The sequence below is a fragment of the Aquimonas voraii genome (assembly GCF_900101825.1).
GTDB lineage: Bacteria > Pseudomonadota > Gammaproteobacteria > Xanthomonadales > Xanthomonadaceae > Aquimonas > Aquimonas voraii.
This window is the reverse complement of record NZ_FNAG01000004.1, coordinates 114,679-228,488: the sequence shown is the minus strand read 5'-3', so window position 1 is coordinate 228,488 and position 113,810 is coordinate 114,679. Positions and strand designations below refer to the sequence as shown.

Sequence of the window (113,810 nt, the reverse complement as noted above, 5' to 3'; positions counted from 1 at the left end):
TTGTCGTTCACTCGCAGCTTCCAGGTGCCGTTGGCGACTTCGGAGGACGCGTTCACCGTGAAGGTCTGGATGATGTTGTCGGCGCTGCCGCCGCTGCGGTTGTGCAGCACGTAGACCGAGCCATCGGGGGCCACCAGATCGACCTTCAGGTCGCCCTTGTAGGTGTGGGTGATGTTCACCGCCACCTGCAGCGTGGACGGCGCGTTGCCGGTGCGGCCGCTGACCGTGATCGGGCTTTCGATGGTGCTGTTGTCGGCGATGGTGTAGGCCGAGGTGTTCTGGAAGAAGCTCGGCTGCGAGCCGCCGCCACCGGTGGCGTAGCTGCCGGTGAGGCTCACGCCGGAGAACGCCGAGTAGCCGCGCACCATGACGTGGTAGGTGCCGGCCTGCGGTGCCGCGAAGCTGCAGGACTCGGCATTGCCACCCAGGTAGGGACGGCAGTCGTAGGTGCTGGTGGTCGGTGCGCTGCCGAATCGCACGTAGAGGTCGGCATCGCCCGTGCCGCCGTTCATCGCGAAGCTCAGGTTGCTGGCGCCGGCCGGCACGCTCAGGGTGTAGCGCAGCTCGGCATTGGCCGCTCCGGCGAGGCCGGTCACCGGCACGCCGTTGCTGAGCGAGCCACTGGGCGGCGGGGGCGGCGGCGTGCTGCCGCTGCGGTAGCCGCCGATCGCGGTCTGGCCGCTGCTGCTCGGATCCAGCCAGTCGCGCAGACGGGTGGCCGCGCTGCCGCCACCGGTCCACGACACCGACAGACGGCCGTAGTAGTCGGACAGATCATTGCCACAGGCCGCCGAGCCGCCGTGCAGCTGACCGACCAGGCGCTTGTTCTGGTCCCACAGCCCCGAACCCGAGCTGCCGCCTTCGGTGGTGCCCTGGTCCCAGTCGATGACGCGCCAGTGGGTGCTGCCGCTGCCGCCACCGTAGGCCGAAATGCCCAGTGCCTGGTTCTCGACGGCGATGCGCTTCTCGTGGCCGGCTGGATGGTGGATGCCCACCGCCGAGCTCGGCGTCGCACCGCTCGCGTCCCAGCCGCTCCAGTAGGCGTCGGCGCCCGCGGGCACGTCGGTGTTGAGGCGCAGCAGGGCGAAGTCGCTGGCGGCATTGGTCGCGACCAGACTGGCGCCGGACTGGGTGTGGGTGGCGATGGTCTTCGACAGCGGCGTGCCCGAGGCGCTGGAGCCCGGCGTGCGGCAGGTGGAACTCTGGTAGTTCCAGTACACGACGACCGTCGAGGCCACCGTGCCGGTGCTGAGGCAGTGGTTGGCGGTCAGGAAGTACGGCACCGAGGTGCCGGCGGTGTTGGCCACCAGCGAGCCGGTGCAGACGTAGGAGCTGCCGCTCTGGCTGAAGGTGTAGTGGCCGACTGAATCGATCTGGTCATCCCAGCCGGTGCCGGCCGGGCAGGCGACGTCAACATTGCAGCTGCCGGACTTCTGCGCCGGCTCGACCGACTCGAACAGACCGCGGTAGCCGTGGGTGACCGAGGCCAGCTCGACCCGCGCCAGGTGGCGCTTGGCGCTGGGCACGTGCAGCTCGATCGAAACCTTCTCGCCGGCGATGTAGGGCGCCCAGTAGCCCTCGCCCCCGCTCAGGCTCTCGGCGGTGATCTTGCGCAGGTTGTCCGCGCCCTCACCGCGCAGGATCAGGGTCGCGCCTTCGGGCAACACCAGCCGGCTGAAGTGGAAGTCGAGCGTGCGTGCGCCCGGTGCGGCGATGTCCCAGCTGAAGCGGGCGATGCCGTCCTTGCCGACGTTCCAGCTCGCCTTGGACAGGCGGCGGCCATCGAAGCCGAAGCCCTTGACCGGAATCTGGATGCCGTAGCGGAAGGGGCCGCCGACGGACTTGGAATCCTCCATCTGCAGCTTGGCGAGGTCGGGCGCAGGCAGCAGGTGCAACTCACCGGCGGACGCGGCGAAAGGCAGGACGCAGAACAGCGCGGCGCTCAGGCGCCGGATCGAGTGATGCATTGGAACTCCCCGTTTGAGTGTGGTGGCGCTCTCCGGCGCCCGTTTGGAAGTGCTGGGCGCCTCCGGCGTCCGGCTCTGCAGTGCGGCGGATCCCCCGACCCGCGGTCTTGCATGCACGCAGGGGACCGACGCTAGCAGCGCGGGTCGGGCGCGGTGTTTGCGGTCGATCACAAAGCGCGTCCGCGTGTCGCTCTGCGAAGCGAATCACGGCCGGCGTTCCATCGAAACGGCCTGAATACGGGGCGGGGAGTCGAGGCAGAAGCGAAGGATCGCGCCCATCCATCCGCACGCACTGCGCGGCACCGGGGGCGCCCGAGGCGGGCGCGAGCGCATTGCTGCACCGCTTGACAGTTATCAAGTCGCGCCCCGGCGTGCCGACGCAGACTTGCCGCCACAAAACAAACCCACCCAAGAGGACAGCCCCATGAAGAAGTTCGTTGCCCCGCTGCTCACTGCTGCCGTACTCACCGCCACCGCCCTGCCCGCCCAGGCCGAGGACTGGTTCGTGCGCGTCGGCGCCGTGCAGGTGTCGCCGAAGTCCGACAACGGCACCCTCGCTGGCGGCGCGCTCAAGACCGACATCGACAGCAACACCCAGCTCGGCCTGATCCTCGGCCGCCACCTGACGCCAAACCTCGCCGTCGAACTGCTCGCCGCCACGCCTTTCTCGCACACCGCCAAGCTCAACGGCGCCAAAGCCGTCGACTTCAAGCACCTGCCGCCGACCGTCAGCCTGCAGTGGTACTTCAACCCGGAAGGCCGAGTGAATCCGTTCCTCGGCGCAGGTCTGAACTACACCTTCGTGTACGACGAAGAGGCCGTCGCCGGTGGCCCTGTGGCCGGCGCGAAGATCGGCCTCGACAACAGCTTCGGCCTGGCCGCCCAGGCGGGCCTGGTGTTCAAGATGAGCGACGCGATCGACCTGGTGTTCGACGCCCGCTGGATCGACATCGATTCCGACGTCAAGGTCAACGGCACCAAGGTCGGCACTGCAGTGGTCGATCCGCTCGTGGTCGGACTGACCTTGGGCTACCGCTTCTGAGTTCGCCCCGCGACAAACATCGTTGAGCCACCCCTAGCGGTGGCTGCGGCCTCAAGGCCGGCCCGCGATCCCTCACGGTCGCGGGTCGGCCTTCTCGTTCTCGGGATTCGGGATTCGGGATTCGGGATTCGGGATTCGGGATTCGGGAGCGTCCGCCACGCCGAAGCGGGAACTCAATCGCCCTGACGCACCCGCTTCGCGCGTGGATGCGCGGCATCGTAGACGCGGGCGAGATGCTGGAAATCGAGGTGGGTGTAGATCTGGGTGGTGGCGATGTCGGCATGGCCGAGCAACTCCTGCACGCCGCGCAGGTCGGCCGAGGATTCCAGCAGATGGCTGGCACAGGAATGCCGCAGCATGTGCGGATGCACCCGCTTCCACAGTCCCTGCTTCTGCGCGGCCAGCTTGATGCGCTGCTGCACCGTGCGCGGCGCGATGGCAGCTCCACCGCGGCCGCTGAACACCGGCGACTCGGGCGCGGCGCCCTGCACGGCGAGCGTGCGTAGCGCTTCCACGGCGTGGCGGCCCACCGGCACCAGCCGCGTCTTGCGGCCCTTGCCGAGGACGCGCGCGCTGCCCTCGCTCAAATCGAGATCGATCCAGCGCAGGCCGCACAGCTCGGACAGGCGCAGGCCGGAGGAATAGAACAGCTCCAGCATGGCGCGATCGCGCAGGCTGAGCGGGTCCTCGCCCTGCAGTTCGACCAAGGCCTGCGCTTCGTCGGCATCGAGCACCTGCGGCAGGCGACGCGGCGCCTTCGGGCCGCGCACGCCGGCGCTCGGGTCGCGATCGATGCGGCCGTGCTTCAGCAGGAAGCGGAACAGACCGCGACAGGCAGACAGACGCCGCTGCAGGCTCTTCGGCGACAGCCCGGAGCGATGCGCGGCGGCGAGGTACAGGCGCAGGGCTTCGGCGTCCAGCGCAGCGAAGTCGTCGACGCCGCGCTGCGCACACCAGGCCAGCAGGGTGTCGGCATCCGCGCGGTAGGCCTCAAGCGTGTGCGGCGAAGCGCCGCGCTCCACGCGCAGCGCACCCAGCCAGTCCTCGACCGCCTGCCGCAGCGCAGGTGCCGGCGAACGCACCGCCCCGCCGGCTGCGGTCGGCGCGCGCGCCATCAGGCCGGATGCCTCGACAGCGCGGCGGCGATCGCCTCGCCCATCATCCGCAGGAACAGCGTGCCCATGCCTGGGTAGAAGCGATTCGGCTCGCGCGAGCCGATCGCAAGCAGGCCGCGACCGGGCAGCGGGATCAACGCACAACTCTGCACCTGCGCGGCCTGCACGCCGAACAGGAACTCCATCTTCTGCGGCGCCAGCCGACCGCACAGAGGCTCGCCGCCACGCAGGAACTCGGCGAACTGGGCCAGCTCCGGCGACTGCGGCGGGCGCTCGATCAGCCACTCGGCGGCCGGCAGCTCGAAGCTCTGGCCGATCAGCAGCACCCGGACCAGCTCGCTGTGGAAGTCCTCGATCAGGCTGGCCACCATCGCCTGCAGGGCCGCCAGCGGCGTCGAGGCGCGCAGCAGGGCCAGGGTCAGCTGATGCGTGCGCAGGGTCAGGCGTTCGTTCTCCTGCGCCGTCGAATACAGCTCCTGCAGCCGGCGCGAGAGCTCGCGGTTCTTGTCGCGCAGCACGTCGAGCTGATACGCGGTCAGCGAGGTGGCCGCGCCGGACTCGCGCGGCACCGCCAGGCTCGCGGCAAGCTCGGGATGCGCCTGCAGGAATTCAGGATGCGCGCGCAGGTAGGCCGCCACGACCTCCGGTGCCAGTCGGGTATCGCTCATTCGCAGAACACTCCTTCGAAAACGAACACGGCCGGCCCGCGCATGCGCACCGCGTGGCCCGGGCCGGCCCAGTGGATCTGCAGCCGCCCGCCGGGCAGATCGACCGCTACGCCGTGCGCCGCATCGACGCGGCCGCGCGCATGCAGCACGGCCACCGCCGCACAGGCACCGCTGCCGCAGGCCTGGGTTTCGCCCACGCCACGCTCGTACACGCGCAGGCGGATGTGGCCTGGGTCCAGCACTTCGGCGAAGCCGACGTTGACGCTGTCGGGAAAGCGGCGATCGGCCTGGAGGGCTGCGCCGACGCCGGCGACCGCAGCACTGGCCACGTCGGCCACCTCGATCAGCGCGTGCGGATTGCCCATCGACACGCCGCGGTACTTGTAGACCTCACCGCCGAACTCAAGCACGCCGTCGGGCGCGCCCACCCCGCGCGCCGGCAGGGCCCGCGCGCGGAAGTCGGGCACGCCGAGGCTGACTTCGATGTCGTCCGGCGCGTGCACCTTCACATCGACTGGGCCGCCGGGGCTGTCCATGCGGAAGCTCGATCCCTCCACCATGCCGGCGCGCAGCGCCCAGGCCGCGACGCAGCGCGCGCCATTGCCGCATTGGCCCGCGGCGCTGCCATCGGTGTTCCAGATGCCGTAGTAGAGAGCCGAGCCCTCGCTGCGCGCGGGCTCGATGCTGAGCAGCTGGTCGAAGCCGACGCCGGTGCGGCGCTCGGCGATCCAGCGCCTCACCTCAGGTGAGAGCTCGGGCAGGCCAGCGCGCGCATCCAGCACGACGAAGTCGTTGCCGGCGCCGTGCATCTTGGTGAAGCGCAGGCCGCGCAGAGCGGCATGCGGATTCATCGCCCGGCCTCGTCCTTGTCCGTGGCCGCGTCGGAGGGCGCGGCCTGCTCGGCCGGCGGCTGCATCGGCGGCGGCGCGTCTTCGGGCAGCACCAGCGGGCCGCGATTACCGCAGGCAGCAATGAGCAAGGGAGCGCTCAGGGCGCAGGTCAGGGCGAGCAGTCGGAGTCGGTTCATGGCGCAGGAGTATAGGCGCGGCATCGGTCGCTCGCGCTCAGGCGTCATCGCGGCTCAAGTGCGCGATGCCCGCCGCCTGCCCTTCCCAGTCCTCGCGACCGTTGAAGGGCGTGGTGCGGATCGAAGCAATGGTGGCGGGGTCGAGGCAGCGCACATTGACGTCGAAACCGTCGGGGTTCGAACGCGGCACATACCAGCTCTTGATGCCGCAGGTGCGGCAGAAGAAGTGGCGCGCGGTGCCGGTGCCGAAGCGGTACTCGCTCATCGCTGCGGGATCCGTCAGCAGGCGGAAGCGACTGGCCGGCACGATCAGGTGCAGGAAGCCGGTCATCGCGCACAGCGAGCAGTTGCAGTCGACCGCTTCGATGTCGGCGGGCGCGTCCACTTCGAAGCGCACCGCGCCGCAGTGGCAGCCGCCGGTGTGGGTGATGAGGGCCTCGGACACGCGCTGTCTCCTTGTGAATTCAAGGCGCAGTCTAGCCGTGCGCAACCGCTGGGCGTGCCTGTTCAGTCCAGCAGATGCCGTAGCTCCGGAAGGTACTTCTCGGCCGAGCCGGTATTGACGATCACCACCCGCTCGCCGCGCTTCAGCAGACCGCGATCCAGCAGCTGCGGAATCGCCGCCGCACAGGCCGCGCCCTCGGGGCTGATCCACAGGCGATCGCGGCGCCAGATGCACTGCAGCTCGGCGGCGGTATCCGCTTCGCTGACCGCGAGTGCCGCACCGTTCGAGGCGCGAAGGATCTCCAGCACGCGGAAGTGGCCCACGCCGCCCGGCACGTTCAGGCCGGTCGACAGCGTGTGGCCCGCCTCGACCGGCGTGGTGTCGGGCGCGCCCGACTCGAAGGCGCGCACCAGCGGCGGGGTGACTTCGCTCTGCACGCAGTACATGCGCGGGCGCTGGCCGTCGATCACGCCCAGCGCTTCCAGTTCGGCCCAGGCCTTCCACATGCCGAGCACGCCGGTGCCGCCGCCGGTGGGATAGATCACCGCGTCCGGCAGCTGCCAGCGAGTCTCGCCGTACAGCGGCTCGGCCAACTCCAGGCCCAAGCTCTTCTTGCCCTCGATGCGCCAGCCGGGCTCCTGGAAGGTCGCGACCAGAAAGAAGCCCTGCGGAACGATCTCGGCCTTGAGAAACGCACCGGCCTCGCGGATCGTCGGCCCGACCAGGCTCAGATGCACGCGACCCGGATGCTTCACTGCCGCCGCGGCGACGCTGCCGAGGATGGGCAGGGGCGTGTCCGGCGGCATCGCCACATGCACCTCGATGCCGGCTTCAAGCGCGTAGCGCACCAGCGAATCGCCGGCATTGCCCTGGGTCGGCACCGCGAGCCTGGTCAGACCCAGCCGCCGCGCCTGCGCCACCACCATGGCCATGCCGCGGTCCTTGAAGCTCTGGGTCGGGTTGGCGCCGTAGCCGGGCGCTGCGCGGCCTTCCTCCTTCAGCTGCAGCGCGATGCCTGCGGCATCTGCCTCCGGATGGGCGAAGGGCAGCAGCGGCGTCGCCCCCTCGCCCAGACTGAGGATGTGCCGGGCATCGGCCGGGTCCTTGATGTCCAGCGCCATCAGCCCGCCGAAGCGCCACATATCGCGGCGCTGCGGTCGATACCAGGCACGGTCGGGCTGCTCGAAGGCCAGCCGTTCCAGATCCAGCACCATCTCGACCGGCCGGCCATCGACCGGGTCGAGGTTCATCGGCACATCGGCGGAGTACTCGCGGCCGGAAGCGAGGCCGCGCAGGCAGCGGACGTAGGACATTGGAGAGCCGGGATTCGGGATTGGGGATTCGGTAGCCGAAGCCGGTAGTGTGCAGGGTGCGGCTCAGCTTGGAACCAAAGCGGAATGCCGCTTGCTCATCCTTTGGGCCGGGATGTCGCAAGGCAGGCGGGAGATGTACGCCAGCGCCCTCTCACCGCGCTCGTTGTTTGGACCGGCTCGCGGATGACGGCGGCCTGCCCCCTGCAGCGGCCGCGTCGCACCCGCAGGTTGAGTCAGGCGCAGCGCGGCCCAACCTGCCCCCCTCAGCGCAACAGCAGCACCGGGATCTGGCACGCGCGCAGCAGGGCGGTGGTGGTGGAGCCGACGAAAAGCTGGCGGATGCGCGAGTGGCCGTAGGCTCCCATTACCAGCAGGTCGATCGCCTGCGCGCGCACGGCCTCGGCCAGAACGGCTTCCGGATGACCCGGCGTAATCGCCGCATCGACTTCAAAACCCGCCGCCTGCAGACGCGCGCCGGCATCCGACAGCGCACGCTGTAGCGACTCGCTGGCCTCACCCGCGACCTGCAGCACGATCGGCAGGCCGCGAAGCAAGGGGCTTGCGGCCAGCATCTCGACGCCCTTCAGCACGGTCGGGCTGCCATCAAAGGCCAGCATCACCCGCGCGATCGGCCTGAAGGCGCGCGATGCCACCAGCAGCGGATGACGCACCGCGCGCACCACACGCTCCAGATGGCCGCCGAGGTGGCCCTTGGCGAAGTCAGCGTGCTCGCCGCGCTTGCCCAGTACGAACAGGCGCACGCCGGGTTCCAGCTCGACCAGGGCATCCAGCAGGTGGTCATGGCGCAGTCGCGTTTCGGCCACCTTGGCGCCGGCGGCCCGCGCGCGCTCGGCGGCGGCCTGCAGCAGCACGCGGCCGCGCTCGCGGTTGAGGCGGCTGCGCTGGGCGTCAGCCTCGGTCAGCTCCTTCAGCAGGGTCTCCTGCGCGCCCAGCACCAGGCTGCCGCTCATGTCGGTCAGCGCGGGCGGCTGCTCCTCGCGATCCAGCACGTGCAGGAAATCGACTGACGCGCCAAGGCGAGCCGCGGCCCAGGCGGCGTGATCAGTCACGCTGGCGCCGTAGAGCGAAGCATCCACGGCAGCCAGCACGCGGCCTTCGGCATTCGGTAGAACGGTCGTGTTCATGCGGTCCTTGCTCAGTGGCCCATCAGTTTTTCGACGGCATCGGGCTTGTCATGCACGCCCAGCCGCTCCACCAGGGTGGCGCTGGCCTCGTTCAGGCCAAGGATCTCCACCTCGACACCCTCACGGCGGAACTTGATCACCACCTTGTCGAGCGCGCCCACGGCCGTCAAATCCCAGAAGTGCGCGCGGCTGACGTCGATGCGTACGCGGTCTAGGGCTTCCTTGAAGTCGAAGCCGGCGAGGAAGCGCTCGGCCGAGGCGAAGAACACCTGGCCGGTCACCACGTACTCGCGAACCTTGCCGTCCTCGATAGACGTGGAGCCAACGTGCAGCACAGTCGATACGCGGCGAGCGAAGAACAGCGCCGACAGCAGCACGCCGGTCAGCACACCCTTGGCCAGGTCGTGGGTGAACACGGTGACCAGCACGGTGGCGATCATCACGATGCTGCTGCTCTTGGGGAGGCTGCCCATGTCGCGGATCGCGCCCCAGTTGAAGGTGCCGATCGAGACCATGATCATCACTGCCACCAGCGCCGCCATCGGGATCAGGCTCACCCACTCGCTGGCAAATACCACCATCAGCAGCAGATAGACGCCCGCCGCGAGCGAGGACAGCCGACCGCGGCCACCGGATTTCACGTTGATCACCGACTGCCCGATCATCGCGCAGCCGGCCATGCCGCCGAACAGGCCGGCGACGATGTTGGCGACACCCTGTCCCGTGGATTCGCGGTTCTTGTCGCTGGGCGTATCGGTGAGGTCATCGACGATCTGTGCGGTCAGCAGCGACTCCAGCAGGCCGACCACGGTCAGCGTCAGCGACACCGGCAGGAGGATCCACAGGGTCTCAAGATTCAGCGGCACGTCCGGCAGCAGGAATACCGGCAGGCTGTCGGGCAGTGCGCCCATGTCGCCAACGGTGCGCACCTCGATGCCCAGCGCGAGCGTTGCCGCGGTCAGCACCACGATGGTCACCAGCGGCGAGGGAATCGCGCGGGTCAACAGCGGCAGCAGGTAGATGATGCCGAGCCCGATCGCCACCAGCAGGTAGACCATCGCCGGCACGCCGATCAGCTCGGGCAGCTGGGCCATGAAGATCAGGATCGCCAGCGCGTTGACGAAGCCGGTGATCACCGAGCGCGAGACGAAGCGCATCAGCTGCGCCAGCTTCGCCCAGCCGGCCAGGATCTGCAGCAGGCCGGTGAGCAGGGTGGCGGCCAGCAGGTACTGCAGGCCGTGGTCCTTGACCAGATCCACCATCACCAGGGCCATCGCGCCGGTGGCGGCCGAGATCATGCCGGGCCGGCCGCCGGCAAAGGCGATGACCACGGCGATGCAGAACGAGGCATACAGGCCGACCTTGGGATCGACGCCGGCGATGATCGAGAACGCGATCGCTTCGGGAATGAGGGCGAGCGCGACCACGAGCCCGGCGAGCAGATCGCCGCGCACGTTGCCGAACCACTCCTCGCGGAGACGGGGCAGGGTTTTCAAGACGGAACTCCAGGCGGCTGCGAGCGCAACCGGCACACAGACAGAACGAACGGCCGCGAGCGCGGCAGGCGGTAGGTGCGGGCATCAAGCCCGGCGGGGCCTGCAGCGTTTCAGGGTGGCGTCATGAGGCGGGATCGGGCAGCGGAGCGCAGTGGCGGACACACACGGCGCGGGCGCGCAGTTTAGGCGCGGGTGCTGCGATGCACAAGGAGCCGACGCGCCGCGGCCATTCAATGCCTGCGCGTGAGCAGCGCGTGTGCGCCCTTGATGGGCGCTTGCCAGCCAGCGACCGCACGCTGCGCCCAGTGCCTGCCCAGGCCCTTCCCGGCCATCACTTCCGGCGGCACGCTGATCTGCTTGCGCATCGTACGGGCCCGGAGCCTGCGACCTGTCTTGTCGGCCGTGGCGCGGGCATTCCTTCGCTGGGCTCACACCCCAGAGCGTCGAGGGCGCAGCCCCCTAGGTTGGACCAAGCGCACCGCGGCCCAACATCGCGAGCACCCGCCTCGACGAAGCCCGAAGCCCCGCGCCGTTGGGACGCGCCTGCGGCTTGTCCCAACCTACGAACCCGCGATGCCGAGCCTGGGGCTGACCAACCCGGCGCCCAGCCGTGGCATCCTCGCCGCTTCCCCTTCGATGCCCTTCCGACCTCCTGCATGAGCGCCGATACGCACGCCTTCGATCTCGCCGCGGTCGAGGCTTTCATCGCCAAGTGGAACGGCGTCAATGCCTCCGAGCTGTCGACCTCGCAGAGCTTTCTGATCGACCTCTGCCACCTGCTCGGCGTCGACACCCCGCACCCCACGGCCGAGCAGGACTACATGTTCGAGCGGCCGATCAGCTTCAGCCACGGCGATGGCAGCAACAGCGCCGGGCGCATCGACCTGTATCGCCGCGGCGCCTTCGTGCTGGAGTCGAAGAAGCTGCGTAGTGCGCTCTCGCCCAAGGGCTTCGACCATGCGCTTCTGCGCGCGCGCAGCCAGGCTGAGGCCTATGCCCGAGCCCTGCCGGCCAGCGAGGGCCGCCCGCCCTTCGTGCTGGTGGTCGATGTGGGCCAGCGCATCGAGCTGTACAGCGAGTTCTCGCGCTCGGGCGCCACCTACACGCCCTTCCCCGATCCGCGCAGCCACCGCATCGCGCTCACCGATCTGCGCCGGCCGGAGTTGCTCGCACGCCTGCGCCGCATCTGGCTGGACCCGATGGGGCTGGACCCCTCGCGCGAGTCCGCCCGCGTCACCCGCGAGATCGCCGCCAAGCTGGCCAAGCTCGCGCGCAGCCTGGAAGCCAGCGGCCACCCGGCCGAAGCCGTCGCCCAGTTCCTGATGCGCTGCCTGTTCACCATGTTTGCCGAGGACGTGCGCCTGCTGCCGGCCGAGAGCTTCCGCAACCTGCTGCGCAGCCATGTCGAACGCCCCGAGACTGCCATGCGCATGCTCGCCCAGCTCTGGCGCGACATGGACAGCGGCGGCTTCTCGCCCGCGCTCGCCGCCGACGTGCTGCACTTCAACGGCAAGCTGTTCAAGGACCCGACCACACTGCCGCTCGACCGGACCCAGATCGAGCTGCTGATCGAAGCCGCGCGCGCCGACTGGCGCTATGTCGAACCGGCCATCTTCGGCACCCTGCTGGAGCGCGCGCTCGACCCCACCGAGCGCCACAAGCTCGGCGCCCACTACACCCCGCGCGCCTATGTCGAGCGCCTGGTGCTGCCCACCGTCATCGAGCCCCTGCGCGAGGAGTGGGCCATCGCCCGCGCCGCCTCCGGCATGCACGCGCAGGAGGCCGCCGAGCTGGGCGAACGCCTGCTGGCAATGGGCCTGAAGCCGCGCCAGTTCGACGCGCTGAAGCGCCAGCAGAGCGCCGCGATGGATGCCGCAGCCGCCGAACTGCGCGCCTTCCACCACCGCCTGTGCAGCGTGCGCGTGCTCGACCCCGCCTGTGGCAGCGGCAACTTTCTGTACGTCACGCTCGAGCACCTGAAGCGCCTCGAAGGCGAAGTGCTGAACGCACTCGACGATTTCGGCGACCGCCAGACCGGGCTGGCCCTGGGCAGCGAACGCGCCGACGCCGCAGCCGGTGATCCGCGACTTCCGCACCATCGAGAACCGCGACGCCGTGCTGGCCTACGACCGCGTCGACTACGCCCGCGATGCGAACGGCGAAGTGCAGACCCGCTGGGACGGCCGCACGCTGAAGCCCTCGCCGGTCACCGGCGAAAACGTGCCCAACGACAGCGCGCGCGTGCCGATCGAGGTCTACGTGAACCCGCGCAAGGCGGCGTGGCCGGAAGCGGATTTTGTGGTGGGGAATCCGCCGTTCATCGGCAACAAGCGCATGCGCCTCGCCCTGGGCGATGGCTATGTCGAAGCCCTGCGTGCGGCCTGGAACGATGTGCCGGAGTCGGCCGATCTGGTCATGTACTGGTGGCATCACGCCGCCCAGCTCACGCGTCGCGGTGCGCTCAAGCGCTTCGGCCTGATCACCACCAACTCGATCCGGCAGGCCTTCAACCGCAAGATCATCGAAGCGGCGCTGGCCGAGCCCAGCGGCAAGAGCAAAGGCAGCGAGCAGGCGATCTCGCTGGTGTTCGCGATTCCGGACCATCCGTGGGTGGATACGGCCGATGGCGCTGCGGTGAGAATTGCCATGACTACGGGCGACGCCGCTGGCCGCGCGTCGGGCCGCCTGCTGGAGGTTCAGAGGGAGTCCGAGGGAGATGATGGCGAGGTGTTGGTCAACCTCCGCGAGACGATGGGCGCGTTGCAGGCTGACTTGCGATGTGGGGCGGAGCTGTCGAACGCGCTGCCGCTGCAAGCAAACAAGGGGCTCGCCTACATGGGCATGATCCCGCTGGGCGAAGGATTCTGGATCGATAGCGATCGCGCCAAAGCGTTGATGGATGAAGATGGCCCCGAACTTGCCCCGCACGTCCGCGAGTACAGGAACGGGCGCGACGTGCTGTACGCACCTCGCGGAATCTTTGCGCTCGACTTCTTCGGGCTTGATGAGCAGACCCTGCGCCAGCGGTTTCCAGCCAGCTATCAGTGGCTGTTGGAGCGGGCCAAGCCCGCGCGCGCGAACGACAAGAGGAAGTCCTACCGCGACTACTGGTGGTACTTCGCGGAAGCGCGGCCTGCACTGCGGAATGCCATCGCTGACTTGCCTCGATACATCGGCACTACTGAGACCGCAAAGCATCGAATCTTCGTCTTCATCGACTCATCGGTCTTGCCGGATCAGAAGGTGAGAGTTATTGCCCTTGCTGGATCTGAAAGTCTTGCAGTGCTCTCCTCTGCGGTTCACGTCGGCTGGTCTCTCAAGACTGGTGGGACGCTTGAGGACCGCCCGGTCTACAACGGCTCGCGCTGCTTCGACCCCTTCCCCTTCCCCACCCCCACCGAAGCCCAAGCCGAACGCATCCGTACACTCGCCGAACAGCTCGACGCCCACCGCAAGCGTCAGCAGGCCGCCCATCCCGGCCTCACCCTGACCGGCATGTACAACGTGCTGGAGGCCCTGCGCGAAGGCCGCGAGCTCAGCGCCAAGGAGCGCGGCATCCACGGCGAGGGCCTGGTCAGCGTGCTGCGGCAGATCCACGATGAACTCGACGCCGCCGTGCTTGAGGCCTACGGCTGGGCCGACCTGCTGCCCGACCTGCGCATCGCCCACGGCAATGAGTCCGCGCCCAGCGGCGATAGCCGCGTCGAGGCGCGTCGCCGCTTCGATGAAGCCGTGCTCGAACGCCTGGTCGCCCTGAACGCCGAACGCGCCGCCGAAGAAGCCCGCGGCCTGATCCGCTGGCTGCGCCCCGAGTACCAGAACCCGGACCACCGCAACCCGACCGCGCACAGCGCCAGCGCGCGCCCTGCCCATACCGGGGCCAGCGCCAACGCCAGCATCGACGCTGCGGCCGACCGCGCAACGCACATCGCAGCGCACGCGCAGGCCGAAGACGCGCAGCACACTGGCACCCAGGCCAGCCTGCTGCCGGCGCCAGCGGACGACGCCGATGGCGAGGCCAGCAGCGACGAAGACGCCGCCACCGACAGCGCCACCCCATCGATCACGCCCCTCAAGGCCCAGCCCTGGCCCCGCGACACCGTCGACCAGATCCGCGCCATCGCCGACCTGCTGCTCGCCGCCCCCGCCCCGCTGACCCTCGACCAGATCGCCGCCCACTTCAGCAGCCGCGGCCCCTGGAAAAACCGCCTGCCCCAGCTGATCGACATGCTGCTGGCGCTGGGCCGCGCCGAGGCCAAGGACGAGGGCTATGTGGGGCGGCGGTGAGGCGATGCGCACCGGGGCGCATGTCTTGCACCGATTGGCGCAGACTGCTGCCCGTGCAGACAAACGTCATCGCCCATGACCTCGCTGACCTCACGTCCAACCGAGCTGATCGAGGCGAGCCCACGGGTATTGCTGGGGCTGATGGGCGGTGTGCTGTTGCTCTCGCTGCTGTCGCTGGAGCTGAGTCGCAGGGAGGCCGGCATCGCCACCGTCTGGCTGAGCAACGGTTTCGCCGTGGGCGTTCTGATCTGGCTGAAGGATCTGTGGCGCCCCCGCGTATGGTTCGCAGTCGCACTCGGGCTGCTGCTGGCGCGGTGGCTGGCGGGTGACAGTGCCGGGCGGGTCCTGCTGATTTCCAGCTTGAACCTGCTTGAAATCGCACCCGTGGTCGCGGCGCTACGGCGGCGAAGCGTCGGTCTGAGTGATCCTGGCGGGCTGATCCTCAACGCCCGTCGAGGCGCCATCGCCGGCCTGCTGTCCTGTGCGGCGGTGGCGCCGCTCTTCAGCCTGACGCTCAGCCTGCTTGGCGAACAGCGGGTCAGCTTTGCCAGCGCGAGCGCGGTGGTTTTCAGTGCGCATGCGGTGGGTCTGGTGACAGCGGCCAGCCTGGTCAGCGCGATGATCGCCCTGCGCGGCCGATTGCTGGGGCGCGCCGGACGTCGCAGTGCCTTTGCCCTGCGCTGGCTGCTGCTGATGACGACGCTGGTGGCCGTGCTGGCGCAGCAGACCTATCCCCTGCTTTTCCTGCCGCTGCTACCGCTGGCCTGGTTGGCGTTCGGGCACGGCGTGGCCGGTGCCGTCATGGGCGTGCTGGGCATTGCAGTAGCGGCGAGCGCAGCGTCGATCCTGCGGCTGGGTCCATTTCAGCTGGTGCCGGAATCGGAGTTCCTGTGGCGCAGTCTGTTGCCCCAGATCTATGTGCTGGCGGCCTGCGGGCTGGCGCTGCCGCTCGGGCTGATGGTGACCGAGCGGCGTCGGCTGCTGGAGGCCTTGCGCGGTCGCGAGCAGCTGTATCGCACCTTGGCCGAGCGCACTCGCGACCTTGTGGTGCGCATCGGTCCGGATGGCGGTCGACGCTACGTGTCGCCCTCGAGCCTGAGCCTGCTGGGCTACTCGCCCGAGACCCTGCTGCAGCCGCGCTGGGAGCTGGTGCATCCCGAGGACCAGCCGAAGCTGCGAGACCTGCTGGGCAGGCTCTTCAGCGAGGGCGGCACGGCGCAGGTCGAGTTCCGTATCCGCCATGAGCAGGGGCACTGGGTCTGGCTGGAAGCGTTGGCCGAGCGCGTGCCCGACGCGTCGGGCGAGGGCTGGGAGGTGGTGTATTCCGGCCGCGACATCAGCGCACGCATCGAAGCCGAAGCGGCCTTGAAGGCCCAGGCGCGAACCGATCCGCTGACCGGCCTCGCCAACCGCCGCGAGTTCGAGGAGCGGCTTGATCGCGCGCTGGCGCGTGCACGCCGCTACGGTGAGCCGCTGGCCGTGCTGGCGCTGGATCTGGACCACTTCAAGCAGATCAACGACAGCCTGGGCCACGCTGCCGGCGACACCGCCCTGTTCGAGTTCGGACAGCGCATCCGGGACTCGGTGTACGAGGTGGATCTGGTGGCGCGCCTGGGAGGCGATGAGTTCGTGGTCTTGATGGAACATGTGAGCGCACCTGAAAACTGCGAGGCGGCCGCTCAGAAACTGCTGCAGCGTATGGCGGAACCGGTGCGACTGGGGCCGGTGGAGCGCCGGATGGGCACCAGTATCGGCATTGCCTATAGCGAGAAGGGAGACACCCATGCGCTCGAGCTGTTGGCCACCGCTGATGCGGCACTGTATGAATGCAAGCGCGGCGGCCGCGGCCGCTATGTCCTGCTTAACGTTGAGTCGAAGCCCGACGCTCTCGGTCAAGAGTGAGTGCTGGCGGCAGAGGCCGCTCGCATCGAGGCCTCGAATGCTCAGACTCCGGTCACTCGTGTCGCGTACCGGGATGGCGTCGCCCGGATATTCGATTACGCCGCGCCGGCACACCTATGCCTCCGAGGAGCCATCCCCCATGCGCCTGCTACCCACCCTCGCCCTAGCCCTGCTGCTCTCGCCCTCCGCGCGCGCAGCTTTCGATGTGGAAACGCTGTCCACGGCCGTGGATGCCAAGGTCGTCGAGTGGCGCCGCGACATCCATCAACACCCCGAGCTCGGCAACCGCGAGTTCCGCAACTCGGCAAAGGTCGCCGAGCATCTGCGCGCTTTGGGCATCGAGGTGCGCACCGGCATCGCCCACACCGGCGTGGTCGGCCTGCTGCGTGGTGGAAGGCCGGGCCCGAAGATCGCGCTGCGTGCCGACATGGATGCGCTGCCGGTCACCGAGGCCACCGGCCTGCCCTTCGCCAGCACGGTCACCGCCGAGTACAACGGCCAGACCACCGGCGTGATGCACGCCTGCGGGCACGATGCCCACGTCGCCATCCTGATGGGCGTGGCCGAGGCGCTGGCGAGCGTGCGCGAGGAACTGCCGGGCGAGGTGATGTTCCTTTTCCAGCCGGCCGAGGAAGGCCCGCCGCCGGGCGAGACCGGTGGCGCAAAGCAGATGCTGGCCGAGGGCGTGTTCGACGACTTCGAACCCGAGGCGGTGTTCGGCCTGCACGTGTGGGCGCAGCTGCCGGTCGGCACGATTGGTTTTCGCGGCGGGCCGATGATGGCCAGCGCCGACCGCTGGGTGCTGAAGGTGCGCGGCAAGCAGACCCACGCCTCGCGGCCCTGGGGCGGCGTCGATCCGATCACCATCGCCGCGCAGGCGCTGATCGCCAGCCAGAGCATCATCGCCCGCCAGATCGACATCACCAGTTCGCCGGTGGTGCTCACCGCTGGCGCGGTGCGCGGCGGTATCCGCTTCAACATCATTCCCGAGACGGCGGAGATGGAGGGCACCCTGCGCACCTTCGACATGGACGTGCGCGCGGACGTGATCAATCGCTTCGAGCGCACCGCGAAAGCGATCGCCGAAGCCGCCGGCGGCGAGGCGGAGCTCATCGTCGAGAACACCGCGCCGGTCACCGCCAACGCGCTTGCGCTCACCCAGCGCGTGCGGCCGTGGCTGCGCGAGCTGATGGGCGCCGAGCAGGTGAAGGAGATGCCGCTGCAGACGGTGGCCGAGGACTTCTCCGAGTTCGCCAACCGCGCGCCGGGCTTCCTGTTCTTCGTCGGCAGCACCGGCCCGGAGATCCACCCGGCGCGCGCGCCCAACAATCATTCGCCCGAGTTCCTGCTGCACGAGGACGCCTTGCGCCACGGCACGCGGGCGATGCTGACGCTGGCGCTGGGCGTGCTGGAGGGGCGCTGACACGCACAGTCAGGGCAGTCGGACAGAAGCGCCGGTTTTTTGGCGCACGGTGTCGCCGGTAGATTGACTCCCCAGCCGGCAGGCCTGCGCAGAGCCCTCCAAGGGCGCGGCACGCCGCTTGCAGCCCGGGCGTCCAGACCCCTCTGGAGACGCCCATGGCTGCCAAGCCTTCCGCCAAGCCCGCCGCCGCACCCGCAGCGGCCGCCGAAGCCCCGAAGAAGGGCTTCCCCGTCATGCTGGTGCTGATCGTGCTGCTGGCGGGTCTGGGCGCGGGCGGAGCCGCGGCGTTCTTCCTGCTGCCCAAGCCCGCCGGCGATGCGGCCTCCGCCGAGCCGGCAAAGCCGGCACGCAAGCCCGTCGATGCCGGCGCCCCAGCGCAGTACGTGCCGCTGCAGCCGGCCTTCGTGGTCAACCTCGCCGACGAGGGCAGCACGCGCTACCTGCAGACCGAGGTCCAGCTGAGCTCGCGCGATCCGCAGGTGATCGCCGACATCGGCACCCACAGCCCGGCCATCCGCAACGCCCTGTTGATGCTGTTCGCCAAGAAGACCCAGGGCGAACTGCGTTCGGTCGAGGGCCGCGAGCAGTTGCAGAAGGACGCGCTCGCCGAGGTCAACCGCGTGCTGAAAGCGGAGACCGGCTACGAGGGCGTCGACGCGCTGTTCTTCACCAGCTTCGTGACCCAGTAAGCGCCGGCCCGTGAACAGGGACATCCTCAGCCAGGACGAGATCGATGCCCTGCTGCACGGCGTCGACGCCGGCGTGGTTTCGACCGAGCCGGAATTCGCGCCCGGCGAGGCGCGTCCCTACGACTTCGCCACCCAGGACCGCATCGTCCGCGGGCGCATGCCCACCCTGGAGATGGTCAACGAGCGCTTCGCCCGCCTGATCCGCATCGGCATCTTCAACCTGCTGCGGCGCTCGCCCGAAATTTCGGTGCGCGGCATCGAGATGCTCAAGTTCGCCGAATACACGCATGGCCTGTTCGTGCCGACCAACATCAACCTGATCAAGGTCAAGCCGCTGCGCGGCACCGCGCTGGTGATCTTCGAACCGAAGCTGGTGTTCGCCGTGGTCGACACCTTCTTCGGTGGCGGCGGTCGCTTCCACGCCAAGATCGAAGGCCGCGAGTTCACCGCCACCGAGATGCGGGTCATCCAGCTGCTGCTGGAGCAGGTGTTCCGCGACCTGGTGGAGTCCTGGGCGCCCGTGCTCAAGCTCGAGTTCGAGTACGTCAACTCCGAGGTCAATCCGCACTTCGCGAACATCCTGACCCCGCGCGAGTACATCGTGGTCTCACGCTTCTCGGTCGAGCTCGAAGGCGTGGTGGCCGACATCCACATCAGCTACCCCTACGGCATGCTGGAGCCGCTGCGCGAGCAGCTCGATGCCGGCCTGCAGAGCGATCGCGCCGAGCGCGATGAGCGCTGGGTCACCGAGATGCGCGCGCAGATCAACGACACCGAGGTCGAGATCAGCAGCGTGCTGACCCGCAAGACGCTGGCCCTGCGCGACCTGCTGAACCTGAAGCCGGGCGACATCCTGCCGATCGAGATGCCCAAGCAGCTCGACCTGCTGGTCGAGAACGTGCCCGTGTTCCGCGGCGAATTCGGCGCCCATGGCGGCAAGCGCGCAGTGAAGATCACCGAAGTGCGTCCTCCCAGCATTCCCTTCAGCACCGCTCTGCAGAGGCCTCAGCCATGAGCAGCAATTCCGATGCTTTGGGCGCCACCGCGGCGCAGTTCAGCACGCTGTCGCCGGAGGGCGCGGGCGGCGAGCTCAACCTCGACGTGCTACTGGACGTGCCGGTCACCCTGCAGCTTGAGGTCGGCCGCGCGCGCGTGCCGATCCGCAACCTGCTGCAGCTGAACCCCGGCTCGGTGATCGAACTCGAGCGCGGCGCCGCCGAACCACTGGACGTCTACGTCAACGGCACCCTGATCGCCCACGGCGAAGTGGTGGTGGTGAACGATCGCTTCGGCGTGCGCCTGACCGATGTGGTCAGCCCCGCCGAACGCCTGCGCCGACTGCGCTGAGCGCCGCATGCCCCTACCTTTCGCCAGCCTGATCGCCAGCACCGTCGCGGCCACTGCGAGCACGGCGCCGGTGTCCGCGGCCACACCCGTCGCGAGCTTCGGCACCCTGGTCGGCATGGCCGGCTCGCTGCTGCTTGTGATCGGCCTGATCCTGCTCTGCGCCTGGCTGCTGAAGCGCATGGGCAGCCTGCAGGCCGGCGGCAGCGGCGTGCTCAAGCTGCGCGCCAGCCTCGCCGTCGGCATGAAAGAGCGCGTGGTGCTGATCGAGGCCGCGGGCGAAACCCTGCTGCTCGGCGTCAGCCCCGGCGGCGTTACCTGCCTGCACCGTTTCGACGCGCCCGTGCCCAGCGAAGCGGCCGCGCCCGGCGCCTTCGCGCAACTGCTGCACAAGCAGCTCGGCCTGGGGCCGCGCGCATGAGCGCCGCTGCCGTGCCGAGCCTGCTGCGGGCACTGCTCGCCCTGTTGATGATCCTCGCGGGCGCCGATGTTTCGGCTGCGCCGGCCGCGGTCACGCTGCCGCCGATGCCGGAGGTCACCGTCGCCACCGTCGGCACGCAGACGGTCAGCCTGCCGCTGCAGATCCTGGCGCTGATGACGGTCATCACCCTGCTGCCCGGCATCCTGCTGGCGATGACCGCCTTCACCCGCATCATCGTGGTGCTGGCCCTGCTGCGGCAGGCGCTGGGCACCGGCCAGACGCCGTCCAACCAGATCCTGCTGGCGCTGGCGCTGTTCATCACCGCCCTGGTGATGGCGCCGGTCATCGACGCCTCCTGGGCCCAGGGCATCCGCCCCTATCTCGATGGCCAGCTCGGCTTCGAGGCCGCACTGACCGCCACGCTGGGGCCGATCCGCGAGTTCATGTTCGCGCAGATCCGCGAAGCCGACCTGATGCTGTTCGCCGGCATGAGCGGCAGCACCGGCTATGCCTCGCCCGACGAAGTGCCCTTCACCGTGCTGATGGCGAGTTTCCTCACCAGCGAGCTGAAGACCGCCTTCCAGATTGGCTTCTTCCTGTTCGTGCCCTTCGTGATCATCGACCTGGTGATCGCCAGCGTGCTGATGTCGATGGGCATGATGATGCTCTCGCCGATGCTGATCTCGGCGCCCTTCAAGATCCTGCTGTTCGTGCTGGTCGACGGCTGGTCGCTGGTGGTCGGCACGCTCGCTGCTTCTTTCGTGACCACATGACGCCCGATACCGTCATGTCCGAGCTGCAGGCCGCGCTCAGCATGGGCCTGCTGGTCGCCATGCCGCTGCTCGGCGTGGCGCTGTTGATCGGCGTGGCGATCGGCCTGCTGCAGGCCGCCACCCAGGTCAACGAGCCGAGCATCGCCTTCATCGGCAAGGTCTTTACCATGGCGGCCGTGCTGGCCATCGGCGGCGGCTGGATGCTGAACCAGCTGGTGCAGTTCACCATCGGGCTCTACCAGCGCATTCCTTCGATGCTCGGTTGACCGCATGGACGGCGCCACCGCCATCAGCCTCGAAGGCCTCAACCTGCTGAACTACGGGCAGCAGGTGATCTGGCTCTCGCTGCGCATCGGCGGCCTGCTGCTGCTCTCGCCCTTCCTCGGCACCCAGGCGGTGCCACGGCGCATCCGCCTGATCTTCGCGCTGGCGCTTTCAGCGGCCATCGCGCCGCTGGTGCCGGCGCCGGCCATCCAGGCCGACCTCAATGCCGAAACCGTGCTGGCGGTGGCGCGTGAGCTCGCCATCGGCGCCTCGCTGGGCTTTCTCATGCGGCTGGCGCTGGAGGCCGTGGCCCTGTGCGGCGAGCTGGTGGCGCAGGGCATGGGCCTGTCCTTCGCGCAGATGATCGACCCCATGCGCGGCGTGCAGAGCGGCGTGGTCGCGCAGTGGTTCACGGTGGTCGCCGGCCTCACCTTCTTCGCGGTCGATGCGCACCTGGCCCTGCTGGGCGTGGTGTTCGAGAGCTACCGCGTGCTGCCCGCCGGGGCCACGCCGGTCGCGCTCTACACCCTGCTCGATGCGATTCCTTCGTTCGCCGGGATCATCTTCCTCGCCGGGGTCAGCCTGGCCCTGCCGATCATGATCGCGATGATCACCGTCAACATCGCCTTCGGCGTGATGGCGCGCACCGCGCCCTCGCTGAACCCCATCCAGATCGGTCTGCCCTCGGCCCTGCTGGTCGGCTTCGTGCTGATGATCGCGCTCGTGCCGCACCTGCTTGAGCCGCTGCGCGCGCTGTTCGGCCAGGCCCTGTCCGTCGCTTCCGGGCTGGTGCAGTGATGGCCGGCGAAGACGACGGCCAGGACAAAACTGAAGAGCCAACCCAGAAGCGGCTCGACGATGCGCGCAAGGAAGGCCAGGTCCCGCGCTCGCGCGAGCTGGGCGGTGCCGCGATGCTGGGCATCTGCGTGCTGATCCTGTTCGCCAGCGGCGGCCACCTCACCGCCACCGCCGGCGCCTGGCTGGACCACGCGCTGTCGTTGCCGCGCGAGCAGGTGCTGCGCGGTGATCCCGTCGCCCATGTGGGCGAACTGCTGTTCGGCCTGTTCTGGCCTGCCCTGCCGCTGATGCTGGCCGGCGCCCTGGCCGGCGCGCTGGCGCCGCTGGTGCTGGGCGGCTTCAACTTCAGCACCAAGGCGCTGGCGCCGAAGTTCAGCAAGATGAACCCGATCAACGGGCTGAAGCGGGTGTTCGGACCCGAGGGCCTGCTGGAGACCGGCAAGTCGGTGCTGCGCGTGAGCCTGATCCTGCTGGTCGGCGTGGCGGTGCTGAACGCGCAGCTGCCGGAGCTGATCAGCCTGGTCAACGAGCCGCTGCCGCGCGCCGCCGCCCACGGCGGGCGCATGGCCCTGACCCTGCTGGCCGCGCTGACCGGCGCGCTGATCTTCGTCGCGATCATCGATGCGCCGCTGCAGCTGTGGAACCACCGTCGTCAGCTGAAGATGACCCGCAAGCAGCTGATGGACGAGTTCAAGGAAAGCGAGGGCAGCCCCGAGCTCAAGGCGCGCGTGCGCCGGGTCCAGCAGGAGATCGCCAACCGCCGGATGATGGAGGCGGTGCCCACCGCCGACGCGATTCTGGTGAACCCCACCCATTACGCCGTGGCGATCGTCTACGACGGCCAGAAGATGCGCGCGCCCAAGGTGGTGGCCAAGGGCGTCGACCTGATCGCGCTGACCATCCGCGAGCTCGGCGAGAAGCACAAGGTTCCGATCGTCGAGGCGCCGCCTCTGGCACGCGCCTTGTATCGGGAGTGCGAGCTTGACCAGGAGATCCCGGTGCGGCTGTACGCCGCGGTGGCCCAGGTGCTCGGCTTCGTCTACCAGCTGAAGCACTGGCGCCGGCACGGCGGCAGCCAGCCGCGACCGCCGAGGATCGAGGTCGAAGACAGCCCCGAAAAGACTCCCTCCACTCCCGACAAGGACGCCTGATCCATGGCCGAACCGGCCACCGCCAGCCGCGGCAGCCAGCTGATGGGCATGCTGCGCCAGGGCCTCGGCGCCCCACTCATCGTCATGGCCATGATGGCGATGATCGTGGTGCCACTGCCGCCGCTGGCGCTGGACGTGCTGTTCAGCTTCAACATCGCGATCTCGCTGGTGATCCTGCTGGCCGTGCTCTACGTGCAACGACCGCTGGAGTTCTCGATCTTCCCCAGCATCCTGCTGCTGGTGACCCTGCTGCGACTGGCGCTGAACGTGGCCTCGACCCGCGTGGTGCTGCTGCACGGGCACGAGGGCCCGGATGCCGCCGGCAAGGTGATCGAGTCCTTCGCCGCCTTCGTCATCGGCGGCAACTACGCGGTCGGCTTCGTGGTGTTCGCCATCCTCACCATCATCAACTTCGTGGTGGTGACCAAGGGCGCCGGCCGCGTCTCTGAAGTGTCGGCGCGCTTCATCCTCGACTCGCTGCCCGGCAAGCAAATGGCCATCGACGCCGATCTCAACGCCGGCCTGCTCTCGCGCGAGGAGGCCATGCGCCGCCGCGAGGAGGTGCGCGAAGAGTCGGACTTCTACGGTTCCATGGACGGCGCTTCGAAGTTCATCCGCGGTGACGCCATCGCCGGCATCCTGATCCTGTTCATCAACCTGATCGGCGGCTTCGCCATCGGCATGGCCCAACACGGCATGTCGGCCGGTGAATCCGCCGAGGTCTACACCCTGCTGACCATCGGCGACGGTCTGGTCGCGCAGATCCCGGGCCTGCTGATCTCGACCGCGGTAGCGATGCTGGTCACCCGCGTCTCGCGCTCGCACGACATGAGCGGCACGGTGATGAGCCAGCTGTTCGGGCAGCACAAGGCGCTGGCCATCGCCGCCGCCCTGCTCGGCCTGGTCGGGCTGGTGCCCGGCATGCCCAACCTGGCCTTCCTGAGCCTGGCCGCAGTGCTCGGCTATGCCGCCTGGGCCCTGTACAAGCGCAGCATCGCGCCGCCGCCCGCGGCGCCGGCCGAAGAGGCGCCCAAGCCCGCCGCACCGACCGAGCTCAGCTGGGACGACCTGTCGCCGGTCGATTCGCTGGGCCTTGAAGTGGGCTACCGGCTGATCCCGCTGGTCGACCGCGCACAGGGTGGCGAGCTGATGGCTCGCATCAAGGGCGTGCGCCGCAAGCTCACCCAGGAGTTGGGCTTCCTGATCCCGCCGGTGCACATCCGCGACAACCTCGAGTTCTCACCCGGCGCCTACCGCATCTTGCTGCACGGCGTGCCGATCGGCGCCGGCGACATCCTGCCCGACCGCGAGCTGGCCCTGAACCCGGGGCGCATCCCGGTCAACATCGACGGCGTGCCGACCCGCGACCCGGCGTTCGGGCTGGATGCGCTCTGGATCAGCCCGGCCAACCGCCGCCAGGCCGAGGCCCTGGGTCTGACCGTGGTCGACCCTGCCACCGTGATGGCCACCCACGTCTCGCATCTGGTGCGCCAGCATGCCCCCGACCTGCTCGGCCACGAGGAGGTGCAGCAGCTGCTGACGGCGCTTGGACGCAGCCACCCGAAGCTCGTCGAAGATTTGACGCCAAGAACCCTTCCGCTTTCCGTCATCGTCCGCGTCCTGCAGAACCTGCTGACCGAGAAGGTACCGATCCGACAGCTGCGACGGATCTGCGAAGCCCTGCTCGAACACGGGCCGAATACCCAGGATGCCGCCCAGTTGACCGCCGCCGTGCGCGCCGCGCTGGGCCGCTTCATCGTCCAGGAGATCAACGGACTCGCCCCCGAACTGCCGGTCTACACCTTGGCTCCGCCGCTGGAACGGGTGTTGCAGGAGTCCGTCAGCGGCAACGGCGCCGCGCTGGAACCGGGTCTCGCCGAGCGCATGCACCAGTCGCTGCTGGAGTGCGTGAAACGGCAGGAAGCGGTCGGCGAGCCCGCCGTGCTGCTGGTGCCGGGGCCGGTGCGATCGCTGATCGCCAAGCTCACCCGCACCGGGATTCCCGAGCTTCATGTGCTGGCCTACCACGAGGTGCCGGACGACAAGAAGCTCAAGCTGGTCGGCAACGTCGGCTGAAGTGATCGCCCCGCGGGGCAGGTTTCCAGCACGGCATTCGAGAACACGAGTACAGGCGGAAGGCGCTCATGAAGATCAAGCGGTTCTTTGCCCAGGACATGCGCACCGCGTTGCGTCTGGTGCGCGAGGAGCAGGGCCCGAATGCGGTGATCCTGTCGAACCGTCGCGTCGAGGGCGGCGTCGAGGTGGTCAGCGCCACCGACTACGACGAATCGCTGGTGCAGCAGTCGCTGACGGCCGCGCGCCGCGCCGCCGAAGCGGCCAGCGAGGCAGCCGCCTCCGCAGTTGCCACGCCGGTGAAGATCACCGAGATGCCCCGGGTGGCAACCGCCCACCTGAGCCCCTCGGCGCCTCCGCCGCCGCCGGATCCGCTGCTGCCGCCGCAGGCCGCGCAGGTCGCCGCTGTGGCTCGCGCCGAAGCCATGAACCCGCGTATGCCCGCGGCCGCGCCGCCGCCCGCCCCCGCTGCGCGCGCCCAGCCCGTGGCGGCGGAAGCGCCGCAGCGGCCGATCACCGCGATCGATCAGATCGAACGCGCCGCCGCACGCCGGCTCACCCGCATCCCCGACCAGGTCGCGCAGCTCTGCGTCGAAGACCCGCAGATCGCCGAGATGAAGCGCGAGATGGCCCTGCTGCGCGAGAGCCTCAAGAAGGAGCTGGAGCGCTTCTCCGACCAGCGCATGCGGCTGTCGCCGGCGCGCGCCGCGGCCTTCGAGGAACTCGCCGGCTATGGCTGCGATGAGGCCTTCGCCCGCGGCATCGTCGAACGTATCCCCGCTGATCTCGATCCGCAGCGCGCCCGCGGCCTGCTGCTGGGTCAACTAGCCAAGTCGCTGCGCGTCTGCGAGGACGAGCCCATCGCCCACGGCGGCGTGGTCGCCCTGGTCGGCCCGACCGGCGTCGGCAAGACCACCACGCTGGCCAAGCTGGCGGCGCGCTACGCCGCCCAGCACAGCGCGCGCGATGTCGCCCTGGTCACCACCGACGGCTTCCGCATCGGCGCCCGCGAGCAACTGTTCACCTACGGACGTCTGCTCGGCATGCCGGTGATCGAGGTCGCCAACCCGAACGAACTCGGCGAGACCCTGGATCGCCTCGGCGAGTACAAGCTGGTGCTGGTCGACACTGCCGGCCTCTCGCATCGCGATCTGGCGCTCGGCGCGCAGCTGTCGGCGCTGGCGAAGCTGCGCCACGTCAACACCCAGCTGGTGCTGCCGGCCAATACCCATGCCGACGACCTGGATGAGGTGGTGCGCCGCTTCGGCATCGCCAAGCCGCGCGGAGTCGTGTTGAGCAAGGTCGACGAAACCGGCCGCCTGGGTGCCGCGCTGGGCGTGACCGTGCGCCACGGCCTGCCGATCAGCTACCTCACCGACGGCCAGCGCGTGCCCGAGGACATCCACCGCGCCGAGGCCCACCGCCTCGCCCTGCGCGTCACCGAGCAGCGCCGCGGCAGCAGTCATCTGCACGAGGAGATCGAGCATGTCGCAGGGTGAAGCCCGCGCCGATGCCCCCATGGACGATCAGGCCCAGGGCCTGCGCAAGCCGCGGGTCAAGCCCGTGCGGGTCATCGCCGTCAGCGGCGGCAAGGGTGGCGTCGGCAAGACCAGCGTGTCGGTCAACCTCGCCGTGGCCCTGGCCGATGCCGGCCGCCACGTGATGCTGCTCGACGCCGACCTTGGCCTCGCCAATGTCGACGTGCTGCTGGGCCTGTCGCCGCGCTTCACCCTGGCCGACGTCATCGAAGGCCGCTGCCAGCTGCAGGACACCATTCTCGAGGGACCGCACGGGCTGGCTGTCATTCCTGCCGCCTCGGGCAAGCGCGCCATGGCCGAGCTGTCGGCGCCCGAGCAGGTCGGCCTGATCCGCGCCTTCTCCGAGCTCGACCGCGAGGTCGACGTGATGGTGGTCGACACCGCCGCCGGCATCCACGAGAGCGTGCTGACCTTCGCCCAGGCGGCGCAGGACGTGATCCTCGTGGTCTGCAACGAACCGGCCTCGATCACCGACGCCTACGCCCTGATCAAGGTGCTCTCGCGCGAGCGCGGGGTGAACCGCGTGCACATCATCGCCAACATGGTGCGCAGCCCGGCCGAGGGCCGCGAGCTGTTCGACAAGCTCTCGCGGGTCACCGACCGCTTCCTCGACGTCACCGTCAGCCTGCTCGGCATCATTCCGCACGACGAATGGCTGCGCCGCTCGATCCAGCGCCAGCAGGCGGTGGTCGAGGCCTTCCCCGCCTGTCCGTCCGCGCATGCCCTGCGCGGCATCGCCCGCCGCATCGACCAGTGGAGCGCGCCCAGCGGCCCGCGTGGCCCGGTCGAGTTCTTCGTCGAGCGCCTGGTCGCTCCGCCCGAGGCGCATGTGTGATGTCGCAGGCGGAAGCCGAATACCGCGCCGTCCGCCGACCGGACGCCAACGAGACCGTGGCCCAGCACGGCAGCCTGGTGGCGCGCATCGCCCACCATCTGGCCGCGCGACTGCCGGCCAGCGTTGACGTCAACGACCTCATCCAGGCCGGCATGATCGGCCTGATCGAAGCCTCGCGCAGCTACGACGCGAGTCAAGGCGCGGCCTTCGAAACCTACGCCTCGATCCGCATTCGCGGCGCCATGCTGGACGAGATCCGAAGAGGCGACTGGGTGCCGCGCAGCGTCCACCGCAAGGTGCGCGAACTCGCCGCCGCCACCTCCGCGATCGAGCAGAAGACCGGTCGCGCCGCCCGCGATGTCGAAGTCGCGCAGGCGCTGCAGATGCCCATCGAGGAATTGAACCGCCTGCTCGAAGACGCCTCGCGCGGGCAGGTGCTGAGCATCGATGCGCATGCCGATGAATCGGGCGAACTGCGCCTGCCAACCAGCGTGGCCGCGAGCTCGGCCGCGGCCGGCGTCGAGCGCGAAGCCTTCGCCGACGATCTGGCTGCGGCGATCGGCAAGCTGCCCGAGCGCGAGCAGCTGGTGATGAGCCTGTACTACGAGCAGGAGCTCAACCTGCGCGAGATCGGTGCAGTGCTCGGCGTCACCGAATCGCGGGTCTGCCAGTTGCATGGCCAGGCCCTGGTGCGCCTGCGCTCGCGCCTCGCCGACTGGATCCGCGATCCGGTCGAAGCCGACTGACCCCTTCCCTACCCCGACCCTCTCCTGACGAGCCGTCTCCCATGGACAAGAACATCAAGATCCTCATCGTCGACGACTTCTCAACGATGCGCCGGATCGTCAAGAACCTGCTCAATGACCTCGGCTTCCAGATCACCTCCGAGGCCGAGGACGGCAACAGTGCGCTGGCCCACCTGCGCTCGGCCCCGGTCGACCTGGTGATCACCGACTGGAACATGCCGGGCATGACCGGCATCGAGCTGCTGAAGGCGATCCGCACCGATCCCAAGCTGGCCCATCTGCCGGTGATGATGGTCACCGCCGAGGCCAAGCGCGAGCAGATCATCGAGGCCGCGCAGAGCGGCGTGAACGGCTACATCATCAAGCCCTTCACCGCGCAGACCCTTCAGGAGAAGCTGCAGAAAATTTTCGAACGCATGGGCAGCGCCGCATGAACGCCTCGGCAGCAGAGCGCGAGCACCTGCTGCACCTGATGCACGCGGCGCTGGGTGCGTTGGAGCAGGGCGACGACACCCTCTACCGCAGCTGCATCGAATCGCTGGCGCAGTGGCGCTCGCGGCCGATCTACGCCGCCATCGATCGGCTCGCCCGCGAGCTGACCGGCGCCTTGGCCAACCTGCCGATCGACGCGCGTCTCGGTGCCTTGGCCGGCGAGGAGCTGCCGGATGCGCGGGCGCGCCTGAACTTCGTGGTGCAGACCACCGAGGAAGCCACCCACCGCACGCTGGACCTGGTCGAGGACTGCCGCAACCGCATCGACCTGCTGCGCAGCCAAGGGCTGGACTCGGCGATCGAGAACGAGCTGATGAGCGTGCGCGGCAACCTGTCCAGCATCGCGCTGGCGCAGGAGTACCAGGACCTCACCGGGCAGACGATCAAGCGTGTGGTCGGCCTGGTGCATCAGGTCGAGCAGGCGATCGGCAAGATCAGCAACGCGCTGGGCCTGCCCGAGCAGCGCAAGAACGAAGGCATCGAAGCGCAGGGCCCCGCCCTGCCTGGCATCGACGCCCACGGCGTGAGCCAGGACGATGCCGACGACCTGCTCGCCGGCCTCGGCCTCTAGCGGGAACGACCACGCATGAGCGGACACGACGACATCGCCGCCGACTTCCTGGTCGAGGCCAGCGAGATCGCCGAGCGCTTGGGCGACGAGCTGGTGCAGCTGGAGATGCAGCCGCAGGACACCAACCTGCTGAACGCCATCTTCCGCGGCTTCCACACCATCAAGGGCGGCGCCAGCTTCCTCAACTTCAGCCCGCTGGTCGAGCTCTGCCACGGCGTCGAGGAACTGTTCGACCTCTTGCGCAAGGGGCGACTGGCGGTCGACGGTGACCTGTTCGATCTCGCCCAGGGCGCGCTCGACCACCTCTCGGGCCAGCTGGCCGCGCTGCGCTCCGGCGCGGCAGCGGAGCGCGCGCCGGACGCACTTCTCAGCGCCATCCGCATCGCCGCCCTGCCGGATTCCAGCCCGCAGGCGGCGCCTGCCGCTGCGCCGGCCAAACCCGCGCCCAAGCCCGCCCCCGCGGCACCCCCGGCCGCCGCCAAGGCGGGCACCGGCGAAAGCATCACCGAGGACGAGTTCGAGGCCCTGGTCGACATGTTCCAGGCCGCCCAGCAGGTGCCGGCCGGCAAGGCCACGCCGCTGCCGGCCAGCCCAGTGCAGGCACCGGGCGCGCGCGCGCCGGCGGCGCCACCGCCGACCGCTCCGCCGGCGTCTGCCGGCCCCGCCGCGAAAGCAGCACCGCCTGCCGAAAGCAGCGTCCGCGTCGACACCAAGCGCCTCGACGGGCTGATGAACCTGGTCGGCGAACTGGTGCTGGCCCGCAATCGCCTGAAGGCCTTGCGTCGCCGCACGCGTGACGAGGACATGGAACGCGCGGTCTCCAACCTCGATGTCGTCACCGCGCGCCTGCAGGCCGAGGTGATGCGCGTGCGCATGCAGCCGGTGGGTCGCGCCTTCTCGCGCTTCCCCAAGGTCGCCCGCGACGTCGCCCGCACGCTGAAGAAAGAGGTCAACGTGCAGTTGATCGGCGAGGAGACCGAACTCGACAAGAACCTCGTCGAAGCCCTGTCTGATCCACTGATCCACCTGGTGCGCAACGCCATCGACCACGGCATCGAGGCGCCCGACCGCCGCGAGTCGATCGGCAAGCCCAGAGCCGGCACGCTCAAGCTGTCGGCGCAGCAGGAAGGCGACCACATCGTGATCATCGTCGCCGACGACGGCGGCGGCATCGACCCCGACATGCTGCGCACCAAAGCGCGCGAGAAGGGCCTGATCGATGCCGACACGGCGGCGCGTCTGTCGCCCACCGAGGCCCTGCAGCTGATCTTCCTGCCGGGGTTTTCGACCAAGGAGCAGGCCACCGACATCTCCGGCCGCGGCGTCGGCATGGATGTGGTCAAGAGCAAGCTGGCCGAACTGAATGGCCAGGTGCTGATCGAATCCGTCCGCGGCGAAGGCACGCGCTTCGTGATCCGCGTGCCGCTGACGCTGGCGATCCTGCCGACCCTGATGGTCACCGCCGCCGGCCGGCCCTACGCGCTGCCGCTGTCCAACGTGCTGGAGGTGTTCAAGTACCGCGAGAGCCTGGTGCGCTTCATCGACGGCCATGAGGTGCTGGACCTGCGCCAGCAGACCTTTCCGCTGGTGTTCCTGCGGCGCTGGCTGGGCAAGCCGGTGTCGACCGAGGACGCTGGCGTGGTGGTGGTGCAGACCCAGAGCCGCAAGCTCGGCATCGTGGTCGACCAGGTCCGCGGCCGCGAGGAAGTCGTGGTCAAACCGCTGCCGCATTCCCTGCGCGGGCTGACCGGGCTGGCCGCCGCCACGATTACCGGCGACGGAAATCTGGCGCTGATTCTCGACGTCGCCGGCCTGCAGAACGCGGTCTAGACGCCAGCTCGACCTTCCAGCCCCTGCCACCCACCCTCAAGCCCCCAGCGCCACGGCCGATAGCTTTCCGCATGGATATCCTGAGCCTCATCGGCATCGTGCTCGGCCTCGTCGCCATCCTCGGCGGCGCAGTCGCCAAGGGTGCCGGCCTGTCCTCGCTGTGGTCGGCGGCGGCCTTCATCATCGTCATCGTCGGCACGCTCGCGGCCATCCTCGTGCAGACGCCGATGCCGACCTTCCGCCGCGCGATGCAGATCTTCGTGTGGATCGTGAAGCCGCCGGAAGACCCCGGCCGCCAGCTGCTCGCGCAGATCGTCGGCTGGAGCACGCGCGCCCGCAAGGACGGCCTGCTCGGGCTGGAGAACGACATCGACAAGCTGTCCGACCCCTTCCTGCGCAAGGGCCTGCAGATGCTGGTCGACGGCAATGAGCCCGACACCCTGCGCAAGGTGTTGGAGATCGACCTCAACAGCCAGGAGCAGACCGACCTGGCCGCCGCCAAGGTCTTCGAGGGCATGGGTGTGTACGCGCCGACGCTCGGCATCATCGGCGCGGTGCTGGGCCTGATGGCGGTGATGCAGAACCTGGCCGACCCCTCCAAGCTCGGCGTCGGCATCGCCGCGGCCTTCACCGCCACCATCTACGGCATCGCCTCGGCCAATCTGTTCTTCCTGCCTGTCGCGGCGAAGCTGAAGGCGGTGATCCGCCAGCGTGCGCGCACCCGCGAACTGGTCATCGAGGGCTTGATCGCGATCGCCGAGGGCGAGAACCCGCGCAACCTCGAATCGCGCCTGCAGGGCTATCTGCTGTGAGCCGCCGACCCCCGAGCGGCCGCGGCGCGGCGCTTGCAGGGCAGGCCTGAATCCGCCGCCTGCGAGTCGCCATGGGCCGTCGACACAGCCACGAAGAGCACGCCAACCACGAGGCCTGGGCCATCCCCTACGGCGACCTCGTGACCCTGCTGCTCGCCTTCTTCGTGGTGATGTACTCGATCTCCTCGGTCAACGAGGGCAAGTACCGGGTGGTGTCGAACTCGCTGTCGGAGGCCTTCGGCGGGCCCGGCACACAGATCCAGCCGGTCCAGTTCGGCCAGCTGCGGCCGGACGGCGCGCGACTGGAGGCGAAGTCGATCATCGGCAGCCAGCTGCCGATGGGGCTGGTCGCGGAGCGGATCGCGCAGAACCTCCCCGAAGAAGAGCGCCAGCGCTGGCTGGACCAGCGCGCACGCGAGACCGCCCTGGAACAGAGCCGCTCGCGCGATGCACTGTCGGCGATCGCCAGCGACATCGAGCAGGCGCTGGATTCCCTGATCCTCGAAGACATCGTGCAGGTCTACCGCCGCGGCGACTGGCTGGAGGTCGAGATCAAGTCCGACATGCTGTTCGCCTCGGGTTCGGCCGCGCCACGCCCGGAAGCAGTGGCCGCGGTCACCCGCGTCGCCGAGGTGCTGCGCGAGGCGCCCAACCTGATCCGCATCGAAGGCCACACCGACAACGTGCCGATCGCCACCGCCCTGTTCCCCAGCAACTGGGAGCTGTCGGCCGCGCGCGCGGCCAGCATCGCCCGCGTGCTGATCGGCTCGGGTATCGCCCCCGGTCGCCTCACGGTGGTGGGCTACGGCGAGTTCCAGCCGGTCGCCGACAACGTCAGCGAAGGCGGACGCAACGCCAACCGCCGGGTCGTGCTGGTGATCCTGGCGCGCAGCAATGGCGAGGACACACTCGCTCCCCCGCAGGAGGGCCCGTAAGCCATGCGCACCTGGTGCATCGCCAACCAGAAGGGCGGCGTCGGCAAGACCACGTCCACGCTCGCCATCGGCGCCTGCCTGGCTGAACGCGGCTTCCGCACGCTCATGGTCGACCTCGATCCGCATGCCTCGCTGTCGCGCTGGCTCGAAGTGCCCGAGGACCCGGCGCCGCCCGGCGTGTTCGAATTGTTCGCAGAGACGCCGCCGCCGCTGGTGACCCTGACCCGACCCAGCGGCCAGCCCGGCCTCGACCTGCTGCCCGGCCAGCCGGCGCTGGCGACGCTGGAACGCCAGAGCGCCACCCGCCAGGGCCTGGGACGCGCGCTGGTGCGGGCGTTTGCCGGCCAGCACCGCTACGACTACGCCCTGCTCGACTGCCCGCCCACCCTGGGCGTGCTGATGGTGGCCGCGCTGGCCGCCGCCGATGCCCTGATCATCCCCACCCAGACCGAACCACTGGCCCTGCATGGCCTGAACGCGATGCTGCGCACCGCCGAGATGGTGCAGCGCTCGCGTGGAACGCCGGTGCCGGCGCGCATCGTTCCCACCCTCTACGACAAGCGCACCCGCGCCGCCGTCGACAGCCTTGCCGAGCTGCGCAGCCGCCACGGCGAGGCCGTGTGGGACGAGGAGATTCCCGTCGACACCCGCCTGCGTGAGGCCAGCCGGCAGGCCCTGACCCCGGCCTCGCTCGGCGCCAGCGCGCGCGGCGCCAGCGCCTACATGCGCCTGACCGACTGGCTGGTCACGGCCGACCTGAAAGCAGCGGCTGACGCCGCCCCCCGAGGCAGCACGCCATGAACGGCAAACCCGCACTGGACGACTACTTCGACGCGCTGCTGGGCGAGCCCGCCGCCCCAGCCGTCAGCGCGGCCTCCGCGCCCGCACCGCCGGTCAGCCCGGCAGACCCGGTCCCGCCGTCCGCCGCGCACGCCGAGGCGCCGCCTGTCGTCATGGGCGATCCCCCCGACGAACTCGAAGCCGTGTTCGAGCAGGCCCATGCCGAAGCCAAGGCTGCAGGCGTCTTCAACCAGGTCGCGGCAGCCCCCGCGCCTGCGGCGCCGCTGGGCGATCCGCTCGACGAGCTCGAAGCCGTGTTCGAGCAGGCCCATGCCGAAGCCAAGGCTGCCGGCGTCTTCAACCAGGCCGCGGCTGCTCCCGTGCCCGCCGCGCCGCTCGGCGATCCGCTCGATGAACTCGAAGCCGTGTTCGAGCAGGCCCATGCCGAGGCCAAGGCTGCCGGCGTCTTCAACCAAGCCGCGGCTGCTCCCGCGCCCGCCGCGCCGCTCGGCGATCCGCTCGATGAACTCGAAGCCGCGTTCGAGCAGGCCCATGCCGAGGCCAAGGCCAGCGGCGTCTTCAACCAGGCCGCGACGGCCGCCGCACCTGCCGTGCCCTTGGGCGATCCACTCGACGAGCTCGAAGCCGTGTTCGAGCAGGCTCATGCCGAGGCCAAGGCCAGCGGCGTCTTCAACCAGGCCGCCGCGACCGCCAGCGCGGGCCCGAGCGAGCTGGACGAACTCGAGGCCGCCTTCGATGCGGCCGCCGAGGCCGCCCGCATCGCTCGCCAGGCCGCGGTGGCCGCCGCCCCCCCCCTGCCCAGCCATGTGCCCATGCCGGGCCCGGCCGAAATGCCGCCGCAGCACGGCCTGCTGAAACCGCAGCTGGCCAAGCGCAGCGAGGCCGTGCGCCGCCGGCTGGCGCGGCGCCGCGAGCAGGAAGTGCCTGAGCTGCCGCCGGTGCCGGTGGAGAAGTTCCACCGCTGGCTGCGCTTCCAGATGGGCGGCCAGAGCTATGCCGTCGAACTGCTGAAGGTGCAGGAGGTGCAGCGCGTGCCCGACATCCTGCCGGTGCGCGGCGCCGCGCCTCATGTGATGGGCGTGATGAACCTGCGCGGTCAGATCATCGCCGTGATCGACCTCGGCGCCTGCATCGGCCTGCCGCAGGAACCCCTGACCGAAGCCTCGCGGGTGATTGTGCTGGAGACCGAAGAGGAAACCGTCGGCCTGCTGGTCAGCGCCGTGGCGGAAGTGATCTCGCTGTCCGAACGCGCGGTCGAGAACCCGGTGAGCTCGATCCCCGCCCTGCCCCGCGAAGCCCTGATCGGCATCGCCCGCCACGGCAGCCACATGAGTGTGCTGCTGGATGCGACGGTTTTTCTTAGATGAAACCGGGATTGGGGATTCGGGATTCGGGATTCGTTGAAGCAGGCCTCGCGAACTGCTGCCTCCCAGCGATCCCAGGCGGGCAAGGTCCCGCTACCCCGAACCTCGCGTGCTCCTGCCCTTGCGAATCCCGAATGCCCATTCCCGAATCCCGGCTCTTGAGCGAATCCCGAATCCCCGATCCCGAATCCCGGCTTCAACACGCGCCGCAATCCCGTCACGCGCCGCCCGGCACGCCGCTTGCCTAAGCATCGACACGGGCTGCCGCCGGTCGCGGCAGGCCACGCAACGAGGCCCTGAGCACCGCCATGAGCACGATCCAGATCCCCGAAGACCTCGGCATCGAGGCCGCCGAGCCGCTGCTGGAGCAGCTGCGCGGCCTGGCCAAGGGCAAGAAGCCGCTCAAGCTCGACGGCAGCAAGGTCAGCCGCCTGCATGCGGCCTCGCTGCAGGTGCTGGCCGCGCTGGTGCTGCAGCGGCGCGGCGCCGGGCTCGAAACCCAGATCGAAAATCCCTCGGACGAGTTCAAGGCTGCCGCGCGCATCAGCGGCCTCGGCGGCCTGTTCGGCTGGTCCTCCCCCTGATACGCATACGGAGTACGCGCAATGAGTGGTGCACGCATTTTGGCCGTGGATGATTCCGCTTCGATGCGGCAGATGGTCGCCTTCGCGCTGCGTTCCGCCGGCTGGGAGGTCGAAGAGGCCGAAGACGGCGTGGTCGCGCTGGAGAAGGCCAAGGGTGGCAAGTTCAACTGCGTCGTGGCCGACGTGAACATGCCGAACATGGACGGCATCACCCTGATCCGCCACCTGCGCCAGCTGCCGGACTACAAGTTCACCCCCCTGCTCATGCTGACCACCGAGGCCGGCATGGACAAGAAGCAGGAAGGCAAGGCCGCCGGCGCCACCGGCTGGATCGTCAAGCCTTTCGACCCCGACCAGTTGATTGCCACCATCCGCAAAGTGATGGGGTGAGGCCGCCATGCCCATCGACATGAAGCAGTTCCAGGCGGTCTTCTTCGCCGAAAGCCGCGAAGGCCTCGATGCCATGGAGTCCGGCCTGCTCAGCCTTGAGTCGTCGGGCAACGATCCGGACACCATCAACACCATCTTCCGCGCGGCCCACTCGATCAAGGGCGGTGCCGCCACCTTTGGCTTCTCGGCCATCACCGGCACCACCCACCTGCTGGAGACCCTGCTCGACCAGGTCCGCGCCGGAAAGCGCGAGATCACCGCCGAGCTGTCCGACGCCCTGCTGGCCTCGGTCGACGTGCTGCGCGAGCTGCTGGTCGCCGCCGAAACCGGCAACCCCGACGACACCGCGCCCTGCGCCGACCTCAACCTCCGCCTCTCGGCCCTCCTCGACTCCGGCGCGCCGAGCGCGGCGCCGGCCAAACCTGGGGCCGCCACCCAAGCCGGCGCAGGCCAGGCCGCCAGCGGCTGGTGCGTGCGCTTCGCGCCGCATCCCAATCTGTTCATCACCGGCAACGATCCGCTGCGCATCCTGCGCGAGCTCGATCGCCTGGGCGAGCTGCAGGCGCAATGCGACACCTCTCAGCTGCCGGCGCTTGAAGCGCTGGAGCCCGCCACCTCCTACCTGCGCTGGACCCTGAGCCTGCCGGCCACCGTCAAGCAAGCGGCGATCGGCGATGCCTTCGCCTGGGTCGAGGACGAATGCGACCTCAGCATCGAAGCGATCACGGCGGCCGCGCCCGCGGCGACTGCGGCCGCCCCCGCACCGGCAGCCGCCAGCACCGAAGCCCTGCCGGTGCCGGCCAAGAGCGCCGACATCGTGCCGATGCCGCAGGCGAGCGAGCGCAAGGACGTCGCCAAGCCCGCCGCCGGCGCTGCTGGCAAAGCCGAGCGCGGAGCCGCGGAAGTCGACAGCTCGATTCGCGTCAACATTTCCAAGGTCGATGCGCTGATCAACCTGGTCGGCGAGCTGGTCATCACCCAGGCGATGTTGCGCCAACAGTCGCACGGCCTCGACCCGACCCAGCACGAGAAACTCCTGAACGGCCTCGCCCTGCTTGACCGCAACACCCGCGACCTGCAGGAAGCGGTGATGAGCGTGCGCATGCTGCCGGTCGAGTTCGTGTTCTCGCGCTTCCCGCGCATGGTCCGCGACCTCGCGGCGCGCCTGAACAAGAAGGTCAACCTGCGCACCTTCGGCGAAGGCACCGAGCTCGACAAGGGCGTCATCGAACGCATCGTCGATCCGCTGGTGCACCTGGTGCGCAACTCGGTCGACCACGGCCTGGAAACGCCGGAAGAGCGCGAAGCCGCGGGCAAGGACCCGGTCGGCACGGTCGAGCTGGGCGCCTCCCACCAGGGCGGCCACATCGTCATCGAGATCACCGACGACGGCCGCGGCCTGAACCGCGAGCGCATCCTGCGCAAGGCGATGGAGCGGGGCCTGCCGGCCCATGAAGGCATGGCCGACTCGGAGGTCTGGCAGCTGATCTTCCATCCGGGCCTGTCCACCGCCGAGCAGGTCACCGATGTCTCCGGCCGCGGCGTCGGCATGGACGTGGTGCGTTCCAACATCGCCGAGCTCGGCGGTGAGATCGACATCGAGAGCCACCTCGGCGAAGGCACCCGCGTGACCATCCGCCTGCCGCTGACGCTCGCCATCCTCGACGGCATGACCGTCGCGGTCGGCGGCGAGACCTTCGTGCTGCCGCTCGGCTATGTGATCGAAGCCATGCAGCCCGACCTGCAGGAGATCCGCAGCGTGCACGGCAGCGGCAAGGTGCTGAAGGTGCGCGGCGACTACCTGCCCCTGGTCAACCTCTCCGAGTTCTATCGTCTCGGCGATGCGCGTCTCGATGAGAACAGCCTGGTGGTGGTGGTCGAGGGCGGTGGCCGCAAGCTGGCCCTGGTCGTCGACGAGCTGCTCGGCCAGCAGCAGGTGGTGGTCAAGAACCTCGAAGCCAACTACCGCCGCATCCCGGCGGTGTCCGGGGCCACCATCCTCGGCGACGGCCGCGTCGCCCTGATCGTCGACATCGGCGGCCTGGTCAGGGCGCTGGCGACCAGCGCCGCGGCCTGAGACGGGCAAGTTCTCCCGCGACAGCCGCGCGCGCCGCGCGGGGCTGCCGTCGTCAACCGGAGTCCATGGCATGACAACGCGCCCCCCGTCACCGGACCGGAACCCGCCGAAGACCGAGTCAGCCAAGCCACCCCGATCCCGTGCCGGCTCCGGTGCGGGGTTGCGCTGGCAGCAACTGCTGGCGATGACGCGCAGTTCGCTCGGTCTCAAGCTCGCCCTGTCGGTCGCCTTGGGCGTACTCGCGGTCCTGGGCAGCACCACCCTGATCGTCGGTTGGCAGGCCTCGTCCGCTTTGGTCAGCAAAGCCGAAGACGAACTCGGCACGGCGGTGGACGTGGGCGAGCGGCTGCTGCAGACCTACGACAGCAGCCTGCGCGACACCGCACGCCGGCTTTACGACACCTTCCTTGCCTTCCTGCCCGAGCAGGATCTGCGCGCCGCCGCGGACGAACGCATCGCCGTCGGCGACTTCAACCCGCCCGCCCTGTACATGGGCGACATGCTGCTGAATGGCAACGACGATCCGGTGGACCTTTTCGAACTCGCGACGGGCGGCGTCGCGACCGTCTTCGCGCGCGACGGCGAGGACTTCATCCGGGTCACCACCTCGCTGCGGGACGACAACAACTTCCGCGAGGTGGGCACCGCGCTGAACCGTCAGCACCCCGCCTACGCCGGGCTGTTCGAGGGCAAGGAGTACGTGGGACGGGCGACCCTGTTCGGGCGCGACTACATGACCTACTACAGTCCGATCACCGATCTCGACGATGAAGTGATCGGCGTGTTCTTCATCGGCGTGCCCTACGGCGAAACGCTGCAAGGGCTGCGCGAGTCCATTCGCCAGGCCGAGCTGGGCAAGGACGGCTATTTCATCGCGATCAACACCGCGGACGGACGCCTCGAAGTGCACCCCGATCTCGAGGGTCAGAAGATCGACGAGATCACGGATGCCGGGCAGAAGGCCGCGCTGACCGCGCTGTGGAAGGAGCCGGGCAGCGAGTTCGAACTCAGCCTGCCCTCGCGATCGGGCGAGCCGCAGACGATGCTGGGACGGGCACGCGACTTCGCCCCCTGGGGTTGGCGGCTGATCGCCCTCGAGTCGAGGGCCGCCGCGCGGGGGCCCGCGGTCCGCCTGCTGGCGACGATGTCCGTGCTCGGCGTGCTCGCGCTCGCCTTTCTGGCGGCGGCGCTGAGCTGGATTGCCCGACGTCTGGTCACCAAGCCGCTCGGCGAAGCCGTGCAGGCGGTCGAGGCCGTGGCCTCGGGCAATCTTGAGGTATCCCTGCGCACCGATCGCGAGGACGAGGTCGGTCGGCTCTATGGCGCGATGACCCGGATGAGCGCGCAGATCAAGGAGCGCATGCAGGCCGAGCGCGACGTCGCCCAGCAGAACCTCGGCGTACGGCTGGCCCTGGAGCAGGCCAGCGTGGGCCTGATGATCGCCGACAACGAGCACAGGATCACCTTCGCCAATCCGCGCGTCAGCCAGATGCTGCGCGACCAGCTGGAGCAGATTCGCCTGCGCATTCCCGAGTTCGACCCGGACGACATCGTCGGCAAGAGCATCCACCGCTTCCACGGCGGCTCGGTGGAGCGCGTCAGTCGGACGCTCGATGGGCTGAGCGGGCAGCACCGCACGCGCATCACCCTGGGCAACGCGATCTTCGAGCTCTCGGTGAACACCGTGGCGGATGCCTCCGGCCAGCGCGCCGGCTTCGTGGTCGAGTGGCACGACCGCACCACGGACGTCCAGTTCGAGCAGGAAATCACGGAGGTCGTGGAGGCTGCCGCCCAAGGCAATCTCGATCTGCGCATGCAGACGGGAGGTCGCAGCGGCTTCTATGCGCTGGTTTCGAACCGACTCAATCAGCTGCTCGATCAGGTCAACGCCAGCCTCGTCGAGCTTCGCGGGGTACTGTCGGCTCTCGCGCAGGGTGATCTCTCGCGCCGCATCGAAGCCGACATGGTGGGCGTGTTCGGCGCCATGAAGTCCGACGCCAATGCGACGATCGAACGCCTGCGCGAGATCGTCGGCCAGATCCAGACCGCCGCCGAAAGCATCAACACCGCCGCCGGCGAGATCAGCGCCGGCAACATCGATCTGTCCTCGCGCACCGAACAGCAGGCGGCCTCACTGGAAGAAACCGCCTCGTCCATGGAGGAGCTGACCGGCACCGTGCAGCAGAACGCGGACAGCGCGCGCAAGGCCAACGAACTCGCCCACGATGCCACGGGCGTCGCCACCGAGGGCGGCGAGGTGGTGCAGCAGGTCGTCGAGGTCATGGGCGAAATCAACATCGCCTCCAAGAAGATCGGCGACATCATCGGCACGGTCGACGGCATCGCCTTCCAGACCAACATCCTGGCCCTGAATGCCGCAGTCGAGGCGGCGCGCGCGGGCGAAGCCGGTCGTGGCTTTGCCGTGGTGGCCACCGAAGTCCGCGCGCTGGCGCAGCGCTCGGCCGAGGCGGCGAAGGAAATCAAGCAGCTGGTCGGGAATTCGATGGACAAGGTCGGTGCCGGCTCGCGACTGGTGAACGAAGCCGGCGCCACCATGCTGCGGATCGTGAGCTCGGTGAAGCAGGTGACCGACCTCATCGCCGAAATCGCCTCGGCCTCGACCGAGCAGTCCGGCGGCATCGAGCAGGTCAACCGCACGGTCGCGCAACTCGACGAAATGACCCAGCAGAATGCCGCCCTGGTCGAAGAGGCCATGGCCTCCGCCCGCTCGATGGAGGAGCAGGCCCGAGACCTCGTGGCAGCGGCCTCCGCCTTCCGCCTGAACAGCCAGTCCCCGCACTGAACCCCCGATCCACAGGACCCCCATGAGCACCGACATCGCCAAGGCCACCGCGGCCGCTACCGAAGCCCATGCCGGCATCGGCGACGAGTACCTCACCTTCAGCCTGGGCGAGGAGGAGTACGCCGTCGACATCCTCAAGGTGCAGGAGATCCGCGGCTACGAGAACGTCACCCGCCTGCCCGACTCGCCGGCCTTCATCAAGGGCGTGATCAACCTGCGCGGCGTGATCGTGCCAATCGTCGACCTGCGCCTGAAGTTCGAGCTCGGCGAGGCCACGTACGACGAGCTCACGGTGATGATCATCCTGAACCTCGGCAGTCGCGTGGTCGGCATCGTGGTCGACAGCGTGTCCGACGTGGTGCGCCTGCCGGCGGCCGACATCAAGCCCTCGCCGGACCTGGGCGGCGCGGTCGACACCCGCTACCTCAAGGGCGTGGCCACCGTGGCCGAGCGCATGCTGCTCCTGCTCGACATCGAACCGATGATGCTGGGCCGCGACATGGCGCTGACCGACGCGGCCGCCTGAGCGGGCGCGCCCGTCGCCGGACCGGCCGGGCGCCGGGGCGGACGCCGACGCCGACCCGGCGTTTCACCGGGCACGGCTCTTGCCTGATGTGAGACCGGCGTCAAGGCTTGCCAGCCGCGCGCCGAGTCACCACTCCCCAGGAGCCCCGGATGCGCACCAACCTTCCCGTCACCGGCCGAGAAGTCGAGATCGCCGACGGCGAAACCCTGGTCTCGCAGACCGACCCCAAAGGCGTGATCACCTCGGTGAACCGCGCCTTCGTGCGGGTCAGCGGCTACGGCGTCGAGGAGCTGGTCGGCCAGCCGCACAACATGATCCGGCACCCGGACATGCCGCCCCAAGCCTTCGCCGACATGTGGAAGACGCTGAAGTCGGGGCGGCCCTGGGTCGGCCTGGTCAAGAACCGCTGCAAGAACGGCGACCACTACTGGGTCGAGGCCAACGTCACCCCGATCGTCGAGCGCGGCCAGACCACCGGCTACATCTCGGTGCGCCGCAAGGTCCCGCGCGAGCGCATCCGCGCCGCCGAGTCGGCCTATGCTGCGATCCGCGCCGGCAATGCTGCCGGCCTGCGTCTGCGCTATGGCGAGCTGCACCGGCCCACGCTCTCCGAGCGCTACAACCCGCTCTGGCTGCTGACCTTGAAGCAGCGGCTGATGCTGTCCGCCGCCGGCGTGGTAGGGCTGGGTGCGGCCCTGCTCCACAGCAGCGCCGGCCTCGGCCCCTGGAGCCTGTGGATCCTCGGCATCGGCAGCGTGTTCGCCTTCTACAGCGCCTGGTGGCTTTCGCACGACATCCGCGACCGCCTGTTCCTCGCCAACGAAGTGTTCGAGCGCATCGCCCAGGGCGAGTACAACGACCCGCTGCCGATCCACCGCAGCGACAGCGTCGGCAAGGTGCTGATCGGGCTGAAGTCGCTGCAGATCCGCCTCGGCTACGAAGTCGAGGAAACCGCCAAGCAGGCCAAGATCAACGCCCGCATCGTCTCGGCCCTTGATGCCGCCAGCGCCTGCGTGATGATCGCCAATTCCGACAACCGCATCGTCTACGTCAACCGGGCCATCCGCGCGATGTTCCGCGAAGCCGAGACCGATCTGCGGCGCGCCATGCCCGGCTTCAGCGCTGATACGGTGACGGGGGGCAGCATCGATCAGTTTCATGCCAATCCCGAGCACCAGCGCCGTCTGCTGGCCGAACTGAAGACCCCGCACCACGCGCGCATCGAAGTCGGCGGCCACAAGCTTGACCTCGTGGTGACGCCAGTGTTTGCAGAGAACGGCGAGCGCATCGGCACGGTCACCGAATGGAAGGATCGCACGGCCGAACTGGCCACCGAGGAAGGGGTCGCCTCGGTGGTGGCCGCCGCCGCCCGCGGCGACTTCAGCCAGCGCATCCCGCTGGAGGGCAAGACCGGCTTCGTGCGCAATCTTGCCGTGTCGATCGACAGCCTGATGGACAGCACCGCACAGAGCCTTGAGGCCGTCCGCACCGTGCTGCTCGGCCTCGCCGATGGCGACCTCAGCCGCCGCATCGAAGTGCAGCTGTCCGGCCTGTTCGACGAGATGAAGCAGGCCACCAACAGCACGGTCGACGCGCTGTCCGGGATCGTCCGCGACATCAAGACTTCGGTGGATGCGATCCACACCGCCGCCAGCGAGATCGCCGCGGGCAACGCCGATCTGTCGGTGCGCACCGAACAGCAGGCCGCCTCGCTGGAGGAGACCGCGGCCAGCATGGAAGAGCTCACCTCCAACGTGCGCGCCACCGCCGACCACGCCCAGACCGCCAGTCGCCTGGCCCAGGGCGCCAGCGGCACGGCCGACAGCGGCGGTCGCGCAGTCGGTCAACTGGTGGCCACGATGGGCGAGATCGACGCGCAGTCCAAGCGCATCGAGGACATCATCGGGGTGATCGACGGCATTGCCTTCCAGACCAACATCCTGGCGCTGAACGCCGCGGTCGAGGCCGCCCGCGCCGGTGAGCAGGGCCGCGGCTTCGCGGTGGTCGCGGGCGAAGTGCGCTCGCTGGCCCAGCGCGCCGCCACCGCCGCCCGCGAGATCAAATCCCTGATCGGCGAGTCGGTCGAGAAGAGCCGCAGCGGCGCCCAGCTGGCGGCGCGTGCAGGCAGCACCATGCAGGAAGTGCTGAGCGCCGTGCGCCGGGTCAGCGACCTCATGGGCGAGATCTCGACCGCCGCGGTGGAGCAGTCGAGCGGCATCGAACAGGTCAACCAGACCGTGACCCAGCTCGACGAAGGCACCCAGCAGAATGCCGCCCTCGTCGAGGAAGCCTCGGCCGCCGCGCGCTCGATGGAAGAGCAGGCCGCCCAACTGCGCCGCGCGGTCGCGCGCTTCCGGCTGTAGGGCTGGGAATCGGGCATCGGGCATCGGGCATCGGGCATCGGGCATCGGGAACAGCGTCGCAGCGCGATATCCGCATCGCAGGCGCGTACCGGGTCCACGTTGAGCCTTGCATCAAGCGTCGGATCTTGTTCCCAGAGCGCGGCGCGGCTCTTGCACGGATTGGGCGCACATCGACGCCACGCGGAGACTCGACGCATGAAGACCGTTCTTTCCCTGTTGGGGCTCGCGCTGGGCGCCGGCCTTGGCGCGTCCGCCGCCCAAGCCCAGGCCCTGCCGCAGGGCTGGACGCTGACCCCTACGCTGAGCGCCAACTACGACTGGCTGCGCGTCGACGAGGATGCCCGCGCCTTTCCCGACGTGCGCGATTTCCGCCGCGCGCGCATCGGCATCACGATCAAGTCCGGTGAGCGCTGGCAGCTGCGCGGCGAGCATGACGTCGAGGAGCGCACCGCGCCCGAGCTGAGCTTCCAGTGGTTCCTCGGCGGCGGTCGTCACCTGCGCTTCGGCCAGTTCAAGCATCCCTTCCTGCTCGACGATGTCATCAACGAGCGGCAGACACCGCTGATGGAGCAGTCGCTGACCGCCGCCTATGCGGTCAGTCGCCGACTGGGCGTCGCCTATGGCCAGTCGAACGAGCGGCACAGTTTCGACCTCTCGCTGTTCGACAAGCGCCTCGACGGCCGCTTCGAAGGCAGCGGGCTCGCCACCCGCTACACCCGGGTGCTGAGCCGCAGCGGCGAGGGTCTGCTCCACGTCGGCGGCTCGCTGGCCATCGACAGTCCGCGCAGCGACAGCGCGCGCTGGAACGTGCGCCCGGAATCCGGCATCGCCAGCCGCTCGCTGGTCGACACCGGCACCTTCGCCGACGTCGACCAGAACCAGCGCTTCGCCGCCGAGGCCCTGTGGCTGCACGGGCCCTGGTCGCTGCAGGCCGAGCATGCGATCGGCCGCAGCACGCGTTCGCAGGCTGGCGACTTCAGCTCGAATGCCAGCTATGCCCTGATCAGCTGGTCGCCCAGCGGGCATGCGCGCAGCTACAAGTCCGGCGTCGTGGGCTCGCCCAAGGCCGGCGAAGGCGAGATGCCCTGGGAGCTGTTCCTGCGCTTCAGCCGCATCGACCTCGACGATGCTCCGGTGCTCGGCGGCACCCAGCGCGACTGGACGCTCGGCGCCACTTGGTATGTGCACCCCAATGTGCGACTGCTCGCCAACTACACCGCCGTGCGCAGCGCGCGTCGCGGCGTGGCCGACGACCCGAACCTGCTGCAGTTCCGCATCCAGCTGAGCTACTGAGCCGCGCCAGCGGCCTTCCCGCAGCAAGCACCGCCAGGCGCCCTCAGCGGCGCCGCAAGGAGCCCCCATCATGCGCTGGTTCGCCCATCTTCCCATCGGCCGCAAGCTGGCCTTCGCCTTTGCCGTACTCACCTTTCTCGCCCTCTCGATCGGAGGCTACGGCATCAAGGATCTGCGCGACGAGAACGCGCTCGTGAGCGACCTGACCGAACGCTCGCTGCCTGCGCGCACCGCCCTGCTCGAGCTGCGCGGCATCCTCGGTGAGTACCGCACGTTTGAAGTGGCCCAGCTCGGCTATCAGGGCCAGGCCGCTGAACTCGCCGACTACCGCAAGCGGACCGATAGCCTGCGCAACGATTTCGGCAGCACGCTCACGCGCTACGAGGCGCTGATCCGCAGTGACGGCGAGCGCGCCCTGTTCGAGAAGGTGAAGGCCGCGGGCGCAGCCTACTTCAGCGCTGGCGCAAAGATCGCCGCCGCCATCGACGCCGACGATTTCGACACTGCGCGCGCCGTGTCCAGCGACGAGGCCCGCCCCCTGCGCCGCGCGCTGATGGACGAGATCAAGGCCCTGATCGAGGAAACCAGCCGCCTGCTGGACGCGCAGGTCGCAGCAGCCGATGCCGCCTCCGAGCGAGCAATGCTCCAACTGAGTCTCGGCATGGTCGCAGTGGCACTCTTCGCCGCGGTGTTCGGCTGGAGCATCACCCGCGCCATCACCCGGCCGCTGGGCCAGGCCACCCGCGCCGCCGAGGGCATCGCCCGCGGCCGCCTCGACCAGGAGATCCGCGCCGAAGCCCGCGACGAGGCCGGCCAGCTGCTGGCCTCGATGGCGACGATGCAGCAGCAGCTGAACGCGGTCCGTGAGGCCCAGCGCCAGCTGGCCGAACAGCACGGCGCCGGCATGCTCGACCAGCGCATCGACGCCAGCCGCTTCGCCGGCGACTTCGCGCGCATGGCCGAGGAGGTCAATGCCGTGGTCGACGGCCACGTGCGCGCGCAGAGGCGCATGGCCGAGGTGATGAGCCACTACGCCGAAGGCGACTTCAACCACGACATGGATCGTCTGCCCGGCGAGCAGGCGGCGATCTCGCAGGCGATGGACGCGGTCAAGACGCGCCTCGGCGAGATCAACGCGGCGATCACCGAGCTCTCGCAGGCCGCCACCCGCGGCGAGTTCAAGACCCGTGGCGACGCCAGCCGCTTCAAGCACGACTTCCGCCGCATGGTGGAAGGCCTGAACTCGCTGATGGCCACCGCAGACACCCAGCTCAGCGGCATCTCGACCCTGCTGCGCGCGCTCGCCGACGGCGATCTCGGCCAACGCCTTCAGGGCGAGGCGCAGGGTGTGTTCGCGCAGATCCGCGGCGACGCCAACCGCATGGTCGAGCAGCTGCGCAGCATCATCGGCGAGATCCAGGCCTCGTCCGAGACGGTGCGTTCAGCCGCGGGCGAGATCGCCGCCGGCAACGCCGACCTGTCCTCGCGCACCGAGCAGCAGGCCGCGGCACTGGAAGAGACCGCCGCCAGCATGGAGGAGCTCACCTCCACCGTGCGCGGCAACGCCGAGAACGCGAGATCCGCGAACCAGCTCGCCATCGGCGCCGGCGACGTCGCCGAGCGCGGCGGCAGCGTGGTGCGCCAGGTGGTCGACACCATGGGCCAGATCCATGTGCAGTCGCGCAAGATCGAGGACATCATCGGGGTGATCGACGGGATCGCCTTCCAGACCAATATCCTGGCGCTGAACGCCGCGGTCGAAGCCGCCCGCGCCGGCGAGCAGGGCCGAGGCTTCGCGGTGGTGGCAGGTGAGGTGCGCACCCTTGCCCAGCGCTCGGCCGCCGCCGCCCGCGAGATCAAGCAGCTGATCTCGGACACCGTGCAGCGCATCGATTCCGGCAGCCAGCTGGTCGACTCCGCGGGCGCCACGATGGCCGAGATCCTGGCCTCGGTGAAGCGCGTCACCGACATCATGGGCGAGATCAGCGCGGCGTCCGCCGAGCAGACCGCCGGCATCGAGCAGGTCAGCGCCACCATCACCCACATGGACGAAGCCACCCAGCAGAACGCGGCCCTGGTCGAAGAAGCCACTGCCGCCGCCCGCGCGCTCGAAGACCAGGCCGGCCGGCTGGCGCAGAACGTGGCGCGGTTCAGGCTTTGACAGCCGGGATTCGGGAGTCGGGATTCGGGATTCGTCAGAGCAGCTGGTCGAGAACGTCGCGCGAACGCTTCGAGTTCTGCCCCTAGCCGAGCTGAGGAGCCGGAGCGGTCTGGATCACAGCCGCACCCTGCTCCAGCGAATCCCCAATCCCGACTCCCGAATCCCAGCTCTCTAACGAATCCCCAATCCCCAATCCCTAATCCCGGCTTCACCGGCACAAGCCTTGCCTTCCCCTGCTGCAACCGCCGCCAAACCGTCACCGCCGCATCGGAGCCCCCATGTCCTTCGCCCTTTCCAGCAGCAAGCGTTCCTCTTCGGCGCGGGCGGCAGAGGCCGCCAACGAGGCGCGGCAGGAGTTCCTCACCTTCCGTCTGGGCTCGCAGGAGTTCGGCGTCGACATCCTCAAGGTGCAGGAGATCCGCGGCTACGAGAACGTCACCCGCATTCCCGACACACCGGACTACCTGAAAGGCGTGATCAACCTGCGCGGCGCGGTTGTGCCGGTGGTCGACATGCGGCTGAAGTTCCGCCTGGCCGCCGAGTACGACGCCTTCACCGTGATGATCGTGCTCAACATGGCCAGTGCCGTGGTCGGCATCGTGGTCGACAGCGTGTCGGATGTCACATCCTTCGGCGCCGACCAGTTGAAGCCCGCGCCCGACTTCGGCAAGACCGTCGACGCCCGCTTCCTCACCGGCATCGGCATGGCCGGCGAGCGCATGGTGCTGCTGCTCGACATCGATGAAATGCTGAAAGCCGAGGCGCTGAGCCTCGTCGCTGCGGCCGGCTGATACGCCGCGGCGGAAAGGACGCCATTGAAGCGGAAGACCGTCGATGCGACGCAGTATCCAGTTCCGTTCCACCCTGCTGCTGGGCGCGCTTGCGATGCTCAGTTTCGCCTTGGCCACCCTGTTCATCCAGGACAAGGCGTCCGATGCCCAGACCGAGGCCGCCAACCGTGAGTTGATTGCCATCGCCGAGGCCCAGGCCGGCCGCGTGCAGCGCCTCGCCGAGGGCCCGCTGGTGATGAGCCGGGCGCTGGCCGCATCGGTTCGCGCAGAGATCGCTTCGTCGGACCCCGACCGCGCGCGCATGATCGAGACCGTGCGCCAGTACACGCTGCAGGACACCGATTCGCTGGGCTACTGGATCGAGTTCGAACCCCAGGGTTTCGACGGTCGCGACGCCGAGTTCGCGACCGGCGAGTCCACTGCCAGCACGGACAGTGGGCGACTCTCCATCTACTGGGTGCGGGGCGACGACGGCACGGTCTCGCTGGAAGGCACGGCAGGGCCCGACGAAGATCCGGATCTCGCGGACGAGGACTACTACGCCGCCGCCCGCGCGCGCGGCGCCGAGCTGATGTTCGAGCCCTATCCCTACGAGGTCTTCGGCCGCGAAGTGCTGATGACCAGCCTGATGGTGCCGATCCTGGTCGATGGCGTGCATCGCGGCGTGGCCGGCGCCGATGTCACCCTCGATGGCATGCAGCGCGCGCTGGCGGAGGTGCGGCCTTTCGACTCCGGCGTGCTGCGCCTGTTCTCGCCGACCGGCAAAGTGATGGCGGCGCCCGAGACCGACCTGCTGGGCGGTGACTGGCCTCAGCACTCCCTGCGTGAAGCGCTGCCGCGCCTTGCCCAGGGCGAGCGCGTCAAGTTGCGCGCAGCGGATGCGGCGATCGAGGGCGAGGCCCTGCAGGTGTTCCTGCCCTTCCGCGTGGGCACCGGCAGCGATGTGTTCGTGCTGCAGGTGTCGGCGCCGGTGGACGTGGTGATGGCCAGCGTCGGTGAGGTGCGCAACCGCATCCTGCTGATCGGGCTGTTCAGCGTGCTGGCGCTGGTGGCCGCGGTCGCGCTGATCATCCGTCGCCTGGTCGGTCAGCCGCTCGCCTCGGCGGTACAGGCGGTCGAACGCCTGGCCAGGGGCGATTTCGATGCGCGCTTCGAGGCCCAGTCCGATGACGAAGTGGGCCGGCTCGGCAAGGCCCTGGTGCAGATGCGCGACCTGCTGCGCGCCTTCATGCATGAGCAGGCTGAGCTCGCCCGCCGCCACGCGGAAGGCGAGCTCAGCCTGCGCGTCGACGCGAGCCGCTACCGCGGTGCCTTTGGCGGCATGGCCTCTGGCGTCAATCGGCTGGTGGATCAGCATATCGCCACGAGCGGACAGATCATCGATGTCGTCCAAGCCTACGCGCGCGGCGACCTGAGTCCGAGCATGCCCAAGCTTGCTGGCGAGATGCGTCGCTACAGCGAGGCGGTGGACGGCGTGCGCGCCAATCTCACCGCGATGCGCGACGAAATCCTGCGCCTGTCGCGCGGCGCCGCCGCCGGCGAGTTCCACCTTCGCGGCGACGCTGCGCGCTTCGAGCATGCCTTCCGCGAGATGGTGGACGCGCTGAACGCGCTGATGGAAAACGCAGACACCGGCTTGAGCCGCACCTGCGAAGTGCTGGGCGCGATCGCCCAGGGCGATCTGCGCAAGCGGATCGAAGGCGCCGCCTCGGGCCGCTTCGCCGAGCTGCAAGCCTCGACCAATGCCACCGCGGATGCGCTCCGCGGCATCCTCGGTGATATCCACACGGCGGTGGACGCGATCAACAGCGCCGCCAGCGAGATCGCCGCCGGCAACGCCGATCTCTCCGCCCGCACCGAGCAGCAGGCAGCCTCGCTGGAGGAAACCGCCGCCAGCATGGAAGAGCTCACCTCGACCGTGCGCGGCAATGCCGAGAACGCGCGCTCGGCGAACCAGCTCGCCATCGGCGCCGGCGATGTCGCCGAACGCGGCGGCAGCGTGGTGCGCCAGGTGGTCGACACCATGGGCCAGATCCACGTGCAGTCGCGCAAGATCGAGGACATCGTCGGGGTGATCGACGGCATCGCCTTCCAGACCAACATCCTCGCGCTCAATGCCGCGGTCGAAGCCGCGCGTGCCGGTGAACAGGGCCGCGGCTTCGCGGTGGTCGCAGGTGAGGTGCGCACGCTCGCCCAACGCTCGGCGGCGGCCGCCCGCGAGATCAAGCAGCTGATCTCGGACACCGTGCAGCGCATCGATTCCGGCAGCCAGCTGGTCGACTCCGCCGGCGCCACCATGGCCGAGATCCTGGCCTCGGTGAAGCGCGTCACCGACATCATGGGCGAGATTTCCGCGGCGTCCGCCGAGCAGACTGCCGGCATCGAGCAGGTCAGCGCCACCATCACCCACATGGACGAAGCGACCCAGCAGAACGCTGCCCTCGTCGAAGAAGCCACCGCCGCCGCCCGCGCGCTCGAAGACCAGGCCGGCCGGCTGGCGCAGAACGTGGCGCGGTTCAGGCTTTGAGGGCCGGGAATCGGGAATCGGGAATCGGGAATCGGGAATCGCAAACAGCGTGGCATGCCAACGCATGGCGCGCGATTACCTAGCCCCACGAGCTGTCAGGCATCAGTCGCTCATCCTCATGCCGGGCTCTGACGCGCAGCCGCTCTGACGATTCCCGATTCCCGTTCACCCATTCCCAGCAAAAAGAAAGCCGCCCCACAGGGCGGCTTTCTGTTTCGGTCACATCCAGGCGCCTCAGAGCTTGAACTCGATCGTCCTGCGCATGCGCGACTCGACCGGGTTGCCGCCTTCGGTGGCGGGGTTGAAGGTCCAGCGACGCACCGCGGCCAGGGCCTCGCGCTCGAACACGCGTGCGGGCTGGGCCTTGAGCACGTTGACCGAGCTCACCTTGCCGTCGGCGCCGATCACGATCTCGACTTCGACGAAGCCCTCGGTACCGCGACGCGCGGCCTCGGCCGGATAGTTCGGCGGGTCGGTCTTGAGCGGGGTCGCCGGGCCGGCCATCGCCAGCGCCGGCAGGGCGAAGCAGGCGCAGGCAGCCATCGGCAGGGCCAGGAACAGGGTGCGTGCCAGTGGTGAAAGACCAGAGGGGCGCATGGGCGTCTCCAGAAATCTACGTTGGGGAAGGGGGTGCGCCGGCGGCGCGGTCGCTCGCGAAACTGCGAACGTCATCCACGGTGCAATGCCCGTACCGGCGGATCACCGACGGTTCGCCGTCGCGCCCCGCGGCCGCGCCGACGCGCCGTCGCCGCCACCGGCACATCGCTTGCAGCCGCCTCGACCGACGCCTGACCGCCCCTCGCGGGGCCCCACGCCTGATCGAGCCACGTCCATGACGCCACTTGAACTGCTTCACGTCGCCACCGCGCCTTCGGTCCGCTTCATGGACCGCTTGCGCCTGAACTCCAAGCTGATGCTGATTGCCGCCGTCTTCGTCGGCGTGGCGGTGATCATGGCGGCGCTACTGGTGCGTGAGATCAACACCAAGGTCGCCCACCTGCAGCAGCTGCAGACCGGTGAAGCCGCTTTCCCGAAGGCGATCACCCTGATGCGCGACATCTCCAGCCACGCCGCGCAGTCGCGCCGCGCGCTGGGCGGCGACGCCGCGGCACAGGCCGAGATCCCGCGGATTGTCGACACGCTGCGAGCCGGCACCGCCGCGGCCATCGAAGTGCGCGAGCAGCTGCCGCCCGACCCACGGCTCGACAAGGCCGTCGAGGAGCTGCAGGCGGCGATGGAGCTGGCCCTGCAGCCCTCGGACGACATCAACACCATCATCCAGCACGACCTGGACGCGATCGCCAAGGTGCGCAACTTCATGAGCGTGCTCGAGGTGGCAAGCGACCTCTACCTCGACAACGAGGAGGGCACCCTGCTGCTCGGCGAGATCGTCACCGCGCACGGCCCGCTGCTGTTGGACCGCGCGCTGCGCATTCGCGCGCTCGGCAACCTGGTGATCGACGGCGGGGCCGTCTGGGTGGAGGACCGAATCGACCTGACCAGCTCGGACCGCGAGATCGGTAACGCGCTCGAAACGCTCGGCGGTGCGGTGGCCGACCTCGGCACCGAGTTCGATGCCGTCCGCGCCCCGCTGGAGGGCGTCAATTCCGCCTTCGCCGCCCTGCGCCAGGGCATGAAGGAGGGCTTGCTCGACGCCGAAGAGATCCAGATGGACGCGGCCGAACTGCTCGCCCTGGGCCAGGCCGCCGACGCCTCGGTCTACGCCCTGCTGGATGTCGTCGAGCCGATGCTGAAGAACCGCATCGCATCGCGCCTGTCGGCGCTCAGCACCGAGCGCAGCCTGGTGATCGGCGCCATCGTGATCGCCCTGCTGCTGGCCGGCTACCTGTTCCTCGGCTTCACCCAGAGCGTAGGCCGCGCGGTGCGCGAAATCGCGGCCTCCGCCAACGACCTCGCCGGCGGCGTGTTCCGCGAGCGCGTCAACGTGCGCAGCAACGACGAGCTGCGCCAGATCGCCAACGCCCTGGAGTCGGTCAGCACCGCCATCCGCCGCTTCGCTGCCGCGCAGACCGAAATGGCGGACCAGCATGCGGCCGGCCTCATCAGCCATCGCATCGACGCCGCGACCTTCGAAGGCGAGTACCGCAAGCTCGCCGAGGGCACCAACGAGCTGGCCGACGGCCATCTGCAGGTCAAGATGCAGGCGGTGGAACTGATGGGGCGCTACGGCATCGGCGACCTCTCAGGCGACATGCCCGAACTGCCCGGCGAGAAGAAGCGCATCACCGAGGCGATGCGCCTCACCAAGACCAACATGTCGGCGATCAGCGCCGAGATCCAGCGCCTGGTGACGGCAGCCAATGCCGGCGACTTCAGCGCCCGCGGCGACGCCAACCAGTTCCAGCATGAGTTCCGCCGCATGATCGAGGGCCTGAACAGCCTGATGGCGGTGAGCGACGCCGGACTGCGCGATGTCGGCCGCGTGCTGGATGCACTGGCCCGCGGCGACCTGACCGAGAGCATCACCGCCGAATACCGCGGCCAGTTCGACGCGCTGAAGCAGGCGGCCAACACCACGGTGAAGTCGCTGGGCGAGCTGATCGGCCAGGTCAAGGAAGCCACCGACAGCATCAACACCGCCGCCCGCGAGATCGCCGCCGGCAACAGCGACCTGTCGGGTCGCACCGAGCAGCAGGCGGCTTCGCTGGAGGAAACCGCCAGCAGCATGGAAGAGCTCACCTCCACCGTGCGCCAGAACGCCGAGAACGCGCGCTCGGCGAATCAACTGGCGATCGGTGCCGGCGAAGTCGCCGAAAAGGGCGGCAGCGTGGTCGGCGAAGTGGTCACCACCATGGGCGACATCGATGCCGCCTCGCGCAAGATCGTCGACATCATCAGCGTGATCGACGGCATCGCCTTCCAGACCAACATCCTCGCGCTGAACGCGGCGGTCGAGGCCGCACGCGCCGGTGAGCAGGGCCGCGGCTTCGCGGTGGTGGCCTCCGAGGTGCGCTCGCTGGCGCAGCGCTCGGCGGCGGCGGCCAAGGAGATCAAGACCCTGATCGGCGACACCGTGGACAAGATCGCCACCGGCAGCAGCCTGGTCGATTCGGCCGGCAAGACCATGGCCGAGATCGTGACCTCGGTGAAGCGTGTCACCGACATCATGGGCGAGATCAGTGCGGCCTCGGCCGAGCAGTCGAGCGGCATCGAGCAGGTCAATGCCACCATCACCCAGATGGACGAAGTCACCCAGCAGAACGCGGCCCTGGTGGAAGAAGCCTCGGCCTCGGCGCGTGCCCTGGAAGACCAGGCGGGCGCCCTGTCCGTTGCCGTCTCGCGCTTCCGTCTGAACTCCAACCAGGCCAGCCTGCGCGCCGTGCCGCCCATGCGCAGTAGTGCGCCCGCCGTGGCCGCTCCGCGTTCCGACGAGGCTTCGCCCACGTCGACATCGCCAGCGGTCGCCGGGAGCAGCGCCGAGACCAAGCGCGAACCCGCCAAGCCCGGGCTGCGGGCGGTGGCCGGCAAGGCCACGCCGTCCCGGCCGCTGAAGCCCCTCGCCGCCACGGCGCGCAGCGCATCCTCATCGCGCGCGCCCGCCAAGCCGGCGCCCTCGCGCAATGCGCCGACCGGTCCGGCCGCGCCGTCGGCCAGCGACGACATGGAGTGGACCGAGTTCTGAACGTCTGCACGCAGGCATTCGCGACACTCCCGGGACGGGCGCGCAAGCGCCCGTCCTGCGTTGCGGCGCTTGCTGGGCGTCGCCCTCCAGAACACCGGCGTAATCCCGGCGGCGCGGTGCGGCACGCGGCTTGCTGCAGTGACGGAGCGCCACGGCATCGCGCCGTGGATCCAGCCGCCGACGAGGGCCGATGAGCAGCGAGATCCCCCAGGGCCAGCGCGAGTTCGAGTTCGCCGACCGCGATTTCCGCCGTGTCTGCGCCTTGATCCACGCCCGCGCCGGCATCGCCTTGGCCGACAGCAAGCGCGACATGGTCTACAGCCGCCTGTCGCGACGCCTGCGCGCACTCGGCATGGACAGCTTCGGCGACTACCTCGACTGGCTTGAGCGCGAAGGCGAGGACGAGTGGCAGAACTTCGTCAACGCGCTCACCACGAATCTCACCAGCTTCTTTCGCGAAGAGCACCACTTCGAGCACCTGCGCGAGCACCTGCCGAAGATGAAGCGCGTCAATGGCAAGGTACGCATCTGGTGTTCGGCGGCCTCGACCGGCGAAGAGCCCTACTCCATCGCGATCACCGCCTGTGAAGCCTTCGGCACGCTGTCGCCGCCGGTCGAGATCATCGCTACCGACATCGACACCCAGGTGCTGGCCACCGCCGAGCGCGGTGTGTATCCGCTGGAGCGCGTCGAGCGCATGGCCGAGGCGCGCAAGAAGACCTTCTTCCAGCGCGGCACCGGCGCCAATGCCGGCAAGGTGCGCGTGAACCCCGCGCTGCAGAGGCTGCTGAGCTTCTCGCCGCTGAACCTCCTGGATACGCGCTATCCGCTCTCCGGCACCTTTGCGGTGATCTTCTGCCGCAACGTGATGATCTACTTCGACAAGCCGACGCAGCGCGCGATCCTGGCGCGAATGAAGCCTCTGCTTGAGCCGGACGGCTTCCTCTACGCCGGCCACAGCGAGAGCTTCTTCCACGCCGCCGACCTGTTCAAGAACCTCGGCCGAACCGTCTATGCGCCGGTGGCTGCAGGAGGCCGTGAATGAGCACGCCCTCGCGCCATCTGAAAGGGCCCATGCCCTACTTCGACGTACAGCTGCAGATGGACGCGCTGAAGCTGATGCCGGCCGACTACGTCGTGACCTCCAAGGACATCGCGCTGTCCACGGTGCTGGGCAGCTGCGTGGCGGCCTGCATGCGTGACCCGGTGCTGCGGATCGGCGGCATGAACCACTTCATGCTGCCCGACGGCGGCGACGCCGATGACACCTCGGCGCGCTATGGCAGCTATGCCATGGAACTGCTGATCAACGAGCTGCTGAAGGCCGGCGCCCGCCGCGAACGGCTGGAGGCCAAGGTCTTCGGCGGCGGCAACGTGCTGAAGAGTTTCACCACCAACCCGGTCGGCACCCGCAACGCCGAGTTCGTGATCGCGTATCTCAAGGCCGAGCGCATCCCGGTGGTGGCCCAGGATCTGGGCAGCATTCATCCACGCAAAGTCTGGTACATCCCTGCCACCGGCAAGGTGCTGGTGCGTCGTCTGCCGCACGCCCACGACACCGCCATCGCCTCCGAAGAAATCGCCTACCGCAATCAGCTGAAGCAGCAGCCAAGTGCGGGTGGCGTGGAGCTGTTCGACTGACATGGCTACTCGCGTACTGATCGTCGATGACTCGGCCCTGGTCCGCCAGGTGCTCTCGCGCGTGCTGGGCGAAGACCCGGAGATCGAGGTGGTGGGCACGGCCCAGGACCCCTTCGTCGCCCGCGAGATGATCAAGCAGCTCAATCCCGACGTGCTCACGCTCGACGTCGAGATGCCACGCATGGACGGGCTGACCTTCCTCGAGAACCTGATGCGCCTGCGGCCGATGCCGGTGGTCATGGTGTCTTCGCTGACCGAGGCCGGGGCCGAGGTCACGCTCGACGCACTGAGCCTCGGTGCCGTCGACTTCGTGACGAAGCCCAAACTTGAGGTCGCCAAAGGTTTGACGGAATACGCCGGCGAGCTGGCGGCGCGGGTCAAATCGGCCGCCCGCGCCAAGGTGCAGGCGCGCAGCGCGCCCGCGCGAAGCGCCGAGCGCCCGAAGGCACGCGGCGCCGCCGGCTTCCGCACCACCGATCGACTGATCGCCATCGGCGCCTCGGCCGGTGGCACTGAAGCCATCCGTGTGGTGCTGGAGATGATGCCGCCGGACGCGCCGGGCATCGTCATCACCCAGCACATCCCGGCCGAGTTCAGCCGCGCTTTCGCCCAGCGCATGAACCGCTGCTCACCGATGGCCGTCTGCGAGGCCGAAGACGGGCAGCAGATCGTGCCCGGCTACGCCTACATCGCGCCGGGCGGCTACCACCTGCGGGTCGAACGCAGCGGCGCGCGCTGGCTGTGCCGGATCGGCGACGACGCCCCGGTCAGCCGACACAAGCCCAGTGTCGACGTGCTGTTCCGGTCGGTGGCGCAGGCGGCCGGCCGCAACGCCGTCGCCGCCATCCTCACCGGCATGGGCAATGACGGCGCCGCCGGCATGCTCGAAATGCATCAGGTCGGCATTCCCACCCTGGCCCAGGACGAAGCGACTTCGGTGGTCTGGGGCATGCCTGGGGCCGCAGTGAAGATGGGCGGCGTGGACGAGATCCTGCCGCTGAACCGCATCGCCGGTCGCCTGCTTGAGCTCGCGGCCGATGAATCGCGGCGCGCCGCGCGCGGCGGCCCGTGAGCCGCGCGGCTGTGGAACGCGCATTGCAGACAGCAGCCTCGAGGGCGCCCGCGGCGCCGCGATCCACCAGCGCTCAAGTCGACCGCGCCTGCGGCCGATAGAAGCCCGAGTCCAAGGGAACACCGCAATGCAAACCGGCATCCTGATCCGAATCGCCCCCGCCCTGCTGCTCAGCCTCGCGCACGTGGTCGCGCAGTTCGTCGAGTGGCCGCTCGCCTTCGAACTCGCGCTGCTGACAACGATGTTCCTGGCCTGGGGCGCGTTCGGCTGGTGGTTCTCCCGCAATGCCTTCGCCCTGTCGCCGGACGAGAGCCGGTTGGTCAAGGAGCAGGAGCAGCTGCTCGGTGAGCTGCGCGAGTTCGTGAGCCGCGAGGTCGGCGGCAGCCAGCAGGAGATCCAGCGCACCCGCGCCCTGCTTGCGCAGTCGATCGGCAAGCTGGCCGACAGCTTCCAGACCATGAACAAGACCGCGCGCCACCAGACGCAGACCCTGGCCAAGATCGTCGACCGCAGCGGTGACAGCAACAGCATCGATGTCCGCCGCTTCGCCCAGGAGGCCAGCCGCCACATGGGCGAACTGACTTCGGCGCTGGAGCAGGTCAGCGAGCAGAGCTCGACGACCGTGAACCATATCGATGCCATGACCCAGCATCTCGAAGGCATCTTCGCCCTGCTGGAAGACGTCAAGTCGATCGCCGACCAGACCAATCTGCTCGCACTCAATGCCGCCATCGAAGCGGCGCGCGCCGGTGAAGCGGGCCGCGGCTTCGCGGTGGTCGCCGACGAGGTGCGCAGCCTGTCGGAGCGCTCGACCAGCTTCAACGAACAGATCCGCAAGCTGGCCAACAGCTCCAAGGAGGCCGTGCACAAGGTGCGCGAGACGGTGTCCAACATGGCCACCCGCGACCAGAGCCGCAGCCAGCAGGCCCGCCACGAGGCCTCCAAGCTGTTCTCCCAGGTCGAGGAGATCAACGACAGCCTGGCCGCCGGCATCAACGAGGTCGCCAGCAGCGCGCGGGTGATCGACCAGTCGGTGGCGGAAGCCGTGCGCTCGCTGCAGTTCGAAGACATCGTCACCCAGGCGCTGGGCGCCGCCGAGCGCCATCTGGAGCGGCTCGAAGCCATCAACCGCGATGCCACCGGCCTGCAGCAGCTGTTGGCTTCCAGCGCCGGCGCCAGCAGCCACCGCAAGCTCGAAGCCCTGAACGACCTGCACCGCCGCCTGCGCGAGCTGCGCGACAACTGGCAGCCGATGCCGCACAAGCCGGTGTCGCAAACCGACATGGGCGCGGGCGGCGTCGATCTGTTCTAGGCCGCGTAGGGGGTTGGCGCTGGCCGCTGCCCGGCGCCCGCAGTAAAGGCGAACTGTGCAGTCGTGCTCCACCTTAGCCCGCAGCCTGCCCTGCAGCACCAGGCCGGGGTCATGCTCCGTGCGTCTGCCGGGCATCGCTGTCCCGTCTCCGCAGACCTTCCGGCTCGGCCAGCCGCGTGCAGCAGCCTGAAACCCGCGCTTTGAGCCGACCGCCCGCCCTGTGGTCGACGTGGGTCGTCGGCGCCGTTCGCCGGGGCCCGGACTCACCCGGCACCTCCTCCGCTTCAGCTCAACTTTCTTCACATTTCTCCGCGGATAGGGCCCCAGGGCCCGCAAAGCCAAGAAACCCGCGGCTCCAGCAAGACGCAGCCCCACGCGCCCTGGCCTGCGGCGACGCTGCGGCGCTTGCGTGTCCAAGAACACAAAACTAGTCTCCAACGTGGTCCGCGCGTGAACACGCCGCGCGGAGGGGGAAGTCGACGACCGGGGCACGCGAAGGAGTTCGCGGGCGCTGCCGTGGGGGCAATTCGTTGATGACCATAAGCTTTGTGCCGGGTCGCCGCCAAGCGGACGATCGCGGCCGCCTATGCGCACTCGCGCGCTCACTGGGGAGTAGAGACCGCAATGTTCAAGCCTTGGATTCCGGCAGCCGCCGCCCTTCTTTTTGCGGCTGGAGTGCACGCCGACAGCACCCGACGCAGCGCGCCAGAGCTGGCGCCCGCCACTGAAAAGCCGGCCAGCGCGCCGGTGGTGCAGATGACTTCGACGATCGCCGCCACCGTGAGCTATCCGGGCACCCTGCCCGCGAGTCCCACCTTCAATCGGCCGAGCGGCTGCGCCAGCCTGTCAGGTGTGGGCACCGCAGTGGCCTTCCACGAGCAGTCTTTCACGGTCGACACCGCGGGCAGCTACACGCTGACGGTGCTCAACACCGCACCCGCGATCGATACGGTGATGGTGCTTTACCAAGGCAGCTTCAGCGCCGCCTCGCCGCTCACCAACTGCATCGCCTACAACGACGACACGGCTGGCCTCGGCGCGCTGTCGCGCATCACCCAGACGCTGGCCACCGGCACGACCTATGTGCTGGTCACCACCACCTTCGGTAACGGCGAAACCGGCAGCTTCAACAACGAGATCACCGGCCCGGGCGGCATCAGCCTGGTCGGCGCCGGCCCCTCTGCCAATCTCGGCCTGACGAAGAGCGCGCCGGACGGCGTGGTCAACGGCGGCACCTACCGCTACGTGCTCGCCGCCAGCAACGCCGGCCCCGACAACGCCACCGGCGTGACCGTCACCGATACCCTTCCGGCGGGCGTCAGCTTTGTTTCCAGCACCTGCGGCGCGACCGCAGCGGGGCAAACGGTCACCTGGCCGATCGGCGCTTTCGCCAACGGCGGCAGCACGAGCTGCACCTTGACGGTGTCGCGCGATTCGCTCACCTGCAGCACCGTGGTGAATACGGCCTCGATCAGCGGCACCGAGACGGATCCCAATCCGGCCAACAACACCGCAACCCACAGCAACGGCGGTAGCGACTTGATCGTGGACGGCAGCTTCGAAGCGCCGAGCGCGCCGGCCTGGACGCAAAGCTCAACCAACTACGGCAGCCCGCTGTGTGACGAGGCCGGCTGCGGCACGGGCGGCGGTACGGCCGGCCCGCGCACTGGATCGCAGTGGATGTGGTTCGGTGGCGCAGGCGCGCTGGAAGTGGGCGTGGCCGAGCAGTCGGTGGCCATCCCGGCGGGCGCGACGACGCTGAGCTTCGGCTACCGCCTGGGCCTCTGCGCGGCTGGCGCCGGTGCCAACGACTTCATCCGCCTGACGGTGGGCGGCACCGAGCTCTGGCGTCGCGATGCGTCGTCCGCTGAGTGCGGTGCCACCGCATACGCACTCGCCAGCGTGGACATCAGCGCGCTGGCGGGAAGCACGCAGGCGGTGCGCTTCGAATCCACCAGCGGCACGGCAGGGACTTCGAGCAACTTCAGTATCGACGACGTCAGCTTGCCCAGCTCGCCGGTGTGCGTGGCTCCGCCGAACGCGGATCTCTCGATCGCCCAGACGCTCACGCCGGTCGGTGCGCAGCTGGTGGGCAATGGCGTCGATGTGGCGCTGACCGCGGCCAATGCAGGCCCGGGGGCCGCCAGTGGCGTTACGGTTTCGACTGTCCTGCCCGCGCAGCTGAGCTTCGTCAACAGCACCTGCGGCGCCACCGCGGTCGGCCAGACCGTCACCTGGGCGGTCGGCGCCCTGGCCAATGGGGCCAGCGCCAGTTGCACGATCAACACGAGCATCTCGGCAGGCGGAGCGATCAGCGTCAGCTCGAGCGTGAGCTCTTCGACGACGGACCCGGTGACGACCAACAACGCCGCCGCTTCCAGCCTCTCGGGTGCGCCCGTCGCGGCGGCCCGCCCGGCGGTGGTGCCGAGTCTCAACGCAGTGGGCCTGCTGGCCTTGGTGCTGAGCCTGCTCGCCGTCGGCGGCTTGGCCTTCGGACGCCGCGAGCACTGAGAACAGCGCGCCAGCGCCACTAAGGAAACGCCCGCCTTCCGGCGGGCGTTTCCTTTTGGGCCCGTCAGCCAGATGAGAGACGAAGCCCGTCTGGAGAGGCTGTGATCGTCCTTCAGGGATCTCCGCGATCAAGGCCCCATGCTTCGCCTCACGATTCGGGCGTGAGCACAGCGTCCTTTGGCTCAGACGCTCTGGCCTGGGCCTTTCAAGCTCTTCTAGGCCGCCCGCGCGCGCTCGGCACGCCGCAAGGCAGCCGTGATATCGGCGACCAGGTCCTCGCTGGACTCGATGCCCACCGACAGGCGCAGCAGGCCATCGCCGATGCCCGCCACCGCGCGCGCTTCCGCACTCATCGCTGCATGCGTCATCGTCGCCGGGTGCGCGATCAGGCTCTCCACGCCACCCAGCGATTCGGCCAGGGTGAAGCACTGCAGGCCGTCGAGGAAAGCGCGTACCGCCGCCTCGCCGCCGTCCAGCTCGAAGGAGATCATCGCGCCACCGTTCTTCTGCTGGCGCAGGGCCAGCGCGTGCCCGGGATGCGAGGCAAGGCCCGGATAGTGCACCGCCTTCACCGCCGGATGCGCATCCAGCAGCTCGGCCAGGGCCTGCGCGTTCTCGACATGGCAGCGCAGGCGCGGCTCCAGCGTACGCAGACCGCGCAGGGTCAGGAAGCTGTCGAAGGGGCTGCCGGTCAGGCCCAGGCAGTTCGCCCACCAGGTCAGCCGCTGATGCAGCTCGGGCGTGGCGGCGACGATCGCGCCACCGACCACGTCGCTGTGCCCATTGATGTACTTGGTGGTCGAGTGCAGCACCAGATCGGCACCGAACTCGATGGGTCGCTGGAGCGCGGGCGAGAGAAAGGTGTTGTCGACCAAGGCCAGCGCGCCGGCACGATGTGCGGCTTCGATGACGAAGCGCAGGTCGGTGATGCGCAGCAGCGGGTTGCTGGGAGTTTCGATCCAGACCAGCTTCGGCGGCTTCGCCAGCGCCTCGGCCAGCTGGCGCGGACAGGTCAGGTCGGCCACCACCAGTTCGAAGTGTCCCTTCTTCGCCAGCGCATTGAAGAGACGCCAGCTGCCGCCGTAGCAGTCGTGCGGCACGACCAGCCGATCGCCCGGCTCCAGCAGGGCTAGGGCCAGGGTGATGGCGGCCATGCCGCTGGATGTCACCACGCCGCCCGCGCCGCCTTCGAGTTCCGCCAGGGCTTCGCCGAGCAGATCACGGGTCGGATTGCCGCTGCGGGTGTAGTCGTATTCGCGCTTCTCGTTGAAGCCGGCGAAGCTGAAGTTGGTCGACAGCACCAGCGGCGGCACCACGGCGCCGAAGGCGGGATCGCGGTCAATGCCGGCACGTGCAGCAACAGTGGCAGGGGCGTGGCGGCTCATCAGTGCACCTCGTTGGCGTTCGGGGCAGACAGGGCGCGCGCGAGCAACGAACCCACGCGGTCGGTTTCCTTGAGAAAAGCGTCGTGGCCGTACAGCGAGTCGATGCACTCGAACTGCGCGGGGGCGGCGATGGCGGCGGCGAAGGCCTGCAAGTCCTCGGGCGGCGCCAGCCAGTCGCCGCTGACGGCCAGCAGATGCGCGGGCACGCGGATCTGCGCGGGCTCGACTGCGTGCAGATCGATCGACTCGGACAGGCGCAGGAATGCCGTCGCGCTCCAGCGTTCGGCGTAGCGGCTGCCGCAGCTGGCGAGATAGGCCTCGGACGCGCTGCGCGCGCGGCCGTTGCTGAGCTCGGTCGGCGCATCGAAGCGCTGGGCGAACTCGGCCGGGCTGCGGTAGCTCAGCATCGCGAACTGCCGCGCCAGCGACAGGCCGAGCTGGTCGGCGCACTGCAGCTGGCCCAGGGCCACCACCTGCCGCTGCAGGGCGCGGAAGGCCGAGGCGAAGGGATGCGGGCGCGGTCCTGCCGACAGGCAGATCAAGCGCTCCAGACGCTGGGGATAGCGCGCCGCGAAGGCCTGTCCGACCATCCCGCCGTAGGACGCGCCAACGAAGGCGCGCAGGCGACGGATGCCCAGCAGGTCCAGCGCGCGGGCGATGGCATCGGCCTGGTCCTCGCTGCTGATCGGCGCGTCGATGTCGCCCTCGGCGCCCAGCCAGTCGCAGGCGATCAGGCAGTGGCGCTGCGGGTCGAGCGCCGGATGCGCATCGACGAGCTCCTGCCACCAGCCGGGCTGGGCATCGGTCTGGTTGGCGCAGACGTGCCGGTGCGCGCTGATGCCGCCGGCCACCCACACGGCAGGCAGGCGCGGATCGCCGCTCCACTCCACGCGCAGGCGCACGCGGCGTGGGCCCGCGTGGCGCATCTCCAGATCGAACTCGAAGCAGTCCTGTCCGCCCACGGGCAAACGTGATTTCGGTTCAAGCCCGCAACAGTCGGGCTCGCTGTGGGCAGGTGCGCAGGCTTCGGCAGAGGCAAGGGACATGGCGCGCTCCGGGAGGACGGTGATCCATCAGGACCGGAGGCAGGGTCGGAAGCGATTCATGGCGGCGGGCGAGAAGCCCTGCGCGACATGCCCATCTTCCGGCTGCGCGCGCCGGTAAGGACGCGCGCCTGCCGCAGGATTTGGCACCTGCTGGGCGCGTTGCGCGCCTGCAGGTTGCCCCGGCTTCAAAGGGCCTGTCCCTCTGCCGGTCTTGATGGCTGTGCGGCAGTCTGCAGGCGCCCCCGGAAGCTGTCAATCCTTTCATCGCGATCAAGCGATGAATATTCCCACGTGGACTTTGCGCCGACCCGCGGCGCTCGCCGGGGCGTTTCGGGGCGCCGTGCGTCGATCTCCTGTGCCGACTCGGTGAACACTTGTTCCCGTTTCAAGGATAATGCCCGGCCCGCCGCGTCCTGCGGCGCATCCCGGATCCGGAACACATGTTCGATTCTTTCGATCGCGACCAGCTGATCGCCTCGGGCGAAGGCCGCCTGTTCGAGGGCAGCCAGGCGCGTCTGCCGCTGCCGCCCATGCTGATGTTCGACCGCATCACCCGGATCACCGACGAGGGCGGCGCGCACGGCCAGGGCGAGATCAAGGCCGAGCTCGATATCCGCCCGGACCTGTGGTTCTTCGACTGCCATTTCCGCGGCGATCCGGTGATGCCGGGCTGCCTCGGGCTCGATGCGATGTGGCAGCTGGCGGGCTTCTACCTGACCTGGCAGGGCCTGCCCGGCCGCGGCCGGGCGCTGGGCGTCGGTGAGGTGCGCTTCTCCGGCCAGGTGCTGCCCTCCGCCACGCAGGTGCGCTACCAGATTGACGTGAAGCGGGTGATCCGCCGCAAGCTCAACATGATCGTCGCCGACGCCCGCATGTCGGTCGACGGCCGCGAGATCTACACGGCCAGCGACCTGCGCGTCGGCCTGTTCACCGACACCTCGGGCTTCTGATGTTTCCGCGCCGCGTAGTCATCACCGGGGCCGGCATCGTCAGCTGCCTGGGCAATGATCTGGCCACGGTCAGCGCGAACCTGCGCGCGGGCCGCTCGGGCATCCGCCGCTGCCAGGAGTTCGTCGAGGCCGGCCTGCGCAGCCAGATCGCCGGTGTGCCGGAGATCGATCTCGATGCCCGCATCGACCGCCGCGACCGCCGCTTCATGGGCGACGCCGCGGCCTACGCTAGCGTCGCCCTCGACGACGCCATCGCCATGGCCGGTCTCATGCCCGCGCAGATCAGCAGCCCGCGCACTGGCCTGATCATGGGCTCGGGCGGCGGCTCGCCGGCGCACCAGATCGAAGCCGCCGACACCCTGCGCAGCCGCGGCGTACGCCGCATCGGACCCTACCAGGTCACGCGCACCATGGCCTCGACGGTGTCGGCCTGCGTCGCCACGCGCTTCAAGGTGCGCGGCATCAACTATTCGATCAGTTCGGCCTGCGCGACCTCCGCGCACTGCATTGGTGCCGCTGCCCAGCAGATCGCCTGGGGCCTGCAGGACGTGATGTTCGCCGGTGGCGGCGAGGAGAACTCCTGGGGCATGGCCAGCCTGTTCGACGGCATGGGCGCCCTGTCGACCAAGCGTAACGACACGCCCGAGTCCGCCTCGCGCGCCTATGACGCCGACCGCGACGGCTTCGTCATCGCCGGCGGCGGCGGTGCGCTGGTGCTGGAGTCGCTGGAGCACGCCCAGGCGCGCGGGGCGCGCATCCTCGCCGAGATCGTCGGCTACGGTGCGACCTCCGACGGCGCCGACATGGTCGCCCCCTCGGGCGAGGGCGCGGTCGCCTGCATGCGCCAGGCCATCGACGGTCTGGCGCAGCCCATCGACTACATCAACACCCACGGCACCTCGACGCCGCTGGGCGATCTGATCGAACTGCGCGCCCTGCGCGAGGTGTTCGGCGAGGCCGTGCCGCCGTTCTCGTCGACCAAGTCGCTGTCCGGCCATTCACTGGGCGCGGCCGGCGTGCACGAGGCGATCTATTGTCTGGCCATGCTCGAAGGTGGCTTCATGGCCGGCTCGGCCAATGTGGAGACGCCCGACGAAGGCGTGGGCGACTCGCCCCTTCTGCGCTCAACGCGGGAGTCGCCTGTGCGTACCGTGCTGTCCAACAGCTTCGGTTTCGGCGGGACCAACGCCTGCCTGGTTCTGAGCTCGGCCAGCAACGGTGAATACTGAGAGCCTGTGAAGAAACCCTCCGCCTATTGCGGCCGCCTCTGGCCGCCCGTGGCGGCAGCGCGCTACGCGAATTCCGCGGTCATTTGACCCGCCAAACTCCCTTGAATTCGCGCACCCCGCTTTGCCACGAACGCCCAGAGACGCCCTCGCTACGGCGTCTGGGTTTATTCACACGCTTTGAGCGTCGCCGCTGACACCCGAGGTCCCCGCTATGCCGGGACCTCGAAACTTTGTCGCGCCCTGTACGCACAGGGGTCGCTGGCACCCACGCCTCAGGGCCCACCGAAGACGTTCAGTGCGCAATCGACGAACAGGCTCGCAGATGTGCCTATCCCGTAGGGCGACGCGACCAGCACGGAAACCGCGAAGAGCCTGATCTCAGCAGTTCCGTGACGCTCGGTTCCATCCTGCTTCGCGACAGCCAGCCGCGCGCAATCTTCCCGGAATCTCGCCAGCTCCGAATTTTCGCCGGCTCCTGCCGACGCGCGGACTGCTGAGGCGACACCTTGCTTGCACCACGGTCGTTTGGTTGCGAACACAGGCCCGGGGCGGAATCAGACAAGGGCGCCCTCACGCTCGCAACGAATGAACCGGTTGCGCAGGCAAGCCGTCGCGGGCGGGAAAACCGAGCCCGGCTCGACGCGGCGCTCATCGAGGTGTTCGACCCGCGATTCGGCCACATCAGGGCTGCGAGGGGTGATCGCAGTGGCCGAACCAGGCCAAGCGGAGCGCGTTGCTCGGCGCGTGACCGCCTCGACGCGGACGGGAACCGAAAACACACAGGGCCCCTTGCGGGGCCCTGTGTGTTTGCGCCGGCCAGGAAAGCACCGGCGCGATGCACTGCTCGATCAGAACTTCCAGTTGATCGACAGGGTGTAGCGACGGCCGAGGATGTCATACGCACCAGCCGACAGACCCAGGGTCGGGATCGGCGGATCCTCGTTGAACACGTTGGTCACCGAGAAGCGCAGCACGCCCTGGTCGCTGATCTTGAAGTTGGCACCAGCGTTGTGCAGCCAGTAGGCGCCCGCGCCCAGGATGTCCTGGGTTTCGGCGGTGTTGTTGACGTTGATCACCGCCGCGCCGGTGTAGTCGGCCTGCCAGTTCACACCCCAGCGATCACGATCGTAGGCAAGGCTCAGCTGGCCGCGGTACTCGGAGTTGCCCAACTCGCCGGCATTGACGTCGGTGACGACATTGTTGGTCGAGGTCTCGAGGCGGTTGAGCTTGAACGCGGTCAGGGCGACCGTGCCGCGACCACCGATGCTCCAGCCCCAATCCGACAGGTCCTTGGTGTAGAGGACCTGCGACTGCCAACCGGTGAAGTCGAGGAAGCCGCCGTTGACAAAGCCCGTGGTGATGCCATCGATCTGACCGTCAGCCGTGCGGCGAATGCGCGAACAGAACACATTGGCATTGCGGACGTCGGAGGCATTGAAGTCCGGGTTGTCGAAGCAGCCGGTGGCGATCGCGGTGGCGTTGAGGTTCGAGATCACATCGTCGATGTCGATCTTGTACCAGTCCACCGACATGCGCAGGCCATCGACAAAGGACGGCGACCAGACCAGGCCGACGGTCTCGGCCTTGCTGTCCTCGTTCTGCAGGTTGGGATCACCGCCGGTGACGCCGCGGATGGTCGCATTCACCGCCACCGAGGTGAAATCGTTCGGGTCGAGGTTGAACGCCTGGTAGAACGCGGCGCAGTTGGCCTGACGCACCGCCGGGTTGGTGCCGCCGGCCACATTGCGGCTGTCGCAGGGGTCCGGCACCGTCGTGAAGATCTCGGCCACCGGGGTGAACAGCTCGGTGATGGCCGGCGCGCGCAGCGAGCGGGTCACGTTGCCGCGCACTTCCAGATCCTCGATCGGGTTGTACTGGAAGCCGATGGTGTAGGCGTCGAACTTGCCGTTGACGGTGTTGTCGACGCGACGGAACTTGCCGGTGATGTCGAAGCGCTTCAGCATCGGCAGGTCGCGGCCGCCATCAATGAAGGGCAGGACGAACTCGCCGAACATTTCCTTGGTGCTGAAGGAGCCGACCAGCGGAGTGATCGGCACCGCGCGGCCCAGGCCCTGCTGCTGGAAGAAGTCCGGCTGGAAGTTGCCGCGCTCGATGCGACGCTCGAAGCCGACGTTGAAGGCCGCCGGGCCGCCCCACATGTCGAACATCTCACCGCCAAGGTTGGCGTTGAAGATGGTCTGCTCGAGCGACGTGTTGGTGAGCACCTCGTCGGTGACGTAGTTGCGGGCCGCAGCGCTGGGCGCGCCTTCGCCGAACAGGTTCAGCGGCACGCAGTTGGCGTCGGCACGCGGGGTACCGCCGCCGGGGATCGTCAGACCCGGAGTCGGCGTCGTCGAGCAGACGACCTGGCCGTTGACCACCGCCACGTTCAGGGCGTTGACGAAGGCCTGCTGGTTCAGCACGGTCTGGAAGAAGGTCGACTCGCTCTTGCCCTGGTTGCCGGAGACTTCCCAGTTGAAGAAGCGGCCGCCCAGCTCGAAGCTGCCGTCGAAACCCAGCACCACGCGATACAAGTCCGTTTCGGCGCGGGCATTGTTCTCGACCAGGTCACGCGAGGCGCGCGAGAGCTGGAAGCTGGTGATGCCGGCGGCCTCAAGGGCGCTGCGGTTCTGGGCGCTCAGCAGCGGATACTGCGAGCTGAACCCGATCGGTGCGCTCAGGCCGCCGAACAGGTTGACGTTGTAGATCGACTGGTCGACCAACTCCAGGCTCTCGGCGCTGTAGGTCAGGCCTTCAGCGAAAAAGCGCAGGTCGTCGGTCAGGTCGTAGGTGAAGTTGAGGGTACCGGAACGGCGGGTCACGTCCGACGTGATCTGCGCGGTTTCGGACAGATTGAAACCGTCGCCGCCCGAGGAGTTGGTGGCGGTGCCGGCATTGGTGCCGAAGCGCACACCCGGATCGAAGGGAACGATGTCGCCGTTCGGAGCGAACTGCAGGTTGCGGCCGAGGATCAGGCCACCCGCGGTGAAGGTGTTGAAACGGTCATTGCGGATCAGCACCGAGTTCGGGATGCCGTCGGTTGCCGGCGAGGGCGAACAGGTCTGGAACGGAATGCCGGTGTTGACGCGACCATCGGTGGCGGCATCGCGACCAGCCGGCACGGTGCTGGCGCAGGGATTGCCGCGGAACGAGAACGCCGCCGCACCCCAGTCGCGATCGGCCAGCAGCACGCCTTCCACGTCGTCGAAGCTGGCAGACACCATGATGTTGCCGCGGCCGTTGCCGACGCTGGAACCAGCGATCGCGCTGATGTTGCGGCGGAGGTTGTCGCCCTCTTCCGTGCTGCCGATGGTCGAACTGACTTCGGCCCCTTCGTAGTCACGACGGGTGATGATGTTGACGGTGCCCGCGATCGCGTCGGAACCGTAGGTCGGCGCACCGCCGATGGTCAGGTTGTCGACCTGCTCGACGATCTGCACGGGGATAATGTTCAGGTCGACCTGCAGGCCCGGACCGGCAGGCCCGAAGATGGTCGGGGTGTTCGAGGACACGACGCGACGGCCGTTGATCAGGCTCAGCGTACGCGCGGAGCCGAGGCCGAACTGGTTGGCGAAGTTCACGCCGACGCCGAAGCTGGACTGCCCCGCCTCGGGGGTGGTGCCGACGCCGAAGGTCGGGCCTTCGTTGAGGATGTCAGCGATGTTGGTGATGCCGCGCGCGTCGATGGCGCTGCGGCTGATCGAGGTGGCGGGCTCCAGGGTGTCAAAACCCGCGCGCGGGATGCGCGAGCCGGTGACCTGGATGGTATCGAGGGTGCGCGCCTCCTCGGCTTCCTGACCTTCCGCCTCGGCGGTGTCCTGCGCGAGAACGACGGGCGCAAACGCGAGCTGCAGCAGGCTCAGCTGCAGAACGTTTACAAGCAACTTCTTCTTCATTGGTGATCCCCAGTAGCGCCCGGCGCTGCGCGCGGGCCGTTGTCGTGTCCGTACGAACCCTCCACCTGCGAGGGCGAGGGGGCTTGGACTCCCCTGTATGACCCTGCGCCGATACGGACGATTGCCCGACGAAGCAGTGCCTTACGCGATGCTGCCATTTAGAAGCAGCGGCGCAGCTTTATAGAGCCAAGGTTAAGAATTCGTCAACCGCCGTCGACGAAAGGATGACTTCCAAGGAGCGGAACAGGGCCAGCGGAAAGGGCGATCAAACGCCCCCCTCCGGTCGACAAACCCGCCGGCCTCGCTCCCTCGGATTGCAGGCGCTTGGCCCGCACTCGCCGCCGCCCCCTGCCCCGGGCCTCCAGACCGCAGCCCTCAGGCCTGAGGCGCATCCGGCTGGCGCTCCGGCGCCGCCTGCTGGAAGGCCTGCAGGGCCAGGCAGCTGGCTTCGATCCGCAGCAGGGTCGGATAGGGCGACAGATCCATCTGCAGGCGGCGGGCGTTGTAGAGCTGCGGGATCAGGCAGCAGTCGGCCAGCGAGGGCAGCTCGCCTTCGCAGTACTCCCCGGTGGAGGGGTTGTCGCGGACCAGCGCCTCGAAGGCGGACAGGCCCTCGGCGATCCAGTGTCGGGACCAGGTTTCTCGCCCGGCCTGGTCCACCCCGAGCTCACGCTCCAGGTACTGCTGCACCCGCAGGTTGGCCAGCGGATGCACGTCGCAGGCGATCAGCTGAGCCAAGCCGCGGACGCGAGCTCGATCGCGTGCCATCGCGGGCAGCAGAGGGATCGCGGGAAAGCTCTCGTCGAGGTATTCGATGATGGCCAGTGATTGGCGGATGGCGCGTTCGCCGTCCAACAGCACCGGCACCAGCGCCTGCGGGTTGACCACCCGGAACTCGGCGCTGCGCTGCTCGCCGCCGTTGTTGAGCAGGTGGATGGGCTTCTGCGCATAGGCCAAGCCCTTGAGATGAAGGGCGATTCGTACCCGGTAGGCGGCGCTGGATCGCCAGTAGCTGTAGAGGCTCAGCATCTCGCTCATTGTGCCGCTCCCGAATCAGGCGTGATCGACCTCACAAAATCTACGCGCCTCGGCAGGGCCGAGGCAACCGGCACTCCGCCCCGGACGAGGAGCGAGGCGACGAGGCGCCGGGCACGGTGGAAAACCTCGTGGCATTGGCAGATGCCGATGACTGTTCAGGAGGCGAAGCCGGCCGAGCGCCCGGATGGCAGCGGCTCGGCCGGCGGCCGCCGCGCGCAGATCCGAAGGCCTGCTGGGCGAGCCAGCGGAAGCCCGCGGGTGCGCACCAGCTCCATCCGCGCACTCGGGGCCCGTCCAGCGTAGGCGGCGTTCGCAGCGGAGCTCGGCGCTCAGCCCTGCTCCATCACCTGGTCGATGGCGCCGAAGATCGAGCGCCCCTCGCGGTCGAGCATTTCGATGCGCACGCGGTCACCGAACTTCATGAAGGGCGTACTGGGCTTGCCCTCGCGGATGATCTCCAGCATGCGCTTCTCGGCCAGGCACGAAGCCCCCTTGCCCTCGTCCTCGTTGGCCACCGTGCCGGAGCCGACAATGCTGCCTGCGACCAGCGGGCGGGTCTTGGCGGCATGCGCGATCAGCTGGGCGAAGTTGAACTGCATGTCGACGCCGGCTTCGGGCGCACCGAACCACTCGCCGTTGATGTGGCTGAGGAGCGGGAGGTGCACCTTGCTGTCCTGCCAGGCATCGCCCAGCTCGTCGGGGGTCACGAACACCGGCGACAGGGTCGAGCGCGGCTTGGACTGCAGGAAGCCGAAGCCCTTGGCCAGCTCGTCCGGAATCAGGTTGCGCAAGGACACGTCGTTGATCAGGCCGACCAGCTGGATGTGGCCCGCCGCGACCTCGGCCGACACGCCCATCGGCACGTCGTCGGTGACCACCACCACCTCGGCTTCGAGGTCGATGCCGAAAGCCTCGTCCGGCACCCGCACGGGGTCGTTGGGGCCGTAGAAGCCGGCGCCGACCGCGTGGTACATGAGCGGGTCGACATAGAAGCTCTCGGGCACGGTGGCGCCACGCGCGCGCCGCACGCGCTCGACGTGCGGCAGATAGGCCGAGCCGTCGACGAACTCATAGGCGCGCGGCAGCGGCGCGGCCAGCGCGGCGGTGTCGAAGGCGAACACGGTCTGGCCTTCGATGCTGTCGGCACCCGCCTGCAGCTGCTCGTAGACGGCGTTCAGGCGCGGCGCGGTGACACTCCAGTCCTCCAGCGCACGCTGCAGGGTCGGTGCGATCTGCGGCACGCGCACCGCGCGGCTGAGCTCACGGTTGACGACGATCAGGCTGCCGTCACGGCCGCCCTCCTTGAGGCTTGCGAGTTTCATCGGGTGTCCTCGGTGCTCGGCCCGCGCGGTGCGCGAGCCCCTGTCGAATGTTCGGTCCGCGCCCTGCGCGAACCCGGTGTGCTGGGTGTCCGGTCCACGCTGCGCGAGCCCGGGCCGTTTCCGTCATGGCTCGCGCAGCGCCCGAGCCAGTGCTCGATGTTCGGCTCGCGCGCCTCGCGAGCCGAGCGGCTCAAGGTGTCTTCGGGTCGAAGTTCGCCTTGAGCCCCGCCCAGCAGTCCGGGTAGTCGCGCTGCCGGTGCGCGGCCTCGACCGCCTGCTTGGTCGGGCGGATCACCCGCGGCGCCTCGAACATGAAGGCCATGGTATCGGTGATCACGTCGGGCTTGGACAGGTCAGCACGGGACGCCTTCTCGAACGTCGCCGCATCCGGTCCGTGGCCCGTCATGCAGTTGTGTAGCGAGGCGCCACCGGGGACGAAGCCCTCGGCCTTGGCATCGTAGGCCCCGTGCACCAGCCCCATGAACTCGCTGGCCACATTGCGGTGGAACCAGGGCGGGCGGAAGGTGTCCTGCGCCACCAGCCAGCGCGGCGGGAAGATCACGAAGTCGAGGTTGCTCACCCCCTCCGCCTCGCCCGGCGAGTGCAGCACCAGGAAGATCGACGGGTCCGGGTGGTCGTAGCTGATCGAGCCGATGGTGTTGAAGCGGCGCAGGTCGTAGCGGTAGGGCGCGTAGTTGCCGTGCCAGGCGACCACATCGAGCGGACTGTGGCCGATCGGCGCGCGCCAGAGCTGGCCCTGGAATTTTGCGATGAGCTCGAAGCTGCCCTCGCGCTGCTCATAGCGCGCGACGGGCGTTTCGAAGTCGCGCGGATTGGCCAAGCCATTGCTGCCGATCACGCCGAGGTCCGGGAGCTTGAGCAGGGCACCGAAGTTCTCGCAGACATAGCCGCGGGCCTCGCCGTCCGGCAGGCTGACCGTGAAGCGCACGCCGCGCGGCAGCACCGCGATCTGCTGCGGCTCGACCTCGATGCGACCCAGCTCGGTGTCGATACACAGACGCCCCAGCTGCGGTACCACCAGCAGCTCGCTGTCGGCGCTATAGAAGTAGCGATCGACCATGTCGCGGTTGGCGGCGTACAGGTGCACGGCCATGCCTGAGGCGTCCGGCCCACCGTTGCCGCCCATCGTGAACAGGCCATCGATGAAGTCGGTGGGCTCAGTCGGCAGCGGCAGCGGACTCCAGCGGTACTGCTCGGGGCTGGCCGCGATTTCGTCGAAGCGGTTGTGCAGACGCGGCTGCGCGTAGGGCTCGAAGCGGCCATGCAGCACGGCCGGGCGGACCCGATACATCCAAGTCCGGCGATTGGCATGCCGCGGCGCGGTGAAGGCCGTGCCCGAGATCTGCTCGGCATAAAGGCCGTAGGGACAGCGCTGCGGCGAGTTGCGGCCAATCGGCAGCGCGCCGGGCAGGGTCTCGGTGGCGAAGTCGTTGGCGAAGCCGGTGAGGTAGGGCGGGATGGATGGTGCCTGGATCATCGCTGCGGGGTCCGGTGTGTGGCGCGGTCGGTGGTGACTGCGAGAACAATGGGGTGGGTGACCGCCTCAGGGAGGGGCGTCTTGCTCAAGCCCCTCTCCCGTGGAGAGAGGGGCTTAGAGCGAATCGGCAGCAGCTCTGCCGGCATGAAGCCCAGCCGTGCCCATGCACTTCACGGCCTGCCTCTTCAAAGCCTGAACTCCGAGTCCCAACTCTTACAGCACCCCGCGCTTCATCTGATCCCGTTCGATGCTCTCGAACAGGGCCTGGAAATTGCCTTCGCCAAACCCTTCGTTGCCCTTGCGCTGGATGATTTCGAAGAAGATCGGGCCGATCGCGTTCTGGGTGAAGATCTGCAGCAGCTTGCGCTGCTTGGTCTCGGGATCGGCGTCGATCAGGATCTTGTTCTTGGCCAGGCGCGCAACATCCTCGCCATGGTTCGGGATGCGCTGGTCGATCACCTCGAAATAGGTCGCCGGGGTATCGAGGAACTCGACGCCCTGCGCACGCATGGCCTCGACCGTGGCGTAGATGTCGTCGGTGAAGCAGGCGATGTGCTGGATGCCCTCGCCTTTGTACTGATCCAGATACTCGTTGATCTGGCTCTTCGGGTCCGAGGACTCGTTCAGCGGGATGCGCACGATGCCGTCCGGTGCGGTCATGGCCTTCGACACCAGGCCGGTCTTGGCGCCCTTGATGTCGAAGTAGCGGATCTCGCGGAAATTGAACAGGCGCTCGTAGTAGTCCGACCACTTCTCCATGTTCCCGAAGTACAGGTTGTGGGTCAGGTGGTCGATGAAGGTCAGGCCGAAGCCCGCGGGATTGCCCTCTGCCCCTTCAATGGCGACGTAGTCGGCGGCGTAGGCGTCGCCCTCGCTGGGCACGAGGTAGAGCATGCAGTCACCGATGCCCTTGACCACCGGCGCGTCGATCGCGCGGCTCATGGGCTTGTGGTCGATACGCTCGCCGCCGTTGGCGATCACCTTCTGCTCGACCTCGGCCACCGGCTTGGTGAAGCGGATGCCGAAACCGCAGGCGCTGGGGCCGTGCTGGGCGGCGAAATCGGCGGCGAAGCTGTCCGGGTCCTCATTGACCAGGAAGTTGACCCCGCCCTGCCGATAGACCGTAATCGCGCGGCTGCGGTGCTTCAGCACCGGCGCGAAACCCATCTTGCGGAACAGCGCGTGCAGGTCGAGGCTGCCGGCCGGGGCGGCGAACTCGACGAACTCGAAGCCATTGATCCCCATCGGGTTTTCAAAGGTAGTGACCTGCATGCCGAGGTTCGGCTGGGCGTTCATGCTGGGCTCCTCTAGGGGCTGGGCGTGCGGCGTTCGCGCGCGGCGTTGACAAGGGCGCGGCGCCGCCGCTTGGCGGGCGCCGGAAGTCGCTCGCGGCTGGTCGCCGCGGGGTGGGCGCTTTATAGTTTCAGATGAAACCATTTGCAAGGTGCAGTGCAGGATGAGCTCCTCCCGATCCACCGCAGCGCGTTCGCCAAGCCCCGTCTCCGCTGAACAAGCGGCCGAGCTGGTGCTGGAGGCCTTCCTGCCCTACCGGCTGTCGGTGCTGTCGAACCGGGTCAGCCAGGCGATCGCGCGGATCTATGCCGAGCGCTTCGACCTCTCGGTGACCGAATGGCGACTGATGGCGGTGCTGGGCCGGTATCCCGGGCTGACCGCGGGCGAGCTGGTCGAGCGCACGGCCATGGACAAGGTCGCGGTCAGCCGCGCGGTGGCTGGGTTGATGAGTTCCGGTCGGGTCGAACGCGGCAGCGACGAGCGCGATCGCCGGCGCGTGCCGCTGAATCTCAGCGCGGCCGGTCGTGCGGTTTACGCGCAGGTGGCGCCGCTGGCGTTGGAGTATGAGCGCGCCCTGCTGTCGGGCCTCGATGCCGCCGAATACGCGCAGTTCGACGCCCTGCTCGGGCGTCTGCTGGAAGCGACCGCGGGCGCGGAGGACTCCCTGCGCTCGGCGGCACTGCGGGCAGTCGATGCCTCTCCGCGCGACTGAGAGGATGCGAGAACCCCTCGCCTGCAGCGATCACCTCTGGACGCCCTCGCAGCAGCGTCTGGTCTTCTTTCACGCGCTCTGGCCCGTCCACGCACGCGCGAGTGATGAACGCCGATGCAGAGCGCGGCAGTTCGGCCTCAGCCGCGCTCGCGGAACACCGCCAGCCCGCGCAGCAGGTTCAAGGCTTCGTTGACGGCGTAATCGGTCTGGGCCGCGGCCTCGCCGGTGTCGCTGGCCGCGCTCTCCGCCTCCAGATGCCCCGGCAGGTCGGCCTCGCGCAGCTGTGGCGAGGTCTGGGCGCCGACGCGCAGCTCCGCGTTCTCCGGCAGTTCGATATCGGGAACGATGCCGGTGGCCTGGATCGAGATGCCGTTGGGCGTGTAATAGCGCGCCGTGGTCAGCTTGATCGAGTCGCCATTGTCCAGCGGCAGCACGGTCTGCACCGAGCCCTTGCCGAAGCTGGTGCTGCCCATGATGAGCGCGCGCCGATGGTCGCGCAGGGCGCCGGCGACGACTTCGGCGGCGCTGGCGCTGCCGCTGTCGATCAGCACCACGATCGGTGCGCCGTCCAAGAGATCCCCGCGCTTGGCCTCGTACTCCGCGCTCGCGCGCGGCACGCGGCCGCGGGTGCTGACGATCACGCCACGCTCGAGGAACAGGTCGGCGACTTCGATGCCGGCGTTCAGCAGGCCGCCCGGGTTGCGCCGCAGGTCCAGCACCAGCCCCTTCAGCGCGCCGCCGCCGGCGGCCTTCAGGCTTTCGAGCCTGCGCTGCACCTCGCTGGCCGTATCGGCCTGGAAGGTGGCGATGCGGATGTAGGCGAAGTCGGTATCCAGCGCCTCGCCCCGCGCGCTGGCGACGCGGATGATCTCGCGGGTCAGGCTGAGCTTGAGCGGCTCGCTCTCGCCCTCCCGCAGCACGGTCAGCACGATGGTGGTGCCCGGCTCGCCGCGCATGGCTTCGACTGCGGCGTCCACGCTGTCGGCGCTGATCGGCGCGCCGTCGAGCTCGATGATGATGTCGCCGGGCTGGATGCCGGCGCGCGCCGCCGGCGTGTCGTCCATCGGCGCGATCACCACGAGACTGCGATCGGGGCGCTGCAGGATCTCGAGACCGAGGCCGCCGTAGGCGCCGGTGGCGGTCTCGTTCATCGCCTGGGTCGCGCGCGCGTCCAGATAGGCGCTGTGCGGATCGAGATCGGTGAGCAGACCGCGGATGGCCGACTGCATCAGCTGCTGGTCGGGCACCTGGTCGACATAGGCCTGCTGCACGGCGCGGAACACCGAAACGAAGCGACGCACCTCGTCGAGGCTGACGCGTTCGGTCTCAGGCACGACGGCCGGGGTGTCCTCGGCAGGTACGGGGGCGTCCGTCTCCTGCGCCCAGAGGCGCACGCTGGAGGCGAGCAGCAGGCCGGAAACGAGCAGCGACAGGCGAAGGCGAGGCGTGGCGTTCATGCCCGGCAGTATAGGGCGCCGCGCTCGCGGCGGGCCTCATCGGCGCCGCGCGATCCTCAACGTCGCAGCCACAGGCGCGGGTCGAGCGGCTGGCTCTGCCGACGCAGTTCGAAGTACAGGGCGCTGCGACCCTGCCCGCCGGAACTGCCGGCCTGGGCCAGCGGCTCGCCCGCCTTGACCCAGTCGCCGACCTCGCGCAGCAGGCCGTCATTGTGGGCGTACAGGCTGAGGTAGCCCTCGCCATGGTCGACGATGAGCAGCAGACCGTAGCCCTTCATCCAGTCCGCGAAGGCCACCCGCCCCGGCGCCACAGCGCGCACCGTCTCGCCTGAGGCCGCTTCGATCAGCCAGCCCTCGCTGCGACGGCCGTCGAGCAGCGTGCCGGCAAACGCGGTGAGCACCTTGCCCGGCACCGGCATCGGCAGGCTGCCGCGGCGCTGGACGAAGGGCTGGTCGCCGTCCAGCTCGTCCGGGATGTCGGCGAAGATGTCGCGCAACGACTCGATGAGATCAAGCAAGGCGCGCTCGTCGCGCTTGAGTTCGGCAATGCGCTTCGCCTGCGCCTGCTGCTGGCTGGCCAGCACCTCCAGCAGGGCGCGGCGATCCGCGCGCCGCGATTCCAACGCAGCCAGCGCGGCCAGCTCGCGCGCCAGTGCCGCATCCAGGGCAGCGCGCTGGGCCTCGACCTCGGTAGTCACCCGCGCCAGCTCCGCGAGCTCATCGAGCAGACCTCGGATCCGCCCGACCTGGGCCGCCTGCACGTAATGGTGATAGGCCAGGGCGCGGCTGGCGTCGCGCAGGCGATCCTGCGACAGCAGCAGGCGCAGCGGGGCCTGCCCGCCCTGCACGTGGGCCGCGCGCATCAGCGCAGCCAAGGCGGCGCGCTGCCGCTCCAGCCCGGCGGCAACCGTCTGCCGATCGGCGTCCAGCGCCTCGAAGCGCTGGCGCTGCGCGGCCACTTCGGTCTCCAGCCCTGCCTGGGCCTTGAGCTGGTCGGCAATGGCGCGATCGACCTCGCGGATCTGCGCCGAGGCGGCATCGCGCTCGGCGGCCAGCCGCGCCTGCACCGCGGCCACTTCGCGCAGCTCCGCGCGCACGGCGTCCAGCCGAGCCTGCGCGACGCGCTCGGCTTCCGGGTCGCTGGGTTGGGCCTGCGCCGTGCCGCCGCCTGCCAGGGCCAGGAGCGCGCCAGCGCAGAGCAGGACCAGCGCGAGGCCGGCGAAGCGCTGGATCACACGAATTCGACCAGCGATTGCCCCGTCATCTCGGCCGGCTTGGGCAGGCCGAGCAGATGCAGCAGGGTCGGCGCGACATCGCGCAGGGCACCGCCGGACTTCAGCCGCGCGGGACGCCCCAGATACACCAGCGGTACCGGGCCGACGGTATGCGCGGTGTGCGGCTGGCCGGTGTCGTGGTCACGCATCTTCTCGAGGTTGCCGTGGTCGGCGGTGAGGATCAGTTCGCCGCCGACTTCACGCAGGGCTGTCGTGATTTCGCCGATCGCCGTGTCGACGGCCTCGACCGCCTTGATCGCGGCTTCCAGCACGCCGGTGTGGCCGACCATGTCGGGGTTGGCGATGTTGCAGACGATGACGTCGTGGCGCTGGGCACGGATGTCCTCGACGAGCGCGGCGGTGACTTCGGGGCAGCTCATCTCGGGCTTCAGGTCATAGGTGGCGACCTTGGGCGAAGGGATGAGCACCCGCGATTCACCGGGCTGCTCCGCCTCGACGCCGCCGCTGAAGAAGAAGGTGACGTGGGCGTACTTTTCGGTCTCGGCGATGCGCAGCTGGCTGAGGCCGTGCGCGGCCAGCACCTGCGGCAGGGTGTTGTGCAGGGTCTCGGGCGGATAGGCCAAGGTGGCCGGCAGCTTGGCGTCGTACTCGGTCAGGCAGACGAAGCGCGCCAGCTGCGGCCGCCGCGCGACGAAGCCGTCGAAACCCGGCTGCACGAAGGCGGCGGTGAGCTCGCGGGCGCGATCGGCGCGGAAGTTCATGAACACCACCGCATCGCCATCGACCATGGGCTGTGCCCCCTCGATGACGGTCGGCAGCACGAACTCGTCGTTCTCGTCGCGCGCATAGGCTGCGTCCAGCGCCGCAACGCCGGTGCTCGCGCGATGCTCGGCGCTGGCTTCGACGATCGCGGCATAGGCGCGCTCGACGCGATCCCAGCGCTTGTCGCGGTCCATGGCGTAGTAGCGGCCGCTGACCGAGCCGATGCGATAGCCGAGCTCGGCGCAGCGTGCGTCGAGCCGCTCCAGACTCGGACGGGCGGAGCGCGGCGGCGTGTCGCGGCCGTCCAGAAACGCGTGCACGGCAAGCCGTGACACGCCCTGTCGCCTGGCTAGATCGAGGAAGGCGTGGATATGGTCCTCGTGGCTGTGCACGCCGCCCGGCGACAGCAGGCCGAAGACGTGCAGGGTGCCGCCGCTGGCCTTGACCGCGGCGCAGGCGCCGGTGAGCGCCGCGTTCTCGAAGAACTCGCCGGTCTCGATGGCGTGATCGATGCGGGTCAGGTCCTGGTAGACGATGCGGCCCGCGCCGAGGTTCATGTGGCCGACCTCGGAGTTGCCCATCTGCCCCTCGGGCAGGCCGACATGCTTGCCCGAGGTTTCGATCAGGGTGTGCGGGCAGCTCGCCAGCAGCGCATGCCAGTGCGGCGCCTTGGCCTGGGCGATGGCATTGTCCTCGCGCTCCTCGCGATGGCCCCAGCCATCGAGGATCAGCAGCATGACGGGCTTGGGTCGGGACACGGGCGAGCTCCGAATGACAGTCAAGGACCGCATTCTAGCCAAGCGGCCGTACCCGGACCGGCCTCGGTAAACCCTTTCGGACGGTCCGGCATCCGCTTGACTGCCGCCACCGCAGAGCGTGGCCTATCCGCAGGGAGCAGCACCGATGCGCACGTCCATTCTTCCCCTCCTCGTCCTGATCACCTTCGCCGGCAGTGCCGCCGCCGAGCGCCTGACCAGCATCGACAAGGTCAACGGCTCGATCCGCACCGAGCAGGGCCGGGCCTATGACAGCCTTGAAACCGTCAACGGCAGCGTCACGCTTGCGGCGCAGGTGCAGGCGGAGAGCGTCGAGACGGTCAACGGCAGCATCAGCCTCAACGAGGGCGCCCGCGCCGAAAGCGTGGAGACCGTCAACGGCTCGATCAGCTTCGGCGCCTCGTCGCAGGCCGGCTCGGCCGAGACCGTCAACGGCAGCATCCGCCTCGATCGCGGTGCAGCCGTGCAGCGCGATGTCGAGACCGTCAACGGCGCGATCCGCCTCGAAGCCGCGACGATTGGCGGCGATGTCGAAACCGTCAACGGCGACATCACCCTGCTCGACGGCAGCCGTATCGCCGGCGGCATCACCATCGAGAAACCCAGCACCGGCTGGTTCAACTGGGGCGGCAACACCCGCCTGCCGAAGATCGTGATCGGTCCGGACTCCGAAGTAGTCGGCCCCATGGTGTTCAAGCGCGAAGTCGAACTGTTCGTGCACGAAAGCGCGCGCATCGGCCGCGTCGAGGGTGCGGAAGCCAAGCGCTACAGCGGCAGCGATCTGCCGTAACGGCGGTGATTGGGCCAAGGACGGCCGCCGGCTTCAACGGAAGGCGCAGCCTTCGACGTGATCGTTGACCAACCCCATCGCCTGCATGAAGGCATAGCAGGTGGTGGGGCCGACGAATTTGAAGCCACGCTTTCGCAGATCCTTCGACAGCGCTGTGGAGCTGGGCGTCTGCGCCATCGCGCGCAGGCTGTCCCAGTCGCAGCGCGTGGGCCGCTCGGCGTCGGGCGGGCGAAAACCCCAAATGTACGCGGCAAAGCTGCCGCATTCGCGCTGTACCTCGATGACCCTCGTGGCATTGTTGATCGTCGCCTCGATCTTGCCGCGGTGGCGGACGATACCGGCGTCACCGAGGAGCCGCTGGATGTCGTCGGCATCGAAGCGGGCGACGCGATGCGGGTCAAAGCCAGCAAACGCTTCGCGAAACTTCTCGCGCTTGCGCAGGATGGTCAGCCAGCTCAAACCCGACTGGAAACCTTCGAGGCAGAGTTTCTCGAAAAGGCGCAGGTCATCGCGCACCGGCCGCCCCCACTCGTGGTCGTGGTAATGCGCGTAGTCCGGCAGGTTCTGCTGCCAGGCGCAGCGCAGCACGCCATCCTCGCCGCGCAGCAGTCCCGCGGGGAGATCGCTCATGAAGAGAGTGCTCCGTAGCGCGCATTGAGCAGAACGAGAGCCTGCAGGGCGAGGAAGGCGTACATGCCCGCCAGCAGGTCATCGAACATCGCGCCGAAGCCGCCGTGCAGGCGCCGATCGGCCCAACGCACGGGCCACGGCTTCCACACGTCGAACAGCCGGAACAGCGCAAAGCCCAGCAGCATCCAGGCCCAGCCGGCGGGAGCGAGGAACAGGGCCAGCCACTGCCCGACCCATTCGTCCGCGACCACGACGCCGGGGTCGTCCACGCGGATCGTGCGGACGACCCACTCCGCTGCGAGCACGCCAAGCGCAAAGAAGCCCAGCACGATCACGAGGTAGTCCGCGGGCGGCAACTCGCGCAGCCACAGCCACGGAACCAGCGCGGCAGCGCTGCCCACGGTGCCCGGCGCAATCGGCGAGAAGCCCGAGCCGAAGCCGCTGGCGATCCAGCCGTAGGGGTGTTTGAGCAGGCTCAGCGGGGGACGGTTGCGCTTCATGCGCGCAAGTATGCCGGCAGCGCCACGCAAGGGGTTTGTCGCGACATCGCCCGAGTCCCGAGCGCACAGCCCCAACCGAAGGCGATGCATCACGGTCTGAGCCCGCCCGACGCGGACCGGGACCAGCCATGCGAACCGAAGGATGGGGTACGAACCGTGAGCTCGCGTGGGCGCGACCCCGACGGATGCACAGGGTGGGGCCCGGCCCGCCGTGGCGATGGGGTCGCATCGAGCACAGGAAACCAACACGCTCATCCCGCGTGGCGCCGGAGACAGGATCAAGGGCCGAGGGAGATCGGCGGCCGCGGCAGGGGCCCGGGCCCACCCGATGCAGAGCGGGTGGGACGCCGGCTTCGCAGCTCAGACGAAATGCTCGTAACCGCGCCCTGAAGGCACGTAGCCGCAGGCACGTCCTCCGCGCTCGAAGGCGAGGCCGGGTTCGGCGGTAATGCGCCCGATGCGGGCAAGTTCGCCGCGGGCGAACTCAGGCAGCGCTTCGATGCGTTCGGCGTCACCGCTGACCACCAGCTCGTAGTCATCGCCGCCCGCGAGCTGAAGGGGCCAGCGCTGTTCGGCCTCCGGGAGCAGGGCGCACAGCGCCGTCGATGCGGGCAGTGCATCGAGATCGATCACCGCGCCGACTCCGCTGGCCTGCAGCACATGGCCGAGATCGGCCAGCAGGCCGTCGCTGACATCGATGCCTGCGCGCGCCACACCGGCCAAGGCACACCCCAGCGCGAGGCGCGGCGTCGGTCGATCGAGACGGGCGCGCAGCGTCTCCGCGACTGCGGTGTGCCCGCACGCGATCCGCCCCTGCAGCAGCGCCAGCCCCGCCGCCGCATCGCCCAGCGAGCCGCTGACGTAGAGGGCATCCCCCGCCCGCGCCGCATCGCGACGCAGGGCCTGCGCAGGCGCCACGCTGCCGATCGCCTGCACGCTGAGGCTCAAGGGACCGCGCGTGGTGTCGCCGCCGACCAGGGCAACGTCGTGCTGCTCGGCAAGCGAGAGCAGGCCGTCGATCAAGGCATCGACAAAGGCCGGGGCCGGGCTCGCCAGGCTCAGCGCCAGCGTCGCCCAGCGCGGTGTGGCGCCCATGGCGGCGAGGTCGCTCAGATTGACCGCCAGCGCCTTCCAGCCGATATCGAAGGGCGCGGTCTCCAGCGGGAAGTGCACGCCGGCATTCAGCGTATCGACGCAGACGCAAAGCGCTTCGCCGGCGGGCGGCGAGGCCAGCAGCGCGGCGTCGTCGCCGATGCCGAGCAGCACATCAGGGCGGATGCGGCTGCGCGCAGCGATGCGCGCGATCAGGTCGAACTCGCCGGTGGCCACGGCGATGCGCGCGATCAGCCGCGACGGGGGCCGCCGCGGGCCTCGGCGGCGCGCCAGCTTTGCGCGCCGCGGTCCAGCACACCGTTGATGTAGGTGTGGCCGTGCTCTGAGCCGAAGCGCTTGGCGATCTCGATGGCCTCGTTGATGATCACGCGATAGGGCACGTCGAGCCGATGCAGCAGTTCGTAGACGGCAAGTCGCAGCACGCCGCGCTCGATCGGATCGACCTGTTCGAGCGGGCGATCGATGAAGGGCGCGAGCGCCTCGTCGACCTGGGCCAGATGGGCCTCCAGCCCGCGCAGCAGATCCTCGAAATACTCGAGATCAGCGATCTCCATGTCCTGCTCGTCGCGGAACTGCTCCAGCACCTTGTTCATGCTGGAACCGGACAGCTGCCAGGCGTAGACCGCCTGCAGGGCGCGGCGGCGGGCGCGCGAGCGCGCGGCGGGATCGATGCCATCGGGACGGGTGTGCTTCATGTTCGGCTCCGCGGGCGGGGTGCTTGGCCCTGCCCTGTTGATGCAGGCGCTGGCGAACCAGCGCGTGGGCTCAGTCGTCCTGGCCGCGCAGGGCGGTGATCAGGCTGGCCATCTCCAAGGCGGCCAGGGCGGCCTCCTCACCCTTGTTGCCGTGGCTGCCGCCGGCGCGGTTCTCGGCATCTTCCAGTCGCTCGACGGCGAGCACGCCATTGGCGACCGGAATGCCGGAATCCAGCGCCACGCGGGCGAGGCCGTCCGCACACAGATCCGCCACATGCTCGTAGTGGCGGGTGTCGCCACGCACCACACAGCCCAGGGCGATCAAGGCCACATGCCGGCCGGCCAGCGCCAGCTCGCGTGCCGCCAGCGGGAGCTCCCAGGCGCCGGGCACGCGGATCACATCGATGTCGGCCGCGTCGACGCCGTTGCCAGTGAGCGCGCGCCGCGCGCCGTCGACCAGGGTGTCGGTGATGCGCGGGTTCCAGCGGCTGGCCAGCACCGCGAAACGCGCGCCCGGCACCACCCGCAGGTCGCCTTCATAATGCGCCATGGGCTTCAAATTCTCTTGGGGGGACGGGAGTTTAGCTCATTGGTGAAGCTGGGATTGGGGATTCGGGATTCGGGATTAGTCAAAAGCCGGTGCGGCGAGCGCATCGCCAAGTTCAGCGCGTACAGCACATCCAACGTGGAGCGGAGAGGCAATGGGTCTAAGCACGCCCCCGAAACGTGCCCAGCCCCGCTCTCACGAATCCCGAATCCCAAATCCCGAATCCCGGCTCTCACCCATACCCCACGACTTCCAGCCCGAACCCGCCCAGGCCGATCTGCCGGCGCGGGGTGCCTAGAACGCGCAGCTTGCCGGCGCCCAGGTCGGCCAGGATCTGCGAGCCGGCGCCGTTGCGGCGCCACTGGCCGGCGCGGGCGCCGGCGGGACCGGCATCGCCGTGGCCGGGCTGCGCGGTGTCGCCAGTAATCCTTGCCAGCATCTGTTCGGCCGACTGCGGCTCGGTCAGCACCACCAGCACGCCGGCACCGGCGGCGTCGATGGCCTGCAGCGCGTCAATGGCAGCGACGCCGAAATCCGGTCGCTGCCAGTGCAGCACGTCGGCCAGCGGGTTCTTCACGTGCACGCGCACCAAGGTGGGCTGATCGGCGCGGATCTCCCCGCGCACCAGGGCGAAGTGCAGCTCGGGGCTGATTCGGTCGCGGTAGGTGTGCAGGGTGAAGGCGCCGAAGCGGGTCTGGATCGGCCGACTGTCGATGCGCTCGACGGTGTGCTCGTTGGCCAGGCGATAGGCCACGAGATCTTCGATCGAGCCCATCTTGAGGCCGTGCTCGCGCGCGAAGATTTCGAGATCCGGCCGCCGCGCCATGCTGCCGTCCGGGTTCAGGATCTCGACGAGAACGCCGGCCGGCTCCAGGCCGGCGAGGCGCGGCAGGTCGGAGGCGGCTTCGGTGTGTCCGGTGCGCGTCAGCACGCCGCCGGGCTGGGCGGTCAGCGGAAAGATGTGGCCGGGCTGGCGCAGATCGGCGGCGCGCGCGTCAGGCTTCACCGCCGTGCGGATGGTATGCGCACGGTCGTACGCCGAGATGCCGGTGGTCACGCCCTCGGCGGCCTCGATCGACACCGTGAAGTTGGTGCGGTAGGGCGAGTTGTTGTCGACGACCATCGGCGGCAGCGCCAGCTGCTGGCAGCGCTCGCGGGTGAGCGAGAGGCAGACCAGGCCGCGCGCATGCGTCACCATGAAATTGATGTCCTGCGGCCGCACCAGCTCGGCCGCCATGATCAGATCGCCCTCGTTCTCACGGTCCTCGTCATCGACGATGACGACCATGCGACCGGCGCGGATTTCTTCGAGGATTTCGGGGATGGGGGAGAAGGGCATTTTCTGACCGGGATTCGGGAGTCGGGATTGGGGATTCGTTAGGAGCAGCTTGAGGCACGCCCGATGTCGAGCATCGATCCGAGGCATTGAACCAAAGACGTGAGGCGCCGGACTTTCGTTCAGTCGGAGCCCCCGGCTTCTGACGAATCCCGAATCCCGACTCCCGAATCCCGAGCGGCAACCAGCCGCTCAAGATACCTCGCCACCAGATCGACCTCGATGTTCACCCGCGCGCCAGCGCCGAGCGCACCGAAGTTGGTGTGGGTCACGGTATGCGGGACCAGGTTGACCTCGAACTCGGCGCCCTCGACGGTGTTGACCGTGAGGCTGGTGCCTTCGATGCAGACCGAGCCCTTCTCGGCAATGTAGCGCGCAAGGCTCTGCGGCACGCGGAAGCGCCAGCGCTGCGAGCGCGCGTCTTCGCTGATCGACACCACCTCGCCCACACCATCGACATGGCCGGAGACCATATGCCCGCCGAAACGGCCGTCGGCGCGCATGGCGCGCTCAAGATTGACCGCAGAACCGGGCTTGAGCCCGCCGAGCGTGGTGCGCGAGAGCGTCTCGTTGGAGACGTCCGCCGCGAAACTCGCGGCATCGAAGGCGATGACGGTCAGACAGACGCCACTGACCGCGATGCTCTCGCCCAGCACCACGTCATGCATGTCGAGCGTGCCGGTTTCGATGTGCAGGCGCACGTCGCCATCGACAGGTTCCAGCGCGCGAATTTTGCCGACGGATTCGATGATTCCAGTGAACATGGTTGGGAGCCGGGATTGGGGGGTGAGGAGGCTGGCTGGCGCGGCACTGCCGCGCCAGCCGACGAACGCCCGAGCGCTATGCGCGAGGGCCGGGGAAGCGGCATCAGCGTCTGAACGCTTCGCTCCTTCGAAGCGCATGCTGCCGATCAACGCGACCCGCATAGGGTGTGCCCTGGCCCACCGGGGCTCAACGCTCACCTCAGGGTTTGCTGCGGTGGGACGGCGCGCTCGAATCAGATGCGTCGTGCGGGTCAAGTTCACGGTGGGCCAGGGCCCACCCTAGGGTGCCTCTCCGGGGCGCAGGCGCAGGCGCTGGTCGACGCCAACCTGCCGGCGCTCGATCACCCGCCAGCGGGCGTGCTGATCGAGGCGCTGCAGGCCGAGCGCATCCAGCATCGGCTGCGCATCGCCGCCCAGCAGCAGGGGCGCCTGATAGAGCAGCAGCTCATCAACGAAACCGCCGCGCACCAGTGCGCCTGAAAGTCGCGGACCGCATTCCACCAACAGTTCATTCACTCCGCGTCGCGCGAGTTCGGCCAGCACTGCTGCAAGGTCGAGCCCGTGATCGCCCTCGGCCACGCCCAGGTGCTGCACAAACGGCGCGCAGTCTGCAGGCGCGGCGATGCGCTCGGCGTGAAACACCAGGGTCGGTGCCGCGTCATCCGCCAGCAGGTTCGCCGAGCGCGGCAGACGCAGCTCGCGATCCAGCAGGACGCGCAGCGGCGGCACGGATTCCGCGTCGGCGAGGCGGACGGTGAGCCGGGGATCATCGGCCAGCGCGGTGCCGCTGCCAGTGAGGATGGCAGAGGCGCGGGCGCGCCAGCGCTGCACATCGGCGCGCGCGGCCTCGCCGGTGATCCACTTCGACTCGCCCGAGGCCAGGGCGATACGCCCGTCGAGGCTGGCCGCAAGCTTGAGCCGCAGGAAGGGCCGAGCGCGCTCGACCCGGCTGAAGAAACCGATGTTGAGTTCACGCGCCTGTTCGCGCATGAGCCCCGAGACGACCTCGATGCCAGCCGCGCGCATGCGTTCGACCGCCCCACCCTCGCGCTGGAAGGCGTCCTCGCAGGCGATCACCACGCGCGCCACGCCAGCAGCGATCAGCGCATCCGCGCAGGGTGGCGTGCGTCCATGCAGGCCGCAGGGCTCAAGCGTGACGTAAGCGGTGGCGCCGCGCGCCGACTCGCCGGCCGCGCGCAGCGCATGCACCTCCGCATGCGGACCGCCGGCACGGACATGCCAGCCCTCGCCCAGCACGTCCTCGCCACGCGCGATCACGCAGCCGACCCGCGGATTCGGCTGGGTGCTGAACAGCCCGCGCGCAGCCAGACGCAGGGCCCGCGCCATATGGGCGTGATCGGTGGGTGAGAAGCGGGGATTGGGGATGGGGAATTGGGGATTCACAGCCGGTGGGCCTGAAGTGGTCTGGCGGCCGAAGCGTCCACGCAGGCGGAGGCATGCGGCGTCTCTACGGGGCTGGCAGGGTCGCGATCCGGCCGCACGAACGGCAAGGAGAAACTCGGGACACGAGCCACGACAAGGCCGGGCGATGGCGTGTCGACCCTGTGGCCCGGGTTGAGCCGCGTGCCCGCGCTCAGGGCGCCGCATCCTCGGCCGGCGGCTCGGGCTCCGGCGCATTCGGATGGGTGCGCGTGCGCATCAGAATCGCCGGCCCCACCGGCAGGCGCACCACGCCGATGCGCTCCCAGCCGTGGCGCTCGTAGTAGGGCGCCTGGTCGCGTGTCCAGAGATGCAGGTGTGCGTGCCCCATGTCGAAGGCTTCGCAGCTGGCGCGCTGCATCAGCGCGCGACCGATGCCGCGACCGCGCAGATCCGGGCGCACGAAGAAATTGGCGAGCCAGGGGGCGTGCTCGGGGCCGCCGGGCGGATCCTCCAGCAGCAGGCTGACCGAGCCCAACGCTTCGCCCTCCTCGCCGATGGCCACCAGGGTGCAGGGCAATTCGTGCAGGCGGTGGGTGGCGAGTTCGGCCGCGGCCGCGGCGACGCCCCAGTTCGGCACGTAGTGCCGGAAAGCGTCGTAGTGCCAGGCAGCGAGTGTCGGCACCAGATCACGGTGCGCCGACAGCCAGGTGATGCGGTAGTCGGACGTCGGCGCCACCGACTGCGGTGAATCGGTCGTCTCGCTCATTTGCGACCTCGCGTGGGCGTGGGCGGCAGGTCCTGAAGCAGCGGCAATTGCACCTTGTCGAGGCCGGGCAGCTCGCGTTCGAGCTTCTCAATCTCTTCGCGAAAGGCCTGAACGTCCTCGAAGCGACGATACACCGAGGCGAATCGGACGTAAGCCACCTGGTCGAGCTCACGCAGAGCCTCCATGACCCACTCGCCAAGCTGGCGCGAGGGCAGCTCGCGCTCGGCCGAGGAGCGCAGCTGGCGGACGATGCCGCGGACCGCGTCGTCAATCGCCGGCTCCGACACGGGTCGCTTCTGCAGCGCCTTGCCGAGGCTGCCGCGCAGCTTGCGCTCGTCGAAGGCCTCGCGCCGGCCGTCACTCTTCACGATCGCCGGCAGCTTGATCTCGACCGTTTCCAGGGTCGAGAAGCGCTCTCCGCAGCCCGGACACTCGCGACGCCGACGGATACTGCTGCCCTCGTCGGCCACCCGCGAGTCCACCACCCGGGTATCGGCACGCGAGCAGAACGGGCAATGCATCAGCACGCCTCCTGCAGCAGCGGAAAGCTCAAGCGCAGGCCTGCCTGCTCGGGCAGGGCCTGCCAGCGCGCGCCCAGCGCCTGCGCCCGCTGGAACAGCTGCAGCGAAGCCTGCGGGTGCGGCCACGGCGGGATCGGCACGCCACGCATGGCGCAGGCGGTCTCGACGCCGTAGTCGAATGCAACGACGTCGAACGCACCCTGCCAAAGCTGGGTCTGCAAGGCCTCGACCACCGATTCGGCCTGCGGCGACTGCGCGCTGCGCTGCGGATCGGCGAAGTCGTGGAAGGTCTTGGAGAGAAAGCCGATGTCAGCGCCGGCGGCGACACGCCCCATGAACCCGTTGTCGAATTCGAGGGCGGTCTCCACCAGGGCGTGCAAGAGGTCATGCGGCAGGATGCCCTGCCGCGGCATCTCGACCTCGGTGCGGCTGCCATCGGCGCGCTCGCAGATCAGGCGATCGAAGCTGCCGCCGGCCGACCCTTTGAGCGCATGCAGCTGCATGGAAGTTCAGCCGTAGACCGGCAGTCGACGGCACTGCGCGGTGATGGCCTGGCGCACGCGCGCCAGCACCGCCTCGTCGGCCGGGGCATCCAGCACATCGGCGATCAGGTTGGCGAGTTCGACGCAATCGGCTTCGGTGTAGCCGCGGGTGGTGACGGCGGGGGTGCCGATGCGCAGACCGGAGGTGACGAAGGGCGAGCGCGGGTCGTTCGGCACCGAGTTCTTGTTGACCGTGATGTGCGCCTTGCCGAGTGCGGCCTCGGCGTCCTTGCCGCTGACCTCGCGGCCGATCAGGTCGATCAGCATCAGATGGTTCTCGGTGCCGCCCGACACGATCTTGTAGCCGCGCGACATCAGCGTTTTCGCCATCGCCTGGGCGTTCTTAACCACCTGCTGCTGGTAGGCCTTGAACTCGGGCTCCAGCGCCTCCTTGAAGGCCACTGCCTTGGCAGCGATGACGTGCATCAGCGGGCCGCCCTGGATGCCGGGGAAGACGATGCTCTGCAGCTTCTTCTCCAGCTCCTCGGCCTTGTCGCCGGCACCTTCGCGGCTGAACACGATGATGCCGCCGCGCGGTCCGCGCAGGGTCTTGTGGGTGGTGCTGGTGACCACGTGCGCATGCGGCAGCGGGTTCGGGTAGACGCCCGCGGCGACGAGGCCTGCGATGTGCGCCATGTCGACGAACAGGACGGCGCCGACCTTGTCGGCGATGGCGCGGAAGCGCGCCCAGTCCATCACCTGGGAGTAGGCCGAGAAGCCGGCGATGATCATCTTGGGCGTGTGCTCGATGGCGAGCTTCTCGACCTCGTCCATGTCGATCAGGCCGTGCTCGTTGACGCCGTACTGCACGGCGTTGAACAGCTTGCCGGAGGCATTGACCTTGGCGCCATGGGTGAGATGACCGCCGTGGGCCAGGCTCATGCCGAGGATGGTGTCGCCCGGCTGCAGCAGGGCCAGGAACACGCCCTGGTTGGCCTGGCTGCCCGAGTGCGGCTGCACGTTGGCGTAGTCGGCGCCGAACAGCTGCTTGCAGCGTTCGATGGCCAGCTTCTCGGCGACGTCGACGTGCTCGCAGCCGCCGTAGTAGCGCTTGCCCGGATAGCCCTCGGCGTACTTGTTGGTCAGCACGCTGCCCTGGGCTTCGAGCACGCGCGGGCTGGCGTAGTTCTCGGACGCGATCAGTTCGACGTGGTCCTCCTGGCGCTGGCGCTCGGCGGCCATGGCCGCGGCGAGTTCGGGGTCATAGCCTTCGATCTTCATGGAGGACGCGAACATGGGGCGGTCACCGGCGCTGGGAGGGAGGCCGCCGATGATACCGTGCCGGGGTTTGAGCCCTGAAATTCGCCCATGTCACAACCGATCTCCGCGCCCCCTGCCCCGTCCGCCGAAGACACCGTCCAAGCCTATGCTCGCCTGTGCCAGAGCGAGGCGCAGGGCGCTCCGGTACGGCGCGACGCCGCCCGCGCGCGGTCGGAGGCGGTCGGCGACCTGTACTCGGCCATGGACTGGGCCTTCGAGTGCTTCGCCGGCTACCGTTTCCGTGAGGGGCACGCCGCACTCGCAGTGGCGCGCCAGCGCGACCCCGCCTTCCTCGCCGCGCGCTGGCTCGGCTTCCAGTACCCGCTGGATCCCAGCCCGGCCAGCGAGACCGAACAGCAGGCCTACCTGCAGCGCTGGCGCGAGGGCCTGCGCTGGTTCGAGTCGCAGGATTTCCGTCGTCCCGGCATGGCCGCCCAGGTCTGGGGCTGCGTCGGCAGCGCGACGCCCTTCTACCTGCACTACCTGGAGGACGCGGTGCCGGAGATGCGCCGCTATGGGCGCCTTGTCGCGCGGATGATGGCCGCGCTCGATCCCGGCTTGCCGCCGCGGCCACTGCGCCAGGGCCGGCGCCGCATCGCCGTGGTCAGCGCGCACTTCCGCGAGCATACGGTGGCGCGACTGTTCCTGCCCCTGTTCGAGAGCCTGGACCGCGACCGCTTCGAGGTCCATTTCCTCGATCTCGAACCGGGGGCCGCCGAGTGGCAGGCGCGGCTGAACGCCGCCGGCACCCGCCACGCCGGCCCGCGCCCGGCGCCGCAGTGGCGGGCCCTGCTCGCCGCGCTGCAGCCCGATGTGATCGTCTACCCCGAAATCGGCATGCACCCGATGCACCAGGGCCTCGCCGCGCTGCGTCTCGCCCCCGTTCAGACCTGCCTGTGGGGGCACCCGGTCACCACCGGCCTGCCGACGATCGACTACGCCCTGGTGCCGGATGCGCTGGAGCCGCGCAATGCGGCGGAGCACTACCACGAGGCGCTGGTGCGCCTGCCGGGCTTGGGCCATGGGCTTGCGCCGGCGTCGCCGCGCGCACCCGGCGAGGCCCCGGAGGACGTGCGTCGCCAGGGGCCGGACGACCTGGAGATCCTCTGCGCGCAGGCGGCCTTCAAACTGCTGCCGGCCCAGGACGCGGTGTTCGCGCGGATCCTGCGAGCGCTGCCGCAGGCCCGCCTGCACCTGACCCCGCTGGTTGGCGAGGCGCACATTGCCGATCTGCGCGCGCGCATGCGCCCGGCCTTCGAGCGCGAGGGCGTGGACATGGATGCGCGCGTGCTGACCCATGCCTTGATGCCCCTGGAGCGCTTCCAGGCCTTGGCCGCGGCCTGCGACTTCGGTCTCGACACCCTGGGCTGGTCGGGCGGGATGAGCGCGCTCGACCTGCTGCCGCAGGGTCTGCCGATCGTCGCAGTCGAAGGCCCGACCATGCGCTCGCGGCAGACCGCCGCCCTGCTGAGGTGGCTGGACACCCCGGAGTTGATCGCCCGCGATGCGGCCGACATGGTCCGCATCGCGCAGCGGCTGGGCAGCGACGCAGCACTGCGCGCACAGCTGCGCGCCCGGCTGCGCGAGCGGGCACCGTCGCTGTATGCAAGCGCCGATACCCAGCGGGCCTTCGCAGAGTTCCTGGCGACGGCGCAGCCGCGCGCCAGCTGACATCCCGCGCTGCAAACGCAGACAGCCCGGCAGGTGCCGGGCTGTCTGCGTATCGCGGGGGCTGCGATGGATGGTCGGGGGCTCCGGCGGTTCCGGCCGCAGGCCGCCCGGCACGCGCGAGGCTTACAGGCCCAGCGCCTTCTCCGCCGGCACGTAGGGCAGGTTGAAGCCCTCCGCCACCGGCTGGTAGGTGACGTGGCCAGCGTGCACGTTCAAGCCGCGCAGCAGGTGCAAGTTCTCCGCCATGGCGCGCTTGGCGCCCTTGTTGGCCAACTCGAGGATGAAAGGCAGGGTCGCGTTGTTGAGCGCGAAGGTGCTGGTGCGCGGCACCGCGCCCGGCATGTTGGCGACGCAGTAGTGCACGACGTCATCAACGATGTAGGTCGGCTCGGCGTGGGTGGTGGCGTGCGCGGTCTCGAAGCAGCCGCCCTGGTCGATGGCGACGTCGACCACGGCCGCGCCCGGTTTCATGCGCCGTACCAGATCCGCGCTGACCAGCTTGGGCGCCGCGGCACCCGGGATCAGCACGCCGCCGATCACCAGGTCGGCCGTCAGCACGTGACGCTCGACCGCATCGGCGCTGGAGAACACGGTCTCGACGCGGGTGCCGAACTGGGCGACCAGACGACGCAGCACGTCGACGTTGCGGTCGAGGATCACCACCTGCGCGCCCAGGCCGACGGCCATCAGCGCGGCGTTCGCACCGACCACGCCGCCGCCCAGAATCACCACCTTGGCGGGCTCCACGCCCGGCACGCCGCCGAGCAGCATGCCGCGGCCGCCGTTGGCCTTCTGCAGGGCGGTCGCACCGGCCTGGATCGACATGCGGCCGGCCACTTCGGACATCGGCGCCAGCAGCGGCAGGCTGCCATTGGCGGCGGTGACGGTCTCATAGGCGATGCAGGTCGCCTTGGACTTGATCAGGTCTTCCGTCTGCGGCCAGTCCGGCGCGAGGTGCAGGTAGGTGAACAGCACCTGGCCCTCGCGGAGGCGGGCGCGCTCGACCGCCTGCGGCTCCTTGACCTTGACGATCATCTCGGCCTTCGCGAACACCTCGTCGGCCGTTACCAGCACCGTGGCGCCCGCGGCGACGTAATCCGCGTCCGAGCAGCCGATGCCGGCGCCGGCGTTCGTTTCAACGACCACCTGATGGCCCTGCTGGACCAGTTCGCGGACCGAGGCCGGCACCATGCCGACGCGGTATTCGTGGTTTTTGATTTCCTTGGGAACGCCGATCAGCATGGCTGCGACCTCGATGCGGTGGATGAGGGGAATGCCCTGCCATGACGCGCCGCAACAGAGCAGATCCGCTGCCCGAAGCGTCCAAGGCAAAACAGCCGCGAAGTCTAGGCGCGGCTTGCCAGAGTTTCCTGCTGTAGATTGAAGATCGACCGCCGAATCGTCGGCCCAAGCGCGACTTCGCAGCAGGATCTCCGTGAAGCAGAAGAAAGTTGTTTTAAATCAATTGGATAAGATCGACCGCCGAATCCTGCGCGAACTCCAGCGCGACGGCCGTTTGGCCAATGTCGAGCTGGCCAAGCGCGTTGGCCTATCGCCCACGCCCTGTCTCGAACGGGTCAAGAAGCTGGAGGACGAGGGCTATATCCGCGGCTACCACGCGCGCCTCGACCCGGGCCGCATGGGCGCCGGCCTGCTGGTGTTCGTCGAGATCCGTCTGCTGCGCACGGCCATGGACGTGTTCGAGGAGTTCAAGCGCGCCGTGGTGGTGCTGCCGCAGGTGCTGGAGTGCCACCTGGTGTCCGGCGACTTCGACTACCTCATCAAGGCCCGCGTGCCCGACATGGCCGCCTACCGCCGCCTGCTGGGCGAAACCCTGCTGACCCTGCCCCACGTGTCCGGCTCACGCAGCTACGCGGTGATGGAGGAGGTCAAGGAGACGCTGGAGCTCGAGGTGGATGGATAGCGGGGTTGGGGTTTCGTAGGGCTCCGCAGGATGCGCGCGTGAGCCCCTCTCCCCTTGTGGGAGAGGGGTTGGGGAGAGGGGGAGAAAAGCTTGCCGCGAGATGGCTGCACCTCTCCCACAAGGGGAGAGGGGAGACGATCGGCCAGCTGATGCAGCCCATTCACCAGTCTTCCATCTGCCGCGCCCAGGGCCTGCGCCAGGCGGGAACGCTTGCGCGGCCCTGCTCTACGAATCCCGAATCCCGAATCCCGAATCCCTGCTTACGGCGGCTGCACCCAGATCCGATCCCACATTTCGGCCAGCCGTCGTCTCACCTGCCAAGGCCAGGCCAGCTGCTCGGGGCGGATCTCCTCGATCCCCGTATCGGTGACCCGCGCCACCGCGAAGTTGAAGCTGTAGTCGGGTTCCGCCCCCATGCGCAGATCGGACAGCACGATCCGGCCCTCGCGCACCTCGGCCTTCATGAAGCCGCGGTTGAACCACCGCAGGCGCTGCACCGACGGCAACTCGCGTACCGCGTCCAGCGCCGCGACGTCGCTGCGGTACTCGCGGAAACGGATCGGGCCCGAGTCCGCCCACAACGAGCGCTCGCCCTCGAGAAATCCCTCGGGCGTCATCACCACCACGCGCCACAGCAGGGTCTGGAAGGGCATGGGCACCGAAAAGCGCGGCGCATCCTCATGGCCGGTGCCCACCAGGCTGCGTTCGACTTCGCGCTCCACCAGAATCTTCGCGGTCAGCGACCAGCCGATGTAGCCGGTCGACAGTATCAGCCCGGCCAGCAGCGCGCGCGTTCCCGCGGGACGGTGACGCAGCAGCCAGCCCAGCACGCAGCCGATGAGCAGCGGCAGCGTGTAGAGCGGGTCGATGATGAACAGCGAGGCCCACATCGCCGGATGCGGCTGCAGCGGCCAGACCAGCTGGGTGCCGTAGACGGTGAGCGCATCCAGCAGCGGATGGGTGAACAGGGCCAGCGCGATGCCGGCCAGCCAGGCGCGCGGGGCCTCGCACACGGGGGCCCAGCGTCGCAGCAGCGCCCACAGCGCCAGGGCCAGCAGAGGCAGCAGGAACAGCGAATGCGAGGCGCCACGGTGCAGGGTCATCTGCTGCACCGGATCGAGATCGAAGAAGGACAGCGGGATGACATCAAGATCGGGCAAGGTGCCCAGGGCCGCGCCGATCAGAAGGCCGGCGCGGCGATGGCGTGAGGGCACGCAGGCGGCGGTGCAGGCCGCGCCCAGCAGCAGCTGGCTCAGCGAATCCATTCAGGGTTCTCAGAGAGGCTGCGGCGGCGCGTTCGAGCCACCGCCGCAGGGGCCTCAGTCGACCAGGGCCTTGAGCGGGCTGGTCTCGGGGATCACGCGAGCGGCGAGCTTGGAGTCGGCGCGCAAGAGGTCGATCGCATCGACCAGCAGATGCGCCGTCTCACGTACCAGGGCGTCGGGCTTCTCTTCAGCGCTTTCATCCTCGCTCTCGATCGGGCGCTCGTCGGCCTGCAGGCCATCGTCGAGGTCGGCGATCGCATCCTCGTCGACGCTCTGACCCAGGGCCTTGCGCTGCTCATCGCGCGCCTTGCGGCGGGCCTCGTCACGCTCACGCTCGGCGCGACGCGTGGCCTCGTTCAGGGACAGGGTCTTGCGCTCGCGCAGGCTGCGGTATTCCTCGACGTCCTGAATCCACCATTGGAACTCCTGGTCATGGGCAATGCGCGCTTCGTGCCGCGACTTCAGCATCGGCAGCAGCGGCGCGAAGTCGCCGTAGGCCTCGTACTTGGCCGGCGCAATTGCGGCCCAGGGCAGGGCGTTGTCGTAGACGCTCTCGCCGTATTCGCTGGCATCCCAGGTCACCGGGAAGGCGATATCGGGCTCCACGCCCTTGTGCTGGGTGCTGCCGCCGGCGATCCGGAAGAACTGCGCCACGGTCATCTTGAGGTGACCCAAGCCCGGGTTCTCACGCGAGAAGGCGTCGAGATCCACCAGGTTCTGCACCGTCCCCTTGCCGAAGGTGGGCTCGCCCACGATCAGCCCGCGGCCGTAGTCCTGGATGGCGCCAGCAAAGATCTCCGAGGCCGAAGCCGAAGCACGGTTGATCATGACCGCCAACGGACCGTCCCAGGCCACGCCGGGCTTGCGGTCGGTCTGAATGGACACGCGCCGGCCTGCGTCCTTGATCTGCACCACCGGGCCGGTATCGATGAAGAGGCCGGTCAGCTCCGTCGCCTCATCCAGCGACCCGCCACCGTTGTTGCGGAGGTCGATGACCACGCCCTCGACGTTTTCGGCCTTGAGCTCTTCCAGCAGGCGAGCCACATCGCGAGTGGCCGAACGGTAGTCGGGCTCGTCGCGACGACGGCCCTCGAAGTCCTGGTAGAACGCGGGCAGCGAGATCACGCCGACCCGGCGCGCGTTCTCGCCCTCGCCGACTTCGATCACTTGCTTCTTCGCCGCCTGTTCCTCGAGCTTCACCTTCTGCCGCGACAGCGACAGCAGCACGTGCTCGCCATCGATACCAGCCTCGGCCGGCAGCACATCCAGGCGCACCACCGAGTCCTTGGGCCCGCGGATCAGGTCGACCACGTCATCCAGGCGCCAGCCCACGACATCGACCATCGGTCCGCTCTCGCCCTGCCCGACGGCGACGATCCGGTCGCCTGGCTTGATCCTGCCGGACAGCGCGGCCGGGCCACCCGGCACCACCGAGCGGACCACGGTGAACTCCTCGTCGTTGCGGCTCAGCACCGCGCCGATGCCCTCGAGGGACAGGCGCATGGAGATGTTGAAATTCTCCGAGGTGCGCGGATTCATGTAGGAGGTGTGCGGCTCGATCGCGCCGGCATAGGCGTTCATGAAGGTCTGGAACACGTCCTCCGCGTCGATCTGGCGGATGCGCTCGCCGAAGTTCTTGTAGCGCTTGTCGAGGGTCTCGCGGATCTTGTCCATCTCGCGCCCCGCCAGGCGCAGGCGCAGCACGTCGTTCTTTACCCGCAGCCGCCACAGTTCATCCAGCTCCTCCGCGGACTGCGCCCAGGCCGCATCTTCCCGATCAAAGCTGTAGCTCTCGTCGACGGTGAAGTCGAAGTCCTGCTTCAGCAGCTCGCGGATGGCGGCGGTACGCTCATCGACGCGCTGACGGTAGACCTTGAAGATCTCGAAGGCGGGCGCGAGGCGACCACCGCTGATGGCATCGTCAAGCTGCGGCCGATACGACTCGAAGGCCGCCACGTCCTCGGCGCGCAGGAACAGCTTGTCGCCGTCCAGCGCCTCCAGGTAACGATCAAAAATCTGCGCCGAGAGCGCGTCGTCGAGCTTCTGTGGGCTGTAGTGGAAGCGCGAATTGCTGACCAGCTGCGCCATCCAGCGCGCGGCTTCGGTCTGCTGGGCATTGGGTTCCAGCGACAGCGCATCGACGCGGCTGCGCTCGGTTTTGGCCAACGCCGGCGCCAGCGGCAGCACCAGGGCCAACAGCAGGGGGGCGAAGCGGAGTGAGCTGAAACGCATGCCGTGCACCTTGAATGCGGAGTGGGGCTGGAGGACCCAAGGCGCCGATCATGCCAGTCTCGAAGCCCCGAGAGCGACGAGCGCGGCAGGATCGCGCAACTGGAACCGCAAGGAGTGCGGGGACGCGGGAGAGTTCCCCAGCTCACGCCCTTCGGTTCAGGCCCTACCCTGCACCCGCGAATGTCGGCTTGGCGTGTGCCGGAGGGCAGGCGGTGCGCGAAAGCCCAGGCAGCAGGCCCGGCGCGAACTCTCAGAGCTCGACGAAGCCCGCGTCCTTGGCCATGCGATCGGCGTGGTAGCTGGAGCGCACCAGAGGGCCCGATGCGACGTGGGTGAAACCCATCTCAAGCCCGATCCGCTCGAGCTCGGCGAACTCGTCGGGGTGCCAGTAGCGCATCACCGGGTGGTGGTGCGGGGTCGGCTGCAGGTATTGGCCGATGGTGACCATGTCGACATCGTGCGCGCGCAGATCGCGCAGCGCGCCGACAACCTGGTCCATGTCCTCGCCGAGGCCAAGCATGATCCCGGACTTGGTGGCGACGTTCGGGTGCTGGGCCTTGAAGCGCTTCAAGAGCTGCAGCGACCAGTCGTAATCGGCGCCAGGGCGGACATTGGTGTAGAGCTCGCGGACGGTTTCGAGGTTGTGGTTGAACACGTCCGGCGGGTTGGTCGCCAGGATTTCGAGCGCGCGGTCCATTCGGCCACGGCCGCGGAAGTCCGGAGTCAGGATCTCGACCTTGATGTTCGGCGACAGCGCACGGGTTTCGCGGATGCAGTCGACGAAGTGCTGGGCGCCGCCGTCGCGCAGGTCATCGCGATCGACGGACGTGATCACCACGTACTTCAGCCGCATGTCGGCGATCGTGCGGGCGAGGTTGATCGGCTCCAGCGGGTCCGGCGGCTTGGGCCGGCCGTGGGCCACATCACAGAAGCTGCAGCGGCGGGTGCAGACCTCGCCCAGGATCATGAAGGTCGCGGTGCCGTGGCTGAAGCACTCGTGGATGTTGGGGCAGCTGGCCTCTTCACAGACCGTGACCAGGGCGTTCTCGCGCAGGCGCGACTTCAGCTGCTGCACGGCATTGCCCGAGGGCAGGCGCACGCGGATCCAGCTCGGCTTGCGCAGGGTGGGCGCTTCGTCGAACTTGACCGGGCTGCGGGCGATCTTGGTTTCGCCGAGCTGCTTTTCGCCCATCACCAGCAGCGGGATCTCGCGGGACTCGGGCTTGGTGGCGATGTCGGTCATGCGGGGGTCGGCTCTGGGGAAGTGGCGACGGCGGCCTGCGCGGCGAGCGCGGTCAGATCCGGCGCGGGTGTCTCGACGGGGTCCAGCCCGAACACGCGGGCCAGCGCCGGCACCAACACGGCAGCGGCGCCATCGAGGGTATCGGGGCCGCCCAAGTCTAGCAGTTGGGTCACCGCCAGCCCCTGGTAGCCGCAGGGATTGATGCGGACATAGGGCGAGAGGTCCATGGCCACGTTGAAGGCCAGGCCGTGGAAGCTGCAGCCGCGGCGCACGCGCAGACCCAGCGCCATGACCTTGGCGCCGTCAACATAGATGCCGGGCGCGCCGTCGACGCGATGCGCCTGCACGCCCCACTCGGCCAAGGCGTCAATGGTCGCCTTTTCGATGCGGCAGACGAGTTCCCGCACGCCAAGGCCGAGGCGGCGAAGGTCGAGCAGCGGATAGGCCACCAGCTGACCGGGGCCGTGATAGGTCACCTGGCCGCCGCGGTCGACCCGCACCACCGGGATGTTACCGGGCAGCAGCACGTGCTCGGGTTTGCCGGCCTGGCCCAAGGTGAAGACCGGATCGTGCTCGACCAGCCAGAGCTGGTCCGGGCTGTCCGGGCCGCGCTGGTCGGTGTAGGCCTGCATGGCCCGCCAGACCGGCTCATAGGGCTGCCGGCCGAGGCGGCAGACCTGCAGCGGCTTCACAGCGTCCACTTGATGCCTGGCAGCGCGCGCAGGGCGTTGTGGGCAGCCTCGTAGTGCTCGCGCGCCTCGGCGTGGAAAGCGAGAGTGACCGACTGGTACTTGCCGCCCGAGGAGTCGCGCGTCCGCACGCTGTCAGGGTCGAGGGCGAGGCCGGCCGCCATGATTGCGCCGGTAACGCGCTCAACCCAGTCGGCGGCGGCCACGCCAACCGCGGTGATCTCGACGCTGCAGGGAAACTCGAAGCCGCGCTGCTCGGGCGCGCCGCCGAAGGGCGAAGGAGGCTGGCTGTTCATCCCCGCATTATCGGGCCGACCCCCATGATTCCCAAGCGAAGGCGAGAGACGGCACAGTCTCGCCGCCTGGACTCGCTGCACCGGGCGCGCCAGGCTTCTCCGCCCGCCTCATTCCGAGTCCTCGCGACGCTGCTCGCGCCGCTCCTCGCGCTCGCGGCCCCGGTGCTCGCGCTCACGCTCGCGGCCATGGTGGTGGTCACGCCGGGGCACGCTGTCCGCCAGTTGGGCACGCTCGGCGTCGGTGAGCTGGACGGACAGGCGCAGCAGGCCGCCATGGACGCGCTCAGCCATGGCGCGTTCGCGCTCACGGACGTCGGCCAAGGCAGTCGCCAGCGCGTCCGCGTCGAAGGGCTGGGCCCGCAGCGCATCACGGACTTCGGCGTGGGCAGCACGCAGCGCCCGCAAATCCTCGGCGAAAGCCGCACGATCCGGCGCCAGCGCTTCGCGCACCAGGGCCCGGCGCTCCGGCGGCAGGGCCCGCGCGATCCGCCGGGGATCCGGCAGGCTCCGCGCCTCCAGCGCCTCATGCGGCGCCGGGGCGGCGCGCTGGGGCCACCAGAGCCCCCCGGCCGCCACCGCCAGCAGCAGGTTCAGGCCCAACGAAGCCAGCAGGACGACACGGATCGGCGTGCTCAGTGTGTTCACGGCAGTTCCTCGCTGTCGGTGGGGTCGATCCAGGCGAGCGCGAGATAGTTGTCGAGCTCGCCGTCGACCGCGCTGCCGCCGGCGGGCAGCAGCCAGGCCAGGCCGATGCCGAGGCTCAGTGCACAGGCGAACACCGGCGCGGCGAGACGCGCGCCGCCGAGCGCTTCCGCCAGCTCCTGCCACCAGGTGCGCCGGAGCGCAGGTGCCGAAGCGAGGATGCGCGCGCGCAGGCCCAGCGGCAGTGGCATTGACTCGAAGCTGGCGTCGAGCGCGCGATCCAAGGCATCGGCCTCGCGCAGTGCACGGCCCAGCGCGTCGATGGGCAGCGCGGAACGGCCGCCCTCCGCGCTTGGCCAGCGCGTCGCATCAGCGCCGTAGGCGTCGATCAGCTGCTGCATGCGTTGTGGATTCATGGCGCGCCTCCTTGGGACGCTGCGAAACGATGTTTGAGCGTGCGGCGCGCGCGCGCCAGCAAGGATTCGAGCGCATCGACGCTGACGCCCAGCGCCTGCGCGCATTCGGCCTGGTCGAGCCCTTCGAAGTGGAACAGCAGCAGGGCCTCGCGCTGGCGTTCGGGCAGCTCGCGGATGGCCTGACGCAGCGCGCCCTCACGCTGGCCCGACTGCAGGGCGTTCTCCGGCTGCGCCGAGGCTTCGCCCGGCAGGCTGTTCTCGACGGTCTCATCGATCGCGAGCTGCGGCCGACGCCGACGCAGTCGATCGCGGCAGAGGTTCAGAGTGACCGTGTGGATCCAGGTCGACACCCGCGCGTCGCCGCGGCGCCAGCCGGGTGCCGCCTGCCAGAGCCGCAGGAACAGTTCCTGGGCGACGTCCTCGGCTTCGCTCGGGTCCTCCAGCAGGCGGGTCGCCAGCCGGTGGACACGGGCGAGATGGCGGTCCACCAGCTGCGCGCAGGCCCGCGGCTCACCGCGACCGGCCGCCGCCATCAAGGCGGCGTCCGGATCCTCGGCGCAGGCCCCATGCGAGGCAGCGGGCGACACGCTCGGCATCAGGAATCAGCCGCCGCGACCGCCGTGGCCTTGGCCGTGGCGACGGCCATGGTGGCCCTCGCGACCTTGTCCGCGACCGAACTCCTCGGCCTCGATCACGCCGTCGCCGTTGCGGTCCATGCGCTGCAAGCGCCGGGCATGGGCAGCGGCGAACTCCTCGGCACTGACCTGTCCGTTGCCGTCCGCATCGAGCCGGGCGAGCTGCCGCTGCTGGCGCTCGGCGCGCGCTTGGGCGCGGCGCGCTTCACGGAAGGCGTCAATCTCGGCGGCCTCGATGCGGCCGTCGCGGTTGGCGTCGACCTCGGCGGCATGGCGGGCGGCGGCGGCCTCGATCTCGGCTGGGCTGACACGGCCGTCGCTGTCGCTGTCGAGCGACTTCAGACGTTCGGCCTGGCGCATCGCATGATGCTCGGCACGGGCGCCGGGCTCGCCGCCGGCACCCGGCTGACGGGCGAGCGCGGCCAGGCTGAACAGGCTGGCGCCAATGGCCAGCACCAGCAGAGAACGGGAAACGTGGGTATGCATGGCGAGACTCCTGTGCGTGTCTGGGTCAAGGCGGGCTGCCTTGAACCGTCCAACGCGGCAGGCCGCCGCTTCCGTCGCGGCCCGGCGGGACTCCGTTCAGCGAAGCCGCCCAGGCCAGGCCTGCGGCCCTACTCGGATTCCCACCACAGCATGAGGCCATCCCAGGTGCGGCCGAAGAAGCCCGCCTCGGGCGCCTCTTCCAAGGCCACCAGCGGGCGCTCGACCAGGGTCTGGTCGTCGAGCATCAGACGCAGGGTGCCCACCACATCACCCTTGGCATAGGGCGCGACCAACTGCTTGGGCACGTCAATCATGGCCTTGACCTGCTCGTACTTGCCTCGGGCCACGGTGATCCGCACCGGTTCGGTGACGCCGAGCTTGAGCGTGGCCTGCGCGCCCTTCCAGAGCCTGGGTTCGGCCAACGCCTCGCCGCCGCCGTAGAGCTGGTGCGATTCGAAGAAACGGAAACCGTAGTTCAGCAGGGCCTGGCTGTCGTCGGCACGCTTCTTCTCGCTGGACGAGCCCATGATCACGCTGATGAGGCGCATGCCCTCGCGCTGCGCCGAAGTCAGCAGGCAGTAGCCGGCTGCGCTGGTGTGGCCGGTCTTGATGCCGTCCACGCTGGGGTCGCGCCAAAGCAGCGAGTTGCGGTTGTGCTGGGTGATGCCGTTGAGGGTGAGCTCCTTCTTCGAGTGCACGGCATAGCTCTCGGGGAAGTCGCGAATCAGAGCCTGCCCCAGGATCGCGACGTCACGCGCGGTGGTGTACAGGTTCGGATCCGGCAGGCCGGTGGCATTGGCATAGGAGCTGCCGGTCATGCCGAGCTGCTGGGCGTAGCGGTTCATCAGGCTGGCGAAGGCCTCCTCGCTGCCGGCGACGTGTTCGGCCAGCGCGATCGATGCATCGTTGCCGCTCTGCACGATCATCCCGTGCAGCAGATCCTGCAGGCGGTGTTTCGAGTTCACCGGCAGGAAGCTGGTCGAGCCGTCGGTGCCGCCGCCACCGCGGCGCCAGGCGTACTCCGAGATCATCACCTCATCGTCCATGCCAACCTTGCCGGCGGCCACTTCGGCCGAAACCACGTAGCTGGTCATGACCTTGGTGATGCTCGCGGGCTCGACGCGGGCGTCGATGTTCTCGCCCAGCAGCACCTGGCCGGTCGCGTAGTCCATCAGCAGCCAGGCCGTGCCTTCAATACTGGGCGGTTGTGGCGCAGGCGCCGGCGCGCTGGGCACCGGCACCGGGCGCGGCATGGGCTGGGGGGTCGGGGCGGGCTGCGGTGTGGGTAGGGGCTGGGGCGCAGGCGCCTGCGCCAGGGCGGCGGTGGCGAAAGCCGCGGCGCCGCAGAGCGCGGCAGCCAGCAGGCGCTGGTGGAATCGGGGCATGGGAAGTCCTCTTTCGGAAGCGGGAAATCAGGGGCGGACGGGGCGCGGCGTGCCGAGTCCCAGCGACTGCACGCGCTCGACCACGGCGGTCTGGCGGTCGACGTCGATCGGACCGATGCGGACGCGGTAGACCGTGCCGCTGCCGACCTCGGCGCGCTCGATCCGGACCGGCCTCAGGCCGGCGCGCTCAAGCTGGTCCTGCACGCGGCGCGCGTTGGCGCGCTCGGCATAGCTGCCGACCTGCAGCAGCACGTCGCCGGCCTCGACCAGCATCGGCGGCGGCGGTTCCGCGGCCGGGGGTGCGCCCGCGGCGCGCGCGGCGGGCGGGGCCTCGCCCACGCCGGCGTGCATGCCGCGCGGCACGATCGCGCGCACTTCGACGGGGCCGGTGCCGCGGATATGGATGCCAAGCTTGACCGCCGCCGCATAGGACAGGTCGATCAGGCGATCGGCATGGAAGGGCCCGCGGTCGTTGATCCGCACGATGACGCTGCGACCGTTCTCGAGATTGGTCACGCGCGCGTAGGTCGGCAGCGGCAGGGTCTTGTGCGCCGCGGTGAAGGCGTACATGTCGTAGGGCTCGAAGCTTGAGGTCGGCCGGCCGTGGAATTTGGTGCCGTACCAGCTGGCCACGCCGCGCTCGACATAGCCTTCGGCGCTGTCCATCACGTGATAGCGGCGGCCCAGCACCACGTAAGGGCTGTGGTTGCCGTAGCGCGCACGCGGCTCGGCACGCGGCACTGGCTCTGGCAGGCCGCTGACATCGGGCGGCACTTCCGGCCCGCCGTCGCGGATGTGGGGTGCGTACAGGCCACCGCCCTGTTCACCCGCCGGCTCGCCGTGCGAGGGCGGGCGCCGCGGCCTCGATGGATCAGGACGCGAGATCGGCGCGTGGCCCTCGGGCGGGCGCGGCGCCGGGCCGCCGGCGCAGCCCGCGAGCAGCAGCAGGAGCACCGCCAGCAGCAGCGCCGGCACGGGACGACCGAGCGTCTGCGAACGTATCGGCGCGACGCGTCGCACGCAGTCGGAACGCATCACGGCGCCAGCGGGGTGGCGCCGTCCGGACGGGCCTGCGCGATCTCGCCGGCCAGCTGGAACACCGCGAGCGAATACAGCGGGCTGCGGTTGTAGCGCGAGATCACGTAGAAGTTCTTGAACGCGATCCAGTGCTCACGCCCTGCTGCCCCGTCGAGGTTCAGCACCGTCGCCGGCAGATCGGCGCCGATCGCCTGCTGCGGCCGGTAGCCACGCTCGGCAAGATCGGCGAGACGATGGCTGGCCTCCAGGTTGCCCGGCAGGAACTCCTGTGCGGCCGCGAACTTTGCCGGCACCACCACCGGACGACCGCGCTCCCAGCCGTGGGCGACGAAGTAGTTGGCGATCGAGGCGGAGATGTCCGGCAGTGAACCCCAGAGATCGCGGCGGCCGTCACCATCGCCGTCAACGGCGTAGGCGCGGTAGGAAGACGGCATGAACTGGCCCCAGCCCATCGCGCCGGCATAGCTGCCCTTCGCGGTGTTGAGGTCGATACCCTCCTCCTGCGCCAACTTGAAAATCGCCGACAGCTCGCCGCGGAAGAAGGCCTCGCGCGGGGGGTAGAACAGACCAAGCGTATAGAGCGCATCCAACACGCGGTGGCTGCCGGTGATGCGGCCGTAGCTGGTTTCGACGCCCATGATCGCCACGATCATCTCGGCAGGCACGCCGGTGTCGGCCTCGATCCTGGCCAACAGGTCCCAGTGCTCGCGCAGGAAGGCGCGGCCATCGCTGATCCGCCGCTCGTTCATGAAGATCGGGCGGTAGTCGCGCCAGGGCTTGGCCTCGGCGGGGCGGGTGATGGCGTCGATGATCGACTGCTGGTAGCGCGCCTCACCCAGCCAGCGCTCGATCTCGGCCGGGTCGGTGCCGTGCTTCGATGCGGCTTCGGCGATGAAGGCCGCGCGCGCTTCGGGGCTCAGGATGGGGCGGGCCGAGGCGAACGACAGCGCGGGCGACAGGCCAAGGACCACGGCGGCGGCCATGGCGGAAAGCGGGAGGGAGAATCGCATCGAAGTGAGCACGTTGACGGCCGATAGCGGCCGCATCTTACACGCAGGCCGGGCCGCGGCCGGCCTTGCCTGAACGCAGTTTCAGGCTTCGCTCTGGAACTGCGGCAGGGCCTCGAGGATGCGATCCAGCCGCGCTTCCGCGGAGTCGAGTTCCAGCAGGACCTGCCGCGCCTCGTTCTCGAAGGGCAGCATCTCCGCCAGCCGGAAGCCCACCCAGTGCGCATCATCGAGCTCAGCCTTTCCGGCGTCGCCGTGCGGGCCGCCGAAATGGGCGAGCAGGCGCTCCAGCAGCTGCGCCAGCAGGCCGTGCTGGGCGGCCACAGGCTCGGGCGTGAAGGTCTGCAGGGCCTCGACCTCGCCGATGATGAGGCCGGTGTCGCGCATGCGGGTCTGGCGCACGCGGAAGCGCGACTCGCCGACGCAGCGCAGACCGAGCAGGCCGTCCGGCAGGGTGTAGAAATCGACAATCCGCGCGGTGGTGCCCACGGCCGCCGGCAGCGCCGGGCCACCGGCTTCGACGCCGTCGAGGATCAGGCTGACGCCGAAGGGCGTGCCCTGCCGGCTGCATTCACGCACCAGGTCCAGGTAGCGCGGCTCGAATACCCGCAGGCGCAGTTCACCGCCGGGAAACAGCACGGTGCGCAAGGGGAAGAGCGGGAGATCGCGATCGGCCATGGCGCCCAGTCTAGCCCGGTAGGCGCGGTCGCTTGCGGAAGCTCGGGGTCCGTTGCGGGCACCTGTCGCAGCCCCGCCCCTGCACCACCCGCGCTGGTGCGCTCAGGAGTCGAAGCTGCCGCTGAACAGGGGCGCTTCAGCGGCCTGCTCGGCCGGACCTTCGAAGGACACCGCGCTGATCCGGTCCGCGTCCTGCAGGGTCTGCTGGGCAAAGCTGTCGTCCACGGTTGGCGCGGACACCGGCGCGCCGAGACCGAAGGCCACAACCGCGGCCAGCGCGCAGGACGCGGCCAACGCCGCCCAGACGGGGCGGGTGCGAGACTGCGAGCGCCGGCGCAGGCCGGCGACTTCGCGCTGCAGAAGGTCGACATCGCTGCGCAGCTCGACCAGCGTGCGCAGTACAGCGGCCTGGGTCGGGTTCTGGGCCGCCAAGCTCAGGATCTCGTCGCGCGATTCACGGCTGCCGCGGCCATCGAGGGCGGACAGCAGGGCCTCGGCGTCTGCCGCCGGGGACTGCGCCATGGCGGCACGATAGAGCTCGGCGAGTCGGCGGGGGGCGGGTGCGTCAGTCATCGAAGTCGTCCAGTCCTAGCGCCGCGAGGCGCTGCTTGATTTCGTCCAGCCCGCGGTAGACCAGCTTGCGGGCGGCATCCAGGGTGAGATCGGTGAGGTCGGCGATCTCCTGCAGTGCATAGCCCTGCAGATAGAGCTGCAGCGGCAAGCGCCGCCTCGGCGGCAGCGCCTGCAAGCAGGCCCGCAGATGCTCGACGTGCTGGGCATCGAGCGCACTGCGATCGGGACCGTGGCCCAGGCCCGGCAAATCGACGAGGCCGTCTTCCGTCTCCGGAAGTGCCTCGGTGGGACGCACCTGGGCACGTCGCACCGCATCGACCAGGGCACTGGCTACCGTTCTCTGGACATAAGACGCAGGGAGTTCGGCATTTGGGTCACGCTCCAGCGTCTTCCACAGCCGGATGCGCACCTCCTGCTCCACGTCCTCGGGGTCGATTCCGTGCTGATTCAAACGGTTGGACTCGATCTGCGCGCGCACGCGGGCGCCAAAGCGGGCCAGCAGCGCCTCCAGACGTAGCTTCACCTCGGGCTGCATGACGCTCAGGCGCTCGTGCGGGTGTTCGCGGCGGCGGCCGGCGCACGCGCGGCCGGCGACAGCGCGGTCTCGATCAGGTAGAGCGGCCGCTGCTTGGCTTCCATGTACAGCCGCCCGAGGTACTCGCCGATCACGCCCAGCGCCATCAGCTGCAGGCCGCCGAGGAACAGGACCACCGTCATCAACGAGGGATAGCCCGCCACCGGATCGCCCCAGAGCAGGGTCTTGGCGATGATCACCAGCCCATACACGAAGGCGGCGAGGGCTGCGAGGCCGCCAATGTAGGTACCGATCCGCAGAGGCACGGTGCTGAACGAGGTGATGCCCTCGATCGCGAAGTTCCAGAGCTTCCAGTAACTGAATTTGCTGCTGCCGGCATGTCGCGGGTCGCGGTGGTAGCCGATGGCGCACTGGCGGAAGCCCACCCAGGCGAACAGGCCCTTCATGAAGCGATGGCGCTCGCGGACCTGGCGCAGGGCATCGAGTGCCGCCCGCGAGAGCAGGCGGAAATCCCCGGTATCGCGCGGCACCGGCGTCGACGAGAGTGTCTCCATCAGCCGATAGAAGCCGGCCGCGGTGAAACGCTTCAGCCAGGTTTCGCCCTCGCGCTCCAGGCGTGTGCCGTAGACCACGTCGCAGCCCTCGCGCCAGCGCGCGACGAAGTCGACGATGAGTTCGGGCGGGTCCTGCAGATCGGCATCGATGACCACCGCGGCGTCGGCATCGACGGCATCGAGCCCGGCTGTGAGCGCCAGCTCCTTGCCGAAATTGCGCGACAGCCGAAGGGCGCCGCAGCGCGGATCCTCACTGACCAGCGCGAGCATGACCTGCCAGGTGTGGTCGCGGCTGCCGTCGTCGACGTAGAGGATCTCGCCCTCGACGTCGACCAGCGCATCCAGCGCGGCGCGGGCGCGCGCATGAAATGCACGCAGGCCCTCGCCCTCGTTGTAGGCAGGCACCACTAAGGTCAGGCGCGGGTTCACGGATTCGCTCGTTCCGGCATCGTCCAATCGGCCGCGCATGCTAGCAGGCAGGCTCTAGTCCAAGCCGCAGCACTCGTGCAGGTAGGCCGGGCCGCCGAGCTGCCGCACCTGGCGTTGAACCCACGCTGCGCGCCGCTGCAGCTGCGCTCCGGGCCGTGTGGCGCTGTAGCGCTTGGGGGCAGGCAGCACGACGGCCAGACGCGCGGCCTCGACCGCCGTCAGTGCCGCCGCGGGCTTGTTGAAATAGCGCTGCGCGGCGGCCTCCGCGCCGTACACGCCGACGCCGAATTCGGCGAGGTTCAGGTGCATCTCCAGGATCCGCCGCTTCGACCACAGTGCCTCGATCAACACGGTCAGACCGGCCTCCACCGCCTTGCGCGGCCAGCTCGAGGTCTCCCACAGGAACAGGTTCTTCGCGACCTGCTGGCTCAGCGTGCTGGCGCCGCGGACGCGGCCGCCGTCGCGGGCCTCCTCCAGCGCGCTGCGGATGGCTTCGACATCGAAGCCGGAATGCTGCGGAAAGCGCTGATCCTCGGCGGCGACCACCGCAATGGCCAGTGCCGGCGCGATCTCATCCAGCGGTCGCCAGCGGTGATCCACGGCTTGGCCGCTCTCCAGCCGGTAGGCGAGCATGAAGGCCGAGGTGGGCGGATCAACGAAGCGCAGCAGGCCGACCAGCAGCACCGGCAGGAGCAGCAGGGCCAGGCTCAGCAGCGCGGCGCGGCGCAGCCAGCGCCGCAGCCGTGACGGGCGCCGCGCTTGCGGGCGCTTTCGCGCGTCCCCATGATGGCGGGCTCGATTCGACATGGCGGCATCCTAATGGCTTCCGAGGCGACCCCCGTGGCTCCGACCGACTCCGACGGCGTGCTGAGCCGCTTCCTGCTGGAGCGCAGCGGCCTGCGCGGCGTGCATGTGCGGCTGGACGCCGCTTGGCAGGCGATCCGCGGCCGCGCCGACTATCCGGATGCCGTCGCCGGCCTGCTCGGCGAAGCCTGCGCCGCGGCGGCGATGTTCACCGGCCACGTCAAGGTCGATGGTCGGCTGTCGATCCAGCTGCGCGGCAGCGGCGCCCTGCGCACCCTGTTCGCCGAATGCACCTCCAAGGGCCGCCTGCGCGGTCTGGCGCGCTTCGAGGAGCCCCTGCCCGAGCCGCTCGACCCGCGCCACTTCGGCGCCGACTCGATGCTGGCCATCACCATCGAGAACACCCTCGGCGCGCAGCGCGAGCCGCAGCGCTACCAAGGCCTGGTGGCGCTCGACGCACGCAGCCTCGCGGAGGCCTTCGAGGGCTATTTCGGCCAGAGCGAGCAGCTGCCCACGCGCATCCTGCTGGCCGCCGACGGCGAGCGTGCCTGCGGACTGATCCTGCAGCAGCTCCCCGGCGCCAGCGACGAGCCCGATGCCTGGCCGCGCGCCCAGGCCCTGTTCGACACCCTGACCCGCGCCGAGCTGCTGGCGCTGCCGGCCGAAACCCTGCTCTACCGCCTGTTCCACGAGGAGGGCGTGCGTCTGCTGCAGCAGGACACGCTGGCCTTCGGCTGCTCCTGTACCCGCGCCCGCGTCGGCGGGATGCTGCTGTCGCTGGGCCGCCAGGAAGCCTTCGATTCGCTGCAGGACGGGCGGGTCGAGGTGATCTGCGAGTTCTGCGGCCAGCACTATCACTTCGACCCGGTCGACCTGGAGCAGCTGTTCGCCGGCGGCGGCAGCGACACGGCGGGGACGGTGCAGTAACGCCCGGGATTGGGGATTCCGGATTCGGGATTCGCTGAAGCCGGGCAACGGCTCTCGCGGCATGCCGTGATGCCGCGCTTCTCGCGAATCCCCAATCCAGAATCGCCACTCCCGGCTCCAAGCCCAACCCTCCCCCATTGCCGCGGCCGCGCCTGACCCGGACACTCGAACCTCCGCCTGCCGAGGGTTGCGTCGATGTCCTTTCCGCGTCTGCCGGTGCCTGCCGGTCTCTTGTTTCTCATTGCCCTGCCCGCCGCGGCCACCGAAGGCTGGTATCGCGATCCGGCGCTCCACGGCGACACCGTGGTTTTCACCGCCGAGGGCGATCTGTGGCGGGTCTCCACGCAGGGCGGTCTCGCCCAGCGGCTGACCACGCATCCCGCGGAGGAGTCGCAGGCGGCGCTGTCACCCGACGGTCGCACGCTCGCCTTCGTGGCCAGTTACGAAGGCGCTCCCGAGGTGTATGCCATGCCGCTGGTCGGCGGCGCGCCGAAACGTCTCTCCTTCGACAACGCCCGCGTCTGGGTGCAGGGCTTTGCGCCCGATGGCCGGGTGGTTTACGCAAGCGAGGCCGCGGTGGGGCCCTCGTGGATGCGGGTGCTGCGCCTGGTCGATTCCGCGAGCGGCGCCACCGAGACCCTGCCGCTGGCGGATGCCCGCGAGGCGGCCTTCGACGCCGCCAGCAGCCGCGTCTACTTCAGCCGCTTCGGGCTCGCCGTCACCAACGACAACGCCCGCGACTACGTCGGCGGTGCGGCCGCCCAGCTCTGGCAATGGCAGCTTGGCTCGGAAGAAGAGGCGCAGCGCCTGCGGCCCGCTGGCCTCGGCAATCCGCAGCGCCCGCTGTTCCTCGATGGCCAGCTGCTTTTGCTCGGTGAACAGGAGGGCCTCACCCAGCTCTGGCGCTGGAACGGCAGCGAGGCGCCGGCCGCGCTGACCGCGCACACCGACTTCGACGTGCGCCACCCCAGCGCCCACGGAGGTCGGGTGGTCTACCAGCACGGCGCCGACCTGCGCCTGCTGGACCTCGGCAGCGGCGAGAACCGCCGGCTTGAGATCCGCCTGGGATCTGACTTCGCGCAGACGCGCGAGCGCCAGCTGGCCGAGCCGCTGAAATACCTGCAGGGCGCGACGCTCGCCGCCGACGGCAGCCGCGCCGTGCTCACCGCCCGCGGCCAGGCCGTCGTGGCCGGCCTCGACAGCCTGCGCCGCATCGAGCTGGCTGCGCCGCCGGGTGCGCGCCTGCGCGAGGCAGTGCTGCCCAAGGACGCCACCCACGCCTATGCGCTGACCGACATCGAAGGCCGCAGCGAGCTGTGGAGCTATCCGGCCGACGGCAGGCCCGTCGGCGAGCGCGTGCTCGGCGATGAAGGCAGCTACCGTTTGCGTCTGTATCCCTCGCCCGATGGCCGCCTGCTGGCACATTCCGACAAGGCCGGCCGGCTGTTCGTGCTGGAACTCGCCAGCGGCCGCAACCGCGAGGTCGACCACGGCGAGTTCGCGCGTGACGACGCCTACGCCGAGGTCAAGTGGTCGCCCGACAGCCGCCATCTGGCCGTGCTGCGAGTCGATTCCGCGCGGCTGCTGAACCAGCTCATCCTGATCGACGTCGCCAGCGGCCGGCGCGCGACCCTCACCTCGGATCGCTACCCGACGGTGTCGGCGGCGTTCTCGCGCGATGGCGCCTTTCTGTACTTCCTGGCCAGCCGCAGCTATGCGAGCTCGGTGCCGGGCCCCTGGGGCGATCGCAACACCGGGCCCTTCTTCGACCGCCGCAACCGTCTGTACGCACTGGCGCTCGACCCCGAGGCACGATTCCCGTTCGCGCCCACCACCGAGCTCGATCGCGCCGCGCCGGCGGGCGAGGAGAAAGGCAAGGGCGACGAAAAGGACAAAGGCAAGCGGCCGCTCGTCTGGGAGGGCCTCGCCGAGCGCCTGTTCGAGGCACCGCTGCCGGCCGGCAACTACAGCGAACTCGCCGCCGACGAGGCCCGGCTGTACTTCCTGGAGCGCGACAGCGTCCCGGGCAGCCAGGCCCAGCTGCGCACGCTCGCGATCGGCAATGCCCCGCCCAAGCCGGAGACCTTCGCGACCGGCCTCGCCGACTACGCGCTCTCGGCCGATGGCAAGAAACTCCTGCTGCTGCGCGCCAAGCCCGACAACGGCGGCGCCAGCGAGTTGCAGATCGTCGCCGCCGGCGCCAAGGCGCCCGAGGACTTGTCGCGGGCGACGCTCAAACTGGCCGACTGGCGCCTGCCCAACGATCCGCGCGAGGAATGGACGCAGATGTTCGATGACGCCTGGCGGATGCACCGCGAGTTCAGCTTCGACCCGGCCATGCGCGGGCTCGACTGGGACGCGATCCGCGGCAAGTACGCGGCCCTGCTGCCGCGCGTGCAGGACCGCATCGAGCTCGACGACCTGCTGGCGCAGATGATCGCCGAGCTCGGCCTGCTGCACTCGCAGATCCGTCCCGGCGAGTACCGCGCGGCACCCGATGCGCCGGTACCGGCCGCGCTCGGCGCACAGATCGGCGCGGATGCCCGCGGCCTGTTCATCGAGCGGATCTATCGCAGCGATCCCGAGCTGCCGGCCGAGCGCAGCCCGCTGGCCCAGCCCGGCGTGGATGCACGCAGCGGCGATCGCCTGCTGGCCGTCAACGGCCGCCCGGTGACCGCGCGCGCCGAGCTCGCGCAGGCGCTGCTCAACCAGGCCGGCCAGCAGGTGCTGCTGGACCTGCAGCGCGGCGCTGCCAGCCCGCACCGCACGGTGGTGCTGCCGGTGCGCAGCGACCGCGAGGCCGCGCTGCGCTACAGCGACTGGGTGGAGGGCCGGCGCGCCCGCGTCGAGGGCGTGGCGGAAGGCCGCATCGGCTACCTGCACCTGCGCGCGATGGGGCCGCAGGACATCGCCAGCTTCGCCCGCGACTTCTACGCCCAGTTCGACCGCCAGGGCCTGATCATCGACGTGCGCCGCAACCGCGGCGGCAACATCGACAGCTGGATCCTCGAGAAGCTGCTGCGGCGTGCCTGGGCGTTCTGGCAGCCGCCGCGCGGCGCCCCGTACACCAACATGCAGCAGACCTTCCGGGGTCATCTCGTGGTCTTGACGGACGCGCTCACCTACTCCGACGGCGAGACCTTCGCCGCAGGCATCAAGGCGCTGCAACTGGGACCGGTGATCGGCACCCGCACGGCCGGCGCAGGCGTCTGGCTCTCCGACCGCAACCGCCTGGTCGACGGCGGCACCGCGCGCATCGCCGAGTTCGGGCAGTTCGAGGTCGGCAGCGGCCGCTGGCTGATCGAAGGCCTGGGGGTGGCGCCCGACATCGAGGTCGACAACCCGCCGCGGGCCAGCTTCCTTGGTGAAGACGCCCAGCTCGAAGCCGCCCTGTCCCACCTTCGGCAACGCCTGCAGGAGGCACCGCTGCCGGCGCTGCAGGCCGAACCGATTCCGCCACGCGGGCAGCCGGCGGGCGATATCAGGCGCTGAGCCGGCGCGGGCCGGTAGACGGCTGCTAGCATGCGCGGCTGCCCATGAGCACAGCCGACCCCAGCACCGCCGCCCTCCCGCCCGAAGGCCCCTCCGCTGGCGGTCGCAGCCTGCACGCGCGCGGCGTGGCCCTGCTGGCGGTGTTCGCCCTGCTGCCCAGCCTGCTGCTGCTTGGCGTACTGCTCTGGACCTATCTGGACGGCGCCAAGGTGCGCATCGGCAACGCCCTGTCCTCGGTCGCCGACGCGCTGGCCTTGGGCAGCAGCGGGCTGGTCGAGCGCCACCTCACCGGCATCGAACTGGCGGCACGCCTGCCCTGGGAGGCCCTCGACACCGCCACCGCCGAGCGCCGCCTGCGCCAGCTCTCGCAGCGCAACCCTGAGCTGCGCACCCTGCTGGTGGCCGACCCGCAGGGCCGCATCGTCTCGCTGCAGCGCGAGTCCGAAAACGTCGAGGCCCTGCGTAGCCGGGTCGGTGCCTCG

Annotated in this window: 99 protein-coding genes, 1 pseudogene and 1 riboswitch (2 of these 101 only partly in view); of the genes and pseudogenes, 49 read left to right on the top strand and 51 right to left on the bottom strand. The window is 69.2% G+C overall.

The features are described from left to right. A protein-coding gene (locus BLP83_RS18890; RefSeq protein ID WP_091241950.1) for a proprotein convertase P-domain-containing protein crosses the window boundary here: on the bottom strand, positions 1-1,967 show its 5' portion. The gene continues 49 nt to the left of window position 1, outside the view; the window shows 1,967 of its 2,016 coding nt (coding positions 1-1,967); it begins with the start codon at positions 1,965-1,967; its stop codon lies off the left edge, out of view. Positions 1,968-2,391: 424 nt separating this feature from the next. Between BLP83_RS18890 and BLP83_RS09740 the strand changes: the two genes are divergently transcribed. Beyond that, on the top strand, positions 2,392-3,009 hold the full coding sequence (locus tag BLP83_RS09740; RefSeq protein ID WP_091241947.1) for an OmpW/AlkL family protein: 618 nt from the start codon (positions 2,392-2,394) through the stop codon (positions 3,007-3,009). 173 nt (positions 3,010-3,182) lie between these two features. Here BLP83_RS09740 and xerC read toward each other — a convergent pair whose 3' ends face one another. The 9 genes from xerC to BLP83_RS19260 form a co-directional block, all read right to left on the bottom strand. Continuing rightward, positions 3,183-4,124: a tyrosine recombinase XerC gene (gene xerC / locus BLP83_RS09735; RefSeq protein WP_091241945.1), complete on the bottom strand. Its 942-nt coding sequence runs from the start codon at positions 4,122-4,124 to the stop codon at positions 3,183-3,185. Beyond that, on the bottom strand, positions 4,124-4,792 hold the full coding sequence (locus tag BLP83_RS09730) for a DUF484 family protein (protein WP_091241942.1): 669 nt from the start codon (positions 4,790-4,792) through the stop codon (positions 4,124-4,126). Before BLP83_RS09730 ends, xerC begins: the two co-directional genes overlap by 1 nt. Next, on the bottom strand, positions 4,789-5,643 hold the full coding sequence (gene dapF, locus BLP83_RS09725) for a diaminopimelate epimerase (RefSeq protein ID WP_245680003.1): 855 nt from the start codon (positions 5,641-5,643) through the stop codon (positions 4,789-4,791). The genes BLP83_RS09730 and dapF overlap by 4 nt, the downstream gene beginning before the upstream one ends. Continuing rightward, a complete protein-coding gene (gene lptM, locus BLP83_RS09720) occupies positions 5,640-5,819 on the bottom strand; it encodes an LPS translocon maturation chaperone LptM (protein ID WP_091241941.1) in 180 nt (59 codons plus the stop codon). The genes dapF and lptM overlap by 4 nt, the downstream gene beginning before the upstream one ends. Before the next feature lie 37 nt (positions 5,820-5,856). Next, positions 5,857-6,264: a GFA family protein gene (locus tag BLP83_RS09715; protein WP_218121235.1), complete on the bottom strand. Its 408-nt coding sequence runs from the start codon at positions 6,262-6,264 to the stop codon at positions 5,857-5,859. A gap of 62 nt (positions 6,265-6,326) precedes the next feature. After that, entirely contained in the window at positions 6,327-7,577 is a 1,251-nt protein-coding gene (locus BLP83_RS09710; RefSeq protein ID WP_091241938.1) for a threonine synthase, read from the bottom strand. Positions 7,578-7,840: 263 nt separating this feature from the next. Further along, positions 7,841-8,722 (bottom strand): universal stress protein, encoded by an 882-nt coding sequence (locus BLP83_RS09705; protein ID WP_176764103.1) that lies wholly within the window; start codon positions 8,720-8,722, stop codon positions 7,841-7,843. Positions 8,723-8,733: 11 nt separating this feature from the next. After that, the gene (locus BLP83_RS09700; RefSeq protein WP_425388996.1) at positions 8,734-10,218 is read right to left on the bottom strand and encodes a SulP family inorganic anion transporter; all 1,485 of its coding nucleotides are present in this window, start codon (positions 10,216-10,218) and stop codon (positions 8,734-8,736) included. Positions 10,219-10,448: 230 nt separating this feature from the next. Next, positions 10,449-10,583 carry a hypothetical protein gene (locus tag BLP83_RS19260; RefSeq protein WP_281187121.1) on the bottom strand — a complete coding sequence of 45 codons (135 nt, stop codon included), beginning with the start codon at positions 10,581-10,583 and terminating at the stop codon, positions 10,449-10,451. 291 nt (positions 10,584-10,874) lie between these two features. Here BLP83_RS19260 and BLP83_RS19320 point away from each other — a divergent pair. The 33 genes and pseudogenes from BLP83_RS19320 to BLP83_RS19245 all read left to right on the top strand — a co-directional run. Beyond that, positions 10,875-12,173, top strand: a pseudogene (locus BLP83_RS19320) (type IIL restriction-modification enzyme MmeI); the annotation flags it as partial. A 121-nt stretch (positions 12,174-12,294) separates the two neighbouring features. After that, positions 12,295-14,505, top strand: a complete 2,211-nt coding sequence (locus BLP83_RS18880; RefSeq protein ID WP_218121233.1) for a DNA methyltransferase — start codon at positions 12,295-12,297, stop codon at positions 14,503-14,505. Positions 14,506-14,580: 75 nt separating this feature from the next. After that, positions 14,581-16,407: a diguanylate cyclase domain-containing protein gene (locus tag BLP83_RS09690; RefSeq protein ID WP_091241935.1), complete on the top strand. Its 1,827-nt coding sequence runs from the start codon at positions 14,581-14,583 to the stop codon at positions 16,405-16,407. Between the two features lie 139 nt (positions 16,408-16,546). After that, positions 16,547-17,830: an amidohydrolase gene (locus BLP83_RS09685; RefSeq protein ID WP_091241932.1), complete on the top strand. Its 1,284-nt coding sequence runs from the start codon at positions 16,547-16,549 to the stop codon at positions 17,828-17,830. Between the two features lie 155 nt (positions 17,831-17,985). Beyond that, positions 17,986-18,519 (top strand): flagellar basal body-associated FliL family protein, encoded by a 534-nt coding sequence (locus BLP83_RS09680; protein WP_091241930.1) that lies wholly within the window; start codon positions 17,986-17,988, stop codon positions 18,517-18,519. 10 nt (positions 18,520-18,529) lie between these two features. Then, a complete protein-coding gene (gene fliM / locus BLP83_RS09675) occupies positions 18,530-19,534 on the top strand; it encodes a flagellar motor switch protein FliM (RefSeq protein WP_091241927.1) in 1,005 nt (334 codons plus the stop codon). Then, positions 19,531-19,866 carry a flagellar motor switch protein FliN gene (fliN, locus tag BLP83_RS09670; protein WP_091241924.1) on the top strand — a complete coding sequence of 112 codons (336 nt, stop codon included), beginning with the start codon at positions 19,531-19,533 and terminating at the stop codon, positions 19,864-19,866. The genes fliM and fliN overlap by 4 nt, the downstream gene beginning before the upstream one ends. Before the next feature lie 7 nt (positions 19,867-19,873). Beyond that, positions 19,874-20,284 carry a flagellar biosynthetic protein FliO gene (gene fliO, locus BLP83_RS09665; protein ID WP_176764102.1) on the top strand — a complete coding sequence of 137 codons (411 nt, stop codon included), beginning with the start codon at positions 19,874-19,876 and terminating at the stop codon, positions 20,282-20,284. Continuing rightward, positions 20,281-21,057 carry a flagellar type III secretion system pore protein FliP gene (gene fliP / locus BLP83_RS09660; RefSeq protein ID WP_091241918.1) on the top strand — a complete coding sequence of 259 codons (777 nt, stop codon included), beginning with the start codon at positions 20,281-20,283 and terminating at the stop codon, positions 21,055-21,057. The genes fliO and fliP overlap by 4 nt, the downstream gene beginning before the upstream one ends. Before the next feature lie 14 nt (positions 21,058-21,071). After that, the gene (locus BLP83_RS09655; RefSeq protein WP_245680002.1) at positions 21,072-21,323 is read left to right on the top strand and encodes a flagellar biosynthetic protein FliQ; all 252 of its coding nucleotides are present in this window, start codon (positions 21,072-21,074) and stop codon (positions 21,321-21,323) included. A 4-nt stretch (positions 21,324-21,327) separates the two neighbouring features. Then, positions 21,328-22,119 (top strand): flagellar biosynthetic protein FliR, encoded by a 792-nt coding sequence (fliR, locus tag BLP83_RS09650; RefSeq protein WP_091241915.1) that lies wholly within the window; start codon positions 21,328-21,330, stop codon positions 22,117-22,119. Beyond that, a complete protein-coding gene (flhB, locus tag BLP83_RS09645) occupies positions 22,119-23,270 on the top strand; it encodes a flagellar biosynthesis protein FlhB (RefSeq protein WP_091241913.1) in 1,152 nt (383 codons plus the stop codon). Before fliR ends, flhB begins: the two co-directional genes overlap by 1 nt. 3 nt (positions 23,271-23,273) lie before the next feature. After that, positions 23,274-25,346 (top strand): flagellar biosynthesis protein FlhA, encoded by a 2,073-nt coding sequence (gene flhA, locus BLP83_RS09640; RefSeq protein WP_245680001.1) that lies wholly within the window; start codon positions 23,274-23,276, stop codon positions 25,344-25,346. Positions 25,347-25,414: 68 nt separating this feature from the next. Then, positions 25,415-26,842: a flagellar biosynthesis GTPase FlhF gene (gene flhF, locus BLP83_RS09635; RefSeq protein ID WP_091241910.1), complete on the top strand. Its 1,428-nt coding sequence runs from the start codon at positions 25,415-25,417 to the stop codon at positions 26,840-26,842. Positions 26,843-26,861: 19 nt separating this feature from the next. Further along, positions 26,862-27,716: a P-loop NTPase gene (locus BLP83_RS09630; RefSeq protein ID WP_091242051.1), complete on the top strand. Its 855-nt coding sequence runs from the start codon at positions 26,862-26,864 to the stop codon at positions 27,714-27,716. Continuing rightward, positions 27,716-28,462, top strand: a complete 747-nt coding sequence (locus BLP83_RS09625) for an RNA polymerase sigma factor FliA (protein ID WP_091241908.1) — start codon at positions 27,716-27,718, stop codon at positions 28,460-28,462. Before BLP83_RS09630 ends, BLP83_RS09625 begins: the two co-directional genes overlap by 1 nt. Positions 28,463-28,503: 41 nt before the next feature. After that, positions 28,504-28,896: a chemotaxis response regulator CheY gene (locus tag BLP83_RS09620; protein ID WP_091241906.1), complete on the top strand. Its 393-nt coding sequence runs from the start codon at positions 28,504-28,506 to the stop codon at positions 28,894-28,896. Continuing rightward, complete coding sequence (locus tag BLP83_RS09615; protein ID WP_091241904.1) at positions 28,893-29,525, top strand: protein phosphatase CheZ; 633 nt, start codon at positions 28,893-28,895, stop codon at positions 29,523-29,525. Before BLP83_RS09620 ends, BLP83_RS09615 begins: the two co-directional genes overlap by 4 nt. A gap of 15 nt (positions 29,526-29,540) precedes the next feature. Further along, positions 29,541-31,355 carry a chemotaxis protein CheA gene (locus BLP83_RS09610; RefSeq protein WP_091241901.1) on the top strand — a complete coding sequence of 605 codons (1,815 nt, stop codon included), beginning with the start codon at positions 29,541-29,543 and terminating at the stop codon, positions 31,353-31,355. Between the two features lie 71 nt (positions 31,356-31,426). Then, on the top strand, positions 31,427-32,167 hold the full coding sequence (locus BLP83_RS09605) for a flagellar motor protein (RefSeq protein ID WP_091241900.1): 741 nt from the start codon (positions 31,427-31,429) through the stop codon (positions 32,165-32,167). Positions 32,168-32,238: 71 nt separating this feature from the next. Further along, positions 32,239-33,102: a flagellar motor protein MotD gene (gene motD, locus BLP83_RS09600; RefSeq protein ID WP_091241897.1), complete on the top strand. Its 864-nt coding sequence runs from the start codon at positions 32,239-32,241 to the stop codon at positions 33,100-33,102. A gap of 3 nt (positions 33,103-33,105) precedes the next feature. Then, the gene (locus BLP83_RS09595; RefSeq protein ID WP_091241896.1) at positions 33,106-33,903 is read left to right on the top strand and encodes a ParA family protein; all 798 of its coding nucleotides are present in this window, start codon (positions 33,106-33,108) and stop codon (positions 33,901-33,903) included. Next, positions 33,900-35,270, top strand: coding sequence for a chemotaxis protein CheW (locus BLP83_RS09590; protein ID WP_091241893.1), 1,371 nt, complete (start codon positions 33,900-33,902; stop codon positions 35,268-35,270). The genes BLP83_RS09595 and BLP83_RS09590 overlap by 4 nt, the downstream gene beginning before the upstream one ends. 305 nt (positions 35,271-35,575) lie before the next feature. After that, positions 35,576-35,851 (top strand): STAS domain-containing protein, encoded by a 276-nt coding sequence (locus BLP83_RS09585; protein WP_091241888.1) that lies wholly within the window; start codon positions 35,576-35,578, stop codon positions 35,849-35,851. Between the two features lie 21 nt (positions 35,852-35,872). Further along, positions 35,873-36,241: a response regulator gene (locus BLP83_RS09580; protein WP_091241887.1), complete on the top strand. Its 369-nt coding sequence runs from the start codon at positions 35,873-35,875 to the stop codon at positions 36,239-36,241. Positions 36,242-36,248: 7 nt separating this feature from the next. Further along, positions 36,249-38,318: a chemotaxis protein CheA gene (locus BLP83_RS09575; protein WP_091241884.1), complete on the top strand. Its 2,070-nt coding sequence runs from the start codon at positions 36,249-36,251 to the stop codon at positions 38,316-38,318. 184 nt (positions 38,319-38,502) lie between these two features. After that, the gene (locus BLP83_RS09570; RefSeq protein ID WP_176764101.1) at positions 38,503-41,121 is read left to right on the top strand and encodes a Cache 3/Cache 2 fusion domain-containing protein; all 2,619 of its coding nucleotides are present in this window, start codon (positions 38,503-38,505) and stop codon (positions 41,119-41,121) included. Positions 41,122-41,143: 22 nt separating this feature from the next. Continuing rightward, entirely contained in the window at positions 41,144-41,647 is a 504-nt protein-coding gene (locus BLP83_RS09565; protein ID WP_091241878.1) for a chemotaxis protein CheW, read from the top strand. Positions 41,648-41,796: 149 nt separating this feature from the next. Next, entirely contained in the window at positions 41,797-44,010 is a 2,214-nt protein-coding gene (locus tag BLP83_RS19255; protein WP_091241876.1) for a methyl-accepting chemotaxis protein, read from the top strand. Between the two features lie 195 nt (positions 44,011-44,205). Further along, positions 44,206-45,303 (top strand): OprO/OprP family phosphate-selective porin, encoded by a 1,098-nt coding sequence (locus BLP83_RS09555; RefSeq protein ID WP_091241873.1) that lies wholly within the window; start codon positions 44,206-44,208, stop codon positions 45,301-45,303. Positions 45,304-45,373: 70 nt separating this feature from the next. Continuing rightward, positions 45,374-47,464, top strand: a complete 2,091-nt coding sequence (locus tag BLP83_RS19250; RefSeq protein ID WP_091241870.1) for a methyl-accepting chemotaxis protein — start codon at positions 45,374-45,376, stop codon at positions 47,462-47,464. Between the two features lie 278 nt (positions 47,465-47,742). Beyond that, positions 47,743-48,255, top strand: a complete 513-nt coding sequence (locus BLP83_RS09545) for a chemotaxis protein CheW (protein ID WP_091241868.1) — start codon at positions 47,743-47,745, stop codon at positions 48,253-48,255. 43 nt (positions 48,256-48,298) lie between these two features. After that, entirely contained in the window at positions 48,299-50,782 is a 2,484-nt protein-coding gene (locus tag BLP83_RS19245) for a methyl-accepting chemotaxis protein (protein WP_091241866.1), read from the top strand. Positions 50,783-51,016: 234 nt separating this feature from the next. Here BLP83_RS19245 and BLP83_RS09535 read toward each other — a convergent pair whose 3' ends face one another. Next, positions 51,017-51,379 carry an energy transducer TonB gene (locus BLP83_RS09535; protein ID WP_176764100.1) on the bottom strand — a complete coding sequence of 121 codons (363 nt, stop codon included), beginning with the start codon at positions 51,377-51,379 and terminating at the stop codon, positions 51,017-51,019. A 235-nt stretch (positions 51,380-51,614) separates the two neighbouring features. Here BLP83_RS09535 and BLP83_RS19240 point away from each other — a divergent pair, with 235 nt between their 5' ends. The 6 genes from BLP83_RS19240 (at position 51,615) to BLP83_RS09505 (ending at position 60,961) form a co-directional block, all read left to right on the top strand. Then, positions 51,615-54,425 (top strand): methyl-accepting chemotaxis protein, encoded by a 2,811-nt coding sequence (locus BLP83_RS19240; protein WP_176764099.1) that lies wholly within the window; start codon positions 51,615-51,617, stop codon positions 54,423-54,425. 190 nt (positions 54,426-54,615) lie between these two features. After that, positions 54,616-55,470: a CheR family methyltransferase gene (locus BLP83_RS09525; RefSeq protein WP_091241860.1), complete on the top strand. Its 855-nt coding sequence runs from the start codon at positions 54,616-54,618 to the stop codon at positions 55,468-55,470. Continuing rightward, positions 55,467-56,066, top strand: coding sequence for a chemoreceptor glutamine deamidase CheD (cheD, locus tag BLP83_RS09520; protein ID WP_091241857.1), 600 nt, complete (start codon positions 55,467-55,469; stop codon positions 56,064-56,066). Before BLP83_RS09525 ends, cheD begins: the two co-directional genes overlap by 4 nt. Before the next feature lies 1 nt (position 56,067). After that, positions 56,068-57,138 (top strand): protein-glutamate methylesterase/protein-glutamine glutaminase, encoded by a 1,071-nt coding sequence (locus tag BLP83_RS09515; protein WP_091241854.1) that lies wholly within the window; start codon positions 56,068-56,070, stop codon positions 57,136-57,138. A gap of 127 nt (positions 57,139-57,265) precedes the next feature. Further along, entirely contained in the window at positions 57,266-58,450 is a 1,185-nt protein-coding gene (locus tag BLP83_RS09510) for a methyl-accepting chemotaxis protein (RefSeq protein ID WP_091242046.1), read from the top strand. Between the two features lie 624 nt (positions 58,451-59,074). Then, a complete protein-coding gene (locus BLP83_RS09505; RefSeq protein ID WP_091241852.1) occupies positions 59,075-60,961 on the top strand; it encodes a DUF11 domain-containing protein in 1,887 nt (628 codons plus the stop codon). A 215-nt stretch (positions 60,962-61,176) separates the two neighbouring features. On the opposite strand, the gene metB is transcribed toward BLP83_RS09505, so the two are convergent. Both metB and metX read right to left on the bottom strand, forming a co-directional pair. Then, positions 61,177-62,346, bottom strand: coding sequence for a cystathionine gamma-synthase (gene metB / locus BLP83_RS09500; RefSeq protein ID WP_091241849.1), 1,170 nt, complete (start codon positions 62,344-62,346; stop codon positions 61,177-61,179). Continuing rightward, positions 62,346-63,392 carry a homoserine O-succinyltransferase MetX gene (gene metX, locus BLP83_RS09495; RefSeq protein ID WP_091241847.1) on the bottom strand — a complete coding sequence of 349 codons (1,047 nt, stop codon included), beginning with the start codon at positions 63,390-63,392 and terminating at the stop codon, positions 62,346-62,348. The genes metB and metX overlap by 1 nt, the downstream gene beginning before the upstream one ends. 88 nt (positions 63,393-63,480) lie before the next feature. After that, positions 63,481-63,613, bottom strand: a riboswitch (SAM riboswitch). A 219-nt stretch (positions 63,614-63,832) separates the two neighbouring features. On the opposite strand from metX, the gene fabA reads away from it, so the two are divergent. Both fabA and fabB read left to right on the top strand, forming a co-directional pair. After that, on the top strand, positions 63,833-64,342 hold the full coding sequence (fabA, locus tag BLP83_RS09490) for a 3-hydroxyacyl-[acyl-carrier-protein] dehydratase FabA (protein WP_091241844.1): 510 nt from the start codon (positions 63,833-63,835) through the stop codon (positions 64,340-64,342). Next, complete coding sequence (gene fabB, locus BLP83_RS09485) at positions 64,342-65,571, top strand: beta-ketoacyl-ACP synthase I (RefSeq protein WP_091241841.1); 1,230 nt, start codon at positions 64,342-64,344, stop codon at positions 65,569-65,571. The genes fabA and fabB overlap by 1 nt, the downstream gene beginning before the upstream one ends. Positions 65,572-66,419: 848 nt before the next feature. Here fabB and BLP83_RS09480 read toward each other — a convergent pair. The 5 genes from BLP83_RS09480 to hppD form a co-directional block, all read right to left on the bottom strand. After that, entirely contained in the window at positions 66,420-69,467 is a 3,048-nt protein-coding gene (locus BLP83_RS09480; protein WP_091241838.1) for a TonB-dependent receptor domain-containing protein, read from the bottom strand. Positions 69,468-69,842: 375 nt separating this feature from the next. Further along, positions 69,843-70,505: a maleylacetoacetate isomerase gene (gene maiA, locus BLP83_RS09475; RefSeq protein ID WP_091241835.1), complete on the bottom strand. Its 663-nt coding sequence runs from the start codon at positions 70,503-70,505 to the stop codon at positions 69,843-69,845. Between the two features lie 329 nt (positions 70,506-70,834). Further along, positions 70,835-71,827, bottom strand: a complete 993-nt coding sequence (locus BLP83_RS09470; protein WP_091241832.1) for a fumarylacetoacetate hydrolase family protein — start codon at positions 71,825-71,827, stop codon at positions 70,835-70,837. A 190-nt stretch (positions 71,828-72,017) separates the two neighbouring features. Next, positions 72,018-73,325, bottom strand: coding sequence for a homogentisate 1,2-dioxygenase (gene hmgA, locus BLP83_RS09465; RefSeq protein ID WP_091241830.1), 1,308 nt, complete (start codon positions 73,323-73,325; stop codon positions 72,018-72,020). 213 nt (positions 73,326-73,538) lie between these two features. Continuing rightward, complete coding sequence (hppD, locus tag BLP83_RS09460; RefSeq protein ID WP_091241828.1) at positions 73,539-74,621, bottom strand: 4-hydroxyphenylpyruvate dioxygenase; 1,083 nt, start codon at positions 74,619-74,621, stop codon at positions 73,539-73,541. Between the two features lie 160 nt (positions 74,622-74,781). Here hppD and BLP83_RS09455 point away from each other — a divergent pair, with 160 nt between their 5' ends. Further along, positions 74,782-75,330 carry a MarR family winged helix-turn-helix transcriptional regulator gene (locus tag BLP83_RS09455; protein ID WP_091241825.1) on the top strand — a complete coding sequence of 183 codons (549 nt, stop codon included), beginning with the start codon at positions 74,782-74,784 and terminating at the stop codon, positions 75,328-75,330. Positions 75,331-75,467: 137 nt separating this feature from the next. On the opposite strand, the gene BLP83_RS09450 is transcribed toward BLP83_RS09455, so the two are convergent. Genes BLP83_RS09450 through gpmI form a run of 3 tightly spaced genes read right to left on the bottom strand, consistent with a single transcriptional unit; the run spans position 75,468 to position 79,542 of the window. Then, positions 75,468-76,787 carry a S41 family peptidase gene (locus BLP83_RS09450; RefSeq protein WP_091241823.1) on the bottom strand — a complete coding sequence of 440 codons (1,320 nt, stop codon included), beginning with the start codon at positions 76,785-76,787 and terminating at the stop codon, positions 75,468-75,470. Between the two features lie 56 nt (positions 76,788-76,843). Next, entirely contained in the window at positions 76,844-78,022 is a 1,179-nt protein-coding gene (locus BLP83_RS09445; RefSeq protein ID WP_091241821.1) for a murein hydrolase activator EnvC family protein, read from the bottom strand. Beyond that, the gene (gene gpmI, locus BLP83_RS09440; RefSeq protein WP_281187120.1) at positions 78,019-79,542 is read right to left on the bottom strand and encodes a 2,3-bisphosphoglycerate-independent phosphoglycerate mutase; all 1,524 of its coding nucleotides are present in this window, start codon (positions 79,540-79,542) and stop codon (positions 78,019-78,021) included. Before gpmI ends, BLP83_RS09445 begins: the two co-directional genes overlap by 4 nt. Positions 79,543-79,687: 145 nt before the next feature. Between gpmI and BLP83_RS09435 the strand changes: the two genes are divergently transcribed. Then, positions 79,688-80,350: a DUF4097 family beta strand repeat-containing protein gene (locus tag BLP83_RS09435; RefSeq protein WP_245680000.1), complete on the top strand. Its 663-nt coding sequence runs from the start codon at positions 79,688-79,690 to the stop codon at positions 80,348-80,350. A 33-nt stretch (positions 80,351-80,383) separates the two neighbouring features. On the opposite strand, the gene BLP83_RS09430 is transcribed toward BLP83_RS09435, so the two are convergent. The 12 genes from BLP83_RS09430 to glyA form a co-directional block, all read right to left on the bottom strand. Continuing rightward, positions 80,384-80,980, bottom strand: coding sequence for a DNA-3-methyladenine glycosylase I (locus tag BLP83_RS09430; RefSeq protein ID WP_091241816.1), 597 nt, complete (start codon positions 80,978-80,980; stop codon positions 80,384-80,386). Beyond that, on the bottom strand, positions 80,977-81,480 hold the full coding sequence (locus BLP83_RS09425) for a phosphatidylglycerophosphatase A family protein (protein ID WP_091241814.1): 504 nt from the start codon (positions 81,478-81,480) through the stop codon (positions 80,977-80,979). Before BLP83_RS09425 ends, BLP83_RS09430 begins: the two co-directional genes overlap by 4 nt. Before the next feature lie 360 nt (positions 81,481-81,840). Then, on the bottom strand, positions 81,841-82,809 hold the full coding sequence (thiL, locus tag BLP83_RS09420) for a thiamine-phosphate kinase (RefSeq protein WP_245679999.1): 969 nt from the start codon (positions 82,807-82,809) through the stop codon (positions 81,841-81,843). A gap of 14 nt (positions 82,810-82,823) precedes the next feature. Further along, complete coding sequence (gene nusB, locus BLP83_RS09415) at positions 82,824-83,288, bottom strand: transcription antitermination factor NusB (RefSeq protein WP_091241809.1); 465 nt, start codon at positions 83,286-83,288, stop codon at positions 82,824-82,826. 70 nt (positions 83,289-83,358) lie between these two features. After that, positions 83,359-83,838, bottom strand: coding sequence for a 6,7-dimethyl-8-ribityllumazine synthase (gene ribH, locus BLP83_RS09410; RefSeq protein WP_091241808.1), 480 nt, complete (start codon positions 83,836-83,838; stop codon positions 83,359-83,361). 229 nt (positions 83,839-84,067) lie between these two features. Further along, positions 84,068-85,174: a 3,4-dihydroxy-2-butanone-4-phosphate synthase gene (ribB, locus tag BLP83_RS09405; protein ID WP_091241805.1), complete on the bottom strand. Its 1,107-nt coding sequence runs from the start codon at positions 85,172-85,174 to the stop codon at positions 84,068-84,070. A gap of 119 nt (positions 85,175-85,293) precedes the next feature. Beyond that, positions 85,294-85,935 carry a riboflavin synthase gene (locus BLP83_RS09400; RefSeq protein ID WP_091241802.1) on the bottom strand — a complete coding sequence of 214 codons (642 nt, stop codon included), beginning with the start codon at positions 85,933-85,935 and terminating at the stop codon, positions 85,294-85,296. 279 nt (positions 85,936-86,214) lie between these two features. Then, a complete protein-coding gene (ribD, locus tag BLP83_RS09395) occupies positions 86,215-87,282 on the bottom strand; it encodes a bifunctional diaminohydroxyphosphoribosylaminopyrimidine deaminase/5-amino-6-(5-phosphoribosylamino)uracil reductase RibD (RefSeq protein ID WP_176764098.1) in 1,068 nt (355 codons plus the stop codon). Between the two features lie 247 nt (positions 87,283-87,529). Then, complete coding sequence (locus BLP83_RS09390) at positions 87,530-88,084, bottom strand: GNAT family N-acetyltransferase (RefSeq protein ID WP_091241800.1); 555 nt, start codon at positions 88,082-88,084, stop codon at positions 87,530-87,532. Continuing rightward, positions 88,081-88,605 carry a transcriptional regulator NrdR gene (nrdR, locus tag BLP83_RS09385; protein ID WP_091241797.1) on the bottom strand — a complete coding sequence of 175 codons (525 nt, stop codon included), beginning with the start codon at positions 88,603-88,605 and terminating at the stop codon, positions 88,081-88,083. Before nrdR ends, BLP83_RS09390 begins: the two co-directional genes overlap by 4 nt. After that, positions 88,605-89,108 carry a hypothetical protein gene (locus tag BLP83_RS19030; RefSeq protein ID WP_091241794.1) on the bottom strand — a complete coding sequence of 168 codons (504 nt, stop codon included), beginning with the start codon at positions 89,106-89,108 and terminating at the stop codon, positions 88,605-88,607. Before BLP83_RS19030 ends, nrdR begins: the two co-directional genes overlap by 1 nt. A 6-nt stretch (positions 89,109-89,114) precedes the next feature. Continuing rightward, entirely contained in the window at positions 89,115-90,383 is a 1,269-nt protein-coding gene (glyA, locus tag BLP83_RS09375) for a serine hydroxymethyltransferase (RefSeq protein WP_091241792.1), read from the bottom strand. Positions 90,384-90,455: 72 nt separating this feature from the next. Between glyA and BLP83_RS09370 the strand changes: the two genes are divergently transcribed. Beyond that, positions 90,456-92,078, top strand: coding sequence for an O-linked N-acetylglucosamine transferase family protein (locus BLP83_RS09370; protein WP_091241788.1), 1,623 nt, complete (start codon positions 90,456-90,458; stop codon positions 92,076-92,078). A 123-nt stretch (positions 92,079-92,201) separates the two neighbouring features. Here the strand turns inward: BLP83_RS09370 and ald are convergent, their stop codons facing one another. After that, on the bottom strand, positions 92,202-93,320 hold the full coding sequence (gene ald, locus BLP83_RS09365) for an alanine dehydrogenase (RefSeq protein ID WP_091241785.1): 1,119 nt from the start codon (positions 93,318-93,320) through the stop codon (positions 92,202-92,204). 193 nt (positions 93,321-93,513) lie between these two features. Between ald and lrp the strand changes: the two genes are divergently transcribed. Continuing rightward, positions 93,514-94,002, top strand: coding sequence for a leucine-responsive transcriptional regulator Lrp (lrp, locus tag BLP83_RS09360; protein WP_091241783.1), 489 nt, complete (start codon positions 93,514-93,516; stop codon positions 94,000-94,002). 260 nt (positions 94,003-94,262) lie between these two features. On the opposite strand, the gene BLP83_RS09355 is transcribed toward lrp, so the two are convergent. From BLP83_RS09355 to mtgA, 17 genes are all read right to left on the bottom strand, one after another. Next, positions 94,263-95,267, bottom strand: coding sequence for a metal-dependent hydrolase (locus BLP83_RS09355; RefSeq protein ID WP_091241780.1), 1,005 nt, complete (start codon positions 95,265-95,267; stop codon positions 94,263-94,265). A 54-nt stretch (positions 95,268-95,321) separates the two neighbouring features. Further along, complete coding sequence (locus BLP83_RS09350; protein ID WP_091241777.1) at positions 95,322-97,499, bottom strand: carboxy terminal-processing peptidase; 2,178 nt, start codon at positions 97,497-97,499, stop codon at positions 95,322-95,324. Between the two features lie 250 nt (positions 97,500-97,749). Next, positions 97,750-98,742 (bottom strand): lipoyl synthase, encoded by a 993-nt coding sequence (lipA, locus tag BLP83_RS09345; protein ID WP_091241775.1) that lies wholly within the window; start codon positions 98,740-98,742, stop codon positions 97,750-97,752. Then, positions 98,739-99,443, bottom strand: a complete 705-nt coding sequence (gene lipB, locus BLP83_RS09340) for a lipoyl(octanoyl) transferase LipB (protein ID WP_091241772.1) — start codon at positions 99,441-99,443, stop codon at positions 98,739-98,741. Before lipB ends, lipA begins: the two co-directional genes overlap by 4 nt. Next, on the bottom strand, positions 99,431-99,727 hold the full coding sequence (locus BLP83_RS09335) for a YbeD family protein (RefSeq protein WP_091241770.1): 297 nt from the start codon (positions 99,725-99,727) through the stop codon (positions 99,431-99,433). Before BLP83_RS09335 ends, lipB begins: the two co-directional genes overlap by 13 nt. A gap of 108 nt (positions 99,728-99,835) precedes the next feature. Next, on the bottom strand, positions 99,836-100,372 hold the full coding sequence (locus BLP83_RS18665) for a periplasmic heavy metal sensor (protein WP_176764097.1): 537 nt from the start codon (positions 100,370-100,372) through the stop codon (positions 99,836-99,838). After that, on the bottom strand, positions 100,369-100,785 hold the full coding sequence (locus BLP83_RS18660) for a hypothetical protein (protein WP_176764096.1): 417 nt from the start codon (positions 100,783-100,785) through the stop codon (positions 100,369-100,371). The genes BLP83_RS18665 and BLP83_RS18660 overlap by 4 nt, the downstream gene beginning before the upstream one ends. After that, positions 100,782-101,372, bottom strand: a complete 591-nt coding sequence (locus BLP83_RS09325; RefSeq protein WP_218121232.1) for an RNA polymerase sigma factor — start codon at positions 101,370-101,372, stop codon at positions 100,782-100,784. The genes BLP83_RS18660 and BLP83_RS09325 overlap by 4 nt, the downstream gene beginning before the upstream one ends. A 15-nt stretch (positions 101,373-101,387) precedes the next feature. Beyond that, complete coding sequence (locus BLP83_RS09320) at positions 101,388-101,906, bottom strand: EF-hand domain-containing protein (RefSeq protein WP_091241763.1); 519 nt, start codon at positions 101,904-101,906, stop codon at positions 101,388-101,390. A gap of 128 nt (positions 101,907-102,034) precedes the next feature. Beyond that, complete coding sequence (locus BLP83_RS09315; protein WP_091241760.1) at positions 102,035-103,291, bottom strand: D-alanyl-D-alanine carboxypeptidase family protein; 1,257 nt, start codon at positions 103,289-103,291, stop codon at positions 102,035-102,037. A 27-nt stretch (positions 103,292-103,318) separates the two neighbouring features. Continuing rightward, the gene (locus tag BLP83_RS09310) at positions 103,319-104,326 is read right to left on the bottom strand and encodes a septal ring lytic transglycosylase RlpA family protein (protein WP_091241756.1); all 1,008 of its coding nucleotides are present in this window, start codon (positions 104,324-104,326) and stop codon (positions 103,319-103,321) included. After that, on the bottom strand, positions 104,326-105,375 hold the full coding sequence (gene mltB, locus BLP83_RS09305) for a lytic murein transglycosylase B (protein WP_091241754.1): 1,050 nt from the start codon (positions 105,373-105,375) through the stop codon (positions 104,326-104,328). The genes BLP83_RS09310 and mltB overlap by 1 nt, the downstream gene beginning before the upstream one ends. A gap of 45 nt (positions 105,376-105,420) precedes the next feature. After that, positions 105,421-106,014: an LON peptidase substrate-binding domain-containing protein gene (locus BLP83_RS09300; RefSeq protein ID WP_091241752.1), complete on the bottom strand. Its 594-nt coding sequence runs from the start codon at positions 106,012-106,014 to the stop codon at positions 105,421-105,423. Between the two features lie 102 nt (positions 106,015-106,116). Next, positions 106,117-106,587, bottom strand: a complete 471-nt coding sequence (locus BLP83_RS09295) for a hypothetical protein (protein ID WP_091241750.1) — start codon at positions 106,585-106,587, stop codon at positions 106,117-106,119. After that, positions 106,580-107,110 (bottom strand): RNA polymerase sigma factor, encoded by a 531-nt coding sequence (locus BLP83_RS09290; RefSeq protein ID WP_176764095.1) that lies wholly within the window; start codon positions 107,108-107,110, stop codon positions 106,580-106,582. Before BLP83_RS09290 ends, BLP83_RS09295 begins: the two co-directional genes overlap by 8 nt. Positions 107,111-107,127: 17 nt before the next feature. Then, on the bottom strand, positions 107,128-108,144 hold the full coding sequence (locus BLP83_RS09285) for a glycosyltransferase family 2 protein (RefSeq protein ID WP_091241745.1): 1,017 nt from the start codon (positions 108,142-108,144) through the stop codon (positions 107,128-107,130). A gap of 15 nt (positions 108,145-108,159) precedes the next feature. Then, a complete protein-coding gene (gene mtgA, locus BLP83_RS09280) occupies positions 108,160-108,912 on the bottom strand; it encodes a monofunctional biosynthetic peptidoglycan transglycosylase (protein ID WP_091241743.1) in 753 nt (250 codons plus the stop codon). Positions 108,913-108,924: 12 nt separating this feature from the next. On the opposite strand from mtgA, the gene hslO reads away from it, so the two are divergent. From hslO to BLP83_RS09265, 3 genes are all read left to right on the top strand, one after another. Next, the gene (gene hslO, locus BLP83_RS09275; RefSeq protein ID WP_091241740.1) at positions 108,925-109,836 is read left to right on the top strand and encodes an Hsp33 family molecular chaperone HslO; all 912 of its coding nucleotides are present in this window, start codon (positions 108,925-108,927) and stop codon (positions 109,834-109,836) included. 195 nt (positions 109,837-110,031) lie between these two features. After that, positions 110,032-113,328, top strand: a complete 3,297-nt coding sequence (locus tag BLP83_RS09270; RefSeq protein WP_091241739.1) for a S41 family peptidase — start codon at positions 110,032-110,034, stop codon at positions 113,326-113,328. 44 nt (positions 113,329-113,372) lie between these two features. Then, positions 113,373-113,810 carry the beginning of a diguanylate cyclase gene (locus BLP83_RS09265; RefSeq protein WP_091241736.1) on the top strand. 1,353 nt of this gene lie beyond the right edge of the window, so the window shows 438 of its 1,791 coding nt (coding positions 1-438); the start codon lies at positions 113,373-113,375; the stop codon falls past the right edge of the window.

Excerpts from the sequence above, each read along its gene's own strand:
- BLP83_RS09740 (WP_091241947.1), top strand. The coding sequence starts at position 2,392 with ATGAAGAAGTTCGTTGCCCCGCTGCTCACTGCTGCCGTACTCACCGCC.
- xerC (WP_091241945.1), bottom strand. The coding sequence starts at position 4,124 with ATGGCGCGCGCGCCGACCGCAGCCGGCGGGGCGGTGCGTTCGCCGGCA.
- BLP83_RS09730 (WP_091241942.1), bottom strand. The coding sequence starts at position 4,792 with ATGAGCGATACCCGACTGGCACCGGAGGTCGTGGCGGCCTACCTGCGC.
- dapF (WP_245680003.1), bottom strand. The coding sequence starts at position 5,643 with ATGAATCCGCATGCCGCTCTGCGCGGCCTGCGCTTCACCAAGATGCAC.
- lptM (WP_091241941.1), bottom strand. The coding sequence starts at position 5,819 with ATGAACCGACTCCGACTGCTCGCCCTGACCTGCGCCCTGAGCGCTCCC.
- BLP83_RS09710 (WP_091241938.1), bottom strand. The coding sequence starts at position 7,577 with ATGTCCTACGTCCGCTGCCTGCGCGGCCTCGCTTCCGGCCGCGAGTAC.
- BLP83_RS09705 (WP_176764103.1), bottom strand. The coding sequence starts at position 8,722 with ATGAACACGACCGTTCTACCGAATGCCGAAGGCCGCGTGCTGGCTGCC.
- BLP83_RS19260 (WP_281187121.1), bottom strand. The coding sequence starts at position 10,583 with ATGCGCAAGCAGATCAGCGTGCCGCCGGAAGTGATGGCCGGGAAGGGC.
- BLP83_RS09690 (WP_091241935.1), top strand. The coding sequence starts at position 14,581 with ATGACCTCGCTGACCTCACGTCCAACCGAGCTGATCGAGGCGAGCCCA.
- BLP83_RS09685 (WP_091241932.1), top strand. The coding sequence starts at position 16,547 with ATGCGCCTGCTACCCACCCTCGCCCTAGCCCTGCTGCTCTCGCCCTCC.
- BLP83_RS09680 (WP_091241930.1), top strand. The coding sequence starts at position 17,986 with ATGGCTGCCAAGCCTTCCGCCAAGCCCGCCGCCGCACCCGCAGCGGCC.
- fliN (WP_091241924.1), top strand. The coding sequence starts at position 19,531 with ATGAGCAGCAATTCCGATGCTTTGGGCGCCACCGCGGCGCAGTTCAGC.
- fliO (WP_176764102.1), top strand. The coding sequence starts at position 19,874 with ATGCCCCTACCTTTCGCCAGCCTGATCGCCAGCACCGTCGCGGCCACT.
- fliP (WP_091241918.1), top strand. The coding sequence starts at position 20,281 with ATGAGCGCCGCTGCCGTGCCGAGCCTGCTGCGGGCACTGCTCGCCCTG.
- BLP83_RS09655 (WP_245680002.1), top strand. The coding sequence starts at position 21,072 with ATGTCCGAGCTGCAGGCCGCGCTCAGCATGGGCCTGCTGGTCGCCATG.
- fliR (WP_091241915.1), top strand. The coding sequence starts at position 21,328 with ATGGACGGCGCCACCGCCATCAGCCTCGAAGGCCTCAACCTGCTGAAC.
- flhB (WP_091241913.1), top strand. The coding sequence starts at position 22,119 with ATGGCCGGCGAAGACGACGGCCAGGACAAAACTGAAGAGCCAACCCAG.
- flhA (WP_245680001.1), top strand. The coding sequence starts at position 23,274 with ATGGCCGAACCGGCCACCGCCAGCCGCGGCAGCCAGCTGATGGGCATG.
- flhF (WP_091241910.1), top strand. The coding sequence starts at position 25,415 with ATGAAGATCAAGCGGTTCTTTGCCCAGGACATGCGCACCGCGTTGCGT.
- BLP83_RS09630 (WP_091242051.1), top strand. The coding sequence starts at position 26,862 with ATGGACGATCAGGCCCAGGGCCTGCGCAAGCCGCGGGTCAAGCCCGTG.
- BLP83_RS09625 (WP_091241908.1), top strand. The coding sequence starts at position 27,716 with ATGTCGCAGGCGGAAGCCGAATACCGCGCCGTCCGCCGACCGGACGCC.
- BLP83_RS09620 (WP_091241906.1), top strand. The coding sequence starts at position 28,504 with ATGGACAAGAACATCAAGATCCTCATCGTCGACGACTTCTCAACGATG.
- BLP83_RS09615 (WP_091241904.1), top strand. The coding sequence starts at position 28,893 with ATGAACGCCTCGGCAGCAGAGCGCGAGCACCTGCTGCACCTGATGCAC.
- BLP83_RS09610 (WP_091241901.1), top strand. The coding sequence starts at position 29,541 with ATGAGCGGACACGACGACATCGCCGCCGACTTCCTGGTCGAGGCCAGC.
- BLP83_RS09605 (WP_091241900.1), top strand. The coding sequence starts at position 31,427 with ATGGATATCCTGAGCCTCATCGGCATCGTGCTCGGCCTCGTCGCCATC.
- motD (WP_091241897.1), top strand. The coding sequence starts at position 32,239 with ATGGGCCGTCGACACAGCCACGAAGAGCACGCCAACCACGAGGCCTGG.
- BLP83_RS09595 (WP_091241896.1), top strand. The coding sequence starts at position 33,106 with ATGCGCACCTGGTGCATCGCCAACCAGAAGGGCGGCGTCGGCAAGACC.
- BLP83_RS09590 (WP_091241893.1), top strand. The coding sequence starts at position 33,900 with ATGAACGGCAAACCCGCACTGGACGACTACTTCGACGCGCTGCTGGGC.
- BLP83_RS09585 (WP_091241888.1), top strand. The coding sequence starts at position 35,576 with ATGAGCACGATCCAGATCCCCGAAGACCTCGGCATCGAGGCCGCCGAG.
- BLP83_RS09580 (WP_091241887.1), top strand. The coding sequence starts at position 35,873 with ATGAGTGGTGCACGCATTTTGGCCGTGGATGATTCCGCTTCGATGCGG.
- BLP83_RS09575 (WP_091241884.1), top strand. The coding sequence starts at position 36,249 with ATGCCCATCGACATGAAGCAGTTCCAGGCGGTCTTCTTCGCCGAAAGC.
- BLP83_RS09570 (WP_176764101.1), top strand. The coding sequence starts at position 38,503 with ATGACGCGCAGTTCGCTCGGTCTCAAGCTCGCCCTGTCGGTCGCCTTG.
- BLP83_RS09565 (WP_091241878.1), top strand. The coding sequence starts at position 41,144 with ATGAGCACCGACATCGCCAAGGCCACCGCGGCCGCTACCGAAGCCCAT.
- BLP83_RS19255 (WP_091241876.1), top strand. The coding sequence starts at position 41,797 with ATGCGCACCAACCTTCCCGTCACCGGCCGAGAAGTCGAGATCGCCGAC.
- BLP83_RS09555 (WP_091241873.1), top strand. The coding sequence starts at position 44,206 with ATGAAGACCGTTCTTTCCCTGTTGGGGCTCGCGCTGGGCGCCGGCCTT.
- BLP83_RS19250 (WP_091241870.1), top strand. The coding sequence starts at position 45,374 with ATGCGCTGGTTCGCCCATCTTCCCATCGGCCGCAAGCTGGCCTTCGCC.
- BLP83_RS09545 (WP_091241868.1), top strand. The coding sequence starts at position 47,743 with ATGTCCTTCGCCCTTTCCAGCAGCAAGCGTTCCTCTTCGGCGCGGGCG.
- BLP83_RS19245 (WP_091241866.1), top strand. The coding sequence starts at position 48,299 with ATGCGACGCAGTATCCAGTTCCGTTCCACCCTGCTGCTGGGCGCGCTT.
- BLP83_RS09535 (WP_176764100.1), bottom strand. The coding sequence starts at position 51,379 with ATGCGCCCCTCTGGTCTTTCACCACTGGCACGCACCCTGTTCCTGGCC.
- BLP83_RS19240 (WP_176764099.1), top strand. The coding sequence starts at position 51,615 with ATGACGCCACTTGAACTGCTTCACGTCGCCACCGCGCCTTCGGTCCGC.
- BLP83_RS09525 (WP_091241860.1), top strand. The coding sequence starts at position 54,616 with ATGAGCAGCGAGATCCCCCAGGGCCAGCGCGAGTTCGAGTTCGCCGAC.
- cheD (WP_091241857.1), top strand. The coding sequence starts at position 55,467 with ATGAGCACGCCCTCGCGCCATCTGAAAGGGCCCATGCCCTACTTCGAC.
- BLP83_RS09515 (WP_091241854.1), top strand. The coding sequence starts at position 56,068 with ATGGCTACTCGCGTACTGATCGTCGATGACTCGGCCCTGGTCCGCCAG.
- BLP83_RS09510 (WP_091242046.1), top strand. The coding sequence starts at position 57,266 with ATGCAAACCGGCATCCTGATCCGAATCGCCCCCGCCCTGCTGCTCAGC.
- BLP83_RS09505 (WP_091241852.1), top strand. The coding sequence starts at position 59,075 with ATGTTCAAGCCTTGGATTCCGGCAGCCGCCGCCCTTCTTTTTGCGGCT.
- metB (WP_091241849.1), bottom strand. The coding sequence starts at position 62,346 with ATGAGCCGCCACGCCCCTGCCACTGTTGCTGCACGTGCCGGCATTGAC.
- metX (WP_091241847.1), bottom strand. The coding sequence starts at position 63,392 with ATGTCCCTTGCCTCTGCCGAAGCCTGCGCACCTGCCCACAGCGAGCCC.
- fabA (WP_091241844.1), top strand. The coding sequence starts at position 63,833 with ATGTTCGATTCTTTCGATCGCGACCAGCTGATCGCCTCGGGCGAAGGC.
- fabB (WP_091241841.1), top strand. The coding sequence starts at position 64,342 with ATGTTTCCGCGCCGCGTAGTCATCACCGGGGCCGGCATCGTCAGCTGC.
- BLP83_RS09480 (WP_091241838.1), bottom strand. The coding sequence starts at position 69,467 with ATGAAGAAGAAGTTGCTTGTAAACGTTCTGCAGCTGAGCCTGCTGCAG.
- maiA (WP_091241835.1), bottom strand. The coding sequence starts at position 70,505 with ATGAGCGAGATGCTGAGCCTCTACAGCTACTGGCGATCCAGCGCCGCC.
- BLP83_RS09470 (WP_091241832.1), bottom strand. The coding sequence starts at position 71,827 with ATGAAACTCGCAAGCCTCAAGGAGGGCGGCCGTGACGGCAGCCTGATC.
- hmgA (WP_091241830.1), bottom strand. The coding sequence starts at position 73,325 with ATGATCCAGGCACCATCCATCCCGCCCTACCTCACCGGCTTCGCCAAC.
- hppD (WP_091241828.1), bottom strand. The coding sequence starts at position 74,621 with ATGAACGCCCAGCCGAACCTCGGCATGCAGGTCACTACCTTTGAAAAC.
- BLP83_RS09455 (WP_091241825.1), top strand. The coding sequence starts at position 74,782 with ATGAGCTCCTCCCGATCCACCGCAGCGCGTTCGCCAAGCCCCGTCTCC.
- BLP83_RS09450 (WP_091241823.1), bottom strand. The coding sequence starts at position 76,787 with ATGAACGCCACGCCTCGCCTTCGCCTGTCGCTGCTCGTTTCCGGCCTG.
- BLP83_RS09435 (WP_245680000.1), top strand. The coding sequence starts at position 79,688 with ATGCGCACGTCCATTCTTCCCCTCCTCGTCCTGATCACCTTCGCCGGC.
- BLP83_RS09430 (WP_091241816.1), bottom strand. The coding sequence starts at position 80,980 with ATGAGCGATCTCCCCGCGGGACTGCTGCGCGGCGAGGATGGCGTGCTG.
- BLP83_RS09425 (WP_091241814.1), bottom strand. The coding sequence starts at position 81,480 with ATGAAGCGCAACCGTCCCCCGCTGAGCCTGCTCAAACACCCCTACGGC.
- nusB (WP_091241809.1), bottom strand. The coding sequence starts at position 83,288 with ATGAAGCACACCCGTCCCGATGGCATCGATCCCGCCGCGCGCTCGCGC.
- ribH (WP_091241808.1), bottom strand. The coding sequence starts at position 83,838 with ATGGCGCATTATGAAGGCGACCTGCGGGTGGTGCCGGGCGCGCGTTTC.
- ribB (WP_091241805.1), bottom strand. The coding sequence starts at position 85,174 with ATGCCCTTCTCCCCCATCCCCGAAATCCTCGAAGAAATCCGCGCCGGT.
- BLP83_RS09400 (WP_091241802.1), bottom strand. The coding sequence starts at position 85,935 with ATGTTCACTGGAATCATCGAATCCGTCGGCAAAATTCGCGCGCTGGAA.
- ribD (WP_176764098.1), bottom strand. The coding sequence starts at position 87,282 with ATGGCGCGGGCCCTGCGTCTGGCTGCGCGCGGGCTGTTCAGCACCCAG.
- BLP83_RS09390 (WP_091241800.1), bottom strand. The coding sequence starts at position 88,084 with ATGAGCGAGACGACCGATTCACCGCAGTCGGTGGCGCCGACGTCCGAC.
- nrdR (WP_091241797.1), bottom strand. The coding sequence starts at position 88,605 with ATGCATTGCCCGTTCTGCTCGCGTGCCGATACCCGGGTGGTGGACTCG.
- BLP83_RS19030 (WP_091241794.1), bottom strand. The coding sequence starts at position 89,108 with ATGCAGCTGCATGCGCTCAAAGGGTCGGCCGGCGGCAGCTTCGATCGC.
- glyA (WP_091241792.1), bottom strand. The coding sequence starts at position 90,383 with ATGTTCGCGTCCTCCATGAAGATCGAAGGCTATGACCCCGAACTCGCC.
- BLP83_RS09370 (WP_091241788.1), top strand. The coding sequence starts at position 90,456 with ATGTCACAACCGATCTCCGCGCCCCCTGCCCCGTCCGCCGAAGACACC.
- ald (WP_091241785.1), bottom strand. The coding sequence starts at position 93,320 with ATGCTGATCGGCGTTCCCAAGGAAATCAAAAACCACGAATACCGCGTC.
- BLP83_RS09355 (WP_091241780.1), bottom strand. The coding sequence starts at position 95,267 with ATGGATTCGCTGAGCCAGCTGCTGCTGGGCGCGGCCTGCACCGCCGCC.
- BLP83_RS09350 (WP_091241777.1), bottom strand. The coding sequence starts at position 97,499 with ATGCGTTTCAGCTCACTCCGCTTCGCCCCCCTGCTGTTGGCCCTGGTG.
- lipA (WP_091241775.1), bottom strand. The coding sequence starts at position 98,742 with ATGACCGACATCGCCACCAAGCCCGAGTCCCGCGAGATCCCGCTGCTG.
- BLP83_RS09335 (WP_091241770.1), bottom strand. The coding sequence starts at position 99,727 with ATGAACAGCCAGCCTCCTTCGCCCTTCGGCGGCGCGCCCGAGCAGCGC.
- BLP83_RS18660 (WP_176764096.1), bottom strand. The coding sequence starts at position 100,785 with ATGAATCCACAACGCATGCAGCAGCTGATCGACGCCTACGGCGCTGAT.
- BLP83_RS09320 (WP_091241763.1), bottom strand. The coding sequence starts at position 101,906 with ATGCATACCCACGTTTCCCGTTCTCTGCTGGTGCTGGCCATTGGCGCC.
- BLP83_RS09315 (WP_091241760.1), bottom strand. The coding sequence starts at position 103,291 with ATGCCCCGATTCCACCAGCGCCTGCTGGCTGCCGCGCTCTGCGGCGCC.
- BLP83_RS09310 (WP_091241756.1), bottom strand. The coding sequence starts at position 104,326 with ATGCGTTCCGACTGCGTGCGACGCGTCGCGCCGATACGTTCGCAGACG.
- mltB (WP_091241754.1), bottom strand. The coding sequence starts at position 105,375 with ATGCGGCCGCTATCGGCCGTCAACGTGCTCACTTCGATGCGATTCTCC.
- BLP83_RS09300 (WP_091241752.1), bottom strand. The coding sequence starts at position 106,014 with ATGGCCGATCGCGATCTCCCGCTCTTCCCCTTGCGCACCGTGCTGTTT.
- BLP83_RS09295 (WP_091241750.1), bottom strand. The coding sequence starts at position 106,587 with ATGACTGACGCACCCGCCCCCCGCCGACTCGCCGAGCTCTATCGTGCC.
- BLP83_RS09285 (WP_091241745.1), bottom strand. The coding sequence starts at position 108,144 with ATGCGCGGCCGATTGGACGATGCCGGAACGAGCGAATCCGTGAACCCG.
- mtgA (WP_091241743.1), bottom strand. The coding sequence starts at position 108,912 with ATGTCGAATCGAGCCCGCCATCATGGGGACGCGCGAAAGCGCCCGCAA.
- hslO (WP_091241740.1), top strand. The coding sequence starts at position 108,925 with ATGGCTTCCGAGGCGACCCCCGTGGCTCCGACCGACTCCGACGGCGTG.
- BLP83_RS09270 (WP_091241739.1), top strand. The coding sequence starts at position 110,032 with ATGTCCTTTCCGCGTCTGCCGGTGCCTGCCGGTCTCTTGTTTCTCATT.